106 protein-coding genes (1 of these 106 running past the window's edge) are annotated in these 113,954 nt (G+C 66.4%); 51 read left to right on the top strand and 55 right to left on the bottom strand.

The window, feature by feature from the left end; all coding sequences use genetic code 11:
* The 12 genes from AX284_RS09895 to AX284_RS09840 all read right to left on the bottom strand — a co-directional run.
* Positions 1-1,074, bottom strand: partial view of a hybrid sensor histidine kinase/response regulator gene (locus AX284_RS09895; RefSeq protein ID WP_068384992.1) — the 5' portion only. Its footprint begins 1,701 nt before the window's first position; the window shows 1,074 of its 2,775 coding nt (coding positions 1-1,074); the start codon lies at positions 1,072-1,074; the stop codon falls past the left edge of the window.
* Positions 1,075-1,168: 94 nt separating this feature from the next.
* Positions 1,169-2,452: a phosphoribosylamine--glycine ligase gene (purD, locus tag AX284_RS09890; protein ID WP_017641063.1), complete on the bottom strand. Its 1,284-nt coding sequence runs from the start codon at positions 2,450-2,452 to the stop codon at positions 1,169-1,171.
* A 90-nt stretch (positions 2,453-2,542) separates the two neighbouring features.
* Positions 2,543-4,135, bottom strand: a complete 1,593-nt coding sequence (purH, locus tag AX284_RS09885; RefSeq protein ID WP_068384989.1) for a bifunctional phosphoribosylaminoimidazolecarboxamide formyltransferase/IMP cyclohydrolase — start codon at positions 4,133-4,135, stop codon at positions 2,543-2,545.
* A 66-nt stretch (positions 4,136-4,201) separates the two neighbouring features.
* Positions 4,202-4,519, bottom strand: coding sequence for a DNA-binding transcriptional regulator Fis (fis, locus tag AX284_RS09880; protein WP_026083845.1), 318 nt, complete (start codon positions 4,517-4,519; stop codon positions 4,202-4,204).
* Entirely contained in the window at positions 4,516-5,508 is a 993-nt protein-coding gene (dusB, locus tag AX284_RS09875) for a tRNA dihydrouridine synthase DusB (RefSeq protein WP_068384986.1), read from the bottom strand. The genes fis and dusB overlap by 4 nt, the downstream gene beginning before the upstream one ends.
* A 155-nt stretch (positions 5,509-5,663) precedes the next feature.
* Positions 5,664-7,112, bottom strand: a complete 1,449-nt coding sequence (locus AX284_RS09870) for a DUF3426 domain-containing protein (RefSeq protein WP_068384985.1) — start codon at positions 7,110-7,112, stop codon at positions 5,664-5,666.
* 110 nt (positions 7,113-7,222) lie between these two features.
* The gene (gene prmA / locus AX284_RS09865; protein ID WP_068384981.1) at positions 7,223-8,098 is read right to left on the bottom strand and encodes a 50S ribosomal protein L11 methyltransferase; all 876 of its coding nucleotides are present in this window, start codon (positions 8,096-8,098) and stop codon (positions 7,223-7,225) included.
* 210 nt (positions 8,099-8,308) lie between these two features.
* Positions 8,309-9,655: an acetyl-CoA carboxylase biotin carboxylase subunit gene (accC, locus tag AX284_RS09860; RefSeq protein ID WP_064309286.1), complete on the bottom strand. Its 1,347-nt coding sequence runs from the start codon at positions 9,653-9,655 to the stop codon at positions 8,309-8,311.
* A 16-nt stretch (positions 9,656-9,671) separates the two neighbouring features.
* On the bottom strand, positions 9,672-10,133 hold the full coding sequence (gene accB, locus AX284_RS09855; protein ID WP_017641057.1) for an acetyl-CoA carboxylase biotin carboxyl carrier protein: 462 nt from the start codon (positions 10,131-10,133) through the stop codon (positions 9,672-9,674).
* A 53-nt stretch (positions 10,134-10,186) separates the two neighbouring features.
* Entirely contained in the window at positions 10,187-10,633 is a 447-nt protein-coding gene (gene aroQ, locus AX284_RS09850) for a type II 3-dehydroquinate dehydratase (RefSeq protein ID WP_007161587.1), read from the bottom strand.
* Between the two features lie 116 nt (positions 10,634-10,749).
* Positions 10,750-12,513, bottom strand: coding sequence for a protein-disulfide reductase DsbD (gene dsbD / locus AX284_RS09845; RefSeq protein WP_068384978.1), 1,764 nt, complete (start codon positions 12,511-12,513; stop codon positions 10,750-10,752).
* A 56-nt stretch (positions 12,514-12,569) separates the two neighbouring features.
* Positions 12,570-14,189, bottom strand: a complete 1,620-nt coding sequence (locus AX284_RS09840; RefSeq protein ID WP_068384974.1) for a response regulator — start codon at positions 14,187-14,189, stop codon at positions 12,570-12,572.
* A 268-nt stretch (positions 14,190-14,457) separates the two neighbouring features.
* Between AX284_RS09840 and AX284_RS09835 the strand changes: the two genes are divergently transcribed.
* The 7 genes from AX284_RS09835 to AX284_RS09805 all read left to right on the top strand — a co-directional run bounded on the left by AX284_RS09835 (position 14,458) and on the right by AX284_RS09805 (position 20,045).
* Complete coding sequence (locus tag AX284_RS09835; RefSeq protein WP_064309283.1) at positions 14,458-15,474, top strand: DUF2333 family protein; 1,017 nt, start codon at positions 14,458-14,460, stop codon at positions 15,472-15,474.
* On the top strand, positions 15,474-16,025 hold the full coding sequence (locus AX284_RS09830; protein ID WP_068384971.1) for an NUDIX hydrolase: 552 nt from the start codon (positions 15,474-15,476) through the stop codon (positions 16,023-16,025). Before AX284_RS09835 ends, AX284_RS09830 begins: the two co-directional genes overlap by 1 nt.
* Before the next feature lie 143 nt (positions 16,026-16,168).
* Positions 16,169-16,513, top strand: a complete 345-nt coding sequence (locus AX284_RS09825; protein ID WP_017641051.1) for a translation initiation factor Sui1 — start codon at positions 16,169-16,171, stop codon at positions 16,511-16,513.
* 86 nt (positions 16,514-16,599) lie between these two features.
* Positions 16,600-18,513: an arginine decarboxylase gene (gene speA, locus AX284_RS09820; RefSeq protein WP_007161593.1), complete on the top strand. Its 1,914-nt coding sequence runs from the start codon at positions 16,600-16,602 to the stop codon at positions 18,511-18,513.
* Positions 18,514-18,719: 206 nt separating this feature from the next.
* Entirely contained in the window at positions 18,720-18,974 is a 255-nt protein-coding gene (locus AX284_RS09815) for a hypothetical protein (RefSeq protein ID WP_064309282.1), read from the top strand.
* Complete coding sequence (locus tag AX284_RS09810) at positions 18,971-19,534, top strand: lipocalin family protein (protein ID WP_068384968.1); 564 nt, start codon at positions 18,971-18,973, stop codon at positions 19,532-19,534. Before AX284_RS09815 ends, AX284_RS09810 begins: the two co-directional genes overlap by 4 nt.
* 16 nt (positions 19,535-19,550) lie before the next feature.
* On the top strand, positions 19,551-20,045 hold the full coding sequence (locus tag AX284_RS09805) for a YbhB/YbcL family Raf kinase inhibitor-like protein (protein ID WP_082731540.1): 495 nt from the start codon (positions 19,551-19,553) through the stop codon (positions 20,043-20,045).
* Between the two features lie 17 nt (positions 20,046-20,062).
* On the opposite strand, the gene AX284_RS09800 is transcribed toward AX284_RS09805, so the two are convergent.
* Positions 20,063-20,866 (bottom strand): hypothetical protein, encoded by an 804-nt coding sequence (locus AX284_RS09800; RefSeq protein WP_068384962.1) that lies wholly within the window; start codon positions 20,864-20,866, stop codon positions 20,063-20,065.
* Between the two features lie 132 nt (positions 20,867-20,998).
* Between AX284_RS09800 and pip the strand changes: the two genes are divergently transcribed.
* The 4 genes from pip (at position 20,999) to mdoH (ending at position 26,722) form a co-directional block, all read left to right on the top strand.
* Positions 20,999-21,964, top strand: coding sequence for a prolyl aminopeptidase (gene pip / locus AX284_RS09795; protein ID WP_068384959.1), 966 nt, complete (start codon positions 20,999-21,001; stop codon positions 21,962-21,964).
* Positions 21,961-22,398 carry a D-aminoacyl-tRNA deacylase gene (gene dtd, locus AX284_RS09790; RefSeq protein ID WP_068384956.1) on the top strand — a complete coding sequence of 146 codons (438 nt, stop codon included), beginning with the start codon at positions 21,961-21,963 and terminating at the stop codon, positions 22,396-22,398. The genes pip and dtd overlap by 4 nt, the downstream gene beginning before the upstream one ends.
* A gap of 213 nt (positions 22,399-22,611) precedes the next feature.
* Positions 22,612-24,132, top strand: coding sequence for a glucan biosynthesis protein G (locus AX284_RS09785; protein WP_178121676.1), 1,521 nt, complete (start codon positions 22,612-22,614; stop codon positions 24,130-24,132).
* Positions 24,125-26,722, top strand: coding sequence for a glucans biosynthesis glucosyltransferase MdoH (mdoH, locus tag AX284_RS09780; RefSeq protein WP_068384951.1), 2,598 nt, complete (start codon positions 24,125-24,127; stop codon positions 26,720-26,722). The genes AX284_RS09785 and mdoH overlap by 8 nt, the downstream gene beginning before the upstream one ends.
* Positions 26,723-26,795: 73 nt before the next feature.
* Here mdoH and AX284_RS09775 read toward each other — a convergent pair whose 3' ends face one another.
* The 9 genes from AX284_RS09775 to ubiE form a co-directional block, all read right to left on the bottom strand.
* Positions 26,796-27,506 (bottom strand): 16S rRNA (uracil(1498)-N(3))-methyltransferase, encoded by a 711-nt coding sequence (locus AX284_RS09775; RefSeq protein ID WP_068384949.1) that lies wholly within the window; start codon positions 27,504-27,506, stop codon positions 26,796-26,798.
* Positions 27,503-28,300, bottom strand: a complete 798-nt coding sequence (tatC, locus tag AX284_RS09770; protein ID WP_064309274.1) for a twin-arginine translocase subunit TatC — start codon at positions 28,298-28,300, stop codon at positions 27,503-27,505. The genes AX284_RS09775 and tatC overlap by 4 nt, the downstream gene beginning before the upstream one ends.
* Positions 28,297-28,653, bottom strand: a complete 357-nt coding sequence (gene tatB, locus AX284_RS09765; protein ID WP_007161604.1) for a Sec-independent protein translocase protein TatB — start codon at positions 28,651-28,653, stop codon at positions 28,297-28,299. The genes tatC and tatB overlap by 4 nt, the downstream gene beginning before the upstream one ends.
* A 9-nt stretch (positions 28,654-28,662) precedes the next feature.
* Positions 28,663-28,929, bottom strand: coding sequence for a twin-arginine translocase TatA/TatE family subunit (locus AX284_RS09760; RefSeq protein ID WP_007161605.1), 267 nt, complete (start codon positions 28,927-28,929; stop codon positions 28,663-28,665).
* Between the two features lie 27 nt (positions 28,930-28,956).
* Positions 28,957-29,289 (bottom strand): phosphoribosyl-ATP diphosphatase, encoded by a 333-nt coding sequence (locus AX284_RS09755; protein ID WP_007161606.1) that lies wholly within the window; start codon positions 29,287-29,289, stop codon positions 28,957-28,959.
* On the bottom strand, positions 29,282-29,683 hold the full coding sequence (gene hisI / locus AX284_RS09750) for a phosphoribosyl-AMP cyclohydrolase (protein WP_068384947.1): 402 nt from the start codon (positions 29,681-29,683) through the stop codon (positions 29,282-29,284). The genes AX284_RS09755 and hisI overlap by 8 nt, the downstream gene beginning before the upstream one ends.
* A 277-nt stretch (positions 29,684-29,960) precedes the next feature.
* Entirely contained in the window at positions 29,961-31,559 is a 1,599-nt protein-coding gene (gene ubiB / locus AX284_RS09745) for a ubiquinone biosynthesis regulatory protein kinase UbiB (RefSeq protein ID WP_017641040.1), read from the bottom strand.
* Positions 31,556-32,191 carry a ubiquinone biosynthesis accessory factor UbiJ gene (locus tag AX284_RS09740; protein WP_017641039.1) on the bottom strand — a complete coding sequence of 212 codons (636 nt, stop codon included), beginning with the start codon at positions 32,189-32,191 and terminating at the stop codon, positions 31,556-31,558. Before AX284_RS09740 ends, ubiB begins: the two co-directional genes overlap by 4 nt.
* Complete coding sequence (gene ubiE / locus AX284_RS09735) at positions 32,191-32,961, bottom strand: bifunctional demethylmenaquinone methyltransferase/2-methoxy-6-polyprenyl-1,4-benzoquinol methylase UbiE (RefSeq protein ID WP_017641038.1); 771 nt, start codon at positions 32,959-32,961, stop codon at positions 32,191-32,193. Before ubiE ends, AX284_RS09740 begins: the two co-directional genes overlap by 1 nt.
* Positions 32,962-33,112: 151 nt before the next feature.
* On the opposite strand from ubiE, the gene AX284_RS09730 reads away from it, so the two are divergent.
* Positions 33,113-33,391, top strand: coding sequence for a polyhydroxyalkanoic acid system family protein (locus tag AX284_RS09730; protein ID WP_017641037.1), 279 nt, complete (start codon positions 33,113-33,115; stop codon positions 33,389-33,391).
* 7 nt (positions 33,392-33,398) lie between these two features.
* Here the strand turns inward: AX284_RS09730 and AX284_RS09725 are convergent, their stop codons facing one another.
* From AX284_RS09725 to AX284_RS09700, 6 genes are all read right to left on the bottom strand, one after another.
* On the bottom strand, positions 33,399-33,770 hold the full coding sequence (locus AX284_RS09725) for a gamma-butyrobetaine hydroxylase-like domain-containing protein (protein WP_017641036.1): 372 nt from the start codon (positions 33,768-33,770) through the stop codon (positions 33,399-33,401).
* 227 nt (positions 33,771-33,997) lie between these two features.
* Positions 33,998-35,347, bottom strand: coding sequence for an ATP-dependent protease ATPase subunit HslU (hslU, locus tag AX284_RS09720; RefSeq protein WP_068384945.1), 1,350 nt, complete (start codon positions 35,345-35,347; stop codon positions 33,998-34,000).
* Between the two features lie 19 nt (positions 35,348-35,366).
* Positions 35,367-35,900, bottom strand: a complete 534-nt coding sequence (hslV, locus tag AX284_RS09715; RefSeq protein WP_017641034.1) for an ATP-dependent protease subunit HslV — start codon at positions 35,898-35,900, stop codon at positions 35,367-35,369.
* A gap of 230 nt (positions 35,901-36,130) precedes the next feature.
* The gene (locus AX284_RS09710) at positions 36,131-36,868 is read right to left on the bottom strand and encodes an SPOR domain-containing protein (RefSeq protein WP_068384942.1); all 738 of its coding nucleotides are present in this window, start codon (positions 36,866-36,868) and stop codon (positions 36,131-36,133) included.
* Positions 36,869-36,883: 15 nt separating this feature from the next.
* Positions 36,884-38,641, bottom strand: a complete 1,758-nt coding sequence (argS, locus tag AX284_RS09705) for an arginine--tRNA ligase (RefSeq protein ID WP_068385134.1) — start codon at positions 38,639-38,641, stop codon at positions 36,884-36,886.
* Positions 38,642-38,880: 239 nt separating this feature from the next.
* Entirely contained in the window at positions 38,881-41,094 is a 2,214-nt protein-coding gene (locus AX284_RS09700; RefSeq protein WP_068384939.1) for a primosomal protein N', read from the bottom strand.
* 157 nt (positions 41,095-41,251) lie between these two features.
* Here AX284_RS09700 and rpmE point away from each other — a divergent pair, with 157 nt between their 5' ends.
* The 3 genes from rpmE (at position 41,252) to AX284_RS09685 (ending at position 43,675) form a co-directional block, all read left to right on the top strand.
* Complete coding sequence (gene rpmE, locus AX284_RS09695; RefSeq protein ID WP_007161618.1) at positions 41,252-41,467, top strand: 50S ribosomal protein L31; 216 nt, start codon at positions 41,252-41,254, stop codon at positions 41,465-41,467.
* A complete protein-coding gene (locus AX284_RS09690; protein ID WP_068384937.1) occupies positions 41,467-42,294 on the top strand; it encodes a thermonuclease family protein in 828 nt (275 codons plus the stop codon). The genes rpmE and AX284_RS09690 overlap by 1 nt, the downstream gene beginning before the upstream one ends.
* Before the next feature lie 112 nt (positions 42,295-42,406).
* On the top strand, positions 42,407-43,675 hold the full coding sequence (locus tag AX284_RS09685) for a malic enzyme-like NAD(P)-binding protein (RefSeq protein WP_017641029.1): 1,269 nt from the start codon (positions 42,407-42,409) through the stop codon (positions 43,673-43,675).
* Between the two features lie 53 nt (positions 43,676-43,728).
* Here AX284_RS09685 and AX284_RS09680 read toward each other — a convergent pair whose 3' ends face one another.
* Entirely contained in the window at positions 43,729-46,149 is a 2,421-nt protein-coding gene (locus AX284_RS09680; protein ID WP_017641028.1) for a penicillin-binding protein 1A, read from the bottom strand.
* Between the two features lie 167 nt (positions 46,150-46,316).
* Between AX284_RS09680 and AX284_RS09675 the strand changes: the two genes are divergently transcribed.
* The 18 genes from AX284_RS09675 (at position 46,317) to AX284_RS09590 (ending at position 70,219) form a co-directional block, all read left to right on the top strand.
* Positions 46,317-47,381: a pilus assembly protein PilM gene (locus AX284_RS09675; RefSeq protein ID WP_026083838.1), complete on the top strand. Its 1,065-nt coding sequence runs from the start codon at positions 46,317-46,319 to the stop codon at positions 47,379-47,381.
* Entirely contained in the window at positions 47,382-47,972 is a 591-nt protein-coding gene (locus tag AX284_RS09670; protein WP_068384934.1) for a PilN domain-containing protein, read from the top strand.
* Entirely contained in the window at positions 47,969-48,622 is a 654-nt protein-coding gene (pilO, locus tag AX284_RS09665; RefSeq protein ID WP_017641025.1) for a type 4a pilus biogenesis protein PilO, read from the top strand. The genes AX284_RS09670 and pilO overlap by 4 nt, the downstream gene beginning before the upstream one ends.
* Positions 48,619-49,137 carry a pilus assembly protein PilP gene (locus AX284_RS09660; protein ID WP_026083837.1) on the top strand — a complete coding sequence of 173 codons (519 nt, stop codon included), beginning with the start codon at positions 48,619-48,621 and terminating at the stop codon, positions 49,135-49,137. The genes pilO and AX284_RS09660 overlap by 4 nt, the downstream gene beginning before the upstream one ends.
* Positions 49,137-51,386 carry a type IV pilus secretin PilQ gene (gene pilQ / locus AX284_RS09655; RefSeq protein WP_064309269.1) on the top strand — a complete coding sequence of 750 codons (2,250 nt, stop codon included), beginning with the start codon at positions 49,137-49,139 and terminating at the stop codon, positions 51,384-51,386. Before AX284_RS09660 ends, pilQ begins: the two co-directional genes overlap by 1 nt.
* Before the next feature lie 5 nt (positions 51,387-51,391).
* The gene (gene aroK / locus AX284_RS09650; RefSeq protein WP_026083835.1) at positions 51,392-51,910 is read left to right on the top strand and encodes a shikimate kinase AroK; all 519 of its coding nucleotides are present in this window, start codon (positions 51,392-51,394) and stop codon (positions 51,908-51,910) included.
* Between the two features lie 52 nt (positions 51,911-51,962).
* Entirely contained in the window at positions 51,963-53,057 is a 1,095-nt protein-coding gene (gene aroB, locus AX284_RS09645; protein WP_064309268.1) for a 3-dehydroquinate synthase, read from the top strand.
* Between the two features lie 18 nt (positions 53,058-53,075).
* The gene (locus tag AX284_RS09640) at positions 53,076-54,674 is read left to right on the top strand and encodes an AAA family ATPase (protein WP_064309267.1); all 1,599 of its coding nucleotides are present in this window, start codon (positions 53,076-53,078) and stop codon (positions 54,672-54,674) included.
* 216 nt (positions 54,675-54,890) lie between these two features.
* The gene (gltB, locus tag AX284_RS09635; protein ID WP_068384931.1) at positions 54,891-59,339 is read left to right on the top strand and encodes a glutamate synthase large subunit; all 4,449 of its coding nucleotides are present in this window, start codon (positions 54,891-54,893) and stop codon (positions 59,337-59,339) included.
* A gap of 90 nt (positions 59,340-59,429) precedes the next feature.
* Positions 59,430-60,848, top strand: a complete 1,419-nt coding sequence (locus tag AX284_RS09630) for an FAD-dependent oxidoreductase (protein WP_017641018.1) — start codon at positions 59,430-59,432, stop codon at positions 60,846-60,848.
* Positions 60,849-61,218: 370 nt separating this feature from the next.
* Complete coding sequence (gene hemE, locus AX284_RS09625; RefSeq protein ID WP_068384928.1) at positions 61,219-62,286, top strand: uroporphyrinogen decarboxylase; 1,068 nt, start codon at positions 61,219-61,221, stop codon at positions 62,284-62,286.
* A gap of 92 nt (positions 62,287-62,378) precedes the next feature.
* Entirely contained in the window at positions 62,379-63,392 is a 1,014-nt protein-coding gene (locus tag AX284_RS09620; protein ID WP_068384925.1) for an Ldh family oxidoreductase, read from the top strand.
* Positions 63,393-63,506: 114 nt separating this feature from the next.
* Complete coding sequence (locus AX284_RS09615; protein ID WP_068384922.1) at positions 63,507-65,030, top strand: MFS transporter; 1,524 nt, start codon at positions 63,507-63,509, stop codon at positions 65,028-65,030.
* A gap of 191 nt (positions 65,031-65,221) precedes the next feature.
* Positions 65,222-65,695, top strand: a complete 474-nt coding sequence (locus tag AX284_RS09610) for an RNA pyrophosphohydrolase (protein WP_007161635.1) — start codon at positions 65,222-65,224, stop codon at positions 65,693-65,695.
* Positions 65,696-65,806: 111 nt separating this feature from the next.
* A complete protein-coding gene (ptsP, locus tag AX284_RS09605) occupies positions 65,807-68,086 on the top strand; it encodes a phosphoenolpyruvate--protein phosphotransferase (protein WP_017641013.1) in 2,280 nt (759 codons plus the stop codon).
* A gap of 76 nt (positions 68,087-68,162) precedes the next feature.
* Positions 68,163-68,945, top strand: a complete 783-nt coding sequence (locus AX284_RS09600) for a sulfite exporter TauE/SafE family protein (RefSeq protein ID WP_017641012.1) — start codon at positions 68,163-68,165, stop codon at positions 68,943-68,945.
* Between the two features lie 19 nt (positions 68,946-68,964).
* Complete coding sequence (gene lgt, locus AX284_RS09595) at positions 68,965-69,777, top strand: prolipoprotein diacylglyceryl transferase (RefSeq protein WP_017641011.1); 813 nt, start codon at positions 68,965-68,967, stop codon at positions 69,775-69,777.
* Positions 69,778-69,862: 85 nt separating this feature from the next.
* Positions 69,863-70,219, top strand: coding sequence for a hypothetical protein (locus AX284_RS09590; protein WP_017641010.1), 357 nt, complete (start codon positions 69,863-69,865; stop codon positions 70,217-70,219).
* Positions 70,220-70,229: 10 nt separating this feature from the next.
* Here the strand turns inward: AX284_RS09590 and AX284_RS09585 are convergent, their stop codons facing one another.
* The 6 genes from AX284_RS09585 to AX284_RS09560 all read right to left on the bottom strand — a co-directional run bounded on the left by AX284_RS09585 (position 70,230) and on the right by AX284_RS09560 (position 75,535).
* The gene (locus AX284_RS09585; RefSeq protein WP_017641009.1) at positions 70,230-70,481 is read right to left on the bottom strand and encodes a YfhL family 4Fe-4S dicluster ferredoxin; all 252 of its coding nucleotides are present in this window, start codon (positions 70,479-70,481) and stop codon (positions 70,230-70,232) included.
* A 99-nt stretch (positions 70,482-70,580) separates the two neighbouring features.
* The gene (gene coaD, locus AX284_RS09580; protein WP_007161641.1) at positions 70,581-71,066 is read right to left on the bottom strand and encodes a pantetheine-phosphate adenylyltransferase; all 486 of its coding nucleotides are present in this window, start codon (positions 71,064-71,066) and stop codon (positions 70,581-70,583) included.
* Positions 71,067-71,165: 99 nt separating this feature from the next.
* The gene (locus AX284_RS09575) at positions 71,166-72,170 is read right to left on the bottom strand and encodes a hydrolase (protein WP_068384918.1); all 1,005 of its coding nucleotides are present in this window, start codon (positions 72,168-72,170) and stop codon (positions 71,166-71,168) included.
* Positions 72,167-72,736 carry a 16S rRNA (guanine(966)-N(2))-methyltransferase RsmD gene (gene rsmD / locus AX284_RS09570; protein WP_068384915.1) on the bottom strand — a complete coding sequence of 190 codons (570 nt, stop codon included), beginning with the start codon at positions 72,734-72,736 and terminating at the stop codon, positions 72,167-72,169. Before rsmD ends, AX284_RS09575 begins: the two co-directional genes overlap by 4 nt.
* A gap of 1 nt (position 72,737) precedes the next feature.
* On the bottom strand, positions 72,738-74,177 hold the full coding sequence (locus AX284_RS09565) for a M16 family metallopeptidase (protein WP_068384913.1): 1,440 nt from the start codon (positions 74,175-74,177) through the stop codon (positions 72,738-72,740).
* Positions 74,174-75,535: a M16 family metallopeptidase gene (locus tag AX284_RS09560; RefSeq protein WP_068384910.1), complete on the bottom strand. Its 1,362-nt coding sequence runs from the start codon at positions 75,533-75,535 to the stop codon at positions 74,174-74,176. Before AX284_RS09560 ends, AX284_RS09565 begins: the two co-directional genes overlap by 4 nt.
* A 202-nt stretch (positions 75,536-75,737) precedes the next feature.
* Here AX284_RS09560 and ftsY point away from each other — a divergent pair, with 202 nt between their 5' ends.
* The 4 genes from ftsY (at position 75,738) to rpoH (ending at position 79,898) form a co-directional block, all read left to right on the top strand.
* On the top strand, positions 75,738-77,204 hold the full coding sequence (gene ftsY / locus AX284_RS09555) for a signal recognition particle-docking protein FtsY (protein WP_068384907.1): 1,467 nt from the start codon (positions 75,738-75,740) through the stop codon (positions 77,202-77,204).
* Positions 77,201-77,875 (top strand): cell division ATP-binding protein FtsE, encoded by a 675-nt coding sequence (gene ftsE / locus AX284_RS09550; protein WP_064309254.1) that lies wholly within the window; start codon positions 77,201-77,203, stop codon positions 77,873-77,875. Before ftsY ends, ftsE begins: the two co-directional genes overlap by 4 nt.
* Positions 77,872-78,882 (top strand): permease-like cell division protein FtsX, encoded by a 1,011-nt coding sequence (ftsX, locus tag AX284_RS09545; protein ID WP_064309253.1) that lies wholly within the window; start codon positions 77,872-77,874, stop codon positions 78,880-78,882. Before ftsE ends, ftsX begins: the two co-directional genes overlap by 4 nt.
* 161 nt (positions 78,883-79,043) lie before the next feature.
* Complete coding sequence (gene rpoH / locus AX284_RS09540) at positions 79,044-79,898, top strand: RNA polymerase sigma factor RpoH (protein ID WP_064309252.1); 855 nt, start codon at positions 79,044-79,046, stop codon at positions 79,896-79,898.
* Positions 79,899-80,103: 205 nt separating this feature from the next.
* Here the strand turns inward: rpoH and mtgA are convergent, their stop codons facing one another.
* On the bottom strand, positions 80,104-80,805 hold the full coding sequence (mtgA, locus tag AX284_RS09535; RefSeq protein ID WP_017641001.1) for a monofunctional biosynthetic peptidoglycan transglycosylase: 702 nt from the start codon (positions 80,803-80,805) through the stop codon (positions 80,104-80,106).
* A gap of 68 nt (positions 80,806-80,873) precedes the next feature.
* Here mtgA and AX284_RS09530 point away from each other — a divergent pair, with 68 nt between their 5' ends.
* The 5 genes from AX284_RS09530 (at position 80,874) to AX284_RS09510 (ending at position 85,028) form a co-directional block, all read left to right on the top strand.
* Positions 80,874-81,251, top strand: a complete 378-nt coding sequence (locus tag AX284_RS09530) for a DUF423 domain-containing protein (protein WP_064309251.1) — start codon at positions 80,874-80,876, stop codon at positions 81,249-81,251.
* A gap of 93 nt (positions 81,252-81,344) precedes the next feature.
* Complete coding sequence (gene thiS / locus AX284_RS09525; protein WP_017640999.1) at positions 81,345-81,545, top strand: sulfur carrier protein ThiS; 201 nt, start codon at positions 81,345-81,347, stop codon at positions 81,543-81,545.
* Positions 81,546-81,564: 19 nt separating this feature from the next.
* Positions 81,565-82,347, top strand: a complete 783-nt coding sequence (locus AX284_RS09520; RefSeq protein ID WP_064309250.1) for a thiazole synthase — start codon at positions 81,565-81,567, stop codon at positions 82,345-82,347.
* 67 nt (positions 82,348-82,414) lie between these two features.
* Entirely contained in the window at positions 82,415-83,125 is a 711-nt protein-coding gene (gene trmB, locus AX284_RS09515) for a tRNA (guanosine(46)-N7)-methyltransferase TrmB (protein WP_064309249.1), read from the top strand.
* A 169-nt stretch (positions 83,126-83,294) separates the two neighbouring features.
* Complete coding sequence (locus AX284_RS09510) at positions 83,295-85,028, top strand: putative bifunctional diguanylate cyclase/phosphodiesterase (RefSeq protein ID WP_064309248.1); 1,734 nt, start codon at positions 83,295-83,297, stop codon at positions 85,026-85,028.
* Here the strand turns inward: AX284_RS09510 and AX284_RS09505 are convergent.
* The 9 genes from AX284_RS09505 to AX284_RS09465 all read right to left on the bottom strand — a co-directional run bounded on the left by AX284_RS09505 (position 85,025) and on the right by AX284_RS09465 (position 93,266).
* Complete coding sequence (locus AX284_RS09505) at positions 85,025-85,351, bottom strand: DUF3392 family protein (protein ID WP_007161657.1); 327 nt, start codon at positions 85,349-85,351, stop codon at positions 85,025-85,027. The two genes, AX284_RS09510 and AX284_RS09505, sit on opposite strands and share 4 nt — an antisense overlap.
* A 14-nt stretch (positions 85,352-85,365) precedes the next feature.
* Positions 85,366-86,517, bottom strand: a complete 1,152-nt coding sequence (gene hemW / locus AX284_RS09500; protein WP_068384904.1) for a radical SAM family heme chaperone HemW — start codon at positions 86,515-86,517, stop codon at positions 85,366-85,368.
* Positions 86,514-87,107, bottom strand: coding sequence for an RdgB/HAM1 family non-canonical purine NTP pyrophosphatase (gene rdgB / locus AX284_RS09495; protein WP_027598888.1), 594 nt, complete (start codon positions 87,105-87,107; stop codon positions 86,514-86,516). Before rdgB ends, hemW begins: the two co-directional genes overlap by 4 nt.
* Before the next feature lie 83 nt (positions 87,108-87,190).
* Entirely contained in the window at positions 87,191-87,811 is a 621-nt protein-coding gene (metW, locus tag AX284_RS09490) for a methionine biosynthesis protein MetW (protein WP_068384902.1), read from the bottom strand.
* Positions 87,812-87,816: 5 nt separating this feature from the next.
* On the bottom strand, positions 87,817-88,956 hold the full coding sequence (gene metX / locus AX284_RS09485) for a homoserine O-succinyltransferase MetX (RefSeq protein ID WP_068384900.1): 1,140 nt from the start codon (positions 88,954-88,956) through the stop codon (positions 87,817-87,819).
* Between the two features lie 107 nt (positions 88,957-89,063).
* Positions 89,064-91,022, bottom strand: a complete 1,959-nt coding sequence (locus AX284_RS09480) for a dynamin family protein (RefSeq protein ID WP_017640990.1) — start codon at positions 91,020-91,022, stop codon at positions 89,064-89,066.
* A 117-nt stretch (positions 91,023-91,139) separates the two neighbouring features.
* The gene (locus AX284_RS09475) at positions 91,140-91,733 is read right to left on the bottom strand and encodes a YggT family protein (RefSeq protein ID WP_064309244.1); all 594 of its coding nucleotides are present in this window, start codon (positions 91,731-91,733) and stop codon (positions 91,140-91,142) included.
* Between the two features lie 9 nt (positions 91,734-91,742).
* The gene (gene proC, locus AX284_RS09470) at positions 91,743-92,561 is read right to left on the bottom strand and encodes a pyrroline-5-carboxylate reductase (RefSeq protein ID WP_068384897.1); all 819 of its coding nucleotides are present in this window, start codon (positions 92,559-92,561) and stop codon (positions 91,743-91,745) included.
* A gap of 9 nt (positions 92,562-92,570) precedes the next feature.
* A complete protein-coding gene (locus AX284_RS09465) occupies positions 92,571-93,266 on the bottom strand; it encodes a YggS family pyridoxal phosphate-dependent enzyme (RefSeq protein ID WP_068384895.1) in 696 nt (231 codons plus the stop codon).
* 126 nt (positions 93,267-93,392) lie between these two features.
* Here AX284_RS09465 and pilT point away from each other — a divergent pair, with 126 nt between their 5' ends.
* Both pilT and AX284_RS09455 read left to right on the top strand, forming a co-directional pair.
* Positions 93,393-94,427: a type IV pilus twitching motility protein PilT gene (gene pilT / locus AX284_RS09460; RefSeq protein ID WP_068384893.1), complete on the top strand. Its 1,035-nt coding sequence runs from the start codon at positions 93,393-93,395 to the stop codon at positions 94,425-94,427.
* Positions 94,427-95,569 carry a PilT/PilU family type 4a pilus ATPase gene (locus AX284_RS09455; protein ID WP_017640986.1) on the top strand — a complete coding sequence of 381 codons (1,143 nt, stop codon included), beginning with the start codon at positions 94,427-94,429 and terminating at the stop codon, positions 95,567-95,569. The genes pilT and AX284_RS09455 overlap by 1 nt, the downstream gene beginning before the upstream one ends.
* Here the strand turns inward: AX284_RS09455 and AX284_RS09450 are convergent.
* From AX284_RS09450 to AX284_RS09440, 3 genes are all read right to left on the bottom strand, one after another.
* The gene (locus tag AX284_RS09450; protein ID WP_068384889.1) at positions 95,566-97,014 is read right to left on the bottom strand and encodes a UdgX family uracil-DNA binding protein; all 1,449 of its coding nucleotides are present in this window, start codon (positions 97,012-97,014) and stop codon (positions 95,566-95,568) included. The genes AX284_RS09455 and AX284_RS09450 overlap by 4 nt on opposite strands.
* The gene (locus AX284_RS09445) at positions 97,015-98,226 is read right to left on the bottom strand and encodes a putative DNA modification/repair radical SAM protein (protein WP_017640984.1); all 1,212 of its coding nucleotides are present in this window, start codon (positions 98,224-98,226) and stop codon (positions 97,015-97,017) included. It lies immediately after the preceding gene.
* A gap of 132 nt (positions 98,227-98,358) precedes the next feature.
* Positions 98,359-98,916: a C40 family peptidase gene (locus AX284_RS09440; protein ID WP_064309241.1), complete on the bottom strand. Its 558-nt coding sequence runs from the start codon at positions 98,914-98,916 to the stop codon at positions 98,359-98,361.
* Between the two features lie 434 nt (positions 98,917-99,350).
* Between AX284_RS09440 and AX284_RS09435 the strand changes: the two genes are divergently transcribed.
* The gene (locus AX284_RS09435; protein ID WP_017640982.1) at positions 99,351-99,755 is read left to right on the top strand and encodes an NINE protein; all 405 of its coding nucleotides are present in this window, start codon (positions 99,351-99,353) and stop codon (positions 99,753-99,755) included.
* Between the two features lie 62 nt (positions 99,756-99,817).
* Here the strand turns inward: AX284_RS09435 and AX284_RS09430 are convergent, their stop codons facing one another.
* From AX284_RS09430 to gshB, 7 genes are all read right to left on the bottom strand, one after another.
* Complete coding sequence (locus AX284_RS09430; RefSeq protein WP_064309240.1) at positions 99,818-101,095, bottom strand: dihydroorotase; 1,278 nt, start codon at positions 101,093-101,095, stop codon at positions 99,818-99,820.
* The gene (locus tag AX284_RS09425) at positions 101,092-102,090 is read right to left on the bottom strand and encodes an aspartate carbamoyltransferase catalytic subunit (RefSeq protein ID WP_017640980.1); all 999 of its coding nucleotides are present in this window, start codon (positions 102,088-102,090) and stop codon (positions 101,092-101,094) included. Before AX284_RS09425 ends, AX284_RS09430 begins: the two co-directional genes overlap by 4 nt.
* A gap of 15 nt (positions 102,091-102,105) precedes the next feature.
* Entirely contained in the window at positions 102,106-102,615 is a 510-nt protein-coding gene (gene pyrR, locus AX284_RS09420; RefSeq protein ID WP_017640979.1) for a bifunctional pyr operon transcriptional regulator/uracil phosphoribosyltransferase PyrR, read from the bottom strand.
* A 2-nt stretch (positions 102,616-102,617) separates the two neighbouring features.
* Positions 102,618-103,070 (bottom strand): Holliday junction resolvase RuvX, encoded by a 453-nt coding sequence (ruvX, locus tag AX284_RS09415; protein ID WP_007161675.1) that lies wholly within the window; start codon positions 103,068-103,070, stop codon positions 102,618-102,620.
* Positions 103,067-103,636 carry a YqgE/AlgH family protein gene (locus AX284_RS09410; RefSeq protein ID WP_064309238.1) on the bottom strand — a complete coding sequence of 190 codons (570 nt, stop codon included), beginning with the start codon at positions 103,634-103,636 and terminating at the stop codon, positions 103,067-103,069. Before AX284_RS09410 ends, ruvX begins: the two co-directional genes overlap by 4 nt.
* A 55-nt stretch (positions 103,637-103,691) precedes the next feature.
* Entirely contained in the window at positions 103,692-104,570 is an 879-nt protein-coding gene (locus AX284_RS09405) for an energy transducer TonB (protein WP_068385131.1), read from the bottom strand.
* 103 nt (positions 104,571-104,673) lie between these two features.
* Entirely contained in the window at positions 104,674-105,624 is a 951-nt protein-coding gene (gene gshB, locus AX284_RS09400) for a glutathione synthase (RefSeq protein WP_064307478.1), read from the bottom strand.
* A 220-nt stretch (positions 105,625-105,844) separates the two neighbouring features.
* On the opposite strand from gshB, the gene pilG reads away from it, so the two are divergent.
* The 6 genes from pilG to AX284_RS09370 form a co-directional block, all read left to right on the top strand.
* Positions 105,845-106,252: a twitching motility response regulator PilG gene (pilG, locus tag AX284_RS09395; protein ID WP_007161679.1), complete on the top strand. Its 408-nt coding sequence runs from the start codon at positions 105,845-105,847 to the stop codon at positions 106,250-106,252.
* Between the two features lie 40 nt (positions 106,253-106,292).
* A complete protein-coding gene (gene pilH, locus AX284_RS09390) occupies positions 106,293-106,658 on the top strand; it encodes a twitching motility response regulator PilH (RefSeq protein ID WP_007161680.1) in 366 nt (121 codons plus the stop codon).
* A 49-nt stretch (positions 106,659-106,707) separates the two neighbouring features.
* The gene (locus AX284_RS09385; protein WP_017640975.1) at positions 106,708-107,244 is read left to right on the top strand and encodes a chemotaxis protein CheW; all 537 of its coding nucleotides are present in this window, start codon (positions 106,708-106,710) and stop codon (positions 107,242-107,244) included.
* Between the two features lie 161 nt (positions 107,245-107,405).
* Positions 107,406-109,436, top strand: a complete 2,031-nt coding sequence (locus AX284_RS09380) for a methyl-accepting chemotaxis protein (RefSeq protein ID WP_017640974.1) — start codon at positions 107,406-107,408, stop codon at positions 109,434-109,436.
* Between the two features lie 61 nt (positions 109,437-109,497).
* Positions 109,498-110,346, top strand: a complete 849-nt coding sequence (locus AX284_RS09375; protein WP_082731539.1) for a CheR family methyltransferase — start codon at positions 109,498-109,500, stop codon at positions 110,344-110,346.
* Positions 110,347-110,357: 11 nt separating this feature from the next.
* Positions 110,358-113,954, top strand: a 3,597-nt coding sequence (locus AX284_RS09370) for an Hpt domain-containing protein (protein WP_177329655.1), incomplete at its 3' end; no start/stop codon positions are given.

Here is a 113,954-nt window from a genome sequence, read left to right as displayed (position 1 = left end):
GCTGGCGATCAGGCCGCGGCCCATCCACACCGGGGGGTTGGCATAGCCGGCCAGAATCGGCAGCGCGATCAGCCCGGCCAGGGCCAACAGGGCACAGCTCACCACCAGCAGGCGGGCATAGCGGGCGCCCTGGTGCCAGCGCTCCACGGCGATGCCCAGGCAGGCGAGCAGGGCCAGGCCGTTGACGGCCATCAACCAGTCGCCGACGTAGATATCGCCGGCGGCGATGCGACCCACCGCGGCCAGGCCGACCACGGCCAGCAAGACTCTGACCAGCTGACGCATCCAGGGTGGCAGGCGCCGCCAGCCAAAGAAGGCGCCGATCAGATTCAGCCCGGCGGCGCTGCAGGCCAGCACCGACAGATCGGTCAGCAAGGGCGCCTGGCCCTTGAAGCTGCCGAGCAGGAACTTGCTCAAGCCGAACAGGTTCAGCGCCACGCCCACCAGCATCACCAGCAGCAGGGTCAGGGCACTGGTAGCACGACTGCGGTGATAGAGCAGCTGGACGCCGTTATACAGCGCCAGCATCGCCAGGCAACCCAGCAGTACGCCGAACATCACCAGGCGGTGAGTGACCTCGGCTTCGGCACTGCTGCTCAGGGTCAGGGCGATCCGCAGCGGCTGGGGCGATTCGAACCTCAGGAAGAGGTCGAGCGGTTCATCGCTGTGCGGAATCGGAAAGACGAAGTCGCGACTGACCTGCTGCGGATTGAGCAGCGGTCGCGACAGGCCATCGCGGATCTCGCTGAGCAGTTGGTCGTCGCGGTAGGCGAAGAAGTCGAGATAGCCCACATTGGGCGAAATGATGCGCAGCAGACGCTGTTGCGTATCGGGCTGGATACGGGTGTGCAGCCAGAGCGCGCCGGTGCCGGCGGGGCGGTGGGCCTTGGCGGCGGTCAGCGGCTTGAAGGCGGACAGGCGGTCGCGGACGTCGTCGAGCGAGAATTCGCCGGTGACGTCCTCATACTGCGCCCAGCCCGCATCCGGCGTGTTCTCGGCCTGTACGGAGTTGGCCACCAGCAGCAACAGCAGCCAGCTGATCACAAAGCCTATGGCGATCCAGAGCCGGTGCACGAGAGTTCCCTTCGCGAATGCGGACGTCGAGTATAGATCAGCTAGTCACGTCTGTTGACGTAACAGTGTAACAGGCTGATCCCTTGGGCGAGCTTCAGTGTCGCTCGCGAGCGATGGCGCGGTAGCCGATGTCGCTGCGGTGGAAGCAGCCATTCCAGGAGATTTCCCGGGCTAGCACAGAGGCGTTCTGCTGGGCGGCGGAGACCGTTTCGCCCAGGGCCGTGGCGCACAGCACCCGACCGCCGGCCGTCACGACCTGACCGTCGCGCAGGCTGGTGCCGGCGTGGAACACCTTGCCCGGCAGGGCCGCGGCAGCTTCGAGACCGGCGATGGCATCACCCTTGGCATAGTCACCTGGATAGCCGCCAGCGGCCAGGACGATGCCCAGGCTCGGGCGCGGATCCCAGCAGGCTTCGATCTTGTCGAGGGCCTCGGCCAGGGCGGCTTCCACCAGCAGCACCAGGCTGGACTGCAGGCGCAGCATCACCGGTTGGGTCTCGGGATCGCCGAAACGGCAGTTGAATTCGATGACCTTGGGCGCACCGCTCTGGTCGATCATCAGACCGGCGTAGAGAAAGCCGGTGTAGACATTGCCTTCGCGGGCCATGCCGGCCACGGTGGGTTCGATGATTTCGCGCATGACCCGGGCGTGGACCTCGGGGGTCACCACCGGCGCCGGGGAGTAGGCGCCCATGCCGCCGGTGTTGGGGCCGCTGTCGCCGTCGCCGACGCGCTTGTGGTCCTGGCTGGTGGCCATGGGCAGCACGTTCTTGCCGTCGACCATGACGATGAAGCTGGCTTCCTCGCCGTCGAGGAATTCCTCGATCACCACCCGCGCCCCGGCATCGCCGAAGGCGTTGCCGGAAAGCATGTCACGCACGGCGTCCTCGGCTTCGGCCAGGGTCATGGCGACGATCACGCCCTTGCCGGCGGCCAGGCCATCGGCCTTGATCACGATGGGCGCACCCTGCGCGCGCAGATAGGCCAGGGCCGGCTCCACCTCGGTGAAGTTGGCATAGGCGGCGGTGGGGATCTGGTGCCGGGCCAGGAAGTCCTTGGTGAAGGCCTTGGAGCCTTCCAGCTGGGCCGCGCCGGCGGTGGGGCCGAAGCAGGGCAGGCCGCGGCGGCGGAACAGATCGACCACCCCGGCTACCAGCGGCGCCTCGGGGCCGACGATGGTCAGCTCGACGTTGGCGGCGGCGAAGTCGGCCAACTGGTCCAGGGCCAGGACGTCGAGGGCGACGTTCTCGCACTTGGCCTCGGTGGCGGTGCCGGCGTTACCGGGGGCGACATAGACCTTGGTGACCCGGGTGTCCTGGGCGACCTTCCAGGCCAGGGCGTGTTCGCGACCGCCGCTGCCGATGATGAGTACGTTCATGAAGCTTTCCTCTGGGCGGACCGCACGTGGCCATCCGCCGTTGACGATGGAGTCGACGCCGAAGGCCCGATGCCTTCGGCGGGGCGGGCCTTAGTGACGGAAGTGGCGCATGCCGGTGAAGACCATGGCGATGCCGGCTTCGTCGGCGGCGGCGATGACTTCGGCGTCGCGCATGGAGCCGCCCGGCTGGATCACCGCGGTGATGCCATTGGCCGCGGCGTTGTCGATGCCGTCACGGAAGGGGAAGAAGGCGTCCGAGGCCATGACCGCCCCGGCCACGGCCAGACCGGCGTGCTCGGCCTTGATGGCGGCGATGCGTGCCGAGTTGACGCGGCTCATCTGGCCGGCACCGATACCCACGGTCTGCTGGCCCTTGGCATAGACGATGGCGTTGGATTTGACGAACTTGGCCACCTTCCAGGCGAAGATCAGGTCCTGCAGCTCCTGTTCGCTGGGCGCGCGCTGGGTCACCACCTTGAGGTCGTCGGCGGTGATCATGGCGATGTCGCGGCTCTGCACCAGCAGACCGCCGTTGACGCGCTTGAGGTCCAGGCCGGGCTTGCGCTCGGCGGGCCATTCGCCGCATTCCAGCAAGCGGACGTTGGCCTTGGCCGCCACCACCTCGCGGGCCTCGGCGCTGACGCGCGGGGCGATGATCACCTCGACGAACTGGCGTTCGACGATGGCGCGGGCGGTCTCGGCGTCCAGTTCGCGGTTGAAGGCGATGATGCCGCCAAAGGCCGACTCGCTGTCGGTGGCATAGGCCAGTTCATAGGCCTGGCGGATGTCGCCGGCCACGGCCACGCCGCAGGGGTTGGCGTGCTTGACGATGACGCAGGCCGGCGCGTCGTAGCTCTTCACGGTTTCCAGGGCGGCGTCGGTGTCGGCGACGTTGTTGAAGGACAGTTCCTTGCCCTGCAACTGGGTGGCGGTGGCCACGCAGGCTTCGCTGGCGTGCTCGACATAGAAGGCGGCCTGCTGGTGCGGGTTCTCGCCGTATCTCATGTCCTGCGCCTTGATGAACTGGGCGCTGAAGGTGCGCGGGAAGGCGGCGCGGCCTGCGGTGGACAGGGTCTCGGCCTGCTGGTCGATGCTGCCCAGGTAGTTGGCGATCATGCCGTCGTAGGCGGCGGTGTGCTCGAAGGCCTTGAGCGCCAGGTCGAAGCGCTGGGCATAGGTCAGGCCGCCGGCCTTGAGGTCGTCGAGGATGGCCGCGTAGTCGCTGGCATTGACCACGATGGCGACGTCCTTGTGGTTCTTGGCCGCGCTGCGGACCATGGTCGGCCCGCCGATGTCGATGTTCTCGATGGCGTCGGCCAGGCTACAGCCGGGCTTGGCCACGGTGGCGGCGAAGGGGTAGAGATTGACCGCGACCAGGTCGATCGGACGGATGCCGTGTTCGCTCATCACCTCATGGTCGACGCCACGACGACCGAGGATGCCGCCGTGGATCTTGGGATGCAGGGTCTTGACGCGACCGTCCATCATCTCCGGGAAGCCGGTGTAGTCGGCGACTTCCACCGCCGGGATGCCTTCGTCGCGCAAGAGCTTGTAGGTGCCGCCGGTGGACAGGATTTCCACGCCGATGGCCGCGAGTTCACGGGCGAAGTCGACGACGCCCGTCTTGTCGGACACGCTGATCAGCGCACGGCGGACGGGGAGGAGAGAGGTCTGGTCGGTCATGGTCATGTCCATCAGGAGGAAGAAGACCGCCGGTCAAGCCCCCTGGGCCGCCGGCGAGGAGGCGGATCAGAGCAGGTCGTACTGCTTGAGCTTCTTGCGCAGGGTGCCGCGATTGAGCCCGAGCATCTCCGACGCCTTGGTCTGGTTGCCCTTGACGTAATTCATCACGCTTTCGAGCAGGGGTGCTTCCACTTCGCAGAGCACCATGTTGTAGACGTCGGTCACCGGCTGCCCATCGAGGTGGGCGAAGTAATTGCGCAGCGCCTTTTCCACGCTGTCGCGCAGCGTCTGGCCTTCCTGCAGGGGAGCGGTCAGGTGCTGCTTGAGGTCGCCGTTGTCACTCACGGGCGCTGTTCCAGTCAAAGTCTCGGTCATCGAATTCATGCCACCTGCTTCCCGGTCGGGGGCTGCGCGAAGAACGCGCGAATGCTGGCGTGCTGGGCTTGGGTGTCTTGCAGTCGGTTGAACTGGGCGCGCGATTCCGCAGCGCCCGGCCGGTCGGCCAGGTACCAGCCGACGTGCTTGCGGGCGATGCGCACGCCCATTTCCGGGCCGTAGAAGGCGTGCAGGGCGTCGAGATGCTCCAGCAGGATGGCCTCCACCTCGGCAGCGCTGGGCGCCGCCAGGTGTTCGCCGGTCGCCAGGTAGTGGGCGATCTCGCGGAAGATCCAGGGCCGACCCTGGGCGGCGCGGCCGATCAGCAGGCCGTCGCAGCCGGTGTGTTCGAGCACCTTGCGGGCCTTTTTCGGGCTGTCGATGTCGCCGTTGGCGAACACCGGGATGCCGACCGCCTGCTTGATGGCGGCGATGGTGTCGTACTCGGCGGCACCGAGGAACCGGTCGTCGCGGGTACGGCCATGTACGGCCAGGGCCTGGATGCCGGCCGCCTCGGCCAGCTGCGCGATGCGCAGGCCGTTGCGATTGTCGGGACTCCAGCCGGTGCGGATCTTCAGGGTCACGGGCACGTCCACTGCCGCCACCACGGCGGCGAGGATCTCGGCCACCAGGGCCTCGTCCTTCATCAGCGCGGAGCCGGCGGCCTTGTTGCAGACCTTTTTCGCCGGGCAGCCCATGTTGATGTCGATGATCTGGGCACCCAGTTCGACATTGCGCTGTGCCGCTTCGGCCAGCATCGCCGGATCGCCGCCGGCGATCTGCACCGAACGCGGTTCCTGCTCGCTGGCGTGGATCAGGCGCAGCCGCGACTTGCGGCTGTCATAGAGCCGCACGTCACTGGTCACCATCTCCGACACGGCCATGCCGGCGCCGAGTGCCAGGCACAGGCGCCGGAAGGGCAGGTCGGTGACCCCGGCCATGGGCGCGAGAATCAGCGGATTGGGCAAGGTATAAGGGCCGATGCGTACCATCGACATATCTTTTTCCCTGGCGAATAGGCGCCTGTTCCGCCTGCGCCGGAAACCGGCCGCGGACAGGGGCTGCTGTGCTTGAAAAGGGTTGGGAATGATACCCGCTCGCCGCCTCGGGATAAAGCGCGAGTTGGCTAGTTTATGAGCAATTCACCCTGGGGCTACTCCGGCGAGAAGAAGCTCAGACTGTAGTTCACCGCCCGCGGGCCGGGGTCGAGAATGTCCAGCGCGATGTGGATCGGCGTCTGCGGCGGCATCTCGTCCTGGCCTTTCAGTTCGCCATTCAGGTATTCGCCCGGCTTGAAACGGCGGCTGGCGAGCAGCTGCCCGTTGAGGTCGGCGAAGCGCAATTCCAGCATCGGAAAGGGCTGCGAGAAGGGCGCCCGGTTGTAGAGGATGGCATCGACGCGCAGGGCGCCGGAGAATTGCGGATGGCTGCGCACTACCAGGTTGCTGCTGCGGATCTGCTGGACATCGACCTTGGACGGCACCTTGCAGCCCAGGCTGGCACAGGCCTGGACGAACAGCGGGCGATAGCTGTCCTGCCGTGCCAGTTCGTCGAAGTGGTAATAGACGTACTGGCTGGCCAGGCCGACCAGTGCCAGCAGGCAGAGCAGTAGCCACAGCAGGCGGCGCCCCCAGTGTGGGCGCTGCTGGTGACTGTCCAGTTGCAGCGGTTCGTCGTGCAGGTCCAGCAGCGGATCGTCCTGCCATTCCGGCTCGCTGCGCAGGACGCCCGCGGACTTGGCCGCCGGCGCCTCGTCGTCGCGGTCGCGGTCGGCGCTGAGAGGTTCGGCTGCGGGCTCCTGCCAGTCGTCGAGGCGGCCCAGGCCGGGTTCGGCGCGTTCGTCTTCGTCGGCCTCGACCCGGCCGAGTGCCGGCTCCTGGCGCTCGGCCGGTGCGGCGGTGAGGGGCGCGGGCGGCGTGGCCGGGGCCGGTTTCAATGGGGTGCGCAGGGCCGTGAGCGGGGCCGCCGGCGCGACGGCAGGCAAGGGGCTGATGGCCGGCTCGGGCTCGGGTTCCGATGCGAATGCGGGTTCCGGCGCAAGCGCTGGTTCCGGTTCGGCGGCGGTGAGGGGCACAGACAGCGGTTCGGGCTCGAACGCCACTTCGGGCTCGAACGCCACTTCGGGCTCGGTCGGCAGGCGCAGGGATTCCGGCTCGGGTTCGCGTGCGGCGGATAGGGCGCCAAGCGAAGGCAGCGCGAAGGCCTCCTCGTCTTCCTGGAGGCGGCGGGCAGCCAGGCCTTGGGCCGGTGCCGGTTCTTCCCGCGGCGTGGTGACGGCAGGCGGCGCGGCGATGGCGGGAGGCGCAGTCGGCGCGCGGCGCTGTTCTTCCAGGGCGCCCAGGCGAGCAACCTCGGCGTCCAATTCCAGATGGCTCAGGTCCAGTTCGTCATGGGGCCAGGCCGCTTCACTGGGCGTCGGCGCCGGCATGGGCGGCGCGGGCACGGGTTCCGGTGCCGTCAAAGGCGCGGCCTGATTGCTGGCGTTGAACACTTCCAGGCAGACGCCACAGCGTACGTCGCCATCCGCGGCGGCCAGGTGTTCCTGGGTGACGCGGAAGCGGGTATGGCAATGCGGACACTGGGCGACGAGGGATTCGGTCATGGCGAGGCGACAGCCAGGGAATTTAAGCGCGCTAGTGTACCCGAAGGCCCAGGCGAAAGAAGGGGCTCCACCGGGCCGCCGGGTAAGCGGCCTGGTGGAGCCTTGGCCGATCAGCGGCGGCGGGTCCCGCTGATGCGCACCCAGCCGTCCAGGGTGGCGGTGGGCTCCAGGTCGAAGCAGCCGGCGTAGGCGGCGCGCACGTCCTCGGCCTGCTCGGCGAGGATGCCGGAAAGCGCCAGGCGCCCGCCGATGTGGGTCAGACGGGTGATTTGCTCGGCCAGGCCGACCAGCGGACCGGCAAGGATGTTGGCCACCACCACGTCGGCCGGCTCGTCTGGCAGATCGGCGGGCAGATAAAGCGGAAAGCGTGCCGGGTCGATGCCGTTGCGATTGGCGTTCTCCCGCGAGGCTTCCAGGGCCTGGACGTCGATGTCGGTGCCCACGGCGCGCTCGGCGCCCAGCAGCAGGGCGGCGATGGCGAGGATGCCCGAGCCGCAGCCGAAATCCAGCACCTGCCGACCTGCGACCGGTTCGCCGTCCAGCCATTGCAGGCACAGCGAGGTGGTGGGATGGGTGCCGGTACCGAAGGCCAGGCCCGGATCCAGCAGCAGATTGACCGCCTCGGGTTCCGGGGCCTCGTGCCAGCTGGGCACGATCCACAGCCGCTGGCCGAAGCGCATGGGCTGGAAGTTGTCCATCCAGCTGCGCTCCCACTCCTGGTCTTCCAGGCGCTCCACCTCGTAGGTCAGGCCGTTGGCCAGCAGCTGCACGCGCTGTTCCAGGGCCGCGGCGTCGGTGTCGCCTTCGAACAGCGCCAGCAGGTGGGTCTGGGACCACAGCGGGGTGGTGCCCAGATCCGGCTCGAAGATCGGCTGGTCCTCGGCGTCCATGAAGGTCACCGAGACGGCGCCCAATTCGAGCATGAGGTCTTCGTAGGTTTCCGCCTGAGCGGGGGTGAGGGCGAGGCGGACTTGCAGCCAGGACATGGTGGGCTACCTGAATCGGGTCAAAGCGGGGAGGGTAAATGAAAACGGGCTGCCCGAAGGCAGCCCGTTTACTAGGTAAGAAGCCGACGGGGCGAGCGAGCTAGGTCAGGCAAGGCGGAAATCGCCGAGGAAGCGCAGTTTACATAGAGTAAATGAGCATTCCGAGGCGGTTTCCAACGCAGCCTGGCCGACGCGCAGCCGTCACGCTAGTTAGTGGCGCATGCCGAGCTTCTTCTCCAGATAGTGGATGTTCACCGCGCCCTGGCCGAAGGCCTGGTCGCGGGTCAGCATCCGGTGCAGATCGGCGTTGGTCTTGATGCCGTCGACGATCAGCTCGTCCAGGGCGTTGCGCATCCGGGCCATGGCCTCGTCGCGGGTCTTGCCCCAGGTGATCAGCTTGGCGATCAGCGAATCGTAGTTTGGCGGAACCTTGTAGCCGCTGTACAGGTGCGAATCGACCCGCACGCCGTTGCCGCCCGGGGCATGGAAATGCTTGACCAGGCCCGGGGAGGGCATAAAGGTCTTGGGGTCTTCGGCGTTGATCCGGCACTCGATGGCGTGACCGGTGATCTTGATGTCTTCCTGCTTGATCGACAGTTTGTTGCCAGCGGCGATGCTGAGCATCTCCTTGACGATGTCGACACCAGTGATCATCTCGGTCACCGGATGCTCCACCTGCACGCGGGTGTTCATCTCGATGAAGTAGAAGCGGCCGTCTTCGTAGAGGAATTCGAAGGTGCCGGCGCCCCGGTAGCCGATGTCGATGCAGGCCTTGACGCAGCGCGCCAGGACTTCTTCACGGGCCTTTTCGTCGATCTGGGGCGCAGGCGCCTCTTCGATGACCTTCTGATGGCGGCGCTGCAGCGAGCAGTCGCGATCGTAGAGGTGCACGGCATTGCCCTGGCCATCGGAGAGCACCTGGACTTCCACGTGACGCGGATTGCCGAGGAACTTCTCCATGTAGACCATGGAGTTGCCAAAGGCGGCGCCGGCCTCGGTCTGGGTCAGCTTGATCGACTTGATCAGCTCGGCTTCGTCCTCCACCACGCGCATGCCACGACCACCACCGCCACCGGCGGCCTTGATGATCACCGGATAGCCGACTTCGCGGCCGATGCGCAGGCACTCGGCCTCGTCATCCGGCAGGGCGCCATCGGAGCCCGGTACGGTGGGTACGCCGGCCTGCTTCATGGCGTTCTTGGCGGAGACCTTGTCGCCCATCAGGCGAATCACGCTGGCGGTGGGGCCGACGAAGGCGAAACCGGACTGCTCCACCTGCTCGGCGAAGTCGGCGTTCTCGGCGAGAAAGCCGTAGCCGGGATGGATGGCGGTGGCACCGGTGACTTCCGCGGCGCTGATGATGGCCGGGATGTTCAGGTAGGACAGGGGCGAGGGGGCCGGGCCGATGCACACCGATTCGTCGGCGAGGGACAGATGCATCAGTTCGCGGTCGGCGGTGGAATGAACCGCCACCGTCTTGATGCCCAGCTCCTTGCAGGCACGCACCACGCGCAGGGCGATTTCCCCGCGGTTGGCGATCAGGACTTTTTCCAGCATCGTGGGCTCCACGGGCTTAGACAATGGTGAACAGCGGCTGGTCGAATTCGACGGGCTGACCGTTCTCGACCAGCACCTGGCCGATGGTACCGCTGGCTTCGGCTTCGATGTGGTTCATCATCTTCATGGCTTCGACGATGCACAGGATGTCGCCTTTCTTCACCTGCTGGCCGACTTCGACGAAGGCCGGGGTGGTGGGCGAGGACGCGCGGTAGAAGGTGCCCACCATGGGCGAGCGAGCCACGTTACCGGTCAGTTGCGGAGCGGCGGCTTCGGCAGGAGCGGCGGCGGCCGGCGCAGCGGCCGGAGCCGGAGCGGCGACCGGCGCGGGGGCAGCGGCGTAGACGGTCTGCATGCCTTGGTTGCGGCCGGTGTTGCGGCTGATGCGGACGGACTCTTCGCCTTCGCGGATTTCCAGCTCGTCGATACCGGACTCTTCCAGCAACTCGATCAGTTTCTTGACTTTACGGATGTCCATTGGCGTTGGCTCTCCCCTCGGGTTCAGGTGATGTTCTGGATATTGAGTCGCGCTCAGCCGCGGGCGGCGAGCTGTTCGCAGGCGGCTTCCAGGGCCAGGCGATAGCCACTGGCACCGAGCCCGCAGATGACACCGACCGCCACGTCGGAAAAATAGGAGTGGTGGCGGAAGGCTTCGCGCTTGTGCACGTTCGACAGGTGCACTTCGATGAATGGGATGCTCACCGCGAGCAAGGCGTCACGTAGCGCGACGCTGGTATGGGTGAAGGCGGCCGGATTGATCAGGATGAAATCCACTCCTTCGTCGCGCGCGGCGTGGATGCGTTCGATCAGCAGGTGCTCGGCATTGCTTTGCAGATATTGCAGGCGATGCCCCGCCGCGGTGGCGCGGGCTTCGAGATCGGCATTGATCTGGGCCAGGGTGGTGGCACCGTAGACGCCCGGCTCGCGGGTGCCCAGCAGATTCAGGTTGGGCCCGTGCAGTACCAGCAGATGCGCCATAGCCACTTGCCTCGCGATTTCGCAACCAGATTGGCCGCGGACTATGCCGCAACCAGAGGTGACTGTCCAGTCGCTAGACGTTTGCCGGAAATAGCCGCACGTTGGGCGAAATTCTTTTAATCGCTGGCGATAAGCCTTTTTGCTTCGTCGAGTCGGGCGAGAAAGCCCGCGGCGTCGATTTCGCCGACGATGCGTCCCTTTGCCTGTTCCTGGCCGTTGGCCGCATAGAACAGGATCGCCGGCGGGCCGAACAGGCCGTGCTGCTGCAGCCACTGCCGCTGTTCCCGGGTGCTTTGCGTCACATCGAAGCGGATCAGCTCGAAGTCCCTGAGTTGTGCCTGGACTTCGGGGTTGCCGAATACCTCGCGCTCGATGATCTTGCAGCTGATGCACCAGTCGGCGTAGACGTCCACCAGCACCGGTCGACCGCCGCCGAGACTGCTGGTTAAAGCAGCCGGATCGCTGAGGCTGCGCATGCCGTCGGGGTGCGCAGCCACTCCAGGCGCCGTCGAGTCACCCAGGGGCCGCAGCGGATCGCTGGCGCCGTGCAGGGCACCGATACCCGCCGCCACGCCATAGACCACCAGGGCCAGCCCGGCGAGTTGCAGCAGGCGCTGACGGGGCGGCTTGGGCACCAATTCCAGGGCCCCGAGAAACAACCCGACGCCGGCCGCCAGCAGGCCCCAGGCGGCCAAGGCCAGTGGTCCCGGCAACAGCCGTTCGAGCAGCCACAGGGCCACCGCCAGCAGCAGCACGCCAAAGGCGTTGCGCATGCCCACCAGCCAGGCGCCGCTGCGTGGCAGCAGGGCGCCGCCACCGGCGGCGATGAGGATCAGCGGGGTACCCATGCCCAGACCCAGGGCGAACAGGGCGAATCCGCCGCCAAGCCAGTCGGCGGTGCTGCTGATGTAGAGCAACAGGCCCGCCAGGGGTGCCGAGACACAGGGCGAGACGATCAGGCTGGAGAGCACGCCCAGGGTGGCCGCGCCGCCGAGGGAGCCGCCGCGGGTGCCGCTGGCCAGCCGTTCCAGGCGCTCGCGCAGGGCCGCCGGCAGGCGCAGTTCGAAAAGGCCGAACATGGCCAGGGCGAACAGCAGGAACAGCGCGGCGAAGGGAATCAGCACCCAGGCCGACTGCAGTTGCGCCTGCAGATTGAGACTGGCGCCAAAGACGCCCATGAGCGCGCCCAGGGCCGCGAAGCTCAGGGCCATGGGCACCACGTAGGCCAGCGCCAGCAGCAGGCCACGACCCGGACGCGCCTTGCCGGCCAGCACCACCGCCGAGACGATAGGCAGCATCGGCAGGACGCAGGGGGTGAAGGTCAGCCCCAGCCCGGCGAGGAAGGCCAGCAGGAGTCTGTTCCAGCCGACCTGATCGGGGGCAGGGGCGCTGGCCACCGGGCTCGCCGTGGGCAAGGCCGCGGAGCTGGCGATATCCAGGATGCGGGTTTCCGGTGGATAGCAGAGACCTCGGTCGGCGCAACCCTGGTAGGTGACCGTGATCCGACCGCCGCGGCCGGGCGCGAGGGGCAGGGGGATGTCGACGCCGGCGTGATAGACCTGGACATCGCCGAACCATTCATCGTGCTTGGGCTCGCCGGGCGGCAGGACCACCGGTGCGCTCAGCAGGCCGGGATCGGCGTCGAAGGCGAAGCGCTGCCGATAGAGGTAGTAGCCCTCGGCTATGGTGAAGCGCACCAGGGGGCGGCCCTCGGCATCACGGCGCTGCTCCAGGCGAAAGGCCTGATCCACCGGCAGGAATTGCTGGCCCCCGCGCTGACCGTCCAGGCCCAGCGTGGCGGTCGAGCGCGGTGCATCGAACAGGCCGGCGGCGGCGGGCAGGGTCAGCAGCAGGGTGAGCAGGAACAGCAGGACACGCATGGGCTTCTCGATGATCGGCAGCGGCCGATCATAGCAGAGGCACCCGGCTCGCCAGATCAGTCCTGGCCGTACTGACGCACGCAATTGCGTCCCGCATGCTTGGCGGCATAGAGGGCTTCGTCCGCCTGCTTGGCCAGCGCGGGCATCTCCTGGCCGGGCTGCAGCTGCGCCACGCCGGCGCTGAAGGTGCAGCTGAGTTCCTTGGGCGGTGCCGGATAGTGGATCTCGGCGAAGCGCTGGCGGATCTCGTCGATCAGGCGGGTGGCGGTGGCCAGGTCGGTGTCGGGCAGTACGACGGCAAATTCCTCGCCGCCATAACGGCCGATATGGTCGGACTTGCGCAGGCGCTGCTTGAGAAACAGCGCCAGGCTCTTGATCACCCGATCGCCCATGGGGTGGCCGTAGTGGTCGTTGACCTGTTTGAAATGGTCGATGTCCAGCATGGCGAAGGTGATCGGTCGCTGGCTGCGCCGCGCGCGGAAGCAGGCGTCTTCCAGCAATTGCAGGGTATGGGTGTGGTTGTACAGCCCGGTGAGGCTGTCCTGGACGATGCGTGCCTGCAGGCTGCGCGCCCGGGCGGCGCGGGTGCGCACCGTGGCGATCAGGTGGCGCGGCTTGATCGGCTTGGTGAGGAAGTCGTCACCGCCTTCGCTCATGGCATCCAGCTGCTTGTCGAGATCGTCCTCGGCCGACAGATAGATGATGGGCACGCTGACATAGCGCTCGTGCTGGCGGATGACCTTGGCCAGCTCGGTGCCAATGCACTCGGGCATGTACATGTCGAGGATGATCAGATCGGGGGCGAATTCCGCCAGGTGCGCCATCACCGCCCCGGGTTGCATCAGGGTGCGGGTGACGATGCCGGCGCTGTTGAGCGCCATTTCCGTGGCCATGGCCTGGGCGCGGGAATCGTCCACCACCAGGGCGCGGATTGGATCGTAGTAGACGGTGCGGGTGAGGGTCTCGATCTTTTCCAGCAGCCGCGCCGAATCCAGGGTGCCGGTATAGAACTCCTGGCCACCGGCGCGCACCGCCGCCAGGCGAAAGGGCGTATCGGCCTCCTGGTGGCTGTAGAACAGCACCGGCAACTTACGTTCGAGACCGGTCTGGGCCTCCAGCGCCAGCTGGATGCCGGCGCCTGCGCCGCCGAAGTCCACGTCCATGACGATGACCGCCGGATGGCGACTGTCCATCATCGCGCGGAAGTCGTCGGCATGGTGGACGATCTGGATGGTGACGCCGAAGTACTCCATCTGCTGCGCCAGGCGCTCGGCGCGCTCGCTGTCGAGCAGGGCGATGTAGATCGGCTTGCGCAGCGGCGGCAGGCTGGTCGTTTCCAGCTGGTCGCCCTGGCGCAGCCCGGTGCGCGACAGGCTCTGCATGGCCTGGCTGAGTTCGGTGATGGCCTGGCTGTTGAGGCGGCCGCGATTGGCGGCGACCTGGGCCAGGGAAGCGCCGATGGTCTCGGCGAGCTCGGCATGGCCCTGCTGCTCGAAGCGCTTCGCGTATTGCAGCAGGCGCGCATTGGCGTCGGTCAGTTCGGCCAGGCTGCCGGCCGTCCATTCGTCTCGTTGCAGCCGCTGCCAGATCTCCAGCACCTGGCGCGACTGGTGGATGACCCGTTGCGCGAAGTGCAGCTTGAGGCGGTCCCGGCTCGGATCATCTGGTTCGCTCACGAATTGTTCCGTCATTCTTGAGGTGGTGGCCCTATGCTACCAATTGCTGGCTGGCAGGGGAGAGGCGGTACCCTGGTTAGCGGCGGCGATGCCGCTCGCATGGACACTGTCGGTCGCTTCTGGAGTAGCGTTTGTCGCCTGTTACCCTAGGCTCGGAGGCGGCTGCCCAGGTGCATTGCGCCCGAGCGGCCTGCGAGGGCTGCGCAACCGGCGCCGCGGGCAGGGGTCCAAGCGCCGACACCTTTGAAATCATTGCAAGGAATTGCCCATGCGGGAGTGGAACTTGAGATCGGGATGGCTCCGGCTGGTAGCAGCGCTCGTCGCGCTCTACCTGCTGGTCAGCCTGGCGATAGGCTGGTACTGGAGTCGTGAGCCGGATTTCTTCCCGGTGCAGCAGCATGCCCAGGAGGCGGCCACGGCCAGTGGTCGCAAGCTGGTGCTCGGCTACACCACGGTCGAGACCCTCAAGCAGGTGGCCGGCACCCTGCTGGACAAGCCGGGCGGCTATCTCTCCAACGACATCTTCCCGCCGGGCCTCTGGCTCGACGACATGCCGTCCTGGGAATATGGCGTGCTGGTGCAGACCCGTGACCTGGCGCGCGCCCTGCGCAAGGACTTCGCCCGTTCCCAGTCGCAGTCCACCGAAGACGTCGATTTGGCCCAGGCCGAGCCGCGCTTCAACTTCGACAACCACAGCTGGGCCATGCCCTCGTCGGAATCCGAGTACCGCGCCGGCATCGCCTCCCTGGACCGCTACCTGGCGCGCCTGGGTGGCCAGAACGCCCAGGGTCAGCCCGCCGCCTACTTCTATTCGCGCTCGGACAACCTGCGCAACTGGCTGGGCGACGTCGAGACCCGGCTGGGCTCGCTGTCCCAGCGACTCTCCGCCAGCGTCGGTCGCGTACGCCTCGATGCCGAGGTGCGGCCGAACCAGGACATCCCTGCCGGCCAGGTGCCGGAGGTGCATGAGCAGCGCGTCGAGACGCCCTGGCTGCAGATCGACAACGTCTTCTACGAGGCCCGCGGTCAGGCCTGGGCGCTGTCGCACATCCTGCGCGCCATCGAGGTGGACTTCGCCGACACCCTGGCCAAGAAGAACGCCACGGTCAACGTGCGCGAGATCATCCGCGAGCTGGAGGCGGCGCAGCAGCCGGTCTGGAGTCCGATGATCCTCAACGGCAGCGGCTTCGGCATCCTGGCCAACCATTCGCTGGTGATCGCCAACTACATCTCCCGCGCCAACGCCGCCATCATTGATCTGCGCCAGTTGCTGGAACAGGGCTGATGACGCCGGACGCACGCGAGGCGGCGCATCGCGCCGCCTCCGATCGGGAGCTGGTGGTCTGGGTCGATCGCGACGACCGCATCCAGGGTGAGGTGCCACGGGCGGAACTGCGTGCCCGCGGTCTGATCGGCCGCTGCACCTTCATCCTGCTGTTCAATGACGCCGGCGAACTCTGCGTACACCGGCGCACCCTGAGCAAGGCGCTCTATCCCGGCTACTGGGACGTCGCTGCCGGCGGCATGGTGGCGCCGGGCGAGAGCTATGCGCAATCGGCGGCCCGCGAGCTGGCCGAGGAGCTGGGCGTCAGCGGCGTGGCCTTGCGCGAGCACGGCACCTTCTATTTCGAAGAGCCGGGCAATCGCCTCTGGGGCGGCGTGTTCAGCGTGCGCTGGAACGGCCCGCTGCGGCTGCAGCCGGAAGAGGTACTGGAGGCACGCTTTCTGGCGCCGGCCGCCATCCTCGATGAGGCTCGCCGGCGGCCCTATTGCCCGGATTCGCTGGAGGCCCTGCGCCTGGCCGTCAGTCGGTCGGATGTCGCATCCCTGCCTTAATTTCTCGCATTCGCGCCTTAGCATCCGCGGGCGATGCTGCTACATTGCGCGGCCCCGGACTAGCGCGGCGCGTGCCGGCCGGCGCTGCATCCAAGGTTTCCTCCAGGCGCCCGGCGTCTGAATCGAACTGGGAGAACCGTCCCTTGAGCAAGAAAACCTCCTCGCTGTCGGATCTCAGCCGGCTGGTGTATTCCACCGACGTTGGCCGCATTCGTCCGGAAGAACCCCAGGCACCGACCCCGGCCGGTGACGGCATCGCCCGCGTGCGGCGCGAGACCAAGGGCCGCGGCGGCAAGACGGTGACCACGGTCAGCGGCGTCCCCCTGGGCGAGGAAGAGCTCAAGGACCTGGCCAGCGCGCTCAAGCGTCGCTGCGGGACCGGTGGGGCGCTCAAGGATGGCGTCATCGAGATCCAGGGCGATCATGTCGACCTGCTGCTCGGCGAACTCGAAAAGCGCGGCTTCAAGACCAAGCGGTCGGGCGGCTAGGCCAGGCCTTCCAGCCCCCGCGTACAACTTACCGCCCCTGGCGGCGGTCCATCCAAAGCAAGATTCCCTACAGGAGATTCCCGCGAATGTCCCCACGACGCACGCGCAAAGATGACGGCAGCCAGTGGACCGTGGCGGACAGCCGCAGCGTCTATGGTATTCGCCACTGGGGTGCCGGCTACTTCGCCATCAGCGATGCCGGCAACGTCGAAGTCCGCCCCCACGGCCCGGACGGCCAGCCGATCGACCTCCATGTGCTGGTCGGCCAGCTGCGCGAAGCGGGGCTGTCGCTGCCGCTGCTGGTCCGTTTCCCCGATATTCTCCAGGGCCAGGTGCGGCACCTGACCGGCGCTTTCGATCGCAACATCGAACGCCTCGACTACCAGGGCCGCTACACCGCCCTCTATCCGATCAAGGTCAACCAGCAGGAAGCGGTGGTGGAAAACATCATCGCCACTCGCGACGTCTCCATCGGCCTGGAGGCCGGCTCCAAGCCGGAGCTGATGGCGGTGCTGGCGCTGGCGCCCAAGGGCGGTACCATCGTCTGCAATGGCTACAAGGATCGCGAATTCATCCGTCTGGCGCTGATGGGCCAGAAGCTCGGTCACAGCGTCTTCATCGTCATCGAGAAGGAATCCGAGGTCCCGCTGGTGATCGAGGAGGCGGCCGAGCTCAAGGTCACGCCCCAGGTCGGCCTGCGGGTGCGGCTGTCGTCCCTGGCGTCGAGCAAATGGGCCGATACCGGTGGCGAGAAGTCCAAGTTCGGCCTCTCCGCCGCCCAGCTGCTGTCGGTGATCGAACGCTTCCGCGCCGCCGGCCTGGAGCAGGGCGTGCGCCTGCTGCACTTCCACATGGGCTCGCAGATCGCCAACCTGGCCGACTATCGCCAGGGCTTCCGTGAAGCCATCCGCTACTACGCCGAGTTGCGCGCCCTGGGCCTGCCGCTGGATCACATCGACGTGGGCGGCGGCCTGGGCGTGGACTACGACGGTACCCACTCGCGCAACGCCAGCTCGATCAACTACGACATGGACGACTACGCCGGTACCGTGGTCGGCATGCTCAAGGAGTTCTGCGACCAGCAGGAATTGCCGCATCCCAACATCTTCTCGGAAAGCGGCCGCGCCATGACCGCCCACCACGCCATGCTGGTGATGCAGGTCACCGACGTCGAGCGCCACAACGACAGCGTGCCGGCCAGCGAGCGCTTCGAAGGCAAGGCCGAGGTGGTGCAGTGGCTGGCCGAGCTGCTCGGCGACACCGACCCGGAGATGGTCACCGAGACCTATTGGCGCGCCACCCAGTACGTCAGCGAGGCCGCCGCCCAGTATGCCGCCGGCACCCTGAGCCTGAGCGACAAGGCCCTGGCCGAGCAGTGCTACTTCGCCATCTGCCGCCGCCTGTACAACCAGCTCAAGGCGCGCCAGCGCTCCCACCGCCAGGTGCTCGACGAGCTCAACGACAAGCTGGCCGACAAGTACATCTGCAACTTCTCGGTGTTCCAGAGCCTGCCCGACACCTGGGCCATCGACCAGATCCTGCCGATCGTGCCCCTGACCCGCCTGGACGAGGAGCCGGTGCGTCGCGCCGTGCTGCAGGACCTGACCTGTGATTCCGATGGCAAGATCAAGCAGTACGTCGACGAGCAGAGCATCGAGACCAGCCTGCCGGTGCACGAGGTGCGCGAGGGCGAGGACTATCTGCTGGCGGTGTTCCTGGTGGGCGCCTACCAGGAGATCCTTGGCGACATGCACAACCTGTTCGGCGACACCGATTCGGTGAACGTCTACCAGGACGCCGACGGCAGCGTGCGCCACGGTGGCATCGAGACCCACGACACCATCGAGGACATGCTCAGGTACGTGCACCTCTCGCCCGAGGAGCTGATGACCTACTACCGCGACAAGGTCGCCAGTGCGCGTCTCACCGCGCGCGAGCGCACCCAGTTCCTCGACGCCATGCGCCTGGGCCTTACCCGTTCCTCCTACCTCGCCGGCTAAGAAGCCGCTCACGATCTGCTGCGCGTCGGCCAAGCGGCGTTGAAAATGCCTTCGAAATGCTCATTTACTATCTGTAAATTCCGCTTTCTCAGGCATTGTCGTCTTGCTTGGCTCTAGCTCGCGAGATCGTGAACGGCTTCTGACGAAGCGAACCCTGACGGCCGGGCGGGCTCTATAGCCTTGCCGTCAGGATGGAGGAGGCAGGTATGAAGTGGCGTTTGGCGCTGTTGCTGGTGGGCAGCCTGGTATTGGCCGGCTGCGGCAAGGTCAATCAGGAAAACTATTCCCGGCTCAAGGCTGGCCAGACCAAGGCCGAGGTGGAGCAGATCCTGGGTGCACCCACGGAATGCGCAGGCGCCCTGGGCGTCACCACCTGTACCTGGGGCGATCGCGGCTCCTTCATCAGCGTGCAGTATCTCAACGACAAGGTGGCGATGTTCGCCGGGCAGGGTCTGCGATGAAAACCTCTACCAAGATTCTATTGCTGGCGGGCGCCGCCGGGCTGCTCGCGGCCTGTGCCAGTGGCCCGCGCGAGGTCCCGCCGCTCACCGCGGGCAATGTCGATCTGCAGCGCTACCAGGGGCACTGGTACGAAGTGGCGCGGCTGCCGATGTTCTTCCAGCGCAAGTGCGCCCAGTCCGAAGCCAACTATCACGTCATGGCCGATGGCTCGGTTGCCGTGTTCAACCGCTGCCGCACCCTGGACGGCAAGGTGCAGGAAGCCACGGGCACCGCTACCCCGATCAAGCCGGGCGTGACCGATCGTCTCGAAGTGCGCTTCGACACCTGGTTCAGCGGCGTCCTGCCCAACGTGGCCAAGGGACCCTACTGGATCCTCTATGTCGACGACGACTACAAGACCGCCCTGGTCGGCAGTCCGGATCGCAAGTACCTCTGGTTGCTGGCGCGCAAGCCCGAGATCTCCGCGGCGCAGAGCGAGAAGCTGCTGCGCATCGCCCGTGAGAAGGGCTACAACCTCAATCGTCTGGTCTGGCGCGAGACCGATGCCCATATGCCCTAGGCCACAGGAGCTCTCCGTGAAACTCTGGACCGATGCCTTCACCGACAACGGCTTCATGCCCAAGCGCCACGAATTCGACGTGGCCGACTTCGGCGCCCACGGCGACAACATCTCGCCTGCGCTGCAGTGGTCCGACCCGCCGGCTGATACTAAGAGTCTGGCGCTGACCGTCTACGATCCGGATGCCCCCACCGGCAGCGGATTCTGGCATTGGGTGGTGGTCAACATCCCGGTCGGCACCCAGGGCCTGGCGGAAGACGCCGGCCGCGCCGATGGCTCGGGCCTGCCGGCAGGCGCCCTGCAACTGATCAACGACTACGGCACCCGCGGCTTCGGTGGCGCGGCGCCGCCCAAGGGTGACAAGCCGCACCGCTACATCTTCCAGCTGCATGCGCTCAAGGTCGAGCAGCTGCCGGTGCCGGCCGAGGCGACCAATGCGGTCGGCCGCTTCATGATCCACCTCAACCAGCTGGCTGCGGCGACCTACACCGGTCTCTACGAGATCAAGTAGGACAAAGCACGGACGGGCTAGAACTCGTCCGTCGAGGCCGCCAGGCGGATGCCGGCGGCGCGCATCTCGGCCAGGAAGGCTTCACCCTGGGCTTCGAAGCCTGGCACCGAATGACTGCAGTCGGTCAACAGCACCAGGTCCTGGCGCCGCTCCACCGGCCAGAATTCCAGCAGGTCGCGTAGGGTGCTGGCCACGCAATGGGACAGCGCCTCGCCCGCCACTAACAGAGTGTCAGCCGCCTGTAGCCGGGCGATCAGCCCGGCGTCCACGGCGGTGCCCGGGTCCGCCGGGTCCAGCACCTCAGCGCGCAGGGCCGAATAGTGTTCGGTATGGGGATTGCCGCCCTTGGCGATGAACTCCACCAGGCGCCCCTGCTCTCGGCCCCAGGCATTGAGCGCCTGGTGGACATCCTCCTGCACCCCATGGCCCCAGCCGCCTACCAGGCAGTGTTCCGGCCAGATTACCAGGCGATAGCGACCGCCAGCCTCCAGCGCCTGCACATAGGCCAGCGCCCGGGCACGCTCGCTCGGCTCGCGGGTCTGCCAGCGACCATCGGCCACCTCGTCCGCGCTGATCTGAGTAAAGGGCGCCGGTGGCTGCCCGGCGGCGTCCTGCCAGCCGTGCGGATGGGCGATGTGCAGCGGCTGGTGGGAATCCAGGGTGACATGCACCGCGGTGAGCCGAGTCCCGAGGCGCTCGATCAGAGCGGCGACGCGCTGCAGGCCGGCTACCGCGCCGGGTACCGGCAGGGCCGCACCCGGCAGGTCGCAGAAATCGTTTTGCGGATCGATCAGCAGCAACTGCAGCTTGGCGTGGGACATGGCGATCTCCTTGGGCGACTGGCCGTCGATGGTGCGGGTGCCGCTGGACGCGAGGCAAGCCCGGGCAGCGTGGAAACCCGGTAAGGTGCAGGTCTATGATGAAGGGGCCGACCCTGCCCCGCGGAGCGCGACATGCTGAATCTGTACCCGGAAATCAAGCCTTACGCCCGCCACGAGCTGGCCGTCGAAGCCCCCCATGTGCTCTATGTCGATGAGAGTGGCTCGCCCGACGGTCTGCCGGTGCTGTTCATCCATGGCGGACCCGGCTCCGGATGCGATCGCCTGAGCCGGCGTTTCTTCGATCCCAATCTCTACCGCATCGTTACCTTCGATCAGCGTGGCTGCGGTCGCTCCACGCCCTATGCCAGCCTGGAAAACAACAGCACCTGGCACCTGGTCGAGGACATCGAGCGCCTGCGCGAGCACCTGGGCATCGAGCAATGGGTACTGTTCGGCGGCTCCTGGGGATCGACCCTGGCGCTGGCCTATGCCCAGCGCCATCCCGAGCGGGTCCGCGCCATGATCCTGCGCGGCATCTTTCTCTGTCGTCCGGTGGATCTGCACTGGTTCTACCAGGATGGCGCCAGCCGGCTCTTTCCGGATTTCTGGCAGGACTATCTGCACCCCATCGCCGAGGAAGAACGCGGCAATCTCATTCAGGCCTACTACCGGCGCCTGACCGGTCCGGACGAGCTGGCGCAGATGTCCGCCGCCCGTGCCTGGTCGTGCTGGGAAGGCCGCACCGTGACCCTGAGGCCCAATCCCGACGTGCTGGAGAAATTCAGCGAGCACGCCCTGGCCATCGCCCGTATCGAATGCCACTACTTCGTCAACGACGCCTTTCTCGAACCGGACCAGCTCCTGCGCGACATGCCCAGGATCGCCCATATCCCGGCGGTGATCGTGCACGGTCGCTATGACATGGTCTGTCCCCTGGACAATGCCTGGGCCCTGCACCATGCCTGGCCCGGCAGCGAATTGCAGATCATCCGCGATGCCGGCCATGCGGCCAGCGAACCCGGTATCTGTGACGCCCTGGTGCGGGCGACCGACCAAATCGCCCGCCAGCTGCTCGATCTGCCCCAGGAGGCCGAGTGAAGGCGTTGCTGCAACGGGTCGCTCGCGCCAGCGTCGAGGTGGCGGGAGATACGGTCGGCGCCATCGGCCCGGGCCTGCTGGTCCTGGTCGGCATCGAGCCGGCGGATGACGAGGCCGCCTGTGCCCGGATGCTCAAGCGCCTGCTGGAGTACCGGGTGTTCGCCGACGGCGAGCAGCGCATGAATCTGTCGCTGCAGGACGTCGGCGGCGGGCTGCTGCTGGTCTCGCAGTTCACCCTGGCCGCCGATACCCGTAGCGGGCGGCGGCCGAGCTTTTCCACCGCCGCACCGCCGGCTCAGGGCGAACGGCTGTTCGATCACCTGGTGAGCCTCGCCCGTGACCTGCATCCCGAGGTCCAGACCGGTCGTTTCGGCGCCGACATGCAGGTTTCCCTGGTCAACGACGGACCGGTGACATTTTTATTGTCGATTTAGTGAGGGCGCCCCTTACAGCGCCCTGCCAAGTGTCTATGATTGCGCAGTTCGAGTTTGAACGGTCGTCCAACTGGGGAATCATTGACCCTTGCGGGAGTCGGACCTCTGCCTATCCGTTTCGCGACCACCGGTCGCCGAACGTATTCGTACGCTGATTTAGGAGGCTGCGTGTTATCTCATTCCAAAGTTAAGCCGGGCAAGCAGGGCTTCGCCCTGATCGGGCTCTCCGTTGCACTGGGTCTCTTCAGTGCCCAGGCCCTGGCCTTCAGCCTGGACGACGTGGCCGCCAAAGCCAAAGAACTCTCCGGCCAGAAATTCGTCGCGCCCAAGAGCAACCTGCCCGCATCCTTCAGCGGCATGAAGTATGCCGATTATCAGCAGATCACCTTCAATCAGGACAAGGCCTACTGGAAGGATGCCAAGACGCCCTTCCGGCTGAATTTCTATCACGAGGGCATGCACTACAGCGTGCCGGTGAAGATCAACGAGGTCACCGCCAACAACGTCGAAGAGATTAAATACGATCCCTCGATGTTCAACTTCGGCAATCTGCAGATCGATCAGGCCCAGCTCAAGGATCTCGGCTTCGCCGGATTCAAGGTGCTCTATCCGCTGAACAAGGCGGACAAGCATGACGAGCTGATGACCATGCTCGGCGCCAGCTATTTCCGCGTGATCGGCAAGAACCAGGTCTATGGCCTGTCCGCCCGTGGCCTGGCCATCGACACCGCCCTGCCGTCCGGCGAGGAATTCCCGCGCTTCACCGAATTCTGGGTCGAACAGCCCCAGTCGGATCGTCGCAACCTGGTGATCTATGCACTGCTCGATTCGCCGCGGGCCACCGGTGCCTATCGCTTCGTGCTGACGCCTGGCAAGGACAGCACCGTCGACGTCGAAGCCAAGGTGTTCCTGCGCGACAACGTCAACAAGCTCGGCATCGCGCCGCTGACCAGCATGTACCTGTTCGGCCCCAACCAGCCGAGCGCCCAGGTCAACTATCGTCCGGCCCTGCACGACTCCAACGGCCTGGCCATCCATGCCGGCAACGGCGAGTGGCTGTGGCGCCCGCTGAACAATCCGCGCCGGCTGTCGGTCAGCACCTACACCATCGAGAATCCGCGCGGTTTCGGTCTGCTGCAGCGGGGTCACGAGTTCTACAAGTACCAGGACCTGGACGAGCGTTATGACAAGCGTCCCAGCGGCTGGGTAGAGCCCAAGGGCGACTGGGGCAAGGGGCACGTCGAGCTGGTGGAAATCCCCACCCCGGACGAGACCAACGACAACATCGTGGCCTTCTGGACGCCGGATACCCTGCCGGAGAAGGGCCAGCCGATCGATGTCAGCTATCGCCTGCACTTCACCACCGACGAACCCAACCTGCACACCAAGGACCTGGCCTGGGTCGCCCAGACCCGCCTGTCCACCGGCGACGTGCGTCAATCCAACCTGGTGCGCCAGACCGATGGCAGCCTGGCCTACATCATCGACTTCGAAGGGCCGAATCTCGACGATCTGCCCGAGGATTCGCAGGTCGGCTCCCAGGTCAGCCTGGACGCCAACGGTGAACTGGTCGAGAACTCTGTGCGCTACAACCCGGTTACCAAAGGCTATCGCCTGACCCTGAGACTCAAGGTCAAGGATCAGACCAAGCCGGTGGAAATGCGCGCCAACCTCGCCCAGGGTGACAAACCGCTCAGCGAAACCTGGACTTACCAGCTACCTGCCAATGAATAACACCACCCGCGATACCTCGGTCGCCGCTGCTGGCGACTACCTCGAACACCTGCCGTTGCCCGCCGGGCAACGGCAGGTGCTGGACCAGACCGCTGACGTCGAGTCGCTGCACCGGCAACTGGCCGGTGCCCGCGGCGAAGGTGCCCAAGGCGCCAACGCGGTGATCGCTTCCACCGAGGCACGCCTGGCCGCCGGTTGGGACGATACCCTGGACGATGGCGAGCTGCTGGGCAGCGATGCCCAGGGTCGGGTGTTCATCAAGGCCACCCCGCCCATGACCCGCTCCATGATGGTGCCCGATCCCTGGCGCACCAATCCCGTGGCGCGGAGCTGGAAGCGCCTGCTCGGCCGCAAGGACCACAGTCGCTGGCAACCCGATCCGGAAGCCGATGCCCATGCGCACTGGCGCAAGGTAGGGTCCTTCCGGCGCTTCATCCTGCTGATCCTGATGCTGGTACAGACCGGCATCGCCACCTGGTACATGAAGGCCGTGCTGCCCTATCAGGGCTGGGCGCTGGTCGATCTCAGCGAGATCTACAGTCAGGGCTGGGGCGAATCCATTCGCCAGGTGCTGCCCTATGTGGTGCAGACCAGCATCCTGCTGCTCTTCGCCTTGCTGTTCTGTTGGGTGTCCGCCGGTTTCTGGACCGCCCTGATGGGCTTCTGGCAACTGCTCAGCGGGCGCGACAAGTACAGCATCTCGGCCAGCTCCACCGGTACCGAGCCGATCGATCCCCAATCGCGTACCGCCCTGGTGATGCCCATCGCCAACGAAGACGTTCCGCGGGTGTTCGCCGGTCTGAGAGCCACCTACGAGTCGGTCCGTGCCAGTGGCGAGCTGGAGCACTTCGACTTCTTCATCCTCAGCGACAGCAACGATCCGGACAAGTGCGTGGCCGAAGAGAAGGCCTGGCTGGAGCTGTGCCGCGAGGTCGGTGGCTTCGGCCACATCTTCTATCGCCGCCGTCGGCGTCGGGTGAAGCGCAAGAGCGGCAACATCGACGACTTCTGCCGTCGCTGGGGCAGCCAATACAAGTACATGGTGGTGCTCGACGCCGACAGCGTGATGAGCGGCGAGTGCCTGGCCAGTCTGGTCCGGCTGATGGAAGCCAATCCCCGTGCCGGCATCATCCAGACCGCGCCCAAGGCGTCCGGCATGGATACCCTGTACGCGCGCCTGCAGCAGTTCGCCACCCGGGTTTACGGACCGCTGTTCACCGCCGGCCTGCATTTCTGGCAGTTGGGTGAATCCCACTACTGGGGTCACAACGCGATCATCCGGGTCAAGCCGTTCATCGACCATTGTGCCCTGGCTCCGTTGCCGGGCACGGGCTCCTTCGCCGGCGCGATTCTCTCCCACGACTTCGTCGAAGCCGCGCTGATGCGCCGTTCCGGCTGGGGCGTGTGGATCGCCTACGACCTGCCGGGCAGCTACGAAGAATTGCCGCCCAACCTGCTGGACGAACTCAAGCGCGACCGCCGCTGGTGCCATGGCAACCTGATGAACTTCCGGCTGTTCCTGGTCAAGGGCATGCACCCGGTGCACCGTGCGGTGTTCCTGACCGGGGTGATGTCCTACCTGTCGGCGCCGCTGTGGTTCCTCTTCCTGGTGCTGTCCACGGCGCTGCTGGCGATCCACAAGCTGCTGGAGCCCCAGTACTTCTTCCAGCCACGGCAGCTGTTCCCGGTCTGGCCCCAGTGGCATCCGGAGCAGGCCATCGCGCTGTTCTCCACCACCCTGATCCTGCTGTTCCTGCCCAAGCTGCTCAGCGTGGTGCTGATCATCGCCAAGGGCGCCAAGGAATTCGGCGGGGGACTGCGGCTGTTCCTCTCCATGATGCTGGAAATGCTCTTCTCGGTGCTGCTGGCACCGGTGCGGATGCTGTTCCACACGGTGTTCGTGACCGCCGCCTTCCTCGGCTGGTCGGTGCAGTGGAATTCGCCTCAGCGTGACGACAACGACACGCCCTGGAGCGAAGCCTTCCGCCGTCATGGTTCACAGATGCTGCTCGGTCTGATCTGGACCGCCGGCGTGGCCTGGCTGGACCCGCGTTTCCTCTGGTGGCTGTCGCCCATCGTGGTGTCGCTGATCCTGTCGGCGCCGGTGTCGGTGATTTCCAGCCGTACCAACCTGGGGCTGGGCAGTCGCCGGCATCACCTGTTCCTGATCCCGGAAGAGTACGCGCCGCCGCGCGAGCTGGTGGCGACCGACGAGTACCTGCATTTGAACAACCGCAACGCCCTGACCAAGGGCTTCCTGCGCGCGACTGTCGATCCGGTGCTCAATGCCCTGGCCATCGGCATGGCCCGCGGTCGCCACGGCAAGGTGGTGGAGCCGGCCCGCCGGCTGCGCGAAGAGCGGGTGGCGCGGGTCCTGGCCGCTGGTCCGGAGAAGACCAAGGGCGACGACCAATGGCGCCTGCTCAGCGATCCAGACGGCATGGCGCAACTGCACCTGCAGGTCTGGAAAGCCGAGGAGCATCGCAACTGGCGCGAGGCCTATGCGACCCTGCGACTGCGCTCCCATAGCGATTCGGCGACGGATGCCTTGGGCGATTCCGCCAACCTGAGCCCGCGGCCCGCGTCCTGAGGACGCGGTTCGCCGCCAGAAAAAAGCCCCGGTGTCGCCAGACACCGGGGCTTTTTTCTTTTCAGCGGCCGTTCTAGAAGAGACGGGCGATAAGGGCAGGTACGGCGTTCTCGACTCGCAGGATGCGCTCACCCAGCTGCACGGGTGCAAGGCCGGCCTCCTGTAGCTTTTCGACCTCGTAGGGGATCCAGCCGCCCTCGGGACCGATCGCCAGCGTCACGGGTTCGTCGAGGGCGCGGGGGCAGGCGGGATAGCTACCCGGATGGCCGACTAGGCCGCGGGTGCCGGCTGCCAGTGCAGGCAGGCGATCCTCGACGAAAGGCTTGAATCTCTTTTCGATCAGCACCTCCGGCAGCACCGTGTCCCGCGCCTGTTCCAGCCCCAGGCGCAGTTGCTCTTCGATGACCTTGGGTTCCAGGAACGGGGTCTGCCAGAAGCTCTTTTCCACCCGATAGCTGTTGAGCAGCACCAGGCGCGCGACGCCCATGGCGGACACGGTCTGCAGCACCCGGCGCAGCATCTTGGGGCGGGGCAGGGCGAGTAGCAGGGTGAGCGGCAGCTTGGCCGGTGGCGACTGGTCGAGGGTGACGTTCAGACAGGCCTGACCGGCATCGAGGGACTCGAGGTGGCCGGTACCCATCAGGCCATTCAGCAGGCCGACGCGCATCCGGTCTCCTGCGACCGCCTGGTGTACCTCACGTAAGTGGGCGAGACGACGCGGATCGCGCAGCACGACCCGGTCGGCGGCCGTGAAGTCGGCCGCCTCGAGCAGGATCAGATTCACGGGCGTTCGGCGGGCGGCTGGGCTTCGGGACTGGCGTCTTCGTCGGCCAGCGGACGCTCGCGCTTCTGCACGAAGCGACCGAACAACAGGCCGATCTCGAACAGCAGCCACATGGGCACGGCCAGCATGGTCTGGGAGAAGACATCCGGCGGCGTCAGAATCATGCCGACCACGAAGCAGCCGATGATGACGTAGGGGCGGATCTTCTTCAGGTAGGCCACGTCGACCACGCCGATCCAGATCAGCAGCACGGTGGCCACGGGAATCTCGAAGGCTACGCCGAAGGCGAAGAACAGCGTCAGGATGAAATCCAGATAGGCGTTCAGGTCCGGCATCATCATGGCGCCTTCCGGCGTGATGCTGCTGAAGAAGTGGAAGATGATCGGGAACACCAGGAAGTAGGCGAAGGCCATGCCGGCGTAGAACAGCACGATGCTGGAGATCAGCAGCGGGATGGCGACCTTCTTCTCGTGGCGATAGAGTCCGGGCGCGACGAAGCCCCAGACCTGGTGCAGGATCACCGGCATGGCGATGAACAGCGACACCACCAGGGTCAGCTTGAAGGGCGCCAGGAACGGCGAGGTGACGTCCGTGGAGATCATGGTCGCGCCTTCGGGAAGGACGCGGCGGATCGGCTCGGAGGCGAAGGCATAGATCTTCTGGGCGAAGTAGAACAGCCCGAGAAAGATCAGAAAGGTCGCCAGCACGCATCTCAGGATGCGGGTACGCAATTCGGTGAGGTGCGAGACCAGGGGCATTTCCTGGTCATCGTGTTCGGAGGGCTTGTCGCTCATGGTGCTCTTGGCGGCGTCTGGGGCGGATCCTGCGGGCGTTCGGCAACCACGTCCTGGGGCATGGGCGGAGCAACGGCGGCCGGTGGGGTCTGGGCTTCCGGGGTGGAGGCGGCAGGCTTGGGCCGGTTGTCGCGCTGTTCCATGGACAGGATATGCTCGTTGCGCAGCTGCTGGCGAATTTCGTCAGCGCCGATTTCGCGCTCCACTTCCTGGCGGATGCTGTTGAAGCTGCGCCTCAGGCGACCGATCCACAGACCCGCGGTGCGCGCGGCACCGGGCAGGCGTTCCGGGCCCAGCACCAGCAGGGCGACGAACCCCACCAGCATCATTTCGGGAAAGCTGATTCCGAACATGGCGGGGCCTTAGTCCTTGCGCACCACCGGCTCTTCGACCTTGCGGTGCTCGGCATCGAAGGTCTGGGGACGATTCAGGGGCGCGTTCGGGTTGGCCGTGCTGGCGGTGGGCGCCGGCTGTTCGGCCTTGTCGTCCTCGTCGGTGTGCATGGCCTTGCGGAAGCCCTTGATGGCCTCGCCCACGTCGGAGCCCAGATGCTTCAGGCGTTTGGTGCCAAAGACGATCACCACGACGAGCAGGATGACGATCCAGTGTTTCCAGTCGAAGATACCCATGGTCTTTCCTCGTTGCGAAGCTTGGGGTCAGGATTGAGTGCGGGCGGCCTTTTCGGCGTGCCCGGAGAGGCCGAAACGACGATCCAGCTCGTCCAGCACGGCCTGAGGATGCTGGCCCAGGGCCGAGAGCATGATCAGGCTATGGAACCAGAGGTCGGCGGTCTCGTAGATGACGTCGTCGTATTGCTGGCTGATGGCGGCGTCCTTGGCGGCGAGAATGGTCTCGACGCTCTCTTCGCCGACCTTTTCCAGGATCTTGTTCAGACCCTTGTGGTAGAGGCTGGCCACATAGGAGGAGTCCGGGGCGGCCTGCTTGCGTTCTTCCAGCACCTGCGCCAGGCGCGCGAGGGTGTCAGTCATGGCCGTGCCCTCCGGCATAGATGGCGCTGGGGTCCTTGACCACCGGATCGACGGTCTCCCACTGGCCGTCGCGCAACACGCGATAGAAGCAGCTTTCCCGGCCGGTATGGCAGGCGATGCCACCGAGCTGTTCCACCTGCAGTACCACCACGTCGGCATCGCAATCCAGGCGCAGCTCGAGAACGCGCTGCACATGCCCGGATTCCTCGCCCTTGCGCCACAGCCGGTTGCGCGAACGCGACCAGTAGACCGCACGGCCTTCGGCGGCAGTCAGGGCCAGGGATTCGCGGTTCATCCAGGCCATCATCAGGATACGCCCCGTGGCGGGGTCCTGGGCAATGGCCGGTACCAGGCCGTCGCTGTTCCAGTGGATCTCGTCTAACCAGTCGCTCATGAGTCTGTTCAATACTACGAATTAGGGTACTTGGCTCTGTCCGAAAAATGCATGCGCTCGGTCATGCGGCGTTAAAAATCCGTTCGGAATGCTCATTTACCGTTCGTAAACTCCGCTTCCTCACGGATTTTTGCCTTGCCTGACCTTCGCTCGGCGACTTTTCAAACAGGCCCTAGCCTCGCACAAGACGCAACTCGAATACAGCGGCAGGGCACCAGTGGCTGAGGGCGTGTATTTCGCCCGATAAAAATGACAGGACGGTTACAGCTTAAGGAGTTCAGCGCCTGATCACCAGAACCAGGCCACCGACCAGCATGGCCCAGGCGGGCCAGGCATGGGGCTGGGGTTCGAGGCCCAATTGGGCGGCACCGACCAGCAGGACCGCGCCGATGACCCGCACGATCCAGTCGTCGTTGCGTCTGCCCCAGGGGTTGGGTGGATCCTTGCGATGCGGCTGGGTGATGCGTTCCAGGGTATCGCGGGCCATCTGCGCCAGATGCGGGATCTGTTCCAGTTGCTGCTGGATGTTGCGGGCGACCTGCGGCGGACTCAGCCGCTTGCGCATCCACTTTTCCAGATAGGGCTTGGCGGTGGACCAGAGGTCCAGGTCCGGATAGAGCTGGCGACCCAGCCCTTCGATGTTGAGCAGGGTCTTCTGCAGCAGCACCAGTTGCGGCTGGATCTCCATGTTGAAACGGCGCGCCACCTGGAACAGCCGCAGCAGCAGCTGGCCGAAGGAGATGTCCTTGAGCGGCTTCTCGAAGATCGGCTCGCAAACGGTGCGGATGGCCGCTTCCAGTTCGTTGACCTGGGTGTTGGCCGGTACCCAGCCGGAGTCGATGTGCAGCTGGGCGACCTTGCGGTAGTCGCGCTGGAAGAAGGCCCAGAGGTTGCGCGCCAGGTAGTCCTGGTCCTCAGGGGTCAGGCTGCCGATGATGCCGCAGTCCACGGCGATGTAGAGCGGATCCCAGGGCTTGGCGGTGCTGACGAAGATGTTGCCCGGGTGCATGTCGGCGTGAAAGAAGCTGTCGCGGAACACCTGGGTGAAGAAGATCTCCACGCCGCGCTCGGCCAGCAGCTTGAAGTCCGTGCCCTGGTCGCGCAGGGCGGCCAGATCGGTCACCGGGATGCCGTAGATGCGCTCCATGACCAGCACCCGCTCGCGGCACCAGTCCCAGTACACCTGGGGCACGTAGAGGCGCTCGGAACCCTCGAAATTGCGTCTGAGCTGGCTGGAGTTGGCCGCCTCGCGCAGGAGGTCCAGTTCGTCGTAGATGGTCTTCTCGTAGTCGCTGACCACGTCCATCGGATGCAGGCGGCGGGCTTCGGCGGAGAGCTTTTCAGCGGTGCGCGCCAGCAGGAACAGCCAGGCGATGTCCTGGCTGATGATGTTCTTCAACCCGGGCCGCACCACCTTGACCACCACTTCCTCGCCGGTGCGCAACTGGGCGGCATGGACCTGGGCCACCGAGGCCGAGGCCAGCGGCTGGTGATCGAAGCGGGCGAAGGCCTGCTTGATGGGTACGCCAAGCTGGGACTCGATGAGCGCCACGGCCTTTTCCGGCGGAAAGGGCGGGACCTTGTCCTGCAGGAACATCAGTTCGTCGGCGATATCCTCGGGCATGAGATCGCGCCGGGTGGAGAGGATCTGGCCGAACTTGACGAACACTGGGCCCAGACCTTCCAGCGCCAGGCGCAGGCGGGCACCGCGCGGCAGGGTCTTGCTCGGCCGCGGCAGCCAGCGCCAGGGCAGCACGTAGCGGGTGGCGCGCAGGTACCAGGGCAGCGGCAGGGCGTAGACGATGTCGTCCAGCCGATAGCGGATCACCACGAAGAAGATCCGCAACAGGCGGTTGAGGGCAGCGAACAGCTTCATTCGTCGGGGTTATCCCTGGCGTTGCGGGCGGTGCCCAGGCGGGCGAGGCGGGCGTCGAGACGATCCACGTCCAGGCGCAGGGCATCGATCTCGGCGAAGCGGGCCTCGCCTTCCAGGCGGCCGACCAGCTGACGACTCTCCTCGTTCAGCCAGTTGGACAGCGTCAGCTGCAGACTGTCACGCGTCTGTTCGCCGAGTGCCTGGCTGCGTCGGGCCAGATCACCCAGGAGTGCGGCTGGCAGCGGGCCGAGCCAGCGACTGACTTCGTGCTGCCAGTCCAGCTCCAGCTTCTGCAGGATGTCGGACAGTTCGATCAGCAGGGCGCTGTCGCCCTCCAGGCGCACGTCCGGCTGGTGCAGCACGCGTTGCTTGTCGCGGGCCAGAGCCAGTTCAGCGAGGCGCGTCGCCGGGGCGCTCAGGGTGCAGTCGATGTCGCCCTCGTGATGGGCGGCGAAGTGCAGGCCGTCACCCGCGGGCAGGATGTACAGGCGTAGCGCCGGTTGCCGGGTCTGGACCGCGATCACCCGTCCGGTCAGGCCGGCCAGGCGCGGCAAGGCCACCGGATCGAGCGCCAGCAGCGGATTCAGGCCACGCTCCAGTGCGGCCAGCAACGCCTGGGTGACGAGGGCCATCAGGGCTTGATGCCGCGATGCAGGGCGACCACGCCGCCGGTCATGTTATGGAAGGTGACCCGGGCGAAGCCGGTCTCTTCCATCATGGCCTTGAGGGTCTGCTGATCGGGGTGCATGCGGATCGATTCGGCCAGGTAGCGGTAGCTCTCGGCATCGCCGGCCACCAGCTTGCCCATCAGCGGCAGGAAGCCGAAGGAGTAGGCGTCATAGGCCTTGGACACCAGCGGGTTGGTGGGCTTGGAGAATTCCAGCACCAGCAGCCGGCCACCGGGTTTGAGCACGCGCAGCATCGAGGCCAGGGCCTGGTCCTTGTGGGTGACGTTGCGCAGGCCGAAGGCGATGGTGATGCAGTCGAAATGGTTGTCGGGGAAGGGTAGCTTCTCGGCATCCGCCTGGACGAAGCGCACATTGCTGGCGACGCCTTCGTCGAGCAGGCGATCGCGGCCGACCCGTAGCATGGAGTCATTGATGTCGGCCAGGACCACCTCGCCGGTGGGGCCGACCAGACGGGCGAACTGCTTGGTCAGGTCGCCGGTGCCGCCAGCGATGTCCAGTACGCGGTTGCCGCGGCGCACGCCGGACAGTTCGATGGTGAATCTCTTCCACAGCCGGTGGATGCCCGCCGACATCAGGTCGTTCATCACATCGTACTTGGCCGCCACCGAATGGAAGACCTCCGCGACCTTGTAAGCCTTCTGGCTCTCCGGGACGCTCTGGTAGCCGAAGTGGGTCTGGGATTCGGCCTCGGGGCCTTTGCGCGGATCGCTCATGGGGCTACACCTGGGACAGGGACAAGAGGGCATTCTAGCAGGCCGATCGCCCGGGATGTCCGGCTAAAACGGGGGCTGACCGCTCGGTTCTCGCGATTGGCGACGTGGCGGGCCCTCGCTATAGTCAGGGCCCCTTATCCGGAGTTCCCCGATGTCCCAGATCACCATCGAACGCAGCCATTCGCTCGGCCTGGAAGGCGCTCGCCAGAAAGCCGACCAGCTGGCGGAAAAACTCACGCGCGACTATGGGGTGGCCTGCGCCTGGGAAGGCGATACCCTGACATTCACGCGCAGCGGCGTAGACGGGCGGATCGAGGTCGGTGAAGACCGGGTGCGGGTACTTGCGACCCTGGGCATGATGTTCTCGATGCTCAGTGGCCAGATCGAAAAGGAAATCGAGCGCAAGCTGGACAAGGCCCTGGCGGCCTGAGCCAGCGCTAGAGCATCAGCTTGACCGCGCTGACGTGCGGATCCCGCGTCTTGCCGGCGCGGGCCAGCTGCTCCAGGTAGTCGGCCCAGAGCTGGTCGCGACGACTGCCCAGTTCATAGAGATAGTCCCAGCTGAACAGGCCGCTGTCGTGGCCGTCGTCGAAGGTCAGCTTGATGGCGTAGCGCCCCGCTGGTTCCACGGCGGTGATGCCGACCTGCTGCTTGCCCCACTGCAATACCGGATTGCCGTGTCCCTGGACCTCGGCCGAGGGCGAATGCACCCGCAGGAATTCGGCGGGCAGCTCGAAGGTTTCCGCGCCATAGCTGACGCTGAGGATCTTGGAGGCCTTGTGGAGCTGGATGGCGGTAGGGGTACGCATGCTGAGGTTCTCTGGGCGGCGATTCAGTCTTTGCTTGAGGCCAACGCGGCCCTGACGGTCCGCCGATGTGGCCGCTCTTAGCAACCGCTGTAGGTTGGGTTGAGCGCAGCGAAGCCCACCATGGGTTCAGGGCGCAGGCAACGTTGGGCTTCGACGATAGAGCTGTCTCAACCCAACCTACGGTCTGTTGCAGCCATGGCCGCGTCAACCAGGCATCAGGCCTGCCGTCACAGTATATAGCGCGACAGGTCTTCGTCCTGGGCCAGTTCGCCCAGATGGCCGTTCACATAGGCCGCGTCGATGACGATGGGTTCGCCATTCTGCTGGCCGGCGAGATCGGCGGCGCTGAAGGACACCTCTTCCAGCAGGCGCTCCAGCAGGGTATGCAGGCGGCGGGCACCGATGTTCTCGGTCTTCTCGTTGACCTGCCAGGCGATCTCGGCGATGCGGGTGATGCCGTCGGCGGCGAATTCCACCAGCAGCCCCTCGGTCTTGAGCAGTTCGCGATACTGCTCGGTGAGGGAGGCATGGGGCTCGGTGAGGATGCGCTCGAAGTCCTGCGGGGTCAGCGCCTTGAGTTCGACGCGAATCGGCAGACGACCCTGCAGCTCCGGTACCAGATCGCTGGGCTTGGACAGGTGGAAGGCACCCGAGGCGATGAACAGGATGTGGTCGGTCTTGACCATGCCCAGTTTGGTGTTGACGGTGCAGCCCTCGATCAGCGGCAGCAGGTCACGCTGCACCCCTTCGCGGGAAACATCGGCACCGCTGGTGTTGCCACGCTTGGCGACCTTGTCGATCTCGTCGATGAAGACGATGCCGTGCTGCTCGACGGCTTCCAGGGCGCGGCCCTTGAGTTCTTCCTCGTTGACCAGGCGCGCGGCTTCTTCGTCGCGCACCAGCTTGAGCGCTTCCTTGACCTTGAGCTTGCGCTGCTTGGTCTTGCCCTTGTGCATGCCGGCGAAGAGATTCTGCAGCTGGCTGGTCATCTCCTCCATGCCGGGCGGCGTCATGATCTCGACGCCAGCGGGGGCATCGGCCACCTCGATGTCGATTTCCTTGTCGTCCAGCTGGCCTTCGCGCAGGCGCTTGCGGAACAGCTGACGGGTGTTGCTATCGGTGGCGGTCGGCTGGGGTTCGTTGCTGAAGCCCACCGAAGGCCGCGCCGGCGGCAGCAGGGCATCGAGGATGCGCTCTTCGGCGGCATCTTCGGCGCGATGGCGGTTACGCACCATTTCCTGTTCACGCAGCATCTTCACCGCGGCATCGGCCAGGTCACGGATGATGGACTCGACGTCGCGGCCGACATAGCCGACCTCGGTGAACTTGGTGGCTTCCACCTTGAGGAAGGGGGCGTTGGCCAGCTTGGCCAGACGCCGGGCGATCTCGGTCTTGCCCACACCCGTGGGGCCTATCATCAGGATGTTCTTGGGCGTGACCTCGGGGCGCAGCTCGACGGGCAGCTGCATGCGCCGCCAGCGGTTGCGCAGGGCGATGGCCACGGCGCGCTTGGCGTCGTCCTGGCCGATGATGTGGCGGTTGAGTTCGTGGACGATCTCGCGGGGGGTCATGGACATGGGCAGTCTCTAAACCGGATCACGCCTGGGGCGCGTCCAGCTCCTCGATGGTCAGGTTGCGGTTGGTGAACACGCAGATGTCACCGGCGATATTCAGCGAGGTCTCGGCGATCTCGCGGGCACTGAGGTCGGTATGCATGAGCAGGGCGCGGGCGGCGGCCTGGGCATAGGCGCCACCGGAGCCCATGGCGATCAGGCCTTCTTCGGGTTCCACCACGTCGCCGTTGCCGGTGATGATCAGGGAGGCGTCCTTGTTGGCGACCGCCAGCATGGCTTCCAGGCGGCGCAGGGCACGGTCGGTGCGCCAGTCCTTGGCCAGCTCGACGGCGGCGCGGACCAGATGACCCTGGTGCTTTTCGAGTTGCGCCTCGAAGCGCTCGAAGAGGGTAAAGGCGTCGGCGGTACCGCCAGCGAAACCGGCCAGCACCTCGCCCCGGTACAGCCGCCGGACTTTCTTGGCATTGCCTTTCATGACGGTGTTGCCCAGGGAAACCTGGCCGTCGCCGCCGATCACGACCTTGCCGTTGCGGCGTACAGAAACGATGGTGGTCAAGGGAATCTCTCCGCGTTGCTTGGGGCATCGGCCCCGGTTACGCGGAGATATGGGGATGGCCGCGGCGCCCTTCAAGCATCACGGCGAGGGGATTCGCCGGGCGAGAGCCGGTTCACGGCCTGGCGAGCTAGCGCCAGACCGGGCGAAAAAACCTGAGGACCCGGAGTTATAGGCATTCCAGAGGTCTTTTCACTCCGTCTGGCCGACGTGCAACCGGCCGTGGACCGGTTTCAGTGACCGCGGCGTTGCTGCAGCAACAGATTCTTGAAGCCGCTGCCGGCGAGTTGTTTCTGCGCCTGGGTCAGCTGATCACGATCGCTGTAGGGACCTACCAGCACTCGGTACCAGGTGTCGTCCTTGACCTTGCCCGACTCCACCCGCACGTCCTGGCCGAGCATGATGATTTGGGCGCGGACGCGGTCGGCATCGGCCTGGGTACGGAAGGAGCCGGCCTGGAGGAAGAACAGGGTCACCGGCGGCTGGGCCTTGGTGGTGGCTTCCTTGGGCGGCGTCGCAGCGGGCTGGCCCGGAGCGGTGCCTGGCGTGATCGGCGTCGCGGTGGTCGGCTGGCCGGGCTGCGCCGGGGTCGCCGCGGCATCCGGTTTGGCCGGAGTGGTCGGCTTGGCGGCCGGTGTGCGCGGCACGGCGTCCGGCGGCACGATCACCTCGGATTCGGGCAGCAGGGTATAGAAGTCGTACTTGGGCTTGATCGGCGTGGGCGGCGTGCCTTCGGTCTTGCCAGCAGCGGTCGACGCCTTGCCGTTGCCCGCCGCGGCCGCCGGACGGCCTTCTTCCGGCTTGGCGCGCTGCACCGCCTTGTTGCCCGGTTCGAGCTTCATCAGGAACACGACGAAGGCGCCGATGGCCAGACCCGACGCGAGCCAGACCCAGCCGGGCAGGGGCTGTTTCTTGGGAGCCGAGGTATTGCGACTGGCGCCGCGCTTGGGTGGGGCTTTCTTGGCCATCAGGCGGTGATCCGTCTCTTACATGCGTTCCAGGGTATGCAGGCCGAGCAGTTCCAGGCCCTGCTTGAGGGTGCGTCCGGTGAGCGCGGCCAGCCGCAGGCGGCTCTGGCGCAGCTCGGGATCCTCGGCGGTCAGGATCGGGCAGTTCTCGTAGAAGCTGGAGAACAGCCCGGCCAGGTCATAGAGGTAGCTGCACAGCAGGTGCGGGGTGCCCTTGTCGGCGACGCTGGCGAGGATCTCGCCGAATTGCGCCAGGCGGCCGCCCAGGTCCTGCTCCTGCGGGGCGTCCAGGCGGATGCGGCCGGTGGGCTCGCTCTGCCCGGCCTTGCGCAGCACGCTGGCGACCCGGGTGTAGGCGTACAGCAGGTAGGGCGCGGTGTTGCCCTCGAAGCTGAGCATCTGCTCGAAGTTGAAGCTGTAGTCGCTGGTGCGGTGCTTGGACAGGTCGGCGTACTTGACCGAGGCGATACCCACCACGCGGCCGATGTGGCGCAGTTCGTCTTCGCTGAAGGGCGTCTCGCCACGCTCGGCGCGTCCGGCATTGCGCTCCTTGACCAGTTGGTAGGCACGCTCTTCGGCTTCGTCGAGCAGGTCGACCAGCTTGACGGTGCCGCCATCACGGGTCTTGAAGGGGCGGCCATCGGCGCCGTTCATGGTGCCGAAGCCCATGTGTTCGAGTTGCATGGCCGGATCGACGAAGCCGGCACGGCGCGCGACCTCGAAGGCCATCTGGAAGTGCAGGGCCTGGCGCTGGTCGACGAAGTAGAGCGCGCGATCGGCCTGCAGCTGGCGGCTGCGATAGCGCATGGCTGCCAGGTCGGTGGTGGAATAGAGATAGCCACCGCCGGCCTTCTGTACGATCACCGGCAGCGGATTGCCCTCGGCGTTCTTGAATTCGTCGAGGAAGACGCAACGGGCGCCGTCGCTTTCGGTTAGCAGTCCGGCGGCCTCCAGATCGGCGACCACCTGGGCCAGGTCGTCGTTGTAGGCGCTCTCGCCCTTGACGTCAGCTGGGGTCAGCTTGACGTTGAGGCGGTCATAGACCTCCTGGCAGTGGGACAGGGAGACGGCATTGAAGCGCTCCCAGAGGCGCAGGCAGTGGGCATCGCCCGCCTGCAGCGCCACTACCAGCTCGCGGGCCCGCGCGGCGAACTCCGGCGAGGCGTCGAAGCGGCCCTTGGCCGCGCGGTAGAAGACCTCCAGGTCGGCCAGCTCGCCTTCGGCGGCCTGGGGCTGTTCTTCCATGTAGGCCAGCAGCATGCCGAACTGGGTACCCCAGTCGCCGACGTGGTTCTGGCGGATCACCTCGTCGCCGAGGAATTCCAGCACCCGCGCCACGGCGTCGCCGATGATGGTGGATCTCAGGTGGCCGACGTGCATCTCCTTGGCCAGGTTCGGCGAGGAGAGGTCCACCACCACGCGCTGGCGTGGGTCGTGCGTGGGCACGCCCAGTTGCGGATCGGCGAAGGCCGCATCCAGCCGCGCGGCCAGTTGCGCGTGATTTTGGAAGAAGTTAAGAAAGCCGGGGCCGGCGATCTCCACCTTGCTCACCGCCGGATCGGCGGGCAGGGCGGCCAGCAGCTTCTCGGCCAGGTCACGGGGCTTGGCGCGGGCCGGCTTGGCGAGCAGCAGGGCGACGTTGCTGGCGAAGTCGCCGTGGCTCTTGTCCTTGGTGTTCTCGACCTGGATGGCCGGCGCCACGTCGGCCGGCAGGGTGCCGTCGGCGATCAAGCGGTCGAGGGCGTGCTGGATGAGCTGGCGGATGCTGTCTTTCATGGTCATTGGCCTTCGGCGTGCGCCGGGCGCGCACTGCGATGAAAACCCGGCATTATCCGTGGCGAGCCCGGCCTTGCCAATGGTAAGAGCCTGTTCAACGTCTCGCGAGCTAGAGCCAAACAAGGCGGAAATGCCTGAGGAAGCGGAGTTTACGAGTGGTAAATGAGCATTCCGAAGGCATTTCTAACGCCGCTTGGCCGACGCGCAGCAGACGCTGAACAGGCTCTAAGCCAATGCCGCTAGAAGAGATCGATGGGATCCACATCCAGCGACCAGCGCACCTGGCGGGCTTCGGGCAGGCTTTCCAGCTGGACGACCCAGATGCCCAGCAGCCGGTGCAGAGGCGCACGGCTGCTGCTCTGCAGCAGCAGCTGGGCGCGATGGCGACCGGCGCGCCGCTCCATGGGCGCCGGTACCGGGCCGAGCAACTCCACCTGGGGCAGGGCGAGATTGACCGCCAGGCCTTCGGCGACGTGATAGGCCGCTTCGAGAAAATTCTCCACCTGATCCTGGCGATGGGCATCGGCGCGCAGCAGCGCCAGATAGGCGAAGGGCGGCAGACCGGCGGCGCGGCGCTCCTGCAGCGCCTGGCGGGCAAAGGCCGGATAGCCTTCCTCGGCCAGCTGCACCATCAGCGGATGATCGGCCAGGTGGGTCTGGATCAGCACCTGGCCCGGTTCCTCGGCGCGCCCGGCGCGCCCGGCGACCTGGACGATCTGCTGCGCCATGCGCTCGCTGGCGCGGAAGTCGGCGGAAAACAGCCCACTGTCGGCGTCCAGCACGGCCACCAGGGTCACCTTGGGAAAGTGGTGCCCCTTGGCGAGCATCTGGGTGCCGACCAGGATGCAGGGCACCCCGCTATGAATGGTGCGCAAGAGCTTGCCCAGGGCGTCCTTGCGCGCGGTGGTGTCGCGGTCGATGCGCAGCACCGGGATGTCCGGGAAGAGCAGCTGCAGGCGTTCCTCGGCGCGCTCAGTGCCGGCGCCCACCGGGCGCAGGTCGAGCTTGCCGCAGGAAGGGCAATGACGCGGCGGCGCCTGGCGGTGATCACAGTGATGGCAGCGCAGCTCGCCGGAGCCGCGGTGGTAGGTCATGCGCGCATCGCAGCGCGGGCACTGGGCCAGCCAACCGCAGTCGTGGCAGAGCAGGGTAGGGGCGAAGCCTCGTCGATTGAGGAACACCAGCACCTGCTGGCCGCGCTCCAGGGTCGCGCCCATGGCCTTGAGCAGTGGCTGGGACAGACCGCTGTCGAGCGGGCGACTGCGCACGTCCAGGCGCTCGAAGCGTGGCGGCTGGGCACCGCCGGCGCGCAGTGACAGGCGCAGGTGGGCATAGCGCCCCTGATCGGCGTTGTGCAGGCTCTCCAGCGAAGGGGTGGCCGAGCCCAGCACCACCGGTAGATGCTCGAAGCGTGCGCGGACCACGGCCAGGTCACGGGCGTGGTACCTGAGGCCTTCCTGCTGTTTATAGGAGGCGTCGTGTTCTTCGTCGACGATGATCAGCCCGGGGTACTTGAGCGGGGTGAACAGCGCCGAGCGGGTGCCCACCACGATATCCAGTTCGCCATCGCGAGCGGCCAGCCAGATGTCCATCCGCTCGCGATCGGTCAGCGCCGAGTGCAGCAGGGCGATGCGCGCATTGAAGCGCTGCTCGAAGCGGCCCAGGGTCTGGGGGCCCAGGTTGATCTCGGGAATCAAGAGCAGCGCCTGGCGTCCCGCTTCCAGGGTGGCGCGGATCAGCTGCAGATAGACCTCGGTCTTGCCGCTGCCGGTCACACCTTCCAGCAGATAGCAGTGGAAGCCGCTGCCGGCGCGGACCGCTTCGTAGGCCAGGCGCTGCTCGCCGTTGAGCGGCAATTCGGCCTGGGCGAGCCAGGAGCCCTGGTGCCGGGTCGGCTGGTGATAGCGGGTCTCCACCTTGACCAGGCCCTTGGCCTGGAGGAGGTCGAGACTGTCCTTGACCAGGCCGAGCTGGCCGAGCAATTCGTGCAGCACGCCATGGGGATGCTGGCGCAGGGTCTTGAGCGCCTCGCGCTGGCGCGGCGCCCGGGCCAGGCGTGGATCTTCCGGGCGGGCATCGGGCTGGGCGATCCAGAAACGCTGCAGCCGGCGCTCGGCCGGCTCCCCCTGACGCAAAAGGGCAGGAAGTGCCCAGCTCAGGGTGTCGCCGAGGCTGTGCTGATAGTACTGGGCGGACCACTGGCAGAGTTCGAACAGGGTGCTGGGCAGCGGCGGGCGCTCGTCGAGCAGTTGCAGGGCCTTGCGCAGCTTGTCCGGCGGCACCTCGGTTTCCTGGGCCACCTCGATCAGCACCCCGACCACCTCACGGCGACCGAAGGGCACCCGCAGTCGCACGCCGGGGCGCAACTGCTCCTCCACCGCGCCCTTGGGCGGCAGATAGTCGAACAGGCGGCGCAGGGGGGAAGGCAGCGCCAGGCGCAGGATCAGGGGCACGGCAGGGCTCACAGACGTAAAGCCCGATGGTAGCAGACAGGCGGTGAGGGGGCTGCTTGCGCCTCCTATCCGCTCTGGTATGATTTACAGCCCAAATCTGTGCGGTATCCGGCAATGGCGCCGGGTGGCGGCACAGCTAGACCCCGAGGATAGTTCCATGAAAGCTGATATCCATCCGCAGTACGATGCCATCGAAGCCACCTGCAGCTGTGGCAACGTCATCAAGACCCGCTCGACCCTGAGCAAGAACATTCACCTGGACGTCTGCTCCGAATGCCACCCGTTCTACACCGGCAAGCAGAAGGTCCTGGACGCTGGCGGCCGTATTGATCGCTTCAAGCAGCGCTTCGGCGTGTTCGGCAGCAGCAAGTAATGCGCTGCCGTCGACCATCTCCGCATGGTTCGACACTGAAAAAGGCGTCCCTCTGGGGCGCCTTTTTCGTTTCTACCCTGGCAATTGCGCCGCTGGCCCTGGCCGCGGCGTGCCCCTTGCTGCCGGGCGGCCAGGAGGTCGAGGTGCGGCAGGTGGTGGACGGCGATACCCTGCGCCTGGTCGATGGTCGCTCCGTGCGCCTGATCGGCATCAACGCACCGGAGTTGGGCAGGTCCGGCGGCACGGCGCAGTCCTATGCCGAGGATGCGCGTCGACGCCTGCAGGCGCTGGTGGACGCCAGTGACGACCGCCTGCGCCTGGTCCCGGGTCGCGAGGCGACCGACCACTACGGTCGTACCCTGGCCCATCTCTATGACCGCCAGGGCCGCAATCTCGAAGCCCAGTTGATCGCCGAGGGTCTCGGCTACGCGGTGGCCATCGCGCCCAATACCCGACTGGCCGGCTGTCAGGTCGCGGCGGAAGGCGCGGCGCGCAAGGCTCGACTCGGTGTTTGGAAAAAGGACCCCACCCTTTCCGCCACGCATATCCAGGAGAGTGGTTTCGCCGTGGTGCAGGGGCGCCTGCAGGGGATCGAACGCAACCGGGGCGGACTCTGGCTGCAGTTCGACGGCGATCTGGTGGTCAATGTGCCGAATCGCTTTGTGAATGCCTTCGCTGAGCTGCCACTGCAGCAATGGATCGGGCGCCAGCTCGAGGCACGGGGCTGGATCGTCGATCGCAGCCGTCGCCAGGAAGCGGGGCGGGCACGCTGGCAGCTGACCCTGAGCGATCCGCACATGCTGGGTTTGCGGGTTGAATCGTTTTAGCCGAAAGTCGTATTGCGATTGATTTCAGGCATATGGCCGATTGCTTGTGGCACCTTGAGTCTTTGCGTATTCTCGCCCGACCCAAGACCCACACCACGCGGATATACCAATAATGTCTGATCTCAAAACCGCCGCCCTCGAATACCATGCTCAGCCGCGTCCCGGCAAACTCAGCGTCGAGCTGACCAAGCCCACCGCGACCGCTCGTGACCTTTCCCTGGCCTACAGCCCCGGCGTCGCCGAACCGGTCCGCGAGATCGGCCGCGATCCCGAACTGGCCTACCGCTACACCGGCAAAGGCAACCTGGTCGCCGTGATCTCCGACGGTACCGCCATCCTCGGCCTGGGCAACCTCGGCCCGCTGGCCTCCAAGCCGGTGATGGAAGGCAAGGGCGTGCTGTTCAAGCGCTTCGCCGGTGTGGACGTCTTCGACATCGAGGTGGACGCCGAGAGCCCCCAGGCCTTCATCGACACCGTCAAGCGCATCTCCATCACCTTCGGTGGCATCAACCTGGAAGACATCAAGGCGCCCGAGTGCTTCGAGATCGAGCGCGCCTTGATCGAACAGTGCGACATCCCGGTCTTCCACGATGACCAGCACGGCACCGCCATCGTCACCGCCGCCGGCATGCTCAACGCCCTGGAAATCGCCGGCAAGCGCCTGGAAGACGCCAAGATCGTCTGCCTGGGTGCCGGTGCCGCCGCCATCTCCTGCATGCGCCTGCTGGCGAGCATGGGCGCCAAGGTCGAGAACATCTACATGATCGACCGTCAGGGCGTGGTCCACAGCGGCCGCAACGACCTGAACCAGTACAAGGCGGCCTTCGCCACCGAGACCAGCAAGCGCACCCTGGACGACGCCCTCGAAGGCGCTGACGTCTTCGTCGGTCTGTCCGGCCCCAACCTGCTGTCGGCCGAAGGCCTCAAGCGCATGGCGGCCAACCCTATCGTCTTCGCCTGCTCCAACCCGGATCCGGAAATCACCCCCGAGCTGGCCCACGCCACGCGCGACGACGTGATCATGGCCACCGGTCGTTCCGACTATCCGAACCAAGTCAACAACGTCCTGGGCTTCCCCTTCATCTTCCGTGGTGCCCTGGACGTCCGCGCCCGGGTCATCAACGAAGAGATGAAGATCGCCGCCGCCCTGGCCCTGCGCGACCTGGCCAAGCTGCCGGTGCCCAAGGAAGTCTGCGCCGCCTACAACGTCGATAGCCTGAGCTTCGGTCGTGAGTACATCATTCCCAAGCCCATGGATGCTCGTCTGATCACCCTGGTATCCGATGCCGTGGCCAAGGCCGCCATCGAGACCGGCGTGGCCACGCTGCCCTACCCGGCGAACTATCCGCTGAAGTCGGTGGATGACGTCTTCGCCAAGTAAGGCCCGAAGCAATAAAAAACCCCGCCACGGCGGGGTTTTTTATTGGCTGGAGATCAGAAGATGTCCATGGGCACGTTTTCGCTGGAGGGCAGCGGCGTGCCGGGCGCCACGCCGGGCGGCAGTTCGTCCAGGCTCGGCGGGGTGTCCTCGCTCTTGAACAGCTCGAAATAGGCGTTGGGCGTACCGGGCGGCGCGGCGCGACCGGTGGTGGGGTCGACGCGGATGGAGACGATGCCGTCCGGTTCCTTGAGCTGATGCGGCGGCTTGTCCTTGAGCGCGGCACCCATGTAGCTCATCCAGATCGGCAGGGCCACGGTACCGCCGAATTCCTGGCGGCCCAGGGTCTCGGGTTGGTCGAAGCCGGCCCAGACCGTGGTCACGTAGTCACCGTTGTAGCCGGAGAACCAGGTGTCCTTGGATTCGTTGGTGGTGCCGGTCTTGCCGGCCAGGTCGTTGCGGCCCAGTTCCAGCGCCTTGCGGCCGGTGCCGCGCTTGATCACGTCCTGCAGCATGCTGTTCATGATGAAGGCGTTGCGCGGATCGATGACCTGGGGGGCGAACACCGGCGCCGGATTGGCCGGGTCGGCGGCGGCGGTGTCGGCCGCCGGCGTGACCTCGACGCCCGGCGCGGTCGTGGCCTGCGCCTGCTGGGGCACCCGTGGCGCGGCCATGCGATAGACCACCTTGCCGTCGCGATCGGTCACGTGATCGACCACGTAGGGTGTCACCTTGTAGCCCTCGTTGGCGAACACCGACCAGCCGGTGGCCACTTCCAGCGGCGTCAGGCCCGGGGTGCCGAGAGCGAGCGACAGGTTGCGCGGCAACTGGTCGCGCTCGAAGCCGAAACGACTGACGTAATCCAGCGCATAGTCGATGCCGATGGCCTGCAGCACCCGGATGGACACCAGGTTGCGCGAGCGATAGAGGGCCTCGCGCAGGCGGATTGGGCCGAGGAAGGTGTTGTTGTCGTTCTTTGGCCGCCAGGCTTCGTCGGGATTCTCGTCCATGAAGACGATGGGCGCATCGTTGACCAGGCTGGCGGCGGTAAAGCCCTTCTCCAGCGCAGCGCTGTAGATGAACGGCTTGAAGCTGGAACCGGGCTGGCGCCGGGCCTGGGTGGCGCGGTTGTAGTTGCTCTGCTCGAAGGAGAAGCCGCCGATCAGGGCGCGAATGGCGCCATCCTGGGGGTCGAGGGAGACCAGGGCGCTCTGCGCCTTGGGAATCTGCGAGAACTTCAGGCTGCCATCGTCCTGGCGCTGCACCCGGATCAGGTCGCCGACCTTGACCACGTCGGCCGGACCGTTCGGGCGTGGCCCCAGGCTGTTGGCGCTGAGGTAGGGGCGTGCCCATTTCATCGAGTCCCAGGAGACCGCCTCTTCCTTGCCCTCGCGGGTCAGGACCAGGATGCCGCTCTTTTCCACCTGGGTGACCAGGGCCGGATCCTGACCGCCGACGATGCGCTGCTTCTGGATCAGCGCGGTCCATTCGGCGCGGCTGCGATTGGGCCACTGGGCCTCGGGGCCGCGATAGCCGTGCCGGCGGTCGTAATCGGTCAGGCCGTCACGTACGGCTTCGAACGCATCCGTCTGCAGCCGGCTGTCGATGGTGGTGTAGACCTGGTAGCCATCGGTGTAGGCATCGCCACCATAGCGACCAACCATTTCCGCCCGTGCCATCTCGGCGATGTAGGGGGCGTTGAGCTCAGGCACGGCGACGTGATGATAGGCCTCGAGCGGCTCGGCGATGCCGGCCTGGTAGGCCGCCTGATCGATATAACCGAGCTTGAACATGCGTTCGAGAATCCAATTGCGTCTTTCCAGGCTACGCTCAGGATTAGCGACCGGGTTGTAACGCGACGGCGCCTTGGGCAGACCGGCGATCATCGCCATCTGGGCGACGGTCAGGTCCTTGATGGACTTGCCGTAGTAGACCTGGGCGGCGGCCTCGATGCCGTAGGCGCGGTTACCCAGGTAGATCTTGTTGACATAGAGCTCGAGGATCTCGTCCTTGGTCAGTTGGCGCTCGATTTGCAGCGCCAGGAGGATCTCGGTGAATTTGCGCGAGAAGCTGCGCTCGCTGGTCAGGAAGTAGTTCTTGGCGACCTGCATGGTAATGGTGCTGCCACCGGTCTGGATGTGTCCGGTCTTGACCAGCTGGCTCACTGCCCGTGCCAGGCTTTTCACATCCACGCCATAGTGATTGGCGAAGTTGTCATCCTCGGCGGAGAGCAGGGCATGGATGAAATCGGGCGGTATCTCGTTGAAACGCAGCGGCGAGCGGCGCATTTCGCCGAATTCGGCGATGAGTTTGCCGTCCGCGCTGAACACCCGCAGAGGGATCTGCAGTTGCACGTTACGCAGGGCATCGATGGAGGGCAGGCTGGGGCTGAGGTAGAGGAAGGCACCGCTGAGACCCAGCAACAGGCTGCAGACCAGGGCGACCAACGACCACCAGAAAAATTTCAGAACACGCATCAAGAGACTTTTCGAATGGAAAGAAGGAAAGGGCGACAGGTGACGGTCAGCCTACACGGCGTCGCCATTATAGGCGCGTTTGGCGGTTGGCCGCTATTTGCTCGGGTGTCAAGTCTGTTATCTAATGCCCGTCCGCGGAAGACCACCGTCGCTCATAGGGAACTGATGTGCTAGGGCTATTCAGAAAGAAGGCGAATACGCTGCTGGGTATCGACGTCAGTTCGACATCCGTGAAACTCATCGAGTTGAGCCGTGCAGGCGGGCGCTACCGGGTGGAAGCCTATGCGGTCGAACCCCTGCCGGCTAATGCCGTGGTGGAAAAGAACATCGCCGAGCTGGAGGGCGTGGGCCTCGCCATCGGCAGGGTGCTGGTCAAGGCGCGCAGTTCCGCGCGCAGCGCCGCCGTGGCCGTCTCTGGCTCGGCGGTGATCGCCAAGACCATCGAGATGGATGCCGGCCTCACCGACGACGAGCTGGAAAACCAGATCAAGCTGGAAGCTGACCAGTACATTCCCTATCCGCTGGACGAGGTCGCCATCGACTTCGAGGTGCAGGGGCCGTCGCCACGCAACGCCGAGCGCGTCGAGGTGCTGCTGGCCGCTTGCCGGAAGGAAAACGTCGAGGTCCGCGAAGCGGCCCTGGCGCTGGCCGGCGTCTCGGCCAAGGTGGTCGACGTCGAGGCCTATGCCCTGGAGCGTGCCTACCAGTTGCTGGCCAATCAGCTCGGCGGCCATGTCGACGACCTGACCGTGGCGGTGGTCGACATTGGCGCCACCATGACCACCCTGAGCGTGCTGCACAACGGCAAGACCATCTACACCCGCGAGCAGCTGTTTGGCGGCCGCCAGCTCACCGAAGAGATCCAGCGCCGCTACGGCCTGTCGGTGGAGGAGGCCGGTCTGGCCAAGAAGCAGGGTGGCCTGCCTGACGACTACCAGAGCGAGGTACTGACGCCCTTCCGCGAGGCGGTGGTGCAGCAGGTGGCGCGCTCGCTGCAGTTCTTTTTCGCCGCCGGGCAATACAATGATGTGGACTACATCTTGCTTGCTGGAGGAACCGCGTCAATTTCCGGACTCGACCGCTTGATCCAGCAGAAAATCGGCACCCCCACGGTCCTGGCCAATCCCTTCGCCGACATGACCGTCAGCAACAAGGTCAATGCGGCGGCCCTGGCGGGTGACGCCCCGGCGCTGATGATCGCCTGCGGCCTGGCCATGAGGAGTTTCGACTAGATGGCCCGCATCAACCTCTTGCCCTGGCGGGAGCAGCTGCGCGAAGAAAGGCGCAAGCAGTTCCTGGTGATCCTGGGCGGCATCTTCGTGCTCTCGTGCGGCGCCGTGTTTCTCGGGGATCAGTACCTGTCCGGCGAGATCGCCCGTCAGGAGGCGCGCAATGCCTTCATCCAGCAGAACATCGCCCAGCTGGACGTGCGCATCAAGGAGATCAGCGAGCTCAAGACCCGGCGCCAGCAACTGCTGGCACGGATGAAGATCATCCAGGACCTGCAGGGCAACCGCCCGGTCATCGGCCACGTCTTCGATCAACTGGTGCGCACCCTGCCGGACGGCGTGTACTTCCGCGAGCTGAAGATGCAGGGCGACACCCTGTCCATCAGCGGCGAGGCGGAATCCAACAACCGGGTCTCCAACCTGATGCGTAATCTGGACGCCTCCGACTGGTTCGCTTCGCCTACGCTGATCGAGGTGAAGGCGACCACTGCCGGGGCGGTGGATCAGGCCAACACCTTCCAGCTCACCGTCAAGCAGACCCAGCCCGGCGCACCTGCTGCACCGGCCCCAGTCGCCCAGGGAGGCAAACCATGAGTCTCGCCGATTCCCTGGCCAGCCTGCGCAAGGTCGACATCAACGAACTCAGCCTGGAGAACCTCGGTTCCTGGCCCAAGCCGGTCAAGGTCATCGCCTGCCTGCTGATCGTGCTGGTGGTGCTCCTGCTCGGCTATCAGTTCCACCTCAGCGACATGCAGGCGCAGCTGGACAGCCAGCGCACCCAGGAAGAGACCCTCAAGCAGCAATACGCCAGCAAGGCCTTCCAGGCCGCCAATCTGGATGCCTACAAGCAGCAGATGGTCGAGATGGAAGAGTCCTTCGGCGCGCTGCTGCGTCAGCTGCCCGGCGATACCGAGGTGCCGGCGCTGCTGGAGGACATCACCCGGACCGGCCTGGGCAGTGGCCTGGAATTCGAGCAGATCAAGCTCCTGCCCGAGGTGACCCAGCAGTTCTATGTGGAGTTGCCGATCCAGATCACCGTGGTGGGCAACTATCATGACCTGGCGACCTTCGTCAGCAGCGTCTCCAGCCTGCCGCGCATCGTCACCCTGCACGACTTCGACCTCAAGCCGGTGGATGACCGAAACGCCAATGGCGGCGGCACGGTATCCGGGACCGGTGGCAAGTTGCGCATGAACGTCCTGGCCAAGACCTATCGCTACAACGACAAGGGGCTCGGCAAATGAGGACGCCTCTGTTGCTCTGCCTGCTGACCGGCGTGCTGGTCGGCTGCGGTTCCAGCGATACCAGCGATCTGCAGGCCTTCATGGACGAAACCCGCGCCAAGCCGCGCGGTTCCATCGAGCCGCTGCCGCAGTTCCGCGCCTACGAACCCTTCACCTATGCCGCTGCGGCGCTGCGCAGCCCCTTCCAGGCGCCGGTACGCATCGACCCCACGGTGCGCCAGCGCGGGACCGGCAACATCAAGCCGGACGTGAATCGGCCGAAGCAGTTTCTCGAAGGCTTCAACATCGAGACCTTCAGCATGGTGGGCATCCTGGCCAACGCCAGTGGCCGCTATGCGCTGGTCAACGGCGCCGGGGGCGTACATCGCGTCAAGGTGGGGGACTACCTGGGCCGCAATGACGGGCGCATCACCAAGATCACCGACGGTGAGATCGACGTGATCGAAATCGTCCCGGATGGCGAGGGTGGCTGGCTGGAACGGCCGCGCACCATCACCTTGAAGGAAAAGACTTAATGGGCGGGGCAAGTACAGTGAAGACGAATAGCGCAAGACGGCTGGGACTGGGATTGGCCTTGTTGCTGGGTAGCCTGGCCGGCCAGGTCCTGGCCGCCGATCTGCAGGCCTTGAACGTCGCCTCCCTGCCCGGGGATCGCATCGAACTCAAGCTGACCTTCGATCAGCCGGTGCCGATCCCCAAGGGCTACACCATCGAGCAGCCGGCGCGGATCGCCCTGGACCTGCCCGGCGTGGCCAACAAGCTGGGTACCAAGAGCCGCGAGCTGGGCAATGGCAATGCCCGCAGCGTGACGGTGGTCGAGGCGGGCAACCGGACCCGGCTGATCATCAACCTCACCAATCTGGCCAGCTACGACACCCGTGCCGACGGTCGCAACCTGTTCGTTACCATCGGCGGCACCGCGGGTCGCCAGGCGGCCGGCGCCCAGGCCAACCTGACGCCGAATCTGCCGCGCGCCGCGGCGCCGGCCACCGTGACCGCGCCGTCGTCCGCCCCGCTGCCCAGCGCCGTCACCCGCACGCCGCTGCCGCCGACCCAGGCCTCTTCCACCGTGGCGGCCATGACCGCGCCGCGGCCGCAACTGCGCGGCAAGGCGATCCGTCATCTCGACTTCCAGCGGGGTCCCCAGGGCGAGGGCAACGTGGTCATCGACCTGAGCGAGACCGGCATCAACCCGGACATCCAGGAGCAGGGCGGCAAGATCCGCCTGACCTTCGCCGGCACTCAGTTGCCCGAGGAGTTGCGGGTACGGCTGGACGTCAAGGACTTCGCCACCCCGGTGCAGTTCGTCAACGCCTCCGCCGACAGCAGCGGGGCGTCCATCGTCATCGAGCCGACCGGGACCTACGACTACCTGGCCTACCAGACCAACAATCGCCTGACCCTGAGCGTCAAGCCGCTCACCACCGAGGAAAAGGAAAAGCGCGCAGCCGATCGCTTCACCTACACCGGCGAAAAGCTGTCGCTGAACTTCCAGGACATCGACGTCCGCTCGGTGCTGCAGCTGATCGCCGACTTCACCAACCTCAACCTGGTGGCGAGCGACACCGTGCAGGGCAACATCACCCTGCGCCTGCAGAACGTACCCTGGGATCAGGCGCTGGACTTGATCCTCAAGACCAAGGGCCTGGACAAGCGCCAGATCGGCAACGTGCTGCTGGTCGCGCCGGCCGACGAGATCGCCGCGCGTGAGCGCCAGGAGCTGGAATCCCAGAAACAGATCCAGCAGCTCGCTCCCCTGCGGCGCGACCTGATCCAGGTCAACTATGCCAAGGCCGCCGACATCGCCAAGTTGTTCCAGTCGGTGACCAGTGCCGACAAGACCGCCGACGAGCGTGGCTCCATCTCGGTGGACGAGCGTACCAACAGCATCATCGCCTACCAGACCCAGAATCGCCTGGACGAACTGCGGCGCATCGTCTCGCAGCTGGACATCCCGGTACGTCAGGTGATGATCGAGGCGCGGCTGGTGGAAGCCAACGTCGACTACAGCAAGCAGCTGGGCGTTCGCTGGGGCGGCAATACTCGCCAGGGCAATTTCGCGGTCTATGGCAAGGATGGCGCGACGACCGTTGATAGCACCACTAACCAGGCTTTCCTGCCTGGAACCAGTACCATCGGTAACGTCACCTCTGCCACTGGCCTCGCGCCCACGCCCTTCGTGGACATGGGCGTCTCCGGCAGCACTTCGGGCATCGGCATCGGTTTCATGGCTGGTGGTCAGATGCTCGACCTGCAGCTGTCCGCTCTGCAATCCAGCGGCAATGGCGAGATCATCTCCCAGCCCAAGGTGGTGACCTCGGACAAGGAGACCGCCAAGATCCTGCGCGGTACCGAAATCCCCTACCAGGAAGCCAGCTCCAGCGGTGCCACCAGCACCAGCTTCAAGCAGGCCGCTCTGTCGCTGGAGGTCACGCCGCAGATCACTCCGGACAACCGCATCATCATGGAGGTCAAGGTCAACAAGGATGCACCTGACTACCAGAACGCGCTCAATGGCGTGCCGCCGATCAGCAAGAACGAGGTCAATGCCAAGGTCCTGGTGAGCGATGGCGAGACCATCGTGCTGGGCGGGGTGTTCTCCAACACCCAGACCAAGTCCACCACCAAGGTGCCGATGCTGGGGGATATTCCCTATGTCGGTCGGCTGTTCCGCCGGGATTCGGTCACCGACAGCAAAGTCGAGCTGCTGATCTTCCTCACGCCGCGTATCATGAACAACCAGGCGATAGCGGTTGGTCGATGACATAAGTGCGTAATCTGTTTCTCGTAGGACCGATGGGCTCGGGCAAGAGCACCATCGGCCGGCTCCTGGCGAAGGAATTGCGGCTGCCGTTCAAGGATTCCGACAAGGTAATCGAAGAACGCACCGGTGCCGACATCCCCTGGATCTTCGATGTGGAAGGCGAGCAGGGCTTTCGCGAGCGCGAACGCGCCGCGATCGCCGAGCTGTGCGCGGAGAACGGCCTGGTGATGGCCACCGGTGGGGGCGCCGTGCTGCGCGAGGACAATCGCCAGGCGCTCAAGCGTGGCGGGCGGGTCATCTACCTGCATGCCTCCATCGAGCAACAGATCGAGCGCACCTCCCGGGATCGCAATCGACCGCTGCTGCAGACCGCCGATCCCGCGGCGGTGCTGCGCAATCTCATGGCCATGCGCGATCCGCTGTATCGGGAGATCGCCGACATCATCATCGAGACCGACGAGCGGCCCCCCCGGATGGTCGTGCTGCAGATACTCGACCGTCTGAAAGCCCTGGCACCGCATTAAAGCTGCGAGCGTTCTGCGCTATGCTAGGCGCCCTTTGAATCAAGGTGACGGCATGCGGACTCTTCACGTCGAGCTCGGTGAGCGCAGCTACCCGATCTACATCGGCCAGGGCCTTCTGGATCGACCGGAATGCGTCCTGCCCCATCTCGCCGGGCGCAAGGTGGCGATCGTCACCAACGAAACCATCGCGCCGCTCTATCTGGAGCGTCTGCTGCGCACCCTGGGCGATCGCCCGGTCAGCTCGATCGTGCTGCCCGATGGCGAGGCGCACAAGAACTGGGAGACCCTGCAGCTGATCTTCGACGGCCTGCTGCAGGATCGCCATGATCGCAAGACCACCCTCATCGCCCTGGGCGGCGGGGTGATCGGTGACATGGGCGGTTTCGCCGCGGCCTGCTATCAGCGCGGAGTGGACTTCATCCAGGTGCCGACCACGCTGCTGTCCCAGGTGGATTCCTCGGTGGGCGGCAAGACCGGCATCAACCATCCGCTGGGCAAGAACATGATCGGCGCCTTCTACCAGCCCAAGGCCGTGGTCATCGATACCGACAGCCTGGCGACCCTGCCGGCGCGCGAACTCTCGGCGGGTCTGGCCGAGGTCATCAAGTACGGCCTGATCTGTGACGAGCCCTTCCTCGGCTGGCTCGAAGAGCATGTCGAGGCGCTGCTGGCACTGGATCAAAGCGCGCTCACCGAAGCCATCGAGCGCTCCTGTGCGGCCAAGGCCCAGGTGGTGGGCAGCGACGAGCGCGAGTCGGGTCTGCGGGCGATCCTCAACCTCGGCCATACCTTCGGTCACGCCATCGAGACCCACCAGGGCTATGGCGTCTGGCTGCACGGCGAGGCGGTTGCCGCCGGCATGGTCATGGCGCTGCAGATGTCCCTGCTGCTGGGCTGGCTCAGTGCCGCGCAGCGCGACCGCGCCATTCGCCTGCTGGTTAAGGCCAAGCTGCCCGTGGTACCGCCGGTGGACATGCAGCCGGCCGATTTCGAACGCCTCATGGCGGTGGACAAGAAGGTCCTGGATGGACAACTCCGGCTGGTACTGCTCAGTGACCTGGGCCAGGCCGTGGTGACCGCCGACTTCGCCCGCGACATTCTCGAGCAGACGCTGCGTACCGATTACCAAGCGCTGACCGCCCAGTAAGGAGAACAAGAGAGTCCCATGTCCAATCTGCACGCCGACGAAGCCTTCCTCGGTCACTATCAGTTCACTCACGACCCGTTCGCCGCCCGCGTTCCCGGTTTCAAATTCTTTCCGGCCCAGCGCAAGCCGGTGCTGGGCCAGTTGCATCACCTGGCCCGCTACAGCCAGCTGCTGCTGGTGGTCAGTGGTCCCGAGGGCAGTGGCAAGACGCTGCTGCGCCAGGCGCTGGCGGCCAGTACCAAGAAGGAGGCCGTGCACTGCGTGGTGATTTCCGCGCAGAACGGCGGTGACGCCCGCACCGTGCTGGCCCAGGTCGCCAAGGGCGTGGGCGCCGACAGCCAGACGCCGGCGGCCATTCTCGCGCAGGCGGCGGAAGTGCGCCTGGCGGGGCAGGAGGTCTACATCCTGGTGGATGACGCCGAGGCCCTGGCCACTCCCGCGCTGGAAGCCCTGCTGGAACTGGCCGGGGGCAGCGAAAAGGAGCGCCTGCACGTCTTCCTGTTCGGCGAAGCGGAAGTGGTGATGCGCCTGGAGGACATCGCCCAGGGCGAAGAGCGCTATCACGCCATCGAGTTGCTGCCCTACAGCGAGAGCGAGGCCGAGGAGTACCTGGCCCAGCGCCTGGAAGGTGCCGGCCAGGGCCTGGAGATCTTTACCGACGAGCAGCTCGCGACTATCCACGAGCGCTCCGGCGGCTGGCCCGGTCGGCTCAACGAAGAAGCCCGGGATGTGCTGGTGGCCGGCATGAGCGCCCGGCGCAAGAAGGCCGCGGCACCGGCGAAAGGCTCGCGCAATCTGCTGGCGGCCCTGCCGCGCAAGCACCTGGTCATTCTCGGGGTGGTGGTGCTGGCGGTGGGTGCCGCGGCGCTGTCGCTCAAGGGCGGCAAGAGCGAGGCCCCGGCCACCGGCACGGCCGGACAGGACCTGCCCATGGGTGGCCAGAACACCGCCTCTGCCGGTAAGGACGCCCAGGGGGCGCCCATCCAGTTCGACGGCTCTTCCAAACCGCTGCCCCTGCCGCTGGTGGGCGAGTCGCAGCCGGTCATCCGTGAACCCCTCGCGGAAGCGGCGGGCGGTCGGCAGGCGGGTACCGCCGCGGGTAACGACATGGGTGCGGGCGGCGTGCCGCCGACCGTGACCACCGATGCCCCACCCATCAGTGACGAGGACGAACTGCCCAGCCGCACGCCGGCGCGTACTCCGGCGGCCAGCGCTCCGGCAGTGGCGGCTCCGGCGCCCCGTCACACTGCACCTGCGCCTACCCCTGCACCGGCACCGACCAAGCCGGCTCCGGCTGCAGCGCCCGCTCATGCTGGCAGCGCAGCGGCGGGTTGGTACGGTAGTCAGGCGGGCAGCAAGTACGCTCTGCAGGTGGTGGGTACCAGCACCGAGAAGGCGGCGCAGGACTTCATCGCCGCCCAGGCCGACAGTAGCAACTTCCGCTATTTCAAGAAGAGCTACCAGGGCAAGGCGCTCTATGTGGTGACCTACGGCAACTTCGCCAATCGGGCAGCGGCCGAAGCGGCCGTCAAGCAGTTGCCAGCCAAGGTGCAGGCCAGCAAACCCTGGCCGCGGACCTTCGCCAGCATCCAGCAGGACATCGCCACCAGTCGCTGATTCTTGCCTGCTACGCAAAGAAAGCCCCTGTGCTATCACGAGAGTGATGCCAGGGCTTTCTTTTTTGCGTCATCGAATTTTCATCAGGTGTCATCAGTGTTTGTCGTAAGCGATTTTTTCGCTACACTGGTCAGCCTTTGACTGTCCGAAAAAAGTTCAAATAAGCGGACCGTTTTGTGATGCCTTCGCAATAACCTGATTGCCGGTGAGAGCGCTATGAAAGCAGGCCTGTTCAATCCCGATAGCTTCAAGGACAACTGCGGCTTCGGCCTGATCGCCCATATGCAGGGCGAGCCCAGCCATGACCTGCTGGAAACGGCCATCGAAGCCCTGACCTGCATGACCCACCGGGGCGGTATCAACGCAGACGGCAAGACCGGTGACGGTTGCGGTCTGCTCATGCAGAAGCCGGACGCCTTCCTGCGCGCCATCGCCCAGGAGCAGTTCGGCGCCGAGTTGCCCGAGCAGTACGCCGCGGGCGTGGTGTTCTTCAACCAGGACGAGGCCCGCGCCGAACAGGCCCGCGCCAACATGAACCTGGAGATCGAGGCCGCTGGTCTGACCCTGGTCGGCTGGCGCAAGGTGCCCATCGACACCTCGGTACTGGGCGAGCTGGCCCTGGCGCGACTGCCCCGCATCGAGCAGGTGTTCGTCGCCGGTCCGGGTCTCGACGACCAGCAGTTCGGGGTCAAGCTGTTCTCCGCCCGCCGCCGCTCCTCGGTGCGCAACGCCGAAGACGCCGAGCACTACATCTGCAGCCTGTCGTCCCGCGTCATCGTCTACAAGGGCCTGATGATGCCGGCGGATCTCGCCGCCTTCTATCCGGACCTCGGCGATCCGCGCCTGGCTACCGCCATCTGCGTGTTCCACCAGCGCTTCTCCACCAACACCCTGCCGAAGTGGCCGCTGGCGCAGCCCTTCCGCTATCTCGCCCACAACGGCGAGATCAACACCATCACCGGCAACCGCAACTGGGCCCAGGCGCGGCGGACCAAGTTCGTCAACGAACTGATTCCGGATCTCGACCAGCTCGGTCCGCTGGTCAACCGCGTCGGTTCCGACTCCTCCAGCATGGACAACATGCTGGAGCTGCTGGTGACCGGCGGCATGGACCTGTTCCGCGCCGTGCGCATGATCATTCCGCCGGCCTGGCAGAACGTCGAGACCATGGACGCCGATCTGCGCGCCTTCTATGAATTCAACTCCATGCACATGGAGCCCTGGGACGGTCCGGCCGGCGTGGTGCTGACCGAAGGCCGCTACGCGGTCTGCCTGCTCGACCGCAACGGCCTGCGCCCGGCGCGCTGGGTGACCACCAAGAACGGCTACATCACCCTGGCTTCGGAAGTAGGCGTCTGGAACTACCAGCCCGACGACGTCATTGCCAAGGGCCGGGTCGGCCCGGGCCAGATCCTGGCCGTGGACACCGAGACCGGCGAGGTGCTGCAGACCGACGACATCGACAATCGTCTCAAGGCGCGCCATCCCTACAAGCAGTGGCTGCGCAAGAACGCCATGCGCATCCAGGCGACCCTTGACGACCATGATCACGGTTCGGCCTTCTACGACCAGGATCAGCTGCGCCAGTACATGAAGATGTTCCAGGTCACCTTCGAGGAGCGTGACCAAGTGCTGCGTCCGCTGGGCGAGCAGGGCCAGGAAGCCGTGGGCTCCATGGGCGACGACACGCCCATGGCGGTGCTGTCGCGGCGCATCCGTTCGCCCTACGACTACTTCCGCCAGCAATTCGCCCAGGTCACCAATCCGCCGATCGACCCGCTGCGCGAGTCCATCGTTATGTCCCTGGAGACCTGCCTGGGTGCCGAGCGCAACGTCTTCGAGGAAACCGCCGAGCACGCCGATCGCGCCATCCTGAGCAGCCCAGTGATCTCGCCGGCCAAGTGGCGGACCATCCTCAACATGCCCAAGCCCGGCTTCGAGCATGTCACGATCGACCTCAATTACCCCGAGTCCATGGGGCTCGAGGCGGCGCTGCGCAACATCGTCGAGCAGGCCGAGGAAGCGGTGCGCGCCGGCAAGGTGCTGTTGGTGCTGACCGACCGCCACATCGAACCGGGCAAGCTGCCGGTGCATGCGGTGCTGGCCACCGGCGCCGTGCATCACCACCTGGTTAACCTGGGGCTGCGTACCAGCAGCAACATCCTGGTGGAGACCGCCACAGCCCGTGATCCGCACCACTTCGCCGTGCTGCTGGGCTTTGGCGCCACTGCGGTCTATCCGTTCCTGGCCTATGAGGTGCTGGGCGATCTGATCCGCACCGGCGAGGTGCTGGGCGACCTCTACGAGGTATTCAAGTACTACCGCAAGGGCATTACCAAGGGCCTGCTCAAGGTGATCTCCAAGATGGGCATCTCCACCGTCGCCTCCTATCGCGGCGCCCAGCTGTTCGAGGCCGTGGGCCTGGCAGACGAGGTCACCGATCTGTGCTTCCCCGGCGTCACCAGCCGCATCAAGGGCGCGCGCTTCGTCGACCTGGAAGCCGAGCAGAAGCTGCTGGCCGGCGAAGCCTGGAACAACCGCAAGCCGATCCAGCCGGGTGGCCTGCTCAAGTTCGTCTATGGCGGCGAATACCATGCCTACAACCCGGACGTGGTCAATCTGCTGCAGGCCGCCGTGCAGCAGGGCGACTACGCCAAGTTCCGCGAATACACCGCGCTGGTGGACCAGCGCCCGGTGGCGATGATCCGCGACCTGCTCAAGGTCAAGACCAGCGACCAGCCCCTGGCGCTGGAAGAGGTCGAGCCGCTGGCCAACATCTTCACCCGCTTCGATGCTGCCGGGATCTCCCTGGGCGCCCTGTCGCCGGAAGCCCACGAGGCCCTGGCCGAGGCCATGAACCGCCTGGGCGGCCGCTCCAACTCCGGTGAGGGCGGTGAGGATCCGGCGCGCTACGGCACCATCAAGAGCTCCAAGATCAAGCAGGTGGCCACCGGCCGCTTCGGCGTCACTCCCGAGTACCTGGTCAATGCCGAGGTCTTGCAGATCAAGGTGGCCCAGGGCGCCAAGCCGGGCGAGGGCGGTCAGCTGCCCGGCGGCAAGGTCAACGGCCTGATCGCCAAGCTGCGCTATGCGGTACCCGGCGTGACCCTGATCTCGCCGCCGCCGCACCACGACATCTATTCCATCGAAGACCTGTCGCAGCTGATCTTCGACCTCAAGCAGGTCAATCCCAAGGCGCTGGTATCGGTCAAGCTGGTGTCCGAGCCTGGCGTAGGCACCGTGGCCGCCGGTGTGGCCAAGGCCTATGCCGACCTCATCACCATCTCCGGCTACGACGGCGGTACCGGTGCTTCGCCGGTGACCTCCATCAAGTACGCCGGCTCGCCCTGGGAACTAGGCCTGGCCGAGGCGCACCAGACCCTGCGCGGTAACGATCTGCGCGGCAAGGTCCGGGTGCAGACCGACGGCGGCCTGAAGACCGGCCTGGACGTGATCAAGGCGGCCATCCTCGGCGCCGAGAGCTTTGGCTTCGGCACCGCGCCGATGATCGCCCTGGGCTGCAAATACCTGCGCATCTGCCACCTGAACAACTGCGCCACTGGCGTCGCCACCCAGAACGACCGGCTGCGCAAGGAACACTTCATCGGCACGGTGGAGATGGTGATGAATTTCTTCACCTTCATCGCCGAGGAAACCCGTGAGTGGCTGGCCAGGCTGGGCGTACGCAGCCTGGGTGAGCTGATCGGCCGTACCGATCTGCTGGAAATCCTGCCGGGCGAGACCGCCAAGCAGCAGCACCTGGACCTCACCCCGCTGCTGGGGAGCGATCACATTCCGGCCGAGAAGCCGCAATACTGCCAGGTGGAAAAGAACCCGCCGTTCGACCAGGGCCTGCTGGCCGAAGAAATGGTGCGCCTGTCGCTGCCCGGGATCGAAAAGCTCGAAGGCGGTGACTTCAGCCTCAGTATCGGCAACTGCGACCGCTCCATCGGTGCCCGTGTCTCCGGCGAAATCGCCCGGCGTCACGGCAACCAGGGCATGGTCAAGGCGCCGCTGACCTTCCGCTTTAAGGGCACCGCTGGCCAGAGCTTCGGCGTCTGGAACGCCGGCGGCCTGCACCTGTATCTGGAAGGCGATGCCAACGACTACGTGGGCAAGGGCATGACCGGCGGCAAGCTGGTCATCACCCCGCCCCAGGGCGCGGGCTTCAAGAGCCAGGAATCGGCCATCATCGGCAATACCTGCCTCTATGGCGCCACCGGTGGCAAGCTGTTCGCCGCTGGCACCGCCGGTGAACGCTTCGGGGTGCGTAACTCCGGGGCCCACACCGTGGTGGAAGGCACCGGCGACCACTGCTGCGAGTACATGACCGGCGGCTTCGTCTGCGTCCTGGGCAAGACCGGCTACAACTTCGGCTCGGGCATGACCGGCGGCTTCGCCTATGTGCTGGACCTGGACAACGGCTTCTATGACCGGGTCAACCACGAACTGGTGGAAATCCAGCGCATCAACAGCGAGGCCATGGAGGCCTACCGTAGCCACCTGGAAGGGGTGCTGGCCGAATACGTGCGCGAGACCGGCAGCGCCTGGGGCAGCCATCTCCATGAGAACCTGGACGACTACCTGCGCAAGTTCTGGCTGGTGAAGCCCAAGGCCGCAAGCCTGGCGTCGCTGTTGGTCAGCACCCGCGCCCGTCCGGAATAACGACTTCGATGCCGGCGCCTCAAGGCGCCGGTTTCACCGTGATAGCTCGTGGCGCCCATCTGAAGGGGCGTCGCTTCAAGAGGTTTGGAAATGGCTGAACGTCTGAACAACGACTTCCAGTTCATCGAGGTCGGTCGCAAGGATCCAAAGAAGAAGCTGCTGCGCCAGCGCAAGAAGGAATTCGTCGAGATCCACGATCCCTTTAAGCCGCAGCAGGCCGCCGAGCAGGCGCACCGCTGCCTGGGTTGCGGCAACCCCTATTGCGAATGGAAGTGCCCGGTGCACAACTTCATTCCCAACTGGCTCAAGCTGGTGTCCGAAGGCAACATCCTGGCGGCGGCGGAACTGTCGCACCAGACCAACACCCTGCCCGAGGTCTGTGGTCGCGTCTGCCCGCAGGATCGGCTCTGCGAGGGTGCCTGCACCCTCAACGACGGCTTTGGCGCGGTGACCATCGGCTCGGTGGAAAAGTACATCACCGACACCGCCTTCGCCATGGGCTGGCGCCCGGACATGTCCAAGGTAAAGCCCACCGGCAAGCGGGTCGCCGTGATCGGTGCCGGTCCGGCCGGCCTGGGTTGCGCCGACATCCTGGTACGCAATGGCGTGACCCCGGTGGTGTTCGACAAGCATCCCGAGATCGGTGGCCTGCTGACCTTCGGCATCCCCGAATTCAAGCTGGAAAAGACCGTGCTCAGTCGCCGTCGCGAGGTCTTCGGCGGCATGGGCGTGGAATTCCGTCTGAATACCGAGGTGGGCAAGGACGTGACCATGGATCAGCTGCTCGAGGAATTCGATGCGGTCTTCCTGGGCATGGGTACCTACACTTACATGAAGGGCGGCTTCCCTGGCGAAGACCTGTCAGGCGTTCACGACGCCCTGGATTTCCTGGTGGCCAACGTCAACCGCAACCTGGGCTTTGAAAAGGATGCGGCCGACTTCGTCGACATGAAGGGCAAGCGCGTGGTGGTCCTGGGCGGTGGTGACACCGCCATGGACTGCAACCGCACCTCCATCCGCCAGGGTGCCAAGAGCGTGACTTGCGCCTACCGCCGCGACGCCGCCAACATGCCGGGCTCGCGCAAGGAAGTGAAGAACGCCAAGGAAGAGGGCGTGAAGTTCCTCTTCAACCGCCAGCCCATCGCCATCATCGGTGAAGACAAGGTGGAAGGCGTCAAGGTGGTGGAAACCCGTCTGGGCGAACCCGATGCCCGTGGCCGCCGCAGCCCCGAGCCGATCCCCGGTTCCGAGGAGATCCTGCCGGCCGATGCGGTGGTCATCGCCTTCGGTTTCCGCCCAAGTCCGGCGCCCTGGTTCGAGCAATTCGGCATCGACATCGACAGCCAGGGCCGGGTCGTCGCGCCGGGGCTGCACGAGTTCAAGCACCAGACCAGCAACCCGAAGATCTTTGCCGGTGGCGACATGGTGCGCGGCTCCGACCTGGTGGTGACCGCCATCTTCGAGGGTCGCAACGCCGCCGAGGGCATCCTCGACTACCTGGGCGTCTGAGGCCAGGCCGCTGGACAAGAGCCGACCGGTGCAAGCCGGTCGGCTTTTTTTTGGGGTGGGATCCTGCCGGCACGGGGCTTCGTGCAGTATCCGCCAAGCAATCGCGGCCATGGGCCGCTCCTACGAAAAGCGTCACTCTGTAGGAGCGGTCGCTACGGCGCACCGGCATGGCCACGATTAGCCCGCCGAGCCGTAGGATTGAAAACCGCACAGCGTTTTTCATCTGGATGACCGTCCGGCGATAGGCGAGGCTGCACCGTCACCCTACGGAGCACCCCATCACCCCGATAGACAAAAGGCACGCCCCCCTGCCGTGCCTTTTGCCAGCCGCTTTGCGACAATGCCGGCACTTTTGCTGCCGGATGTCGCCATGACTGCCCTGAAGAACGACCGTTTCCTGCGTGCCCTGCTCAAGCAGCCGGTGGACGTCACCCCGGTGTGGATGATGCGCCAGGCCGGGCGCTATCTGCCCGAGTACCGCGCCAGCCGGGCCCGCGCCGGTGACTTCATGAGTCTGTGCAAGAACCCGCAATTCGCCTGCGAGGTGACCTTGCAGCCGCTGGAGCGCTATCCCCTGGATGCGGCCATCCTCTTCTCCGACATCCTCACCATCCCCGATGCCATGGGCCAGGGCCTCTATTTCGAGACTGGCGAGGGTCCGCGCTTTCGCAAGGTGATCGATACCCCGGCCGACATCGAGGCGCTGCCGATCCCCGATGCCGAATCCGACCTGGGCTACGTGATGGACGCCGTGCGCACCATCCGCACGGCGCTGGACGGCCGGGTACCCCTGATCGGCTTTTCCGGCAGCCCCTGGACCCTGGCTACCTACATGATCGAAGGCGGCTCCAGCAAGGACTTCCGCAAGGCCAAGGCCATGCTCTACGACACCCCCGAGGCCCTGCACCTGCTGCTGGACAAGCTGGCCCAGGCGGTCACCGCCTACCTCAACGGCCAGATTCGCGCCGGTGCCCAGGCGGTGCAGATCTTCGATACCTGGGGCGGCAACCTATCCGCCGCGGCCTACCAGGAGTTCTCCCTGGCCTATATGCGCAAGATCGTCGCCGGGCTGATCCGCGAGCATGAAGGACGACAGGTACCGGTGATCCTCTTCACCAAGAACGGCGGTCTCTGGCTGGAAAGCCTGGCCGACAGCGGCGCCGAGGCCCTGGGCCTGGACTGGACCTGCGACATTGGCGAAGCCCGTCGGCGGGTCGGTAGCAAGGTTGCCCTGCAGGGCAACATGGACCCCAGCGTGCTCTACGCCAAGCCAGCGGCCATTCGCGCCGAGGTGGGGCGTATCCTGGAAAGCTATGGCCAGGGCAGCGGCCACGTCTTCAACCTGGGTCACGGCATCACCCCCGAGGTGGATCCGGCCCATGCCGGCGCCTTCATCGAAGCCGTCCACGAGTTGTCGGGGCGCTACCACCAGGGCTGACTGTGCCGGGATCGGCATGACCGGTCCCAAGTCGAGCGAGCGGGCCGTGGCCGGTTGCGGCATAGTCGGGGTTTTCCCGATGGAGCGCCGCCATGGCCCAGATGACCCCGGAAGAGCTGCAGCACCTGGCCGAAGAGGTGCTCGCGGCCCAGGGTTTCAGTCAACCGCAGAGTACAGCCATCGCCGCCATGATTGTGGCCGGCCAGCGTGATGACTGTGCCTCCCACGGCATCTATCGGCTGCTGGGCATCGTCAAGACGCTCAAGGCCGGCAAGGTGGTGCCGGATGCCGAGCCCCGCATCGAGGACGTGGCGCCGGCCATCGTCCGGGTCGATGCCGGGGGTGGCTTCTCGCCGCTGGCCTTCCACGCCGGTCTGCCGCTGCTGGAAGCCAAGGCGAGCGCCTGTGGCCTGGCGGCCCTGGCGATCAACAACTGCGTGCACTTCTCGGCGCTCTGGGTGGAGATGGAAGCCCTCACCGCCAGGGGCCTGGTGGCCCTGGCCTGCAATCCGACCCAGGCCTATGTCGCCCCGGCCGGCGGTCGTCGCCCGCTGTTCGGTACCAATCCCATCGCCTTTGGCTGGCCGCGGCCGGAAGGGCAACCCTTCGTCTTCGATTTCGCCACCAGCGCCGTGGCCCGCGGCGAAGTCGAATTGCACCGCCGTGCCGGCAAGGCCTTGCCCGAGGGCTGGGGAGTGGATGCCGAGGGTGCTCCCAGCAGCGATGCCCGCACCGTGCTGGAGGAGGGCGCCATGCTCACCTTTGGTGGTCACAAGGGCTCGGCGCTGTCGGCCATGATCGAATTGCTCGCCGGACCGCTGATCGGCGATCTCACCAGCCCGGAATCTTCCGCGGTCGACGCCGGGGCGGGCGGACTGCCTTATCACGGCGAACTCATCCTGGCCTTCGATCCCCAGCGTTTTCTCGGCGCAGCGGTAGGCGACTACCAGCAGCGCGCCGAGCAGTTGTTCGCCGGCATCGAGGCCCAGGGCGCCCGCCTGCCGTCGCAGCGCCGCTACCAGGCGCGGGCTCGCAATACCACCCGTGGCTGGGTGGAGGTGCCGGACGAACTCCTAGCAGACGTCCGGGCCCTGCTACCTGGCTGAGCCGGGACGCGATGCGCATCACCTGAAGGAGGCTGCGACAACGCGGCCTCTGAACCCCGTGCCAGACGCAGGGTCCACGACTGGCCCCCCCCTTAGTGCCAGCCCTGGGTCTTCATGTACGCCGACGACACCGATCGCCCCCATCACCGCGGCCTGTTGCTGCTGAGCATCACCCTGATGGTGCTGGTGTACTTTCTCGACAACCTGTCCATCGCCCTGGCCAACCGCTATGTCTATGGCGGCCTCGGCATCGACCCGCGCAGCTACAGCCTGGCGACCGCCTGCTACAGCGTCGCCGTCATCGTCACCAGCGCGCCGCACCAGTGGTTCGCCCAGCGCCTGGGCTATCGCAACCTGATCTTTACCGCCGTCGGCATCCATCTGGTCGGCCAGGTGTGCTGCCTGGTGGCCACGGATCTGCCGACCTTCATCGCCGGACGCGTCCTGATGGGCGCCGGCGCCGCCACCTTCTTTGCCGGGGCGCGGGTGCTGGTGCAGATGTATTTCTCCGGTCCGCAGCTGCCGACCGGGATCCGCGCCTTCGCCTCGGGCGTGCCCCTGGGGGGGGCGCTGGCGTCCTTCACCACCGCGGAATTGCTGGAAGGCCATCAGTGGCGTGCCATCTTCATGGTGCCGGCGCTGGCCTGCGCGCTGGTGGCCATTTGCATCTGGCTGTCGCTGCCGCGGCGTTCCCATCCGCTGGAGAATTCCGGGGCGCCGTCGCTGCTGTCCATGGTGCTGCTGGCGGGTGGCAGTCTGCTGTTGACCACCACCACCCAGCGGCTGGCCTTCGATTTCTTCAGCGATGGTCCGTGGCTGGCCCTGGAGCTGCTGCTGGGCACGGCCATCCTCGGGCTCTACGTCTATTACGAGCGCGGCCTGGCACGGCCGACCCTGGACTTCAAGCACGCCATCACCCCCGGCTTTCTCGCCGGCATGCTGTTCATGATGCTCAATTACTTCCTGCTCGGGGCCTACAACTTCATCATTCCCCAGTACGTGGTCAACGGTCTGCAGCTGCCGGTCTATACCGCCGGGGGCGTCATGGCGCTGGGCTGGCTGTGCGGCCTGGCACCCTTGCTGATGATCACCTCGGTGCGGCTGCGCGAGCGCTTTCCCTGGGGCGGCTTTCGCAAGTACCTGGTGGCGGGCTATCTGCTGCTGGCCGGCTACGGCTTCTGGATGGTGCACCAGCACGGCGACGTGCCCCTCTATCAGCAGCTGGTGCCGGGCCTGATGATGCATGGCACCTACCTGATCGGCACCTTCGCGGTGATCATCATGTACACCTTCATGCGCGTCGAGCCGGCCTATTTCAGCCAGGCCTACCAGATCAAGAACATGACCCAGCAACTGGTCATGCCCATGGGTATCGTGCTGTCCAACGTCTTCCTGCAGTGGCGCGACGCCTTCCATGCCACGGTGCTCAGCGCTGCGGTCAACCCCTATGCCCCGAACTACCAGGCCTACGGCGAACGCTATCGGCAGGCTACCGGCGCCGACAGCGCCCTGGCGCAGATCTCCAGTCTGGTCACCCGCCAGAGTCAGGTGCTGGGCTATCTCGACTATTTCTGGCTGGTCGGCTGGATCGGTCTGGCGCTGGCGGTCTACATGGCCGTACAGCGGCATTTCCGCTAGCGCACGACGATTGCCCGCCCTTAAGCCGACGTTCAGCTGGCGACCACCATAATGCGGGCCTTTGCAGGTCGCGGCGGTTGCTGGGAGCCTGCGCCGGTCGGCCGCGCCCCGGTCGGTCCGGAGCTTGCATTGCTGGGCTGTTGGGCTTTGTGGAACAATGCGGGCAACGATATTTTTCAAGGGTGGCAGCCGTGATCGACGCTGATGGTTTTCGCCCCAATGTCGGCATCATTCTCGCCAACGATGCTGGCCAAGTACTGTGGGCTCGCCGCATCAACCAGGATGCCTGGCAGTTTCCCCAGGGTGGGATCGATGACCGGGAAACGCCCGAAGAGGCGCTGTACCGGGAGCTCAACGAAGAGGTGGGGCTGAGCCCCGATGATGTCCGTATCCTGGCCTGTACGCGAGGCTGGTTGCGCTATCGTCTGCCGCAACGCATGGTGCGCACCCACAGCCGTCCGCTGTGCATCGGCCAGAAGCAGAAGTGGTTTCTGCTGCGGCTGACCGCGGAAGAGCAGCGGGTGCGGATGGATGTGACGGGCAAGCCGGAATTCGATGGCTGGCGCTGGGTAAGCTACTGGTACCCTCTGGGCCAGGTGGTGACCTTCAAGCGAGAGGTCTATCGGCGGGCGCTCAAGGAGTTGGCACCCCGCTTGCTGGCCTGATTGCCGGTACGGCCGGTGCGAAAGAGGTGAGGAGAAGCTGTGGTCATGCAGGATGAACGACACGTGATGCACGCCGGCGGACTCGCCGGGCGTCGGCTGCGGAGGCGCTAGATGCTTGCAGTTCTGCGCAAGATCGTCCAGGAGGTCAATGCCGCCAAGGATCTGGGGTCGGCACTGTCCATCATCGTGCAGCGCGTCCGCGCGGCCATGCAGTCGCAGGTCTGCTCCGTCTATCTGCTGGATCCGGACACCAACCGTTTCGTGCTGATGGCCACCGAAGGCCTGAACAAGAAGTCCATCGGCCGGGTCAGCATGGCCCCCAACGAGGGCCTGGTCGGTCTGGTCGGCACCCGCGAAGAGCCGCTCAATCTCGAAGACGCCGCCAGCCACCCGCGCTTTCGCTATTTCGCCGAGACCGGTGAGGAACGCTATGCGTCTTTCCTCGGTGCACCCATCATCCACCACCGTCGGGTCATGGGCGTGCTGGTGGTGCAGCAGAAGGAACGCCGTCAGTTCGACGAGGGCGAGGAAGCCTTCCTGGTCACCATGAGTGCCCAGCTCGCCGGGGTGATCGCCCATGCCGAGGCCACCGGGACCATCCGTGGTCTGGATCGGCAGGGCAGGGGCATCCAGGAAGCCCGCTTCGTCGGCATCCCCGGCGCGCCCGGGGTCGGCGTCGGCAAGGCGGTGGTGGTCCTGCCACCGGCCGACCTGGAAGTGGTCCCGGACAAGACCGTGACCGACATCGACGCCGAGCTGCAGTTGTTCCGCTCGGCGCTGGAAGGCGTGCGGGCGGACATGAAGGCGCTCTCCAAGCGGCTGTCCACCCAGTTGCGCAAGGAAGAGCAGGCGCTGTTCGACGTCTATCTGATGATGCTCGACGACGCCGCCCTCGGTAACGAGGTGACCACCATCATCAAGAGCGGCCAGTGGGCCCAGGGCGCCCTGCGCCAGGTGGTGATGGAGCACGTCCAGCGCTTCGAGCTGATGGACGACGCCTATCTGCGCGAACGTGCCGCCGATGTGCGTGACCTCGGGCGCCGGCTGCTGGCCTATCTGCAGCAGGCCCACCAGGCCTGCCTGATCTACCCGGAAAACACCATCCTGGTCAGCGAGGAGCTCTCGCCGGCCATGCTCGGCGAGGTGCCCGAGGGGCGCCTGGTCGGCCTGATCTCGGTGCTGGGTTCGGGCAACTCCCACGTCGCCATACTGGCGCGTGCCATGGGGGTGCCCACCGTCATGGGCGCGGTGGACCTGCCGTATTCCAAGGTGGACGGCATCGACCTCATCGTCGACGGCTACCACGGCGAGATCTTCACCAACCCCTCGCCGACGCTGATCAAGCAGTACGGCGACGTGGTGGAAGAGGAACGCCAGCTGACCCAGGGCCTCGACGCCCTGCGCAGCCTGCCCTGCGAGACCCTCGACGGCCACCGCATGCCGCTGTGGGTCAACACCGGCCTGATGGCCGACGTGGCCCGCGCCCAGCAGCGGGGCGCCGAAGGGGTCGGGCTGTATCGCACCGAAGTCCCCTTCATGGTCAACGAGCGCTTTCCCAGCGAGAAGGAGCAGCTCTCCATCTATCGCGAGCAGCTGGCGGCCTTCCATCCGGCGCCGGTGACCATGCGCACCCTGGACGTTGGCGGCGACAAGGCGCTGTCCTATTTCCCGATCAAGGAAGACAACCCCTTCCTGGGCTGGCGCGGCATCCGTGTCACCCTGGATCATCCGGAAATCTTCCTGGTGCAGACCCGTGCCATGCTCAAGGCCAGCGAAGGCCTGAACAACCTGCGCATCATGCTGCCGATGATCTCCGGCGTGCACGAGGTGGAGGAATCCCAGCATCTGTTGCATCGTGCCTGGTGCGAGGTGCGTGACGAAGGTGTCGACATTCCCATGCCGCCGGTGGGCGTCATGGTCGAGGTACCCTCGGCGGTCTACCAGGCCCGTGATCTGGCGCGCCAGGTGGACTTCATCTCGGTAGGCTCCAACGACCTGACCCAGTACCTGCTGGCGGTGGATCGCAACAATCCGCGGGTGGCCGATCTCTACGACTACTTCCACCCGGCGGTGCTGCAGGCGCTGCAACAGGTGGTCGATGGCGCCCATGCCGAAGGGGTGCCGGTCAGCATCTGCGGCGAGATGGCCGGCGATCCGGCGGCGGCGGTGCTGCTCATGGGTATGGGCTTCGATACCCTGTCGATGAACGCCACCAACCTGCCCAAGGTGAAATGGCTGCTGCGCCAGGTCACCCTGGAAAAGGCCCGGGAACTGGTGCAGCAGATGCGCCAGATCGACAACCCCCAGGTCATCCACAGCGCCCTGCATCTCGCCTTGCGCAACCTCGGACTGGGTCGGGTGATCAACCCGGCGGCCAGCGTCCAGAGCTGAGCGTGTCCGGCGGGAAGGCCGCTTCCCGCCGGGCAGGCAGCGGCGTACCATGCCGCCTCCTGCGCCCGAGGTGATGATGGATCTCTTGCTCTTCCTGGTGCTCGGCGTCTGCGCCGGGCTGCTGGCCGGTCTGTTCGGGGTCGGCGGCGGCCTGATCATCGTGCCGGTGCTGGTCTACAGCTTTACCGCTCAGGGCCTCGATCCGGATATCCTCACCCACCTGGCGGTGGGTACCTCGCTGGCCACCATCGTCTTCACCTCGCTCAATTCCGTCTGGGCCCATCACCGGCTTGGCGCCGTGCGCTGGCGCCTGTTCGCCTGGATGGCCCTGGGCATCGTCTTCGGCAGCGCCCTGGGTGCGCTGACCGCCGCCGCCATCCACGGCCCGCTGCTGCAGAAGATCATCGGCACCTTCGCCATCCTCATCGCCCTCCAGTTGGCGCTGGACCTGCGCCCCAAGGCCCAGGCCGGTGAGCCGGGCAAGCCGGCGCTGACGGTGGCCGGGGTGGTGATCGGCTGGGCCTCGGCCATCTTCGGCATCGGCGGCGGCTCGCTTACCGTCCCCTTCCTGATCTGGCGCAGCCTGAGCATGCCGCAGGCGGTGGCCACCTCGGCGGCCTGCGGCCTGCCCATTGCCCTGTCCGGGGCGCTGTCCTTCATCCTGGTCGGCTGGCAGCAGCCGGGCCTGCCCGCCTGGAGCCTGGGCTATGTCTATCTGCCGGCCTTGCTGGGTATCGCCCTGACCAGCATGTTCTCGGCCCGTTTCGGTGCGCGACTGGCCCATCGCCTGTCGCCCCGGCTGCTCAAGCGCCTGTTCGCCCTGTTGCTGTTCGGCGTCGGTCTCAACTTCTTACTCTGATCCCCTTCAAGGAGGCACCATGCTGCCGTATCCGCAAATAGACCCGGTGGCCCTGTCGCTGGGGCCGCTGAAGATCCACTGGTACGGGCTCATGTACCTGGTGGGGATCGGTGGCGCCTGGTGGTTGGCCAAGCGTCGGCTCAATCGCTTCGATCCGCGTTGGACCAGCGAGACCCTGTCCGACCTGGTGTTCTGGGTGGCGCTGGGGGTCATCGCCGGGGGGCGGCTCGGCTACGTGCTGTTCTACAACCTGGCGGAGTACATCGCCAATCCGACGCTGATCTTCGAGGTCTGGAAGGGCGGCATGTCCTTCCATGGCGGGCTGCTCGGGGTGATCCTGGCGGTCTGGTGGTTCGGCAAGCGCCACAACAAGGGCTTCTTCGAGCTGATGGACTTCATCGCCCCGCTGGTGCCCATCGGCCTGGGTGCCGGCCGCATCGGCAACTTCATCAATGCCGAACTCTGGGGCAAGCCGACCGATGTGCCCTGGGCGATGATTTTCCCGCCCTACAGCGATCCGGCCCAGTTGCCGCGCCATCCCTCGCAGCTCTACCAGTTCGCCCTGGAAGGCGTGGCGCTGTTCGTGATCCTCTGGCTATATTCGCGCAAGCCGCGGCCGACCATGGCCGTGTCCGGCCTGTTCGTGCTCTGCTACGGCATCTTCCGCTTCATTGTCGAATTCGTGCGGGTGCCCGATGCCCAGCTCGGCTATCTGGCCTGGGGCTGGCTGACCATGGGGCAGGTGCTCTGCGTGCCCATGGTGCTCGGCGGTATCGCGCTCATGGTCTACGCCCATCGCCGCGCGCCGCAGCCGGTCGTCCGCGCCGAATGACGTCTGGGGACCGCCCGCATGACAAGTGCGGGCGGCCTGTTATAGTTCAGGGACCACCATCACAACCGCGCAAGGGATCAGCCGTATGAATCCGTTCCGTAGCCTGGCTGCCGTGCTGGCGCTGGCCCTGACGATGCAGGTCCTGCCGGCGCAGGCGCAACAGGCTCAGGGTGACGTCACCGAGTATCAGACCGCCGACCAGGCGTTCGGTGAAGCCCAGGCTCCCGCCGCCTTTTCCATGATCGGCGATCTCTTGATCGCGCGGCCGCTGCTGATCGCCGCCACCGTGATCGGCGCGGGCGTCTTCGTGGTCAGTCTGCCATTCACCGCCGCGGGCGGTAACATCGGCAAGGCCGGCAAGGCCCTGGTGGTCGAGCCAGGCAAGGCGGCCTTCGTGCGCTGCCTGGGTTGCACCCAGAGCGGCTACGGGCGTACCGAGTAAGGCCCTGGCGCTAGCCCTGGCCGCTGATCTTCAGGTATTTGTCGTGCAGCTGCTCCTTGGTCTCGACATGGTTTTCGTCGAGGGGGATACAGTCCACCGGGCAGACCTGCTGGCACTGGGGTTCGTCGTAGTGGCCCACGCACTCGGTGCACAGGTTCGGATCGATCACGTAGATCTCCGCGCCCTGAGAGATGGCGCCGTTCGGGCACTCGGGCTCGCACACGTCGCAGTTGATGCAATCGTCGGTAATGATGAGGGACATCGTCGGCTCCTCGCCACGCGAACGCGCAGCGATCCAAAAGTCAGGCGCGCATTTTGCCCCATCCGCGCGCCGGCTGCACCCGACAGTCCTTGGGGTTAATCAGCTGGCCGGGGCAAAACGCTCCAGCAGCGCCTGATGCACGGTGGGATGGACGAACTTGGTCACGTCGCCACCGAGCGCCGCGATCTCCCGCACCAGGGTGGAGGACAGGTAGGAATAGTGTTCCGACGGGGTCAGGAACATGCTTTCCGCCTGGGGCGCCAGCACCCGGTTCATGTTGGCCAGCTGGAATTCGAATTCGAAATCCGACACGGCGCGCAGGCCGCGCAGGATGATGGTCGCCTTCTGCTGTTCCACCAGGGTGGCCAGCAGGCAGCTGAAGCCGATCACCTCGACGTTGGGCAGGTGCGCGGTCACCGCCTTGGCCAGCTCGACCCGGCGTTCCAGCGGAAACAGCGGGTTCTTCTTGGGGCTGGCCGCCACCGCCACCACGACTTCGTCAAACAGCCGCGAGGCACGCTCCACCAGATCGCCATGGCCCTTGGTGATGGGGTCGAAGGTGCCGGGGTATAGCACTCGGTTCATGACGCTGTCCTGGGGGCGAAGCTGTTGGGGTTTGGATGGTAGCTCAGGGGCGGGGTGAGGCCAAGGCGACAGCCGCCAGGATCGCCGACCCGTGGGCGTTTATCGGCCGGATGGCGCTGCCCGTTGGCTGACCAGCCAGTCGGGGATGCGCCTTTCCAGATAGTAGTCCGGTTCGCGGAAGGAGCCGCCGACGAAACCCACGTGGCCGCCGTGGGGCAGGCGCTCGAACAGGGTGTCGGGCGCCAGTTCGGCGCGGGCGGGCAGGGCGTCGGTGCCGATGAAGGGATCGTCCTCGGCCTGGATCAGCAGGGTGGGGATGCGGATACCCCCCAGGTAATAGCGGCTGGAGGCCTGGCGATAATAGTCCCGGGCATCGCGAAAGCCATGCAAGGGCGCGGTGTATCTATCGTCGAAGTCCCAGAAGGTCTTGAGCCCCTCGGGCGGGCCCAGGCGGGCGAGGATCTCGTGCTGCTCGGGATGGCGCTCGCGATCAAACAGTGCCTGCTTGTCGCGCACATAGCGCGCCAGTTCGCGGATGAAGTGCCGCTGATAGATACGCGAGAAGCCGATGCCGATGCGATCGGCGCAGAGGTCCAGACGAAAGGGCACCGACACCGCCGCCGCGGCTTGTAGTCCGCTTTCCGCGCCGCGCTCACCGAGGTACTTGAGCAGCACATTGCCACCGAGGGAAAAGCCCACCGCATACAGCGGAGCCTCCGGACGACTGGCCTGCAGATGGCGCACCACCGCCGCCAGGTCTTCGCTGACGCCGGAGTGATAGCCACGCGGCAGGCGGTTGGGTTCGCCGGAGCAGCCGCGCCAGTTAAGGCCGACGCTGGCCCAGCCGCGGGCGGCCAGGGCGAATTGCAGGCCGAGCACATAGTGGGAGCCGGAGCTGCCGGTGAGCCCATGGGCGATCAGCACCAGCGGCGCCCGTGGGTCCTCGGCGTGGTACCAGTCCAGATCCAGGAAGTCGCCATCCTCCAGCCACAGCCGTTCGCGTGGTCGGGTGATGGGCGGCAGACGCCGCCACAACGAGCCCCAGAGGGTCTGCAGGTGCGGGCCGGGTAGCCAGCGTGCCGGTCGAAAGGGGGCGCTGTTCACGCCTGGCGGTGCCAGAGGGCGTAGTGGACGTTGCCGGTCTTCTTCTCGCGGTGCAGTTGCCAGGTCGCGGGCAGGCTCAGGCGCGAGGGCTGGGTCTCGCTCTCGGTGTAGATCCAGGCGTCCGCGGCGAGCCAGCCCTGGGCTTCCAGGGTCGCGCAGGCCGGCTCCAGCAGGTCCTGGCCAAAGGGCGGATCGAGAAACACCAGGTCGAAGGGCGTCGCCGCCGGCTTGGCCAGGGCCTGCAGGGCATCGGTCTGGCGTACCTCGACCTGGGCGCAGCCGAGGACCTGCAGATGACCGCGCAGGGCATTGGCGGCCTGGGCATTGAGGTCGAAGGCCAGCGCCGGGCCGGCGCCGCGGGACAGGGCTTCCAGCAGTAGGGCGCCACTGCCGGCGAAGGGATCCAGCACCCGCGCGCCCGGGGTGACGGCGGCCAGCCAGTTGAACAGGGTCTCGCGGACGCGATCCGGGGTGGGTCTCAGGCCCAGGGCATCGGGAAAGACGAAGCGCCGGCTGCGCCAGTCGCCACCGATGATGCGCAGTTGGTTGGCGGTCTTCTGGGCCATGCTAGTGCTCCGGAACGCCGCTGGGCGGCAGGTTGGGAAGAGGGCGGGGTGGCGGCAGCGGCTGCTGGGCGACCCGTGGGCCGGCGCTGACCACGACGAAGTTGGCCGGATCCAGGTGGCGCTGTAGGGCGGCATGCACCTGCTCCACCGTCAGCCGGCGGACCTGCTGGAGGAAGTCATCGAGGTAGCTGCTGGGCAGGTCATAGAAGCCGATGTTGCCCAGTTGGGCGACGATGGCGCCGTTGCTGGCGTTGGCCAGTGGGAAGCTGCCTTCGATCTGCCGCTTGGCGCGGTCCAGTTCGGCCTGGGTAGGGCCCTGGGCCAGGTAGTCGCGCAGCAGATCACGGACCAAGGCCAGGGTGGCATCGCCCAGTTCGGCGCGGGTCTGCAGGCCGAGGGTGAAGGGGCCAGGCTGACGCATGGGGGTGAAGCCCGAGCTGACGCCGTAGGTGAGACCGCGGCGTTCGCGCAATTCGGTCATCAGGCGACTGCCGAAACCGCCACCGCCAAGGATCTGGTTGCCGACGAAGAGGGCGGCATAGTCGGGATCGCGGCGGGTGATGCCGAGTTGGCCGAGCAGCAGGCGCGTCTGCTGCGCCGGGATCTCCAGCTGCACCCGGGCCGGTGCGGCAGGCGCTGGCACCGGCAGTGGCGGCAGGGCCGGGCCGCGGGGCAGGGCGCGCGACAGCTGGGCGGCGATCTGCTCGGCGCGGGCGCGATCCAGGTCGCCGGTGAGGGCGATCACGGCATTGCCGGCGGCATAGGCACGGGCATGGAAGGCCGTAAGGCTGGCCGCGTCGAGGCGTGCCAGTCCGGCTGCCGTGCCCCGTGGCGAATGGGCATAGGGATGGCTGCCATAGAGACGTTCCTGCAGGGCTTCGCCGGCCAGGCTGGCCGGCTCGCGACGGCTGGCGGCGATCAGCGTCAGCAACTGGTCGCGGATGCGTTGGATGGCCTCGGCGGGAAAGGTCGGGCGACCGACCACGTCGGCCAGCAGTGCCAGGGCCGGTTCGCTGTGGGCCGGATCGGCGAGGGTGCGCAGCCCGGCCACCGCCTGGTCACGGTAGGCGCCGTTGCTGAAATCGGCGCCCAGGCGCTCGAAGCCGTCGGCGATGGCGCCGGCATCGCGTCCCGGGGTGCCTTCGTTGAGCAGGCCGTTGGTCAGCATGGCCAGGCCCGGCGTGGCGCCGTCCTGGCTGCTGCCGGCGGCGAAGATCAGGCGCACGTCAAACATCGGCAATTCCGGCGCCGGCACGAACAGCACCTGGGCGCCCTCGGCGGTGCGCCAGCGCTGGATGTCCAGCTGGCGCCCCAGGGGCGGTACCTCCTTGAGGGTCTTGAGGCTGTCCACGGCGGGATAGGCGCGCGCCAGGTCGCCGACCGGGGTGGGGGACTGACAGCCCGCGAGCAGGCACAGCGCAAGGCACAGCAGACGCTTCATCGACGGGCCTCCGCGGTGGGTTCGGGGCGCAACTGGCCCAGGGTCAGGCGCTCGCGAGTGAAGTAGGTACGGGCCACGCGGCGCAGGTCGTCGGGAGTGACCTGGCCCAGCTCGTCGAGCAGCCGATCGCCCTGGCGCCAGCCGAGGCCGACGCTTTCCAACTGGCCGATGCTGCTGGCCTGAGCGGTGATGGAGTCGCGGCCATAGACCAATCCGGCCACCAGCAGGGCGCGGACCCGGGCCAGTTCCTCGGCGCTGGGCGGCTCGCGCTTGAGCAGCTCCAGTTGCGCCCAGAAGGCCGCTTCCAGCTGGTCGAGGGTCTTGCCACGCTGGGTATTGGGGGTGCCGCTGAGCAGGAAGAGGCTGTCGCCGCGGGTATAGGCGCCATAGGCGGCGCGCACGCTGCTGGCCACTTCCGCGCCGCGTTCGAGACGACTGGGCAGGCGTGCCCCCGAGCCGCCGCTGAGCAGGGCGGCCAGCAGTTGCAGCGCATAGGCATCGCGCGGCTGGGCGGCGGTGGCCAGGCTGGGCACGTTGAAGCCCATCAGCAGGCTGGGCAGTTCGCGGGCCTGCAGCGCCAGGCGCCGCTCGCCCGGCGCTGGCAATTCCAGCGGCCGCCGCGGCGCGTGCAGGTCGCTGCGGGGGATGCCGCCGAACCAGCGCTGCACCTCGGCGCGGATCGCCTGGGGTTCGACGTCGCCCACCACCACCAGGGTGGCGTTGTTGGGTGCGTACCAGGTCTGGTACCAGCGACGCAGGTCGTCCACGCCGAGGCGCTGCAGGTCCTGGGGCCAGCCGATGGTGGGGTTGCGATAGCCGCTGGCCGGGTAGGCCGCGGCCTTGAAGCGTTCGAAGGACAGCGCCTCGGGGCGGTCGTCGGTGCGCAGCCGGCGTTCCTCCTTGATCACCTCCAGCTCGCGGCTGACCTCGTCGGGCGCCAGGCGCAGGTGCTGCATGCGATCGGCTTCCAGCTCCAGGGCCACCGGCAGGCGATCGCGGGCGAGCAACTGGTAGTAGACGGTGTAGTCATCGGTGGTGAAGGCGTTTTCCTCGGCGCCCAGGTCGCGCAGCAGGTGCGAGGCCTCGCCGGCACCGAGCTTGCGGCTGCCCTTGAACATCAGGTGTTCCAGGGCGTGGGACAAGCCGGTCGCGCCGGGTGCCTCCAGGCTCGAACCCACGCGATACCAGAGTTGCACCACGGCGACCGGCGCCCGGTGATCTTCGCGGACTACCAGCTTGAGGCCGTTGTCGAGGGTGAATTCCTCGGTGTTCTGCCGGCTGGCGGTGGCCAGGGCGAGGGTGGGGAGCAGGCTGAGCAGGACGACCAGGGCGGTCCGACGGAAGCGGGAGGCGGGCATCGCGAGAGCAGGCCTTGTAGCGCGGTAGGGGACGAAGCGGCTGCGTCCTGGGGACGGTCGCGCGTTTTTCGCCGACGGGGAGGTCTTCCGCCCGGCAGGCTGCTAGGATACGCATCCCTTTTCCCGACGGCCATGCCTGACGGTCGAGCCCCGCCTGGCGGAGCTCCCGCAGCCGGTTCGTCCGTTCGATACAGAGCCCCGCATGTTTGGATCCGACGACAAGAAGTCTCCCCCCACGGAGAAGAAAGGCCTGTTCGGCTGGTTCCGCAAGAAGACTGCCGAACCCGTAGAGACGCCTGCCGAAGCCCCCGCGCCTGAAGCCGAGGAGCGCCTGCCCGAGCCGCTGGCCAGCGAGCCGGTGCAGCACCCGGAGCCGGTGCCCGAGCCGCCGGAGGCGATTCCCTCGCTGACCCCGGTGCCGGTCGCCGAAGAGGAGGCGCCGTCGCCGGTGGCGCTCACGGCGCTGGTCGAGCCGTTGGTGGCCGATCCCATCGTGCCGCCGGTCGAGGTCGAGCCGGCTAGGGCGCCCGAGGTGGAGCCCGAGCCAGCAGCAGTGCCGGTCGCGCCGCTGCCTCCGGTTGTGCCGGTTGTGCCGGTTGAGTCTGAGCCCGCTCCCGCCCCGGTCGTACCCGTTGCGCCCGTCGCCCCGGTCCGTCCTGAACCCGAGGTGGTTGCGCCCGAACCCGAACCCGAGCCCGCTCCACCCGCCGTCGTCGCCGCTCCCGCCGAACCGGCCAAGCTGGGCTTCTTCGCCCGTCTGCGCCAGGGCCTGTCCAAGACCAGCGCCAGCCTCGGCGAAGGCATGGCCAGCCTGTTCCTCGGCAAGAAGGCCATCGACGACGACCTGCTCGAAGAACTGGAAACCCGCCTGCTGACCGCCGACGTCGGCGTCGAGGCCACCGGTGTCATCATGCGCAATCTGACCCAGAAGGTGGCGCGCAAGCAGCTGGCCGATAGCGAGGCGCTCTACCAGGCATTGCAGCAGGAACTCACCGAGATGCTGCTGCCGGTGGAGCAGCCGCTGGTGATCGATACCTCGCACAAGCCCTATGTCATCCTGGTGGTCGGCGTGAACGGCGCCGGCAAGACCACCACCATCGGCAAGCTGGCCAAGCGGCTGCAGAACGAAGGCAAGAAGGTCATGCTGGCCGCCGGTGACACCTTCCGCGCCGCAGCGGTCGAGCAGCTGCAGGTCTGGGGCGAGCGCAACCGTATCCCGGTGATCGCCCAGCACACCGGCGCCGATTCCGCCTCGGTGATCTTCGACGCCGTCCAGGCCGCCAAGGCCCGCGGTATCGATGTGCTGATCGCCGACACCGCCGGCCGGCTGCACACCAAGGACAACCTCATGGAGGAGCTGCGCAAGGTTCGCCGGGTGATCGGCAAGCTGGACGAGGCGGCGCCCCACGAGACCCTGCTGGTGCTGGACGCCGGTACCGGCCAGAACGCCCTCAACCAGGCCAAGCAGTTCCACAACGCGGTGCCCCTGACCGGCCTGGCGCTGACCAAGCTCGACGGCACCGCCAAGGGCGGGGTGATCTTCGCCCTGGCCAAGCAGAGCGCCCTGCCGATCCGCTATGTTGGCGTCGGCGAAGGCATCGACGACCTGCGGCCCTTCGAGGCGCGGCCCTTCGTCCAGGCCCTGTTCGCGGAGCGGGGCGTCTCATGATCCAGTTCGACCGCGTCTCCAAGCGCTATCCCAACGGTCACGTCGGCCTGCAGGAACTGAGCTTCCGTGCCGAACGCGGCGAGATCCTCTTCGTCACCGGTCATTCCGGCGCCGGCAAGAGCACCCTGATGCGGCTGATCCTGGCCATGGAAAGGCCCACCGGCGGCAAGCTGACCCTGGCCGGCCAGGACATCTCGCGCATCACCAATGCGCAGATTCCCTTTCTGCGCCGGCAGATCGGCGTGGTCTTCCAGAACCACCAGCTGCTCCATGACCGCACCGTGTTCGACAACGTCGCCCTGCCGCTGCAGATCCTCGGCCTGTCCAAGCCCGAGATCGCCAAGCGCGTCGCCTCTGCGCTGGAGCGGGTCAGCCTCAAGGACAAGCTCGACGACTATCCGGCCGAGCTGTCCACCGGCCAGCAACAGCGGGTCGGCATCGCCCGCGCCGTGGTGCATCGGCCGGCCCTGCTGCTCGCCGACGAACCCACCGGCAACCTCGATCCGCGCCTGGCCTCGGAGATCATGGGCGTCTTCGAGGATATCAACAGTCTCGGCACCACGGTGCTGATCGCCAGCCACGACCATGCGCTCATCGCCCGCCTGCACCATCGCATGCTGACCCTGCAGCGCGGTCGCCTGATCGGTGACGAAGAGGAGAGCCAGCCATGAGCGCCACCGAACTGCCCCGTGGCCAGGAACAGGGCGGCAAACCCCAGCGTCCGCAGCGCCAGGCCCCGCAGAAACCCAAGAGCGACTGGCGCAGTCCGCTGCACGCCTACCTCGAAGCCCACCGCACCGGCCTGAGGGACAGCCTCAGGCGCATGGTGCAGCAGCCCATAGGCACCTTTCTCACCTGTCTGGTGATGGGTATCGCCCTGGCGCTGCCCATGGGGGTGTCCTTGCTGCTGAAGAACGTCGAGCGCCTGGGCGGCTCCTGGCAGCGTGCGGCGCAGATCTCGGTGTTCCTCGACCTGCGCACCGGTCAGGACCAGGCCGAGGTGCTGATGAGCCAGATCAAGGTCCTGCCCGATGTGGCCGAGGCGCGCTGGATCAGCCCGGACGATGCCCTGAAGGAATTGCAGCAGGACGCCGGCCTCGGCGAGGCGTTGCGCGAATTGCCGCAGAATCCGCTGCCCGGCGTCATCGCCGTGACGCCCAAGGAAATCGACAAGAGTCGCCTCGACATGCTGCGCAGCCAGCTGGCCGAGATGAACGGCGTGCAGCAGGTGCAGCTGGACATGCAGTGGGTCGAGCGCCTCACCGCCATCCTCAAGCTCGGCGAGCGCTTCGTCTTCGGCCTGACCGTGGTGCTGGTGATCGCCCTGCTGCTGGTGATCGGCAACACCATCCGCCTGGCCATCGAGAATCGCCGCACCGAGATCGAGGTGGTCAAGCTGGTGGGCGGCACCGACGGCTACGTGCGCCGGCCCTTCCTCTACATGGGCGCGCTGTTCGGCCTGGGCGCGGGCATCGCCGCCTGGGCGCTGCTGGTGTTCGGCCTCAACTGGCTCAACGGCGCGGTGCTGGATCTGGCCGGCCTCTACGGCAGCGATTTCGCCCTGGGCAGTGTCGCTATCGAAGACGGGCTGCAACTGCTGATCGGCGCCGTGCTGCTCGGCTACATCGGTGCCTGGCTGGCCGTCGCCCGTCACCTGCGCGAACTCGCGCCGCGCTGACCAACGACCGTTTCCGACACCTTTGGAAACGGTCTAACCCCCTGATGACACAAGCATTTCACGGTGGTTTTCAGCTGGGGTTAAGGGAACCTCGGCTAGTCTGGCGCTGTCCAAAAAATCAGTGTTAGACTGCCCAGTGCTTAGTGAATCGGAGGATTCGCATGACCACTTCGTTGCAACCTGTTCCCACATTGGTTCCCGGCGCCAGCCTGGAAGCCTATGTGCATTCGGTGAACAGCATTCCGCTGCTCACGCCGGAGCGGGAGCGTGAACTGGCTGAGCGCCTCTTCTACAAGGAAGACGTCGAGGCCGCCCGGCAGTTGGTGCTCGCGCATCTGCGTTTCGTGGTGCATATCGCCAAGAGCTATTCCGGCTATGGTCTGGCCCAGGCCGACCTGGTCCAGGAAGGCAATGTCGGCCTGATGAAGGCCGTGAAGCGCTTCAACCCCGAAATGGGCGTACGCCTGGTGTCCTTTGCCGTGCACTGGATCAAGGCCGAAATCCACGAATTTATTCTGCGCAACTGGCGCATCGTCAAGGTCGCCACCACCAAGGCGCAGCGCAAGTTGTTCTTCAACCTGCGCAGTCAGAAGAAACGACTGGCCTGGCTGAACAACGACGAGGTCCATCGCGTGGCCGAAACCCTGGGTGTCGAACCCCGGGAAGTGCGCGAGATGGAAAGTCGTCTGACCGGACATGACATGGCCTTCGACCCGGCCAGCGATGCCGATGACGATGCCGCCTATCAGTCGCCGGCCCAGTACCTGGAAGACAGCCGTTACGATCCGGCGCGTCAGCTGGAGGAAGCCGACTGGACCGACAGTTCCACGGCCAATCTGCACGAGGCCCTGGAGCATCTGGACGACCGCAGCCGCGACATTCTCTACCAGCGCTGGCTGGCCGAGGAAAAGGCGACGCTGCACGAGCTGGCGGCCAAGTACAACGTCTCGGCGGAGCGTATCCGTCAGCTGGAAAAGAACGCGATGAACAAGCTCAAGGGCAATATCGCCGCCTGATCCGCTCGTTGATTGAAAAACCGCACCTTAGGGTGCGGTTTTTTTATGTCTGCAAATCTTATCGCCCAGCCAGTAGGCTGGCTTGGATCAGGCTCTGGCCATCGCGGCCATGGGCCGCTCCTACAAGTACCGGGAAGTCCGTAGGAGCGGCCCATGGCCTCGATAGAGAGTCTGTAGGCTGAAAACCGCGTGCGAAGTCGCCTTGCTACTGCCCGGTCATCCGCCGCAGGTAGTCGCTGCCGCCCAGCTGGCGCTCCTGCTGGCGGATCCAGGCGGCGCGTTCGGCGACATAGGCGCTCGGGCGGCTCGGGCTCCATTCGCGGGGATTGGGCAGCACGGCGGCCAGCAGGCTGGCCTGGCGATCGGACAGGTAGGGAGCACCTATGCCGAAATGGTGACGAGCCGCGGCCTCGGCGCCGAACACGCCGTCGTCCCATTCCACGCTGTTGAGATAGACCTCGAGGATGCGCTGTTTGGACCAGAAGGTTTCCAGCAGCACGGTGAACCAGGCCTCGAAGGCCTTGCGCAGGTAGCTGCGGCCGCTCCAGAGAAAGAGATTCTTGGCGGTCTGCTGGCTGATGGTGCTGGCGCCGCGCAGGGAGCCGCCGGCTTCGTTGTGGCTGAAGGCCTGACGGATCGCCGTCATGTCGAAGCCCCAGTGTTCGGCGAAGTGCTGGTCCTCGCCGGCGATCACCGCCATCTTGAGATCGTCCGGCAGCTCCTTCCAGGGTCGCCAGTCGCGCTGCAGGTCGATGGGTTTGCCGTCGATCCAGGACTCGACCTTGCGCTCCACCATCAGCATGCTGCCCGGCGGCGGCACCCAGCGCAGGATCAGCACCAGGGCGGCGCTGAGGACGGCGAACCAGAGGGCGATACGCAGGAGACGGCGGAGGAGGGTGAGCAGCATCGGCTTGGTCTTTGGCGGTTAGCGGGCCATTATAACCAGCGCTTCTCTTCCATCGCCCGGTAAAACCCATGTTGCGACTCTTCCTGCTGTTCGCCGCTCTGGCCGGCTTCACCGGTGTCGGATTCGGCGCCTTCGCCGCCCATGGACTCAAGGGCCGGCTGACCGCCGACTACCTGGCCGTATTCCAGACCGGCGTGCTCTATCAGCTCATCCACGCCCTGGCGCTGCTCGGCGTCGCGCTCCTGTCGCTGCACTTCCAGGGACGCCTGGTGGCCTGGGCCGGTGGCTTCTTCATCGCCGGCATCCTGCTGTTTTCCGGCAGCCTCTATCTGCTGACGCTGACCGGCATCTCGCGGCTGGGCATCATCACTCCCTTCGGCGGACTGTGCTTTCTCGCCGGCTGGGCGTGCCTGGCCATCCTCGCCTGGCGCCTCGGCAGCCTCTGACCGAGCACTGGCCGTCGTTCCCGGTCTGGCGTCGCTGCAATGCACGCCCGACCGGCGTAGAATGCCGGCTCACCCCGTGACGATGCCTTTGCCATGCAGATTCTGTTGAACGGCGAATCCCTTGAATTGCCGGACGGCGCCACCGTCGCCGACCTGCTCGTGCGTCTCGACCTGACCGGGCGGCGAGTGGCGGTGGAACGCAACCTCGACATCGTGCCGCGCAGCCAGCACGCCACCACCGCCCTGGTGGACGGCGACCGGCTGGAAGTGGTCCACGCCATCGGCGGCGGCTAGCCGCGCAAGAGGAATCCAGATGAAAGACACTCCCTTTACCCTGGCCGGGCGCACCTATGAATCGCGTCTGCTGGTCGGCACCGGCAAGTACCGCGATCTCGAAGAGACCCGCCTGGCCATCGAAGCCTCGGGCGCCGAGATCGTCACCGTGGCGGTGCGCCGCACCAACATCGGCCAGAATCCCGGCGAGCCCAATCTGCTCGACGTGATCTCGCCCGAGCGCTACACCATCCTGCCCAACACCGCCGGCTGCTATGACGCGGTGGAAGCGGTGCGCACCTGCCGCCTGGCGCGCGAGCTGCTCGACGGCCACAACCTGGTCAAGCTGGAAGTCCTGGCCGACCAGAAGACCCTGTTCCCCAATGTCATCGAGACGCTCAAGGCCGCCGAGACCCTGGTTGCCGACGGCTTCGACGTCATGGTCTATACCAGCGACGACCCCATCGTCGCGCGCCAGCTGGAGGCCATCGGCTGCATCGCCGTCATGCCGCTGGCCGGTCTGATCGGCTCGGGCCTGGGCATCTGCAATCCCTACAACCTGCGCATCATCCTCGAAGAGGCCAAGGTGCCGGTGCTGGTGGATGCCGGGGTGGGTACCGCCTCCGACGCCACCATCGCCATGGAGCTGGGTTGCGAAGCGGTGCTGATGAACAGCGCCATCGCCCATGCCCGCGAGCCGGTGCTGATGGCCGAAGCCATGAAGCACGCCATCGTCGCCGGTCGCCTGGCCTATCTGGCCGGGCGCATGCCGCGCAAGCTCTATGCGACCGCGTCCTCGCCGCTGGACGGCCTGGTCAACTAGACCTGGCGCCCTCCATCACGCGCCCGGCCTGTGCCGGGCGTCTCTTTTTCCCACTATCGATAACGCCATGACCGATCATCAAGACGACCAGACCCCCGACCGCCCCCGGCGCACCATCAAGAGCTTCGTGATGCGCGCCGGCCGCATGACCGAAGGCCAGCAACGCGGTCTCGACCAGGGGTGGCCGCGTTTCGGTCTGGAGCTGACCGACGGCCCCCAGGATTTCGACCAGGTATTCGGGCGCCAGGCGCCGCGTACCTTCGAGATCGGCTTCGGCATGGGCCATTCCACCCTGGAAATGGCTGCCGCCGCGCCGGAGCAGGATTTCATCGGCGTCGAGGTGCATCGTCCGGGCGTGGGTGCGTTGCTCAATGGCGCCATGACCCAGGAGCTGACCAATCTGCGGGTCTACAGCTGCGATGCCCTGGAGGTGCTGCGCCAGTGCGTGGCCGATGCCAGTCTGGACCGGGTACTGCTGTTCTTTCCCGATCCCTGGCACAAGAGCCGCCACCACAAGCGGCGGATCGTCCAGCCGGCCTTCGCCGAGCTGGTTCGGCAGAAGCTCAGGGTCGGCGGGGTGCTGCACATGGCTACCGATTGGCAGGCCTATGCCGAACACATGCTCGAGATCATGAACGCCGCCCCCGGTTACCATAACCTCGGCGACGCCTCGGGCTATGTACCGCGTCCCGAGGAAAGACCCATCACCAAGTTCGAACGCCGTGGCGAACGCCTGGGGCATGGCGTCTGGGATCTCAAGTTCGAACGCCAGAGCTGACCGTGTATCTCTGACGAATCGAGCTTGAGCTGGTGAGGGACAATTGGCATGATGGCCAATTGCCCTGCTGTGATGGCGGTTGCATTCGAATTCACAGAGACACCTGGATGTCAGCCTTCCTCAAGAATGCCAACCGGCTCCGCGCCGCCCTTCGTGCAGAGCGGATCCGATGACGGACCTGGTACGCCCCGACTCGCCAGCGGCCGAGTTGCACGCCGTACGGCGCTGGCTCGAAGTCGAACGCAGCGCCCGGCAGCGTACCGAACGCTCGCTGCACCTCATCGCCTCGGCCTTCGCCCTCTGTCGCGACGCCATGGCCGTGCTGACCGAGAGTGGTCAGATCATCGAAGCCAATGATGCCCTGCGCGCCCTGATGCTCAGTGCGGAGCGCAGTGTCAGCGGTCAGTACCTGTCCCACTACATCAAGTTGCCCGAGACGGCCATCCGCACCTTCGAGCGCGACGGCTATGCCCTGTGCGAAGCCCAGTTCCACGTCTCCGCCAAACGCGTCACGCCGGTGGAGATCAGCCTGAGTCGCTTTGCCGGCGAGGCGGATCGCGAAGGCTATGTGGTCGCCAGCCTGAGGGACATCACCGAGCGCAAGCGCGCCGAGCAGGCCCTGGAGCGCATGGCCCTGAGCGATGCCCTGACCCAGCTGCCCAACCGGACCTCCTTCTACCAGGATTTCGAGACGCGCCTGCAGGATCTGGAGGAAGCCGGCAACCTGGCGGTGCTGTTCATCGATGTCGATGGCTTCAAGGAGGTTAACGACTCCCTGGGCCATGCCGCCGGGGACGAGTTGCTCTGTGCCCTGGTGCGCGAATTGCGCCAGGTGCTGGGCGCCGGCGAGGTGCTGGCGCGCTGGGGCGGCGATGAATTCGTCGCCCTGCTGGACGTGAGCGATCGCGATCAGGCGCGCCAGGTGGCCGAGCAGCTGGTGCAGGCGGTGGGGCGCCAGCAATGCATCGCCGGCCACGATATCCGCGTATCGGCCAGCATCGGCCTGAGTCTGGCGCCCGAAGAGGGGCTGGATGTGGAGACCCTGCTGCGCAACGCCGATGCCGCCATGTACGCGGCCAAAGCGGCCGGCAAGAGCCGGGTGCGCTGCTACGATCCGCAGCTGACCAGCGAGGCGCGCAGCAAGGTGACCCTGCTAGCCCATCTGCACGGCGCCATCGAAGCCGAACTGATCACCTTCGTGCTGCAACCCAAGTTCGATGCCCGCCAACGCATGATCAGCGCCGAGTTGCTGGCGCGCTGGAATTGTCCGGGGGTCGGCGCCGTGCCGCCCAATGTCTTCGTCGCCCTGGCCGAGCAGAATGGCATGGCCTCGGCCCTCGGGCGTCTGGCCATCCGCCGCGCGGCCGGTTGCGCCCGGGCGCTACAGGACGCCGGCCTGCAGATCCCGGTGGCGGTCAACATCTCGCCGCTGCAGGTGGCCGATGACGAACTGGCCGAGGTCCTGGCGGCGGCCTGCGCCGAATTCGCTATCGCGCCCAGGGCCCTGGAGCTGGAGGTGACCGAGTCGGTGTTCCTGCAGAAGGGCACCCCGGAGCGGCGCCTGGCCCTGTTGCGCGAGCAGGGCTTCCGGGTGGCGATGGATGACTTCGGCACCGGTTATTCGTCGCTGGGCTACCTGCACCGCTTGCCCTTCGACACCATCAAGATCGACCGCAGCTTTCTGCTGGCGGTCGACGCCGACGACAGATCCCGGCAGCTGCTGGCCGGCATCGTCAGCCTGTGCCGCGCGCTAGACATGCAGATCGTCGCCGAAGGGGTGGAAACCCAGGCCCAGTTCGAATTGCTCAAGGACCTGGGCGTGGACACCTTCCAGGGCTTCCTGCTGGGTCGCCCGCAATCCCTGGAGTGCCTGCTGGACGCTATCCGCGCCGCCGACCGCTAGCCGCGACGCTCGGCCAGCACGCCCAGCAGGCAGACGCCGATCAGCAGCACCGGGGCCAGGGCGTAGTTGTTGAATTGCGCCAGGCCCTTGACCACCCAGGGGGTCAGGAAGGTCATGGCAGCGCCATAGATGGCCAGGCAGGCCAGGGCGAAGGCCGGGACCCGGACGGCGGTCGGCAGGCTGCCCAGGCGCGCCTGGATGAAGGCGTTGACCTGGCTGCCGAACAGCACCAGCAGGGTGGCGGTGACCGCCAGGGCCACCTCGTCCAGGTGGCTGCGACTCCAGCGGGAGAGGTCGGCGATATGGTCGAGTACGAAATCCAAGGCAGAGCTCCTCGTCAGTCAGGCAGAAAGAATTGCAAGAGGTCGTTCAGGAACAGCTGGCCGCGGGCGGTGGGGCGCAGGCGCTCCTCGTCCTCGGCCAAAAGGCCGGCGCGGCGCGCCGCGGCCAGCGCCGGCGCCAGGCTGTCCAGCGACTGACCGGTCCGCTGCGGATACCAGGCGGCGGGCACCCCGTCGACCAGGCGCAGGGCGTTCATCATGAAATCGAAGGGCAGATCGGCCGGCTCCAGAGCTTTCGCGCCGGCCTGGAAGGCCTTGGCCGGATCCAGGTAGTCCTTGGGCAGGCGGGTCTTCCAGGTGCGCAGCAGGGTACCGTCCGGAGCGCTGAGCTTGGCGTGGGCGCCGGCGCCGATGCCGAGGAAGTCGCCGAAGCCCCAGTAGTTGAGATTGTGCCGCGCCTGGCGCCGGGGCTGGGCATAGGCGGAGGTCTCGTACTGCCCGTAGCCGGCGGCCGCCAGCCGCGCCTGGCCGGCTTCCTGGATGTCCCAGAGGGTGTCGTCTTCGGGCAGCTCCGGCGGCTGGCTCCAGAACACCGTGTTGGGCTCCATGGTCAGCTGGTACCAGGACAGGTGCGTGGGCGCCAGGGCGATGGCCTGCTCCAGATCACCGAGGGCATCGGCCACGCTCTGCTCGGGCAGGCCGTGCATGAGGTCCAGGTTGAAGTTGTCGAAACCGGCGGCGCGCGCCCGGTCGGCGGCGCGGATGGCTTCCTCGCGGCCGTGGATACGCCCCAGGGCCTTGAGCTTGGCATCCTGGAAACTCTGGATACCGATCGACAGCCGATTGATGCCCAGACCGCGATAGGCGACGAACTTGGCCTGCTCGAAGGTGCCGGGGTTGGCTTCCAGGGTGATCTCGATGTCCGGCGCGAAGCTCAGGCGCCGGGCCACGCCGTCCAGCAGACGCCCCAGGGCCTCGGCGGAAAACAGACTGGGCGTGCCGCCGCCAAAGAAGATCGAGGTCAGCGGGCGGCCATGGACGTGGATCAGGTCCTGGTCCAGATCCGCCAGCAAGGCATCGACGTACTCCGTTTCCGGTAGCGTCGGACCGGCCGCATGGGAGTTGAAGTCGCAATAGGGGCACTTGCGCACGCACCAGGGGATGTGGACGTAGAGCGCCAGTGGCGGCAGGGCGAACACCTGGGTCACAGGCCGAGCCGTTGCTTGAGCTGGGCCATGGCGCGGGCGCGATGGCTGCGCTGGTTCTTTTCCGCCGGCGCTAGTTCGGCTGCGGAGACCGCTTCGCCATCGGGCTGGAACAGCGGATCGTAGCCGAAGCCATGCTCGCCCTGGGCGGCATGCAGGATGCGCCCGGGCCAGAGGCCTTCGCAGAGGATCGGCAGCGGATCGTCGGCGTGACGCACCAGCGCCAGCACGCAGACGAATTGGCCGGTGCGCTCGGCGTCGGGCACCGCTTTCAAGGCCTCGAGCAGCTTGGCGTTGTTGGCGGCATCGCCCTGGCCGTCGGCGTAGCGCGCGGAATAGATGCCGGGGGCGCCGCCGAGGGCGTCCACCGCCAGGCCCGAATCGTCGGCCAGGGCCGGCAGACCGGACAGCCGCGCCGCGTTGCGTGCCTTGAGGATGGCGTTTTCGACAAAGGACAGCCCGGTTTCCTCGGGCTCCACCTGGCTGAATTCACCCACCGAGCGCACCCGCACCCGGTCGCCGAGCATGGCCTGGAGTTCCTTGAGCTTGCCGGCATTGTGGCTGGCGAGCACCAGTTCGGTAAGGTCGGACATGGGAGACTCCGCGTCGCTTTGAGAAGGGCGGCGTATTGTACGCGAAGCCGTGCCCGGGCTGGCTGCGCCCCCCGTGCCTTACGTCATATCGCGACGCGATGCTCCTGCAGGCGCGGCGCGCTGACCCGGTAGATGCCGATCTCGCCGAGCAGGTTGGGCCACAGCTTGCTGGCCCAGCCGTGGCGGTGCAGGCGGTCCACGGCGAGGCGATCCAGCACCTGGGCGCGCTGTTCGCGGCAGAGGCGCTCGAAGTCCTCGAAGGTGCAGAAGTGGATGTTCGGCGTGTTGTACCAGGTGTAGGGCAGGAAGTCGGAGACCGGCATCCGCCCCCGGCTGCCCAGGTACAGCCGGCAGCGCCAGTGACCGAAGTTGGGAAAGGTGATGATGCACTGGCGACCGACCCTGAGCATCTCCTGGAGGATGCGATCGGGGTACTGCATGGCCTGCAGCGACTGGGTCATGACCACCACGTCGAAGCTGTCGCTGGCGAAGTTGGCCAGGCCGCCGTCGAGATCCTGCTCGATGACGTTGACGTCCTTGAGCAGGCATTCGGCGATCTTGTCCGGGTCGATCTCCAGGCCGTAGCCGGTGACCTGCTTGTGATCGCGCAGCCAGGCGAGCAGTTCGCCGGTGCCGCAACCGAGGTCGAGGACCCGGCTGCCGGCGGGGATCCATTCCTGAATGATGTCCAGATCGGCGCGCACGGCAGCTATACCTCGATGCGGGTCATGTAGTGGGAGAAGGCCTGCAGATAGCGCGGGATGGGAATGAGGAAGGCGTCATGGCCCTGGGGCGCGTCGACCTCCAGGTAGCTGACGTCCTTGCGCGCGGCCATCAGGGCGTTGACGATCTCCTTGGAACGCGCCGGCGAGAAGCGCCAGTCGGTGGTGAAGGAGACGATCAGGAAGCGCGCCTGCACCCCGGCCAGGGTCTTGGCCAGGTCGCCGCCATGGGCATGGGCCGGATCGAAGTAGTCCAGCGCCTTGGTCATCAGCAGGTAGGTGTTGGCGTCGAAACGGCCGGAGAATTCCTCGCCCTGATAGCGCAGGTAGCTCTCGACCTGGAATTCGACGCTGTGGAAGTCGTAGTTGAGCTGGTCGGTCTTGAGTTCGCGACCGAATTTTTCGCCCATGGCCTCGTCGGACAGGTAGGTGATGTGGCCGACCATGCGCGCCAGCATCAGGCCGCGCTTGGGGATCACACCCTTTTCCTGGAAGTGGCCGGCGTGGAAGTCCGGATCTGAGAGGATGGCCTGGCGCGCCACCTCGTTGAAGGCGATGTTTTCCGCCGACAGCTTGGGCGCCGAGGCGATGGCCAGGCAGTGGCGGATGCGCTCGGGATAGCTGATGGTCCACTGCAGCGCCTGCATGCCGCCCAGGCTGCCGCCGATCACCGCCGCCCACTGCCCGATACCCAGGCGATCGGCCAGGCGTGCCTGGCTGTTGACCCAGTCTTCCACGGTGAGCACCGGGAAGTCCGCGCCATAGGCCCGACCGGTCTCGGGATTGGGGCTGCTGGGGCCGGTGGAGCCGTTGCAGCCGCCCAGGTTGTTGAGGGCGACCACGAAGAACTTGCGGGTGTCGATGGGCTTGCCGGGGCCGATGCAGCTGTCCCACCAGCCGGGCTTGCGGTCGTTCAGGCTGTGATAGCCGGCCGCGTGGTGATGGCCGGAGAGCGCGTGGCAGATCAGCACGGCGTTGCTGCGACTGGCGTTGAGTTCGCCATAGGTCTCGACCATCAGGTCATAGGCCGGCAGGGTGCGACCACAGGCCAGGGCCAGCGGCTCGCTGAAATGCAGCAGCTCGGGGGTGACCAGGCCGACGGAATCTTCGGGAATGACGCTGGGCATTGACGGCTCGTCCGGGGCGGGGCTCGCCAGTCTAAAGAGCACCGCCGGGAGCGGCAAGGGCAGGCGTGGCGCGGCGGCCAAGGGCCGCGCCACGGTAGCAGGTGGCGCTAGCCGACCCGCGCCAGCGGCAGGGTGACCACGTTGTCGTGGCGCTGGGACGGCGCCGGCCGGCTGATCTGCTTGAGCATGTCGCTGACCTCGCTGAGCTGCCCGTGCAGGACGTCCTCGTGCACCTGCAGCCGGCGCACCTGCTCCTGGCTGTTGAGGTTCTGCTGGGTGAGCTGCTTGAGCGCCAGCATGCTGGTTTCCAGCAGCTGCTTCTGCTCGCGGGTGTGCTGCACCAGCGGGGTCAGGGCGCCGTCGTTCCAGCGCAGCACCTGGGCATGGGCGCCTTCCTGCAGCGCCTGGACCTCCTGGGCCACGGTGGCGAAGAAGCGGCGGGCCAGGGCGCTCTGCTCGGTGAGCAGGGTCTTGACCTGACGCTGGACCTCCTCGGTCTTGAGTTGCAGCTGGCGCAGCTCGCGGACATAGGGGCGGATGCGCAGTCGCGGCGCTTCCAGGGGATGCAGCGGATTCTCGACATTGTGCCGCTGGTAGACTGCGCCGAGCACCTTGTTGGCCCGGTCCGCCTCGTTGTCCAGGGCCAGCAGGTCATGCTCGACCACGCGAAAGAAACGGGCGATGGACTGGTTGATGCCGACGGTGGTCAGGCTGCTGCGGAATTCCCGGCGGGCGGTGTCCAGATGGGCGTCCAGGCGCTCCGACGCGACCAGGTCGGTCAGCAGCTTGCGCTGCCCGGCCAGCATGTTCTGGGTGGTGCGTAGGTCCAGCAGGCGACGGTGATACTGGTCGTATTCCTGGCGCGTGCGAGCGGTCTGCAATTCCAGGCCGGCACCGGGCAATTCCTCGTCGGCCAGTTGCGCGTACTGGGCGCGAATGGCTTCCAGGCGCTGCTCGATGAGGGTACGGCTGGCGCCCAGCAGACCACTGGCCTGCTGCACGATGCGCTGCTGCAACAGACGCTCGCGGGCGCCGACGATGCGTTCGGCGAGCAGCTGTTCGAGGCTGTCGAGCTGGCTGCGCGCGAGCAATTCCAGATCGCCGCGGACCTTGCCCAGCAGCGCCTGCTTGGCCGACAGCGGCAGGATGTGCTCGGCCGGCAGCGCCAGTTGCCGGGCGCTGGCCTGGCGGACGTTTTCCAGCGACTGGGCGACATGGGCGACCCCGCCGAGGTCGTCCCAGAGGCTGTCGATCTTGTTCATCACCGCGAACAGCCGCTCCGGGGCATCGCCCAGGGAGGGCTTGACGCACTGTTCCCAGAGCGCCAGGTCCGAAGCGGTCACGCCGGTGTCGGCACCGATGAGAAAGAGTACGGCCTGGGCGTGGGGCAGCAGCGACAGGGTCAGTTCGGGTTCGGCGCCCAGGGCGTTGAGGCCGGGGGTGTCGAGGATGCGCAGGCCCTGGCGCAGCAGCGGGTGGTCGATGCTGATCAGCGCGTGGCGCCAGGCCGGGATGCTGACCAGACCGGCGCTGTCGAGCTGTTCCAACTGCTCGGGATCGAAGCCCAGTTGCACGGCGGCGGCGGTTTCCACCTCGCGGGTCTCGGTGACCTTGGCCAGCAGGGCGGCCATGGCGTCCGGGTGGCGGTCGTCCAGGGCGAAGCGCTGCCAGGCCTCGGGCGTCTTGCGCCAGGCGGCCAGGCTGCGTTCGTCCAGGCGGCTGTCGATGGGCAGCAGCTGCAGATAGGGACCGTCGGCCCCGGCGTCATGGAAGATCTCGGTGGGGCACATGGTGGTGCGCCCGGCCTGGGACGGCAGCATGCGCTGGCCGTAGTCGGCGAAGAAGAGGGCGTTGATCAGCTCGGTCTTGCCGCGGGAGAACTCGCCGGCGAAGGCCAGGGTGATGCCGTCGGCCTGCAATTCGCTCTGGCAGCTGGCCAGGGCGGCGTCCAGGGCCGGGGAGGCCAGGCGGTTACGCTGCAACCAGTCGCGGTAGCGGCCCAATTGGGTGTCGAGTTCGGCTTTCCACGTGGCATAGGCATCGACGTGGCGGAACAGGCGTTCCATAGGGGACTTCCTTGACCTGGACAGCAAAGGCTGGACGGTGCCCCAGCGTCCAGAGGACGTCAATGCCGCCTCCGCCACGACGCGGCGGGCGGTCGTGGCGGGTGCGCGAGTGGTGCGTCAGAGGAAGGGGGCGAGAATCTGCGGCATGCCGGTGGCGGCGGCCAACTGGCCGATGACGAAGCGATCCAGCAGATTGATCACGATGAAGGCGAAGATCGGCGACAGATCCAGGCCACCCAGATTCGGCAGGATGCGGCGGAAGGGGGCCAGCAGCGGCTCGCAGATCTGATTGACCAACTCGGCGGCGGGGTTGTGGGTCTGGGGCGCGACCCAGGAAAGGATGACGCTGACGATCAGGGCGAAGAAGAACACCTTAAGGAACAGCGACGCCACGCCCAGCAGCGCCCAGATCAGCAGGGCGGGGAACAGGCCGCCGATGCTGGCGCCGAGCAGCACCACCACGACCATCATCAGCGCCAGCTGGACCAGGATCGCCAGCACCAGGGCCGCCAGATCGACGCCGCCGAAGCCGGGGATGATGCGCCGTACCGGCTTGAGCAGCGGCTGGGTGGCGCGCACGGTGAATTGCGACAGCGGATTGTAGAAGTCGGCCCGCACCAGCTGCAGGATGAAACGCAGCAGGATGATCAGCAGATAGAGACTGCCGAGGGTCTGGATGACGTAGACGAGGGCTTGCGCGAAAGCGGACATGGATACTCCTTATCGATCCGGCAACTGGGCCAGTTCCGCAGCCCGGTCGGCCGCGGCGGTGAGGGCTTCTTCCACCAGGTCCGCGAAGGCCCCGGCTTGGAAGGTTTCGATGGCGCGCTCGGTGGTGCCCTTGGGGGACATCACCGAACGACGCAATTGTTCGGGGCTGCGGTCGCCCTGACAGGCCATGGCGGCGGCGCCGCGGGCGGTGTGCAGGGTCAGCTGTTCGGCTACCGCGGCCGGCAGGCCGAGCTTGGTGCCGGCCTGGGTCATGGCTTCCATCAGCAGGAAGAAATAAGCCGGGCCACTGCCGGAAACGGCGGTGACCGCGTCCAGCTGCTGTTCTTCCTCGACCCAGAGGGCCAGGCCGACCGCGGCGAGGATCTCCTGGGCGCGGGCGCGCTGTTCGGCGCTGACCTGGTCGTTGGCGAACAGGCCGCTGGCACCCAGGCGCAGTTGCGAAGGCACGTTGGGCATGCAGCGCACCAGCGCGCGCTGGCCCAGCCAGCGTGTCAGGCTGGCGCAGGTGATGCCGGCGGCGACCGAGACGATCAGCTGGTCCGGGCGCAGATGGGGCGCCAGCTCCTGGCAGACCTCGGCCATCACCTGGGGCTTCACCCCCAGCACCACCACGTCGGCGTCGGCGAGCACGGCGCTGTTGCTGGCCTCGACGCGGATGCCGTGCTCCCGGGCCAGCGCCTCGCGCTTGGCCGGGTTGCGATTGCTGGCGCTGAGCTGCCGGGCCGGCACGCCCTGGGCGAGCAGGCCGCCGATGATGGCGCCGGCCATGTTGCCAGCGCCGATGAAGGCGATGCGGGTGTCGTTCATCGAGACTTCCTAGGTTGAAGAGGCGACGCCGTAGTCGCGGGCGCCGAAGAGGGCGGTACCGACGCGGACCCAGGTGGCGCCCTCGGCGATGGCGGCTTCCAGATCCTGGCTCATGCCCATGGACAGGGTGTCCAGGCCCAGGTTCAGCGTCTCGCTCATGGTGCGCAGCCGGGCAAAGGCCGCGCGCTGGCTGGCCGGGTCGTCGGTGGCTTCGGGAATGGCCATCAGGCCACGCAAGCGCAGGTTGGGCAACTGGCTCACCGCGGTGGCCAACGCTGGGAGTTCGTCGGGGTGGCAGCCGGACTTGCTGGCTTCGCCACTGACGTTGACCTGCAGGCAGATGTTCAGCGGCCCGCGCTCGGGCGGGCGCTGTTCGGCCAGGCGCTGGGCGATCTTCAGGCGGTCCACCGAGTGCACCCAGTCGAAATGGCTGGCGATGGCGCGGGTCTTGTTGGACTGGATGGGACCGATGAAATGCCACACCAGTGGCAGGTCGGCCAGCGCCGGCTGCTTGTCCAGCGCCTCCTGCAGGTAGTTCTCGCCAAAGTCGCGCAGGCCGGCGGCGGCGGCCTCGCGCAAGGCGGCGGCGGGCTTGGTCTTGCTCACCGCCAGGAGGCCGACAGTCGCGGGATCGCGGCCTGCCGTCCGGCTGGCGGCGGCGATGCGTTCGAGTACGGTTGCGCTATTCTCGGCTATCGTGGACATTCAGCCCCTGCTTGCGTCGGCGCATCCGGCAGGCCTCGGCGTACCGGATGAGTGAGTGGCGGTGACCAGGTCAGACCGCCAGTGCTGCGCGGCATTCTACCTGCTTGCTCGACATCTGGGAGTCCCATGGATATCACCGAATTGCTGGCCTTTTCCGCGCGGCAAGGCGCCTCCGACCTGCACCTGTCCGCCGGCCTGCCGCCGATGATCCGCGTCGACGGCGACGTGCGCCGCATCAACCTGCCGGCCTTCGAGCACAAGCAGGTGCACGCGCTGATCTACGACATCATGAACGACAAGCAGCGCAAGGACTTCGAGGAATTCCTGGAGACCGACTTCTCCTTCGAGGTGCCGGGCGTGGCGCGCTTCCGGGTCAACGCCTTCAACCAGAATCGCGGCGCCGGCGCGGTGTTCCGGACCATTCCGTCCAAGGTGCTGAGCATGGAAGAGCTGGGCATGGGCGAGGTGTTCAAGAGGATCACCGACGTCCCGCGCGGCCTGGTGCTGGTGACCGGGCCGACCGGTTCGGGCAAGTCCACCACCCTCGCGGCCATGCTCGACTACCTCAACAACACCAAGTACCACCACATCCTCACCATCGAGGATCCCATCGAATTCGTCCACGAGTCCAAGAAGTGCCTGGTCAACCAGCGTGAGGTGCACCGCGACACCCTGGGCTTTTCCGAGGCCCTGCGCTCGGCGCTGCGCGAGGACCCAGACATCATCCTGGTCGGCGAGCTGCGCGACCTGGAGACCATCCGCCTGGCGCTGACCGCGGCCGAGACCGGGCACCTGGTTTTCGGCACCCTGCACACCACCTCGGCGGCCAAGACCATCGATCGGGTGGTGGACGTCTTTCCGGCGGAAGAGAAGTCCATGGTGCGTTCCATGCTGTCCGAATCCCTGCAGGCGGTGGTCTCCCAGACCCTGCTCAAGAAGGTCGGTGGCGGCCGGGTGGCGGCCCACGAAATCATGATCGGTACCCCGGCCATCCGTAACCTGATCCGCGAGGACAAGGTGGCGCAGATGTATTCCTCGATCCAGACCGGTGGCGGCCTGGGCATGCAGACCCTGGACATGTGCCTCAAGGCGCTGCTGGCCAAGGGGCTGATCAGCCGCGACGCGGCCCGCGAGAAGGCCAAGACGCCGGAGAACTTCTGATGGATTTCGACAGGTTCCTGCAGCTGATGGTGGACAAGGGGGCGTCCGACCTCTTCATCACCACCGGTGTGCCCCCTTCGATGAAGATCAACGGGCGCATGACGCCGGTCACCAAGGATTCGCTCACGCCGGATCAGTGCCGAGCCATCGTGCTGGGGGTGATGAACGACGAGCAGCGGCAGGAATTCCAGCAGAAGCGCGAGTGCAATTTCGCCATCAGCGCCCGCGGCATCGGTCGCTTCCGGGTCAGCGCCTTCTACCAGCGCAACCTGGTGGGCATGGTGCTGCGCCGCATCGAGGTCAACATTCCCACGGTCGAGCAGCTGCGCCTGCCGGAGATCATCAAGAAGCTGGCCATGACCAAGCGCGGGCTGGTGATCTTCGTCGGCGCCACCGGCACCGGCAAGTCCACCTCGCTGGCGGCCATGATCGGCCATCGCAACAGGAACTCGGCGGGGCACATCATCTCCATCGAGGATCCCATCGAGTACATCCACCAGCACCAGGGGTGCATCGTCACCCAGCGCGAGGTGGGCATCGACACCGAATCCTTCGAGGTGGCCCTGAAGAACACCCTGCGCCAGGCGCCGGACGTCATCATGATCGGCGAGATCCGCAGCCGGGACACCATGGAGCACGCCCTGGCCTTCGCCGAGACCGGTCACCTGTGCCTGGCCACCCTGCACGCCAACAACGCCAACCAGGCGCTGGATCGCATCATCCATTTCTTCCCGGCCGATCGGCACAGCCAGACCTGGATGGACCTGTCGCTCAACCTCAAGGGCATCGTCGCCCAGCAACTGGTGCCCACCACCGATGGCCAGGGCCGTCGTGCCGTAATCGAGGTGCTGCTCAACACCCCGCTGGCCGCCGACCTGATCCGCAAGGGCGAGGTGCACGAACTCAAGGCGCTGATGAAGAAGTCCGGTGAACTGGGCATGCAGACCTTCGACCAGTCACTCTATGGTCTCTATCGCGACGGCGAGATCAGCTACGAAGCGGCCCTGGCCCACGCCGATTCCGCCAACGACCTGCGGCTGATGATCAAGCTGGGGTCGGAAACGGACGCCGATCACCTCAATCAGCTCACCCGCAACCTCTCGGTGGACATGGGCGACGATCCGCCCAAGCGCTTCCGCTAGCCTTCGTCTTCGTTCTCGGCGGCCAGGGTCCTGGCCTCGCGCAGAGCGGCGACCAGCGCCTGGCGTGCCTGCTCCTGCTGCTCGGCGTCCGGGGTGCGCAGGATGTAAGAGGGGTGATAGGTGGCAATGATCCAGCGCTCGTCCAGCCGCAGTGGTCGGCCCATGAATTGCGCCAGGCCCCGTGGCTTGCGTTTGAGCAAGGCTTCCAGGGCGGTCGAGCCCAGGGCCACCACCACGGTCGGCTGGATGTCGCGCAGTTCCTGCTCTAGCCAGTAGCGGCAGGGCGCGATCTCCGGTCCCGGGGTGACGTGCTTGCGCCGCCTGCCCTGGGGAATCCATTTGAAGTGCTTGACCGCATTGGTCAGGAACACCTCGCTGCGCGCGAGGCCGGCCTCGGCCAGCGCCGCCATCAGCACCTGCCCGGCCGGGCCGACGAAGGGGCGACCCGCCAGGTCTTCCTGATCGCCGGGCTGCTCGCCCAAGAGCAGGATGCGGGCGGTGCGCGGGCCTTCGCCGGCCACCGGCTGGGTAGCCTTTTCCCACAACTCGCAGCGGCGGCACTCGTCGAGGGTGGTGGGCAGCGGGCGTTCCGGCTGGGCGCGCTCGGCGGCGATCAGCACCTCGCGACCGCCCTGGCGGCCCACGGCTTCGGCCTGGGCCAGGCGCTGGGCGCCGGCCCGTGCCTCGCTGAGCAGCGCCGGGATCAGCGGCCCTTCCGGTAGATCCTTCCAGAAGCGCGCCGGCATGTTGCCGCGCAAGGTGCGCGGATTGGCCCGCGCCGGATTGAAGGTGCTGCGGTAGTAGGCGCGCCAGAGTTCGTCGCCGGCGTTGCGGTCATCGTCTTCCGGCGTCTGCCGCGCCAGTTGCTGCAGCTCGGCGGGGCAGGGCTCCACCAGTTGCAGCGCCTGGCCATCCCAGAGCGCGGCGGCCTCGGGGGTCGCGATCAGCCAGCTGCTGTTGCCCATGCGGTCGCAGAAATGCGGCGCCGCCAGGGCCAGGACGTCGTGGGCCGGCTGGTGCCAGGCCAGCCAGGCCGGCGGCCCCGCGCTCTCCGCACGCGGTCGAAAGCGCAGGAAGGCATGCACATGGTGGATCTCGCGGCGAATCGCCTTGACCCGGCGCTGCAATTCGCTGCCGTCTTCGTCACCGGCCAGCATCGCCGCACGCTCGCCCCGGGCGACCCGCCAGAGCACCTGGTAGAGCAGCGCCCACCGATCGTCGCTGCGAAAGCAGGCGGCATAGGTCAGGGCTTCGGCCAGTTGCGGCGGGATGCGTATGGCGCCACTGGGCGGCGGCGCCGTGGCCTCGGCCGGTTCGTCGAACAGATCGCCCAGGCCGCGACTTTCCTGCCAGCTCACCTGGGCCGGGGCGATACCCGCCTGGAGCAACCGGCGCGCCTCCTTGCGCCAGCCGGCGAAGGTGCCGTCGAAGTCGACTCTCTGCATCTAGAGCAGGGCGAGCTGGGCGGGCGGTTCGGCGAGTTGCCGGCGCAGGTCGAGGGATTCCGCCAGGCGCGGCTGCGGTCGGTAGTCCTGGGTGATGATGAAGGGCCGTGCCTTCTCGACGCTGCATTTCAGGCGGATCAGATCAGCGTAGCGGATGCGCCGCTCGCGCCTGAGCTCCACCAGCCGCTTGGCCGAGAGCACGCCGATGCCGGGCACCCGGGCGATCAGCGCCTGGTCGGCGCGATTAAGATCCAGCGGGAAGATGGCCCGGTTGTGCAGCGCCCAGGCCAACTTGGGGTCCACGTCCAGCGGCAGCTGGCCGTCTTCGGTAGGCAACTCCTCCGCCTGGAAGCCATAGCCGCGCATGAGGAAGTCGGCCTGGTACAGCCGGTGCTCGCGCAGCAGCGGCGGCGGTTGCAGCGGCACCGTACCTGGGCTTTCCGGGATGGGGCTGAAGGCCGAATAGTAGACGCGCTTGAGGCGATAGGCGCCATACAGGGTCTGGGCGGTATCGAGGATGGTGCGGTCGTCGGTGGCATCGGCGCCCACGATCATCTGGGTGCTCTGGCCCGCCGGCGCGAAACGCGGCGCCTTGGCTTCGGCCTCGGCTTCCTCCAGACCCAGGCGAATGTTGCCCATGGTCTTGCGGATGCTGCTGCCGTTCTTTTCCGGCGCCAGCTTGATCAGGCTGCTCTCGGTGGGCAGTTCGATGTTCACCGACAGGCGATCGGCATAGAGACCGGCCTGGGCGATGATCTCGGGATCGGCGTCGGGAATGGTCTTGAGGTGGATATAGCCGCGGAACTGGTGCTGTTCGCGCAGCAGCTGGGCCACCCGGGTCATCTGCTCCATGGTGTAGTTGGAGGAGCGGATGATGCCGGAGCTGAGAAACAGCCCGCTGATGACGTTGCGCCGGTAGAAGTCGAGGGTCAGCTGCACCACTTCCTCGGGCGTGAAGCGCGCCCGCGGCACATTGCTGCTGCGGCGATTGACGCAGTACTGGCAGTCGTACTGGCAGAAATTGGTCAGCAGCACCTTGAGCAGCGCCACGCAGCGCCCATCCGGGGTGAAGCTGTGGCAGATGCCCATGCCATCGGTCGAGCCCAGGCCGTCCTTGCCCTTCGAGCTGCGTTTGGGCGCACCGCTGCTGGCGCAGGATACGTCGTACTTGGCGGCATCGGCGAGAATGATCAGCTTGTCGGCGAGCTCCATCGAGATCTCCTGGACTGTGATTGCATACAGTATCCAGGAAGCGGAGCGTCGTTCAATGGCTTTGCGCCGGGCGGCGCCGAGTGGAGCGACACTCCGCCGGGCGGTAGTGCCCGGCGAAGCGAGGGGGAGGGATCAGGACTTGCGGGTACGCTTGGTACGCGGCTTGTCCGCGACGGACGTGGTTTCCGCCGCCAGGGTGGTGGGCTGTTGCAGCACGCGCTTGGCCGAGGCGAACCTCTTGGTCCAGTAGGGCTTGCTCAGGTGATCGACGCGAACGCTTTCGCCGCTACGCGGGGCATGGACGAAACGGTCGTTGCCCAGATAGATGGCGACGTGATCGATGCCGCTGCGCTGACCGGTCTTGAAGAACACCAGGTCACCGGCCTTGAGATCGCCACGGGCGACCTTGGGGCCCTTGAGCTGGGACAGCTCACGGGAGGTACGCGGCAGCTTGACGTTGTGTACGTCGCGATAGACGTAGTTCACCAGGCCGCTGCAATCCAGGCCGTTCTGCGGATTGGTCCCGCCGTAGCGATAGGGCGTACCGACCAGGTCCATGGCGCGGGTCGCGACCTGGGCGCCGACGTTGCGGGTGGCAGCCTGGGCGGTGGCCTGCTTACGGTGCAGGGCGCTGGTGGCGCGGGCGGCGTGCTTGGCGCGGGCGGCGAAGGCTGCCTGGGTAGGGTCCACCTTCGCGACGCGGCGAGCGGCGGCCTTGGGCGCGGGAGCAGCGGAGGCGTGCCGGGCGGCGGTCTTGGGAGCTGAAGCGGCGGTGACATGCCGGGCTGCGACCTTGTGGACCGGAGCGGCAGTGCGCGCTGCAGAGTTCTCTTTCGCTTGTACTGCCGCGGGCAGCACAAGACAGGCGGAGAGCCATGTCAGAAGAAATAAACGCATTGTCGTAGGGGTGTCTGAAGATCGAAGCGAGGGATTCTATACCAACCCTGTGGATATTTTGTGCACCTCTCATCAAGAAATTATGTAATTTTTAGCGGAAAGTGGGGTCCCTAGAGCGCCAACCAGTGAGACTCCCTGGGCATTCATCCAGTTTTCGACATAAAGTCACGGTGAATGTAAGGGTGTAGGTAAGGTGGGTCTTTTCCTTCAGTCGCGAGGTCGTAGGCATGCAGTATCAGGACACCCACAGCAAGGTCATGGGCTATCTGCTGTGGATCTTCGGTTTTCTCGGCGCTCATCGCTTCTACTATGGCAAACCGGTCACCGGCACCCTCTGGTTCTGCACCCTGGGTCTGCTGGGCATCGGCTGGCTGATCGATCTGTTCCTGATCCCGGCCATGGATCGCGAGGCGGATCTGCGTTTCCAGTCCGGTTCGATCAACTACAGTCTGGGCTGGATCCTGCTGACCTTTCTCGGCATCTTTGGCGTCCATCGCCTCTATCTGGGCAAGTGGATCACCGCCATCCTCTATTTCTTTACCGCGGGTTTCTTCCTGCTGGGCGTGCTCTACGACTTCTGGACGCTCAACTCGCAGATCTCCGAAGAGAATCGCCGGCGGCTGGTGCGCTAATCCAGCTAAGAGACAGAGAAAAGGGGCTCCGCGGAGCCCCTTTTCTATTCAGGCGCCTCTATTCAGGCGCCGCGCTGGTAGGTCGCGCGTCCCCCTACCAGGGTGCGTTCGATGCGGCCGGGCAGGGTGAGGCCTTGGAAGGGGCAGTTGCGGCCACGCGACAGCCAGGGCGTGGCGGCCTGGGCGGTCGGCTGCTGGGCGAACAGCACCAGGTCCGCTGGCAGGCCCTTGGCCAGGCGGCCCGCCGCGAGGCGCAGCGCCTGGGCCGGACCCTGGGTCAGGCGGGCCAGCAGGGTCGGCAGATCCAGCAGGCCGTCTTCCACCAGGGTCAGGGCCAGCGGTAGCAGCAATTCGACACTGCTGATGCCCGGCTCGGTGGCGGCGAAGGGCGCCAGCTTGGCGTCCGCCTCGTGGGGCTGGTGATGGCTGGAGATGGCGCCGATCACCCCATCACGTACCCCGGCTCTCAGGGCGTCGCGGTCCCGCGCGGTGCGCAGCGGCGGCTTGACGTGATAGAGACTGGAAAAGCCCTGCAAGGCCTCGTCGGTGAGCAGCAGCTGGTAGAGCGCCACATCGGCGGTCACCGGCAGGCCGCGGGCCTGGGCGGCGGCGATCATCTCCACCGCGCGAGCGCTGGTCAGCTGGCCGAAATGGGCACGCACGCCGCTCTGTTCCACCAGCAACAGGTCGCGAGACAGGGCGATGGTCTCCGCGGTCTCCGGGATGCCGGTGAGACCCAGGAAGCTGGCGGTGGGGCCTTCATGGGCGAGGCCGCCATGGGCTAGGTCGGCGTCCAGAGCGGTAAAGACCACGGTAAGGTCGAAGGTGGCGGCATATTCCAGCGCTCGCCGCTGCACCCGCAGATTCTCGAAGGGCTGCAGGCCGTTGGTGAAAGCCACGCAACCGGCGTCGCGCAAGGCCATCAGTTCGGCCAGCTGCTCGCCGCCCAGGCCCTTGGTCAGGGCGCCGATGGGATGGACGCGGGCGTGATCGGCGGTGCGCGCCCGGTCGAGGATGAGTTCGGCCACCGCGGTGGTGTCCAGCACCGGGCGGGTGGTGGGCGGGCAGCACAGGCTGGTGACGCCCCCGGCCGCGGCGGCGCGGGTCTCGCTGTCGACATTGCCCTTGCGGGTCAGGCCCGGTTCGCACAGGGCGACATCCAGGTCGACCAGACCAGGCGCCAGGATCAGGCTGCTGGCGTCCAGCTGCTCGTCGGCCTGGAAGCCCTGGGGCGCTTCGCCCAGGGCCAGGATGCGACCCTGGTCGACATGGACGTCGCTGACCTGGTCGAGGCCGGTGGCCGGGTCGATCACCCGGGCATTGCGGATGCTCAGGCTCACTGCGCATTCTCCTGTAGCTGACGCTGGGCGGTCTGCCCGCTCATGGTCATCGACAGCACTGCCATGCGGACCGCGATGCCGTAGGTGACCTGGTTGAGGATGACCGACTGCTCGCCGTCGGCGACCGCTGATTCGATCTCCACGCCGCGGTTGATCGGTCCCGGGTGCATGACGATGGCGTCGGGCTTGGCGCGGGCTAGGCGCTGGCGGGTCAGACCGAACAGCCGGTAGTACTCGCCTTCGCTGGGCAAGAGGCCACCCTGCATGCGTTCGCGTTGCAAGCGCAGCATGATCACCACGTCCACGCCGTCCAGACCCTCGGCCAGGTCGGTAAAGGTGCGCACGCCATAGAGTTCTTCGAGGCCGACCGGCAGCAGGGTGCGCGGCGCGACCACACGGATGTCGCGGCAGCCCAGGGTACGCAGCGCCAGCATGTCGGAGCGGGCGACCCGCGAATGCAGGATGTCGCCGACGATGGCCACCGAGAGGTTGGCGAAGTCGCCCTTGTGGCGGCGGATGGTCAGCATGTCGAGCATGCCCTGGGTGGGGTGGGCATGGCGGCCGTCGCCGCCGTTGATGATGGCCACATCGGGGCAGACGTGCTCGGCGATGAAATGGGCGGCGCCGGAGTCGGCGTGGCGCACCACGAACATGTCGGCGGCCATGGCCTCCAGGTTGCGCAGGGTGTCGAACAGCGTCTCGCCCTTGCTGGTGGAAGAGGTGGAGACGTTGAGGGTGATGACGTCCGCCGACAGCCGCTTGGCCGCCAGTTCGAAGGTGGTGCGGGTGCGGGTCGAATTCTCGAAGAAGACGTTGCACACGGTCTTGCCGCGCAGCAGCGGCACCTTCTTCACCGCCCGGGCGCCGACTTCCAGAAAGGAGTCGGCGGTATCGAGCAATTCGGTGAGGAGTTCGGCGGGCAGGTCGTCGAGCGACAGGAAGTGGCGCAATTGGCCCTGGGCGTTGAGTTGCAGCGAGCGCGTAGCGTCGGTCATGGCAGCGGATCCAGGTCAGGCGGCGGGGGCGTCGCGGTATTCGAGGGCGAGCGGCGTGGGGCCGGTCAGCTTGACGCGCTGGGTGGGGGCCAGGCTCAGGGTGGCGCCCACCACGTCGGGCTGGATCGGCAATTCGCGGGCATTGACGTCCAGCAGGCAGACCAGGGTCACACTGGCGGGACGACCATAGTCGAAGAGTTCGTTGAGCGCCGCGCGCACGGTGCGGCCGCTCATGAGCACGTCGTCCACCAGCACCAGGTGGCGCCCGTCGATCTCGAACGGCAGGGCCGAGGGCCGTACCTGGGGATGCAGGCCCTTCTGGGTGAAGTCGTCGCGGTAGAAGGAGACGTCCAGACTGCCCAGCGGGGTATCCAGGCCGAGTTCGGCCAGCAGGGCCTCGGCGACCCACAGGCCACCGGTATGGATGCCGACGAAGCCGGGATCGGTGATGCCACGGCGATCCAACGATAGGCGCAGGTCGGCGGCCAGCCGCGGCAGGAGCTCGGCGGGAGAGGGCAGGTGCATGGCTACTCCGATTGCGGGCGCGCGGCCCGTTCCAGTTGTTGGGTCAGCCAGCCTTCCAGGAGAAGGGCGGCGGCAAGGGCGTCCACCGGGCGTTCGCGATAGCCGTCGCGCTGACCGCCCTGCAGGCGCTCGCCCTTGGCGGCATAGGTGGTGAGGCGTTCGTCATGGGTATGCACGGGCAAGCCGTAGCGACCCTGTAGGCGGCGGGCGAAGCGTTCGGCGCGCTCGCTCATCTCGCTGGGGGTGCCGTCCATGTTCAGTGGCAGGCCGACCACCAGGGCGGTGGGGCGCCACTCGTCCAGCAGGCGCTGGATCTGCTGCCAGTCGGGCACGCCATTCTGCGCCTTGAGGGTGAGCAGTTCGCGGGCCTGACCGGTCACGGCCTGGCCGACGGCGACACCGATCTGCCGGGTGCCGTAGTCGAAGCCCAGGTAGAGGCCACTGGGTGCGCTCATGCGTGGCCCGCCTGGCGCGAGAGCAGGCGCAGGTCGACCCCCAGCAGGGCGGCGGCCGCGCCGAGGCGCTGCTCGCTGGGCGTCTCGAACAGCAGGGCGCTGGTGGCCGGGGTGGTGAGCCAGAGATTGGCCGCCAATTCCTCTTCCAGCTGGCCGGGACCCCAGCCGCTGTAGCCCAGGGTGATCAGGTGGCGGGTCGGGCCGGTACCGTCGGAGAGGGCAAACAGCACGTCCGGCGAGGTGGTGAGGCTGAGTTCGTCCAGTTCCAGGGTGTTCTGGAACACCGGGCCGGCGTCATGCAGGACGAAGCCACGATCGGTCTGCACCGGGCCGCCGGCATAGAGGACGACCTGGGTGTCTTCCAGGGTGGCCGGGACCTCGGGCCGCAGCTGTTCGAGCAGGTCGTCCAGGTGCAGGCCGTTAGGTCGGTTGATCACCAGGCCCATGGCGCCATCCGGGCCGTGGTCGACGAGGTAGATCACCGTCTCGGCGAAATGGGGATCGTCCATCTGCGGCATGGCGATCAGGAGCTGGTGCTGTAGGGTGGTGCTGGAGGTCGGCTTCATGACCGGCAAGTTTCCCGGTTGCGCGGTCCGGCTTCAAGTCCAACGGCGTCCAGGGCTATTGACTGGACAGGCGGTCGCCACGCTCGAAGCGCCAGGTGCGGATGATCTCCAGCCGGTCGATGTCGGCCAGATCGCCGCTGAAGGGGGCGAAGGGCGCCGCCAGCCGGACGATGCGCAGCGCCGCCTGGTCCAGCACCGGGCGGCCCGAGGATTCCAGCACCTGGACCTCGTAGAGCGAGCCGTCCTTGTTGATGGCCACCAGCAGGCGCAGGCTGCCATAGAGGCGGTCACGCTTGGCCTGCTCAGGGTAGTTGAGATTGCCGATGCGCTCGATCTTGCGCCGCCACTCTTCCTTGTAGCGGGCGCCCTTGTCCTTTTGCGTCGAGGCGGCGTTGATCCGCCAGATCTTTGGCCGCTTGGCGTATTGCTGGCGCTCCTCGGCGAGCTGGGCTTCCAGGCTGGCGAGTTCGGCGGCCTGACTGTCGGATTCGGGGCTCGGAGCGTCACGCTGCTCCCGTTCGGGCGTCTCGCGACTGGGCTCGGCCTTGGTCGGCCGCGGGGCGCGGGTGGTCACCGCCGCCTTGGGCGCCTGGGCGCGATCCGCCGCCGGCGGGCGAGCCGGAGGCGCGGCCTGGCGGATCTCGCTGTCGTGGAAGGGCGCCTGCACCGGGGTGCTCGGCGCTGCCGCCTTGTCCAGGGTGCCACTGCCCTGCTGGTTTTCCTGGGCGAGGAAATCAGCCTGCTTGGGCCCCTCGTCGCTCTTGAAGCTGGCCAGCGTCACCTCCAGGGTGCGACTGATCTGGCTGGGCTCGGGCAGCGAGAAACCGACGCCGAGGATCAGCACGACGTGCAGCAGGGTCGCGATGAGCAGCGTGAAGCCCAGGCGGTCGGCGGGACGGACCTGGGCGGCGGGGGAGGAGGCGGTGCTGGGCATTGACTGGGTCGGCAAGGGCAGAGGACGCGCGGCAGGGCTGGCGCCAGTCTGCGGATTGTGTCCGCGCTTGTCCATGCCGCTGGGGGCGGCATGGACCCTCGCCTCAGCGCGCGCGCTTCTGCGCGATCACATCCATGAGGCGCTCGGCGATGCGGGTGTCGTAGGCCGCATCGATCTCGCGGATGCAGGTCGGGCTGGTGACATTGATCTCGGTGAGGTGCTCGCCGATCACGTCCAGGCCGACGAAGAGCAGGCCGCGCTTGCGCAATTCCGGGCCCACCGTCGCAGCGATCTCGCGATCCCGCGCCGACAGCGGCTGGGCGACGCCGCGGCCACCGGCGGCCAGGTTGCCACGGGTCTCGCCCTGGGCCGGAATGCGCGCCAGGCAGTAGTCCACGGGTTCGCCGTCGATCATCAGGATGCGCTTGTCGCCATCCTTGATGCCCGGCAGGTAGCGCTGGGCGATGATCTGCTGGGTACCGTGGGCGGTGAGGGTCTCCAGGATCACCGAGAGGTTGGGATCGCCTTCCCGATGCCGGAACACCGAGCTGCCGCCCATGCCGTCCAGCGGCTTGAGGATGACGTCACCGTGGCTGCGGGCGAACTCGCGGATGATGTCGGCGCGACGACTGACCAGGGTCGGCGGCGCCAGCTCGGGAAACAGGGTGGCGAAGAACTTCTCGTTGCAGTCGCGCAGGCTGGCCGGGCGGTTGACCACCAGGGTGCCGCCACGCTCGGCCTGCTCCAGCAGGTAGGTGGCATAGACGAATTCGTTGTCGAAGGGCGGATCCTTGCGCATCAGGATCACGTCCAGCTCGCGCAGGGGCAGGTCGACGTCTTCGCCAAAGGCGAACCAGCGCTCCGGATCCTGGAACACGTCCAGCTGCCGGCCACGGCCGCGGGCCTCGCCATCGACCTGGTACAGGTCCTGCATCTCGAAATAGTGCAGGGTCCAGCCGCGCGCCTTGGCCGCCCACAGCATGGCCATGGAGCTATCCTTCTTATAGGAGATGCGTTCGATGGGATCCATGACGATCCCCAGGCGGATACTCATTGACGCTAGACCTCGGTTCTACGTGGGCAAGGCGTCAGAATAGCCCTTCGATCCCCTTCAGTGCCAATGCTTGCACGATCGTCGTGGTGGGCGGGCCGGTGGTCCGCCACCAGGGGATCTGCGTGGTACGTCACGGTATTGTGTGCTACAAAGAGGCGCCGCCAAAGTGCCCGGATCGACATCATTCACGTTTCATCGACGATGAGCTGGTAGCTTGAACATGGAACAGTATTCGGAAGGGCTGAAGGTCATGGTGATCGACGACTCGAAGACGATTCGTCGGACCGCCGAGACCCTGCTCAAGAAAGTTGGCTGCGAGGTCATCACCGCCATCGATGGATTCGATGCGCTCGCCAAGATCGCCGATAGTCATCCCCACATCATCTTCGTGGACATCATGATGCCGCGACTGGATGGCTATCAGACCTGCGCGCTGATCAAGAACAACAGCGCCTTCCGCGCGACGCCCGTCATCATGCTGTCTTCGCGTGATGGCCTCTTCGACAAGGCCAAGGGCCGCATCGTCGGCTCTGACCAGTACCTCACCAAACCCTTCAGCAAAGAAGAGCTGATCGGTGCGATCAAGACCCACGTCCCCAGTTTCACTCCGCTCGAACAAGCGTCCTGAGTGTCCTGAGGCGGGCGATTCTATCTAGTAGGAAATTTTCATGGCTCGAATTCTGATCGTCGACGACTCTCCCACCGAGATGTACAAGCTCACCGCCATGCTGGAAAAGCATGGGCATCAGGTGCTCAAGGCCGAGAACGGTGCCGATGGCGTCGCCCTGGCCCGTCAGGAGAAGCCGGATGCGGTCCTGATGGACATCGTCATGCCCGGCCTCAACGGTTTCCAGGCCACCCGGCAGCTGACCAAGGATGCCGAAACCAGCCACATTCCGGTGGTCATCGTCACCACCAAGGACCAGGAAACCGACAAGGTCTGGGGCAAGCGCCAGGGCGCCAAGGACTACCTCACCAAGCCCATCGACGAAGACACCCTGCTGCGTACCCTGGCGGGTGTCCTGCAAGGCTAACGTCCGACGTCCGTTTCTCGCGGCAGCGCCCTACAGGGCAGGGAATCCTATGAGCGACGCCACCACGCCCTATGAACTCTTGCGCCTGATCGATCTGCGCTGCCGTGAGCGGGCGGCCGGTCTGCCGGCGCAACAGGAAAACCAGCGCAGCTGGAGCGGTATCGGCTTTCGTCTCGGTGAGTTGCGCTTCGTGATTCCCATGGGCGAGGTCAGCGAGATCCTGCCGGAGCCGCGCTTCACCGCGCTGCCCGGCGTCAAACCCTGGCTCAAGGGCGTGGCCAACGTACGCGGTCGCCTGCTGCCGATCGCCGACCTGGGGCAATTCCTCGGCGTGAAGATCCAGGCCCTGCGCAAACAGCGGCGCATCCTGATCGTCGACCATGGCGACCTCTTCGTCGGATTGGCGGTTGACGAAGTCCTGGGTATGCAGCATTTCGACATCGAGGCCTATCGCGAGCACGCCGACAACGTGCCGTCGGGCCTGCACTTCTTTCTGGAAGGTGTCTTCCAACGCGACGTGCCCTGGCTGGTCTGCAGCCCACGCGCCTTGGTCGAGCATCCCGAATTCATGGACGTCGCGGCCTAGGTCGCCAGGCGTCCGGGCGCTGCGAGGCGGATCGGGGTCGGGATGGCAGGAGCCGTCGCCGACGGGTGGGGGTAGGGCGACGAGCATCGGCTTCAAGCGAACCGATCCGGCGTCCGACAAGGATAGAACTAAAGGAACCAAGGTCCAGGCGGGGGCCGCTGATGAACAAACTCAATACCGGGAAAATCAACGCGTGGGTCGCGGGCATGTTCGTGGTGCTGATCGTCGCGATCGTGCTGCTGTTCGCCAACTTCGCGTACCTGGGCACTCAGACCAACTACGACAACCAGTATCAGGGTCAGGCCACCGAGCTGCGGATTCTCTCGCAGCAGCTGGCCAAGAGTGCCAGTGAGGCCGCCACTGGCAAGGCCGAGGCCTTCAAGGACCTGCGCCAGGCGCGCGCCGAATTCGAGCGGCGCCTGACCATCCTGCGCAGCGGCGATCCGCAGACCGGTCTGCCGCCTTCGCCGGCGATCCTCGGCCCGCGTCTGGATACCCTGCAATCCCAGTGGGAGACCCAGCGCAAGCAGGTCGACACCATGCTCGGCAGCGAGCAGACCGTACTGTCCCTGCACCAGCTGTCCGGCGCCCTGGCCGACACCATTCCCCAGTTGCAGGTCGAGAACGAAGAGGTCGTCGACATCCTGATCGAGCGCGGCGCGCCCGCCGGCCAGGTGGTGGTGGCCCAGCGTCAGGCACTGCTGGCCGAGCGGATCCTCGGCGCCATCAACAAGATCCTTACCGGCGACGAAGCCGCCGTCCAGGCTGCCGACAGCTTTGGCCGCGACGCCAGCCTGTTCGGCCGGGTACTCAAGGCCATGCGCGAAGGCAATGCCTCCATGGGCATCGCCAAGATCACCGACCCCGAGGCGGTCAGCCGACTCAACGAAGCCAACAAGCTGTTCGAATTCGTCTCCGGCAACGTCGACGAGATTCTCGCCACCTCGCCCGAACTGCTGCAGATCCGCTCCGCCGTGGGCCTGATCTACCAGGGCTCCCAGGCACTGCTCGGTTCCGCCTCGGAGCTGAGCGCCGGTTACGCTTCGCTGGCCCAGAGCCGCAAGATCAACACCGTGGGCAGCTATCTGCTGGTGTTCATCGCCCTTGGCGCCATCCTGTGCATCGGCTACATCCTGGTGCGCGATACCCGCCGCCGCCTGGCCGAGACCGATGAGAAGAACCAGCGCAACCAGACCGCCATTCTGCGTCTGCTGGACGAGATCGCCGACCTGGCCGACGGTGACCTGACCGTGCAGGCCACGGTGACCGAGGACTTCACCGGCGCCATCGCCGACTCCATCAACTACTCCATCGACCAGCTGCGCGAACTGGTGGAGACCATCAACCAGACCGCCGTGCAGGTGGCCGCCGCCGCCCAGGAATCCCAGGACACCGCGACGGTACTGGCCGAGGCCTCGGAGCACCAGGCCCAGGAAATCGCCGGGGCCTCCGCGGCGATCAACGAGATGGCCGTGTCCATCGATCAGGTATCCACCAACGCCTCGGAGTCCACCGCGGTGGCGGAGCGCTCCGTGGCCATCGCCAACAAGGGCAACCAGGTGGTGCACAACACCATCATCGGCATGGACAGCATCCGCGAGCAGATCCAGGACACCGCCAAGCGAATCAAGCGCCTGGGCGAATCGTCCCAGGAGATCGGTGACATCGTCGGCCTGATCAACGACATCGCCGACCAGACCAACATCCTGGCCCTGAACGCCGCCATCCAGGCCTCCATGGCCGGTGACGCCGGTCGTGGCTTCGCCGTGGTCGCCGACGAGGTCCAGCGCCTCGCCGAACGCTCCTCCGGCGCCACCAAGCAGATCGAAGCCCTGGTCAAGGCGATCCAGACCGACACCAACGAGGCGGTCATCTCCATGGAACAGACCACCTCGGAAGTGGTGCGCGGGGCCGCCCTGGCCCAGGACGCCGGTGTGGCGTTGGAAGAGATCGAGAAGGTTTCCCAGAGTCTGGCCGGACTGATCCAGAACATCTCCAACGCCGCGCGTCAGCAGTCCTCGTCCGCCAGCCATATCTCCAGCACCATGAACGTGATTCAGGAGATCACCTCGCAGACCTCGGCCGGTACCACCGCCACCGCGCGCAGCATCGGCGAGCTGGCCAAGCTGGCCAGCGAGATGCGGCGTTCGGTGTCGGGCTTCAATCTGCCGAACGAGCAGCCGCTGGGCTGAATGCAGCGGCCACATCGTGGTGTGGCGAGGGGGAGACGGGGTGGGGGAGTCGAGTTGGGCGTTGCGCCGTGCTCCCGAGCTGCCGGATGCGGACTTCGAGCGTTGGCGACAGCTGCTGGAAACCCGCGCCGGCATGGTGCTGGACGATCGCCAGCGCAGCTTTCTGCAGATCCAGTTGGCCGCGCGCATGCGCGAACTGGCGATCGCGGACTACGACAGCTACTACCAGGTCGTCTGCGCGGGCATCAGCGGGCGCATCGAATGGGTCCGACTGCTCGATCGGCTGACCATCCAGGCCACCCGCTTCTTTCGCCATCCCCCTTCCTTCGCGCTGCTGGAAGCCTATGTGAGTGAATTCGCCCGGACCACCGAGGGCCAGGGGCTGACCCTGTGGAGTCTGGGGTGCGCCAGTGGAGAGGAAGCGTTTTCGATGGCCATCAGTACCGCCGAAGTCCTGGCACGGCAGGCGCGACCCCTGACGTTCGCCCTGACCGGCACCGACATCAGCAGCGAAGCCCTGCGCCAGGCGCGGCAGGGTAGCTACAGCCTGCAGCGGCTGGCCGGCGTGTCGGCCAGCCTGCGCGAGCGCTATTTCCGTGCCCAGGCGGACGGCAGTTTCGAGGTCGCCGCCGGTTTGGCGGAGCGACTGTGCTTTGCCCGGCTCAATGTGCTGGAACTGGGCCAGGCCCCCTTGCAGGGGCTCAATGTCATTTTTTGTCAGAACTTGCTGATTTATTTCCGCCGCTGGCTGCGTCGAGACCTGCTCAATCAGCTGGTCCAGCGGCTTGCACCGGGTGGGCTCTTGGTCCTGGGTGTCGGTGAGGTGAGCAATTGGAGCCACCCGCAACTGGTACCCGTCGATCATCCCGAAGTCCTGGCGTTCACCCGCCAGCCAGACCACCCGGCATGACAGGAGCCGAGATGATCGATCGACACGACTACGTAGCCCTCGAGTGGGTCAAGGGAGAGATCGCCGAAACCTTGCAGCAGGCCCGCAAGGCGCTCGAGGCGTTCGTCGACAACCCGCACGACCGTAGCCGCCTGGGTTTTTGTCGGACCTATGTGCACCAGGTCTACGGCACCCTGCAGATGGTGGAATTCTATGGCGCCGCGCTGCTCGCCGAGGAAATGGAACTGCTGCTGCAGGCCCTCCACGAAGAGCGGGTGAACAGCTCGGACGAGGCGCTGGAGGTGCTGATGCAGGCCATCCTGCAGGTGCCGCCCTATCTGGATCGGGTCCTCGAAGCCCGCCGCGATCTGCCACTGGCCATCCTGCCGCTGCTCAACGACCTGCGCTCGGCGCGAGGTGAAAAGCTGCTCTCGGAAACCAGCCTGTTCTCGCCGGATCTGTCCGCCACGCCGCTGTCGCTGAGCGATGCCGAACTGGCCGACCGCGCCGCGCCGGACTGGCTGCCACGGCTGCGCAAGCTGCGCCAGGCGCTGCAAGGTGCCCAGGTCGGGCTGTTCCGCGACCGCGATGTCCAGCTGCACCTGGATTACCTGCTGCGGGTCTTCGAGCGCCTGGACCAGCTCTGCGCCGGTTCGCCCTTTGGCGCCCTCTGGCCGGTGGCGGCGGGACTGACCGAGTTGCTGCAGGCCGGCGAGCTGGACAACAGCAGCTCGATCCGCGGTCTGCTGCGACAATTGGATCGTGAACTCAAGCGGCTCATCAGCGATGGCGTGACCACCCTCAACCAGCCGGCGCCGGCCGATCTGCTGAAGAATCTGCTGTTCTATCTGGCCAAGGCGCCGGTGCAGAGTCCGCGCATTGCCGCGCTCAAGGCCCACTACCGTCTCGACGAAGCCCTGCCGGATGCCGAGCTGGTGGGGTTCGAGCGCTCGCGCATCGTTGGTCCGGATCGCGAGGCCATGCGTTCGGTGGTGACCGCGCTGTGCGAAGAGCTGGTGCAGATCAAGGACAGCCTGGACCTGTTCGTGCGCAGCGATCGCCAGCAGCCCGCCAGCCTGCGGGGCCTGTTGGCACCGCTCAAGCAGATCGCCGATACCCTGGCGGTGCTGGGCTTCGGTCAGCCGCGCAAGGTGGTGCTGGAGCAGCACGAAGCTGTCGCCGACCTGGCCGCTGGCGTGCACGACGCCAGCGATGCCGCCCTGATGGACATCGCCGGGGCGCTGCTCTATGTCGAAGCCACCCTGGCCGGCATGGTCAGCGGCAACGAGGTCGGCGATGCCGAAGAGAGCCGCCTGCCCACCACCGACATCGATCAGTTGCACCGGGTGGTGGTGCGCGAGGCGCGCAATGGCCTGGAGCAATCCAAGGACGCCATCATCGAGTTCATCGCCTCCCAGTGGAACCATGTCCACCTGGAGCCGGTGCCCCTGCTGCTGACCCAGGTGCGTGGCGGCCTGGCGATGATCCCGCTGGAGCGGGCCGCGGCCCAGGTGCAGGCGGCCAACGACTACATCTGCCAGCAACTGCTGGGCAAGCAGGCGGTGCCGGACTGGCAGAGCCTGGATACTCTGGCCGACGCCATCACCAGCGTCGAGTATTACCTGGAGCGCCTGGCGGAAGATCCGTCCACGCCCCACGACATGATTCTCGACATCGCCGACGAGAGTCTCATCGCCCTCGGTTATCCGCCCAAGGCGGGCGGCGAAGGCGCGGCGGCGGAGGCGGAGGCGCCCCTGGTCTCCAGCGCGGTCGAGACGCTGCCTCTGGATCGCCCGGAAGAGCCGGCGCCGGAAGCGGAGCCGGTGCTCGAAGAGACGCTGGAACTCACCGCCCTGCCGATCGAGGAGCCTGCGGACGCTGAAGCAGAATCCCACGCCGAATTCCAGTCCGAACCTGACGAGCCTCTGACCGCCGATCGCCAAGCGGACGCGCAGGCAGCGGCCGATGTGGTGGCTGACGCGGCGCATGACGAGGCCGAGCCCGCGGGCGCAGAGGCCGAGGAGCTGCCTGCCGGTATCGAGCTGGACAGCCTGCCGCCGGCGACCGCCGATGCCGATGCGGTCGCCGAGGTGCTGGCCGCGCCGGTCAATCCCATCAATCCCCCGGCGGCGCAGGTCCCGCAGGCGCTGCTGCCACCGGCGGCCGATGCCGAACCGGTCGAGGAAGAGCTGCGCGAGGTCTTTATCGAAGAGGCCGGCGAGGTCCAGGTGGAACTGGAACGCTGGTTGCCGACCTGGCAGGCAGACCCCGAGCAGCGTACCGCGCTGAGTGAATTGCGGCGCAATTTCCATACCCTCAAGGGCAGTGGTCGCATGGTCCAGGCGCTGGTCATCGGCGAGCTGGCCTGGGCCCTGGAGAATCTGTTCAATCGCCGGCTGGACCATAGCGTCGCTCACAGTCCCACCCTGCAGACGGTGGTCGAGCAGACCTGTGCCCTGCTGCCGGAGCTGGTCGAGGAATACGCCGAGGATCGCCAACGGCAGCGTGATGACGTCGACTGGCTGGCCCACGCCGCCCATGCGCTGGCGCGCAACGAAGCCCTGCCCGAGCGGGCTTCGGCGAGCGACGCAGTTCCCTCCGTGGCGGCGCTGCCTGAGGTGGAGAGCGTCGAGCCCGCGGCAGCGGCACTCGCCGCCGGCGAAGCCGATACCCAGCTGCTGGACATCTTCCGTACCGAGGCCCAGGCGCACCTGGAAACCGTGCGTCGCTTCCTCGAACAGGCCGACGCCGGTAGCGTCCAGCCGGTCTCCGACAATCTCCTGCGCGCCCTGCACACCCTCAAGGGCAGTGCCCATATGGCGGGCAGTTCGCCAATGGCCGAGCTGGCGTCGGCGCTGGAGCGGCTGGCCAAGGAATACAAGCTCGCCCATGTCGCCTTCGCCGAACCCGAGTGCGCCCTGCTGGCCCAGGGGGCCGAGTTGCTGGAGCAGCGGCTGGCTACCCTCGATGAGGGGTCGTTGGCGACCCCGCTGACGGGCGCGGCGGCCGTGATCGAGCACTGCGAGAGACTGCTGGAAGAGCTGAATCCGCAGCTGCCGATCCCCGCAGCACCGCTGCCGGAGCAGCGTGACGTCCTGCGCCTGACCGATTTCCTGATGCCGGCGATGGAGCTGCTGCTGGAAGCCGACGAACGCCTGAATGTCTGGCGCACCGATGGTGACCTGGCGGCCTGCCCGGATCTGCTGGCCGAACGACTGAACACCTTTGCCGACGGGGCGGCCCGGGTCGGCCTGGCCGATGTCGAGCAACTGGCCGAGGCGCTGCAGGTGGTCTATGCCGCCGCGGCGAGCGGTTCGCTGCCGGCCGATGAAGCCTTTTTCCGCGAGGCGGAGGAAGCCCAGGAAGCCCTGATCAGCATGCTCAATCAATTGGCGGGCGGCATGCGGGCCACCCCCAACGAGGAGCGGATCCAGGGTCTGCGCGCCCTGCTGGCGGGCATTCTCGCCGGGCTGCCCATGGCGGCCACCACCCTGCTGGCCGAGCCCGAACCCGAAGACCTCTTCGATCCGGAAACGGCCACGCCGGTGGCACCCGAGCTGGCGCTCGACGTCGAACTGCCCGCCGAAGCCGAAGCCGAAGCCGAAGCCGAAGCCGAAGCCGAAGCCGAA

The organism is Pseudomonas sp. HUK17 (assembly GCF_001566765.1).
Note: the sequence above shows the minus strand (reverse complement) of the source record. Positions and strands in the feature narration are given on the sequence as shown.

Excerpts from the sequence above, each read along its gene's own strand:
- AX284_RS09380 (WP_017640974.1), top strand. The coding sequence starts at position 107,406 with ATGAACAAACTCAATACCGGGAAAATCAACGCGTGGGTCGCGGGCATG.
- ruvX (WP_007161675.1), bottom strand. The coding sequence starts at position 103,070 with ATGAGCGCACCCAGTGGCCTCTACCTGGGCTTCGACTACGGCACCCGG.
- AX284_RS09585 (WP_017641009.1), bottom strand. The coding sequence starts at position 70,481 with ATGTCCCTCATCATTACCGACGATTGCATCAACTGCGACGTGTGCGAG.
- pilG (WP_007161679.1), top strand. The coding sequence starts at position 105,845 with ATGGAACAGTATTCGGAAGGGCTGAAGGTCATGGTGATCGACGACTCG.
- AX284_RS09510 (WP_064309248.1), top strand. The coding sequence starts at position 83,295 with ATGACGGACCTGGTACGCCCCGACTCGCCAGCGGCCGAGTTGCACGCC.
- ftsY (WP_068384907.1), top strand. The coding sequence starts at position 75,738 with ATGTTTGGATCCGACGACAAGAAGTCTCCCCCCACGGAGAAGAAAGGC.
- thiS (WP_017640999.1), top strand. The coding sequence starts at position 81,345 with ATGCAGATTCTGTTGAACGGCGAATCCCTTGAATTGCCGGACGGCGCC.
- AX284_RS09830 (WP_068384971.1), top strand. The coding sequence starts at position 15,474 with ATGACGCCGGACGCACGCGAGGCGGCGCATCGCGCCGCCTCCGATCGG.
- speA (WP_007161593.1), top strand. The coding sequence starts at position 16,600 with ATGTCCCCACGACGCACGCGCAAAGATGACGGCAGCCAGTGGACCGTG.
- rpmE (WP_007161618.1), top strand. The coding sequence starts at position 41,252 with ATGAAAGCTGATATCCATCCGCAGTACGATGCCATCGAAGCCACCTGC.
- pip (WP_068384959.1), top strand. The coding sequence starts at position 20,999 with ATGCTGAATCTGTACCCGGAAATCAAGCCTTACGCCCGCCACGAGCTG.
- accC (WP_064309286.1), bottom strand. The coding sequence starts at position 9,655 with ATGCTGGAAAAAGTCCTGATCGCCAACCGCGGGGAAATCGCCCTGCGC.
- tatC (WP_064309274.1), bottom strand. The coding sequence starts at position 28,300 with ATGAGCGACAAGCCCTCCGAACACGATGACCAGGAAATGCCCCTGGTC.
- mtgA (WP_017641001.1), bottom strand. The coding sequence starts at position 80,805 with ATGCTGCTCACCCTCCTCCGCCGTCTCCTGCGTATCGCCCTCTGGTTC.
- pilO (WP_017641025.1), top strand. The coding sequence starts at position 47,969 with ATGAGTCTCGCCGATTCCCTGGCCAGCCTGCGCAAGGTCGACATCAAC.
- ftsX (WP_064309253.1), top strand. The coding sequence starts at position 77,872 with ATGAGCGCCACCGAACTGCCCCGTGGCCAGGAACAGGGCGGCAAACCC.
- AX284_RS09690 (WP_068384937.1), top strand. The coding sequence starts at position 41,467 with ATGCGCTGCCGTCGACCATCTCCGCATGGTTCGACACTGAAAAAGGCG.
- AX284_RS09630 (WP_017641018.1), top strand. The coding sequence starts at position 59,430 with ATGGCTGAACGTCTGAACAACGACTTCCAGTTCATCGAGGTCGGTCGC.
- AX284_RS09620 (WP_068384925.1), top strand. The coding sequence starts at position 62,379 with ATGGCCCAGATGACCCCGGAAGAGCTGCAGCACCTGGCCGAAGAGGTG.
- pyrR (WP_017640979.1), bottom strand. The coding sequence starts at position 102,615 with ATGCACCTGCCCTCTCCCGCCGAGCTCCTGCCGCGGCTGGCCGCCGAC.
- AX284_RS09835 (WP_064309283.1), top strand. The coding sequence starts at position 14,458 with ATGCGGGAGTGGAACTTGAGATCGGGATGGCTCCGGCTGGTAGCAGCG.
- AX284_RS09405 (WP_068385131.1), bottom strand. The coding sequence starts at position 104,570 with ATGCCCAGCACCGCCTCCTCCCCCGCCGCCCAGGTCCGTCCCGCCGAC.
- dusB (WP_068384986.1), bottom strand. The coding sequence starts at position 5,508 with ATGTCGATGGTACGCATCGGCCCTTATACCTTGCCCAATCCGCTGATT.
- AX284_RS09520 (WP_064309250.1), top strand. The coding sequence starts at position 81,565 with ATGAAAGACACTCCCTTTACCCTGGCCGGGCGCACCTATGAATCGCGT.
- AX284_RS09810 (WP_068384968.1), top strand. The coding sequence starts at position 18,971 with ATGAAAACCTCTACCAAGATTCTATTGCTGGCGGGCGCCGCCGGGCTG.
- AX284_RS09615 (WP_068384922.1), top strand. The coding sequence starts at position 63,507 with ATGTACGCCGACGACACCGATCGCCCCCATCACCGCGGCCTGTTGCTG.
- purD (WP_017641063.1), bottom strand. The coding sequence starts at position 2,452 with ATGAACGTACTCATCATCGGCAGCGGCGGTCGCGAACACGCCCTGGCC.
- ftsE (WP_064309254.1), top strand. The coding sequence starts at position 77,201 with ATGATCCAGTTCGACCGCGTCTCCAAGCGCTATCCCAACGGTCACGTC.
- AX284_RS09740 (WP_017641039.1), bottom strand. The coding sequence starts at position 32,191 with ATGGCCCTCGTCACCCAGGCGTTGCTGGCCGCACTGGAGCGTGGCCTG.
- hisI (WP_068384947.1), bottom strand. The coding sequence starts at position 29,683 with ATGAGCGACTGGTTAGACGAGATCCACTGGAACAGCGACGGCCTGGTA.
- AX284_RS09755 (WP_007161606.1), bottom strand. The coding sequence starts at position 29,289 with ATGACTGACACCCTCGCGCGCCTGGCGCAGGTGCTGGAAGAACGCAAG.
- fis (WP_026083845.1), bottom strand. The coding sequence starts at position 4,519 with ATGAATTCGATGACCGAGACTTTGACTGGAACAGCGCCCGTGAGTGAC.
- prmA (WP_068384981.1), bottom strand. The coding sequence starts at position 8,098 with ATGTCCTGGCTGCAAGTCCGCCTCGCCCTCACCCCCGCTCAGGCGGAA.
- purH (WP_068384989.1), bottom strand. The coding sequence starts at position 4,135 with ATGACCGACCAGACCTCTCTCCTCCCCGTCCGCCGTGCGCTGATCAGC.
- AX284_RS09435 (WP_017640982.1), top strand. The coding sequence starts at position 99,351 with ATGCAGTATCAGGACACCCACAGCAAGGTCATGGGCTATCTGCTGTGG.
- AX284_RS09815 (WP_064309282.1), top strand. The coding sequence starts at position 18,720 with ATGAAGTGGCGTTTGGCGCTGTTGCTGGTGGGCAGCCTGGTATTGGCC.
- AX284_RS09590 (WP_017641010.1), top strand. The coding sequence starts at position 69,863 with ATGAATCCGTTCCGTAGCCTGGCTGCCGTGCTGGCGCTGGCCCTGACG.
- mdoH (WP_068384951.1), top strand. The coding sequence starts at position 24,125 with ATGAATAACACCACCCGCGATACCTCGGTCGCCGCTGCTGGCGACTAC.
- dsbD (WP_068384978.1), bottom strand. The coding sequence starts at position 12,513 with ATGCGTGTCCTGCTGTTCCTGCTCACCCTGCTGCTGACCCTGCCCGCC.
- hemE (WP_068384928.1), top strand. The coding sequence starts at position 61,219 with ATGACTGCCCTGAAGAACGACCGTTTCCTGCGTGCCCTGCTCAAGCAG.
- pilQ (WP_064309269.1), top strand. The coding sequence starts at position 49,137 with ATGGGCGGGGCAAGTACAGTGAAGACGAATAGCGCAAGACGGCTGGGA.
- AX284_RS09565 (WP_068384913.1), bottom strand. The coding sequence starts at position 74,177 with ATGAAGCGTCTGCTGTGCCTTGCGCTGTGCCTGCTCGCGGGCTGTCAG.
- AX284_RS09465 (WP_068384895.1), bottom strand. The coding sequence starts at position 93,266 with ATGTCCACGATAGCCGAGAATAGCGCAACCGTACTCGAACGCATCGCC.
- tatB (WP_007161604.1), bottom strand. The coding sequence starts at position 28,653 with ATGTTCGGAATCAGCTTTCCCGAAATGATGCTGGTGGGGTTCGTCGCC.
- AX284_RS09660 (WP_026083837.1), top strand. The coding sequence starts at position 48,619 with ATGAGGACGCCTCTGTTGCTCTGCCTGCTGACCGGCGTGCTGGTCGGC.
- rpoH (WP_064309252.1), top strand. The coding sequence starts at position 79,044 with ATGACCACTTCGTTGCAACCTGTTCCCACATTGGTTCCCGGCGCCAGC.
- rsmD (WP_068384915.1), bottom strand. The coding sequence starts at position 72,736 with ATGGCCCAGAAGACCGCCAACCAACTGCGCATCATCGGTGGCGACTGG.
- metX (WP_068384900.1), bottom strand. The coding sequence starts at position 88,956 with ATGCCCAGCGTCATTCCCGAAGATTCCGTCGGCCTGGTCACCCCCGAG.
- AX284_RS09445 (WP_017640984.1), bottom strand. The coding sequence starts at position 98,226 with ATGGAGCTCGCCGACAAGCTGATCATTCTCGCCGATGCCGCCAAGTAC.
- gshB (WP_064307478.1), bottom strand. The coding sequence starts at position 105,624 with ATGAGTATCCGCCTGGGGATCGTCATGGATCCCATCGAACGCATCTCC.
- pilH (WP_007161680.1), top strand. The coding sequence starts at position 106,293 with ATGGCTCGAATTCTGATCGTCGACGACTCTCCCACCGAGATGTACAAG.
- AX284_RS09680 (WP_017641028.1), bottom strand. The coding sequence starts at position 46,149 with ATGCGTGTTCTGAAATTTTTCTGGTGGTCGTTGGTCGCCCTGGTCTGC.
- AX284_RS09870 (WP_068384985.1), bottom strand. The coding sequence starts at position 7,112 with ATGACCGAATCCCTCGTCGCCCAGTGTCCGCATTGCCATACCCGCTTC.
- AX284_RS09760 (WP_007161605.1), bottom strand. The coding sequence starts at position 28,929 with ATGGGTATCTTCGACTGGAAACACTGGATCGTCATCCTGCTCGTCGTG.
- AX284_RS09410 (WP_064309238.1), bottom strand. The coding sequence starts at position 103,636 with ATGAAGCCGACCTCCAGCACCACCCTACAGCACCAGCTCCTGATCGCC.
- aroQ (WP_007161587.1), bottom strand. The coding sequence starts at position 10,633 with ATGGCGCATCTGCTGGTACTGCACGGGCCCAACCTGAATCTGCTGGGC.
- rdgB (WP_027598888.1), bottom strand. The coding sequence starts at position 87,107 with ATGTCCGACCTTACCGAACTGGTGCTCGCCAGCCACAATGCCGGCAAG.
- AX284_RS09730 (WP_017641037.1), top strand. The coding sequence starts at position 33,113 with ATGTCCCAGATCACCATCGAACGCAGCCATTCGCTCGGCCTGGAAGGC.
- AX284_RS09450 (WP_068384889.1), bottom strand. The coding sequence starts at position 97,014 with ATGCAGAGAGTCGACTTCGACGGCACCTTCGCCGGCTGGCGCAAGGAG.
- proC (WP_068384897.1), bottom strand. The coding sequence starts at position 92,561 with ATGAACGACACCCGCATCGCCTTCATCGGCGCTGGCAACATGGCCGGC.
- AX284_RS09560 (WP_068384910.1), bottom strand. The coding sequence starts at position 75,535 with ATGCCCGCCTCCCGCTTCCGTCGGACCGCCCTGGTCGTCCTGCTCAGC.
- coaD (WP_007161641.1), bottom strand. The coding sequence starts at position 71,066 with ATGAACCGAGTGCTATACCCCGGCACCTTCGACCCCATCACCAAGGGC.
- AX284_RS09640 (WP_064309267.1), top strand. The coding sequence starts at position 53,076 with ATGTCCAATCTGCACGCCGACGAAGCCTTCCTCGGTCACTATCAGTTC.
- AX284_RS09480 (WP_017640990.1), bottom strand. The coding sequence starts at position 91,022 with ATGGAACGCCTGTTCCGCCACGTCGATGCCTATGCCACGTGGAAAGCC.
- AX284_RS09800 (WP_068384962.1), bottom strand. The coding sequence starts at position 20,866 with ATGTCCCACGCCAAGCTGCAGTTGCTGCTGATCGATCCGCAAAACGAT.
- ubiE (WP_017641038.1), bottom strand. The coding sequence starts at position 32,961 with ATGAGCGATCCGCGCAAAGGCCCCGAGGCCGAATCCCAGACCCACTTC.
- trmB (WP_064309249.1), top strand. The coding sequence starts at position 82,415 with ATGACCGATCATCAAGACGACCAGACCCCCGACCGCCCCCGGCGCACC.
- ptsP (WP_017641013.1), top strand. The coding sequence starts at position 65,807 with ATGCTTGCAGTTCTGCGCAAGATCGTCCAGGAGGTCAATGCCGCCAAG.
- AX284_RS09385 (WP_017640975.1), top strand. The coding sequence starts at position 106,708 with ATGAGCGACGCCACCACGCCCTATGAACTCTTGCGCCTGATCGATCTG.
- AX284_RS09425 (WP_017640980.1), bottom strand. The coding sequence starts at position 102,090 with ATGACCGACGCTACGCGCTCGCTGCAACTCAACGCCCAGGGCCAATTG.
- AX284_RS09725 (WP_017641036.1), bottom strand. The coding sequence starts at position 33,770 with ATGCGTACCCCTACCGCCATCCAGCTCCACAAGGCCTCCAAGATCCTC.
- gltB (WP_068384931.1), top strand. The coding sequence starts at position 54,891 with ATGAAAGCAGGCCTGTTCAATCCCGATAGCTTCAAGGACAACTGCGGC.
- pilT (WP_068384893.1), top strand. The coding sequence starts at position 93,393 with ATGGATATCACCGAATTGCTGGCCTTTTCCGCGCGGCAAGGCGCCTCC.
- ubiB (WP_017641040.1), bottom strand. The coding sequence starts at position 31,559 with ATGAAGCTGTTCGCTGCCCTCAACCGCCTGTTGCGGATCTTCTTCGTG.
- AX284_RS09455 (WP_017640986.1), top strand. The coding sequence starts at position 94,427 with ATGGATTTCGACAGGTTCCTGCAGCTGATGGTGGACAAGGGGGCGTCC.
- AX284_RS09685 (WP_017641029.1), top strand. The coding sequence starts at position 42,407 with ATGTCTGATCTCAAAACCGCCGCCCTCGAATACCATGCTCAGCCGCGT.
- AX284_RS09475 (WP_064309244.1), bottom strand. The coding sequence starts at position 91,733 with ATGTCCGCTTTCGCGCAAGCCCTCGTCTACGTCATCCAGACCCTCGGC.
- AX284_RS09670 (WP_068384934.1), top strand. The coding sequence starts at position 47,382 with ATGGCCCGCATCAACCTCTTGCCCTGGCGGGAGCAGCTGCGCGAAGAA.
- lgt (WP_017641011.1), top strand. The coding sequence starts at position 68,965 with ATGCTGCCGTATCCGCAAATAGACCCGGTGGCCCTGTCGCTGGGGCCG.
- argS (WP_068385134.1), bottom strand. The coding sequence starts at position 38,641 with ATGAAAGACAGCATCCGCCAGCTCATCCAGCACGCCCTCGACCGCTTG.
- hslU (WP_068384945.1), bottom strand. The coding sequence starts at position 35,347 with ATGTCCATGACCCCCCGCGAGATCGTCCACGAACTCAACCGCCACATC.
- AX284_RS09600 (WP_017641012.1), top strand. The coding sequence starts at position 68,163 with ATGGATCTCTTGCTCTTCCTGGTGCTCGGCGTCTGCGCCGGGCTGCTG.
- AX284_RS09530 (WP_064309251.1), top strand. The coding sequence starts at position 80,874 with ATGTTGCGACTCTTCCTGCTGTTCGCCGCTCTGGCCGGCTTCACCGGT.
- aroB (WP_064309268.1), top strand. The coding sequence starts at position 51,963 with ATGCGGACTCTTCACGTCGAGCTCGGTGAGCGCAGCTACCCGATCTAC.
- accB (WP_017641057.1), bottom strand. The coding sequence starts at position 10,133 with ATGGACATCCGTAAAGTCAAGAAACTGATCGAGTTGCTGGAAGAGTCC.